112 protein-coding genes, 4 tRNA genes, 1 rRNA gene, 1 other RNA gene, 1 riboswitch and 1 other annotated feature are annotated in these 114133 nt (G+C 47.9%); of the genes, 54 read left to right on the plus strand and 64 right to left on the minus strand.

Going from position 1 to position 114133, the window contains the following annotated elements; all coding sequences use genetic code 11:
• The first annotated feature begins 308 nt into the window (after nt 1-308).
• On the plus strand, nt 309-1667 hold the full coding sequence (locus tag QMA39_RS17270) for an FAD-dependent oxidoreductase (protein ID WP_281659417.1): 1359 nt from the start codon (nt 309-311) through the stop codon (nt 1665-1667).
• A 286-nt stretch (nt 1668-1953) separates the two neighbouring features.
• On the opposite strand, the gene QMA39_RS17275 is transcribed toward QMA39_RS17270, so the two are convergent.
• A complete protein-coding gene (locus QMA39_RS17275; protein ID WP_281659418.1) occupies nt 1954-2970 on the minus strand; it encodes a GntG family PLP-dependent aldolase in 1017 nt (338 codons plus the stop codon).
• Between the two features lie 190 nt (nt 2971-3160).
• On the opposite strand from QMA39_RS17275, the gene QMA39_RS17280 reads away from it, so the two are divergent.
• Both QMA39_RS17280 and QMA39_RS17285 read left to right on the plus strand, forming a co-directional pair.
• Nucleotides 3161-4504, plus strand: a complete 1344-nt coding sequence (locus tag QMA39_RS17280; protein ID WP_027955917.1) for a sodium:alanine symporter family protein — start codon at nt 3161-3163, stop codon at nt 4502-4504.
• Nucleotides 4505-4844: 340 nt separating this feature from the next.
• A complete protein-coding gene (locus tag QMA39_RS17285; RefSeq protein ID WP_281659419.1) occupies nt 4845-5549 on the plus strand; it encodes a DUF2306 domain-containing protein in 705 nt (234 codons plus the stop codon).
• Nucleotides 5550-5937: 388 nt separating this feature from the next.
• Here the strand turns inward: QMA39_RS17285 and QMA39_RS17290 are convergent, their stop codons facing one another.
• From QMA39_RS17290 to QMA39_RS17330, 9 genes are all read right to left on the minus strand, one after another.
• Nucleotides 5938-7164: a trypsin-like peptidase domain-containing protein gene (locus QMA39_RS17290; protein ID WP_027955914.1), complete on the minus strand. Its 1227-nt coding sequence runs from the start codon at nt 7162-7164 to the stop codon at nt 5938-5940.
• A gap of 79 nt (nt 7165-7243) precedes the next feature.
• Entirely contained in the window at nt 7244-8038 is a 795-nt protein-coding gene (locus tag QMA39_RS17295; RefSeq protein ID WP_027955913.1) for an MBL fold metallo-hydrolase, read from the minus strand.
• 17 nt (nt 8039-8055) lie between these two features.
• Nucleotides 8056-8967 (minus strand): two-component system regulatory protein YycI, encoded by a 912-nt coding sequence (gene yycI, locus QMA39_RS17300; protein WP_027955912.1) that lies wholly within the window; start codon nt 8965-8967, stop codon nt 8056-8058.
• 19 nt (nt 8968-8986) lie between these two features.
• Nucleotides 8987-10366 carry a two-component system activity regulator YycH gene (gene yycH, locus QMA39_RS17305; protein WP_281659420.1) on the minus strand — a complete coding sequence of 460 codons (1380 nt, stop codon included), beginning with the start codon at nt 10364-10366 and terminating at the stop codon, nt 8987-8989.
• A complete protein-coding gene (gene walK / locus QMA39_RS17310; RefSeq protein ID WP_027955910.1) occupies nt 10363-12210 on the minus strand; it encodes a cell wall metabolism sensor histidine kinase WalK in 1848 nt (615 codons plus the stop codon). Before walK ends, yycH begins: the two co-directional genes overlap by 4 nt.
• 4 nt (nt 12211-12214) lie before the next feature.
• Nucleotides 12215-12919 carry a response regulator YycF gene (gene yycF / locus QMA39_RS17315; protein WP_027955909.1) on the minus strand — a complete coding sequence of 235 codons (705 nt, stop codon included), beginning with the start codon at nt 12917-12919 and terminating at the stop codon, nt 12215-12217.
• A 178-nt stretch (nt 12920-13097) separates the two neighbouring features.
• Nucleotides 13098-14336 carry a peptidoglycan DD-metalloendopeptidase family protein gene (locus tag QMA39_RS17320; protein ID WP_281659421.1) on the minus strand — a complete coding sequence of 413 codons (1239 nt, stop codon included), beginning with the start codon at nt 14334-14336 and terminating at the stop codon, nt 13098-13100.
• A 284-nt stretch (nt 14337-14620) separates the two neighbouring features.
• Nucleotides 14621-14693, minus strand: a tRNA-Phe gene (locus tag QMA39_RS17325).
• Nucleotides 14694-14815: 122 nt separating this feature from the next.
• A tRNA-Asp gene (locus QMA39_RS17330) sits at nt 14816-14892 on the minus strand.
• 138 nt (nt 14893-15030) lie between these two features.
• Between QMA39_RS17330 and QMA39_RS17335 the strand changes: the two genes are divergently transcribed.
• Complete coding sequence (locus tag QMA39_RS17335; RefSeq protein WP_281659422.1) at nt 15031-15516, plus strand: hypothetical protein; 486 nt, start codon at nt 15031-15033, stop codon at nt 15514-15516.
• Nucleotides 15517-15530: 14 nt separating this feature from the next.
• Here QMA39_RS17335 and QMA39_RS17340 read toward each other — a convergent pair whose 3' ends face one another.
• Nucleotides 15531-16088: a TIGR00730 family Rossman fold protein gene (locus QMA39_RS17340; RefSeq protein WP_281659423.1), complete on the minus strand. Its 558-nt coding sequence runs from the start codon at nt 16086-16088 to the stop codon at nt 15531-15533.
• Between the two features lie 72 nt (nt 16089-16160).
• Entirely contained in the window at nt 16161-17450 is a 1290-nt protein-coding gene (locus tag QMA39_RS17345) for an adenylosuccinate synthase (RefSeq protein WP_027955905.1), read from the minus strand.
• Between the two features lie 239 nt (nt 17451-17689).
• On the opposite strand from QMA39_RS17345, the gene QMA39_RS17350 reads away from it, so the two are divergent.
• Together QMA39_RS17350 and QMA39_RS17355 are read left to right on the plus strand one after the other, a co-directional pair.
• Nucleotides 17690-18472: a DeoR/GlpR family DNA-binding transcription regulator gene (locus QMA39_RS17350; RefSeq protein WP_027955904.1), complete on the plus strand. Its 783-nt coding sequence runs from the start codon at nt 17690-17692 to the stop codon at nt 18470-18472.
• On the plus strand, nt 18463-19317 hold the full coding sequence (locus QMA39_RS17355; RefSeq protein ID WP_281659424.1) for an HAD family hydrolase: 855 nt from the start codon (nt 18463-18465) through the stop codon (nt 19315-19317). Before QMA39_RS17350 ends, QMA39_RS17355 begins: the two co-directional genes overlap by 10 nt.
• A 140-nt stretch (nt 19318-19457) precedes the next feature.
• Here QMA39_RS17355 and dnaB read toward each other — a convergent pair whose 3' ends face one another.
• The 4 genes from dnaB to QMA39_RS17375 form a co-directional block, all read right to left on the minus strand.
• Nucleotides 19458-20819 carry a replicative DNA helicase gene (dnaB, locus tag QMA39_RS17360; protein ID WP_035532384.1) on the minus strand — a complete coding sequence of 454 codons (1362 nt, stop codon included), beginning with the start codon at nt 20817-20819 and terminating at the stop codon, nt 19458-19460.
• A gap of 138 nt (nt 20820-20957) precedes the next feature.
• Complete coding sequence (gene rplI / locus QMA39_RS17365; protein WP_027955901.1) at nt 20958-21404, minus strand: 50S ribosomal protein L9; 447 nt, start codon at nt 21402-21404, stop codon at nt 20958-20960.
• Entirely contained in the window at nt 21401-23374 is a 1974-nt protein-coding gene (locus tag QMA39_RS17370) for a DHH family phosphoesterase (RefSeq protein WP_206934940.1), read from the minus strand. Before QMA39_RS17370 ends, rplI begins: the two co-directional genes overlap by 4 nt.
• Nucleotides 23375-23403: 29 nt before the next feature.
• Entirely contained in the window at nt 23404-24357 is a 954-nt protein-coding gene (locus QMA39_RS17375) for a YybS family protein (protein ID WP_281659425.1), read from the minus strand.
• Between the two features lie 158 nt (nt 24358-24515).
• Between QMA39_RS17375 and QMA39_RS17380 the strand changes: the two genes are divergently transcribed.
• On the plus strand, nt 24516-25331 hold the full coding sequence (locus tag QMA39_RS17380; protein ID WP_281659426.1) for a histidinol-phosphatase HisJ family protein: 816 nt from the start codon (nt 24516-24518) through the stop codon (nt 25329-25331).
• A 398-nt stretch (nt 25332-25729) separates the two neighbouring features.
• Here the strand turns inward: QMA39_RS17380 and QMA39_RS17385 are convergent, their stop codons facing one another.
• The 3 genes from QMA39_RS17385 to QMA39_RS17395 all read right to left on the minus strand — a co-directional run bounded on the left by QMA39_RS17385 (nt 25730) and on the right by QMA39_RS17395 (nt 30493).
• Entirely contained in the window at nt 25730-27247 is a 1518-nt protein-coding gene (locus QMA39_RS17385) for an AbgT family transporter (RefSeq protein WP_281659427.1), read from the minus strand.
• 495 nt (nt 27248-27742) lie between these two features.
• A complete protein-coding gene (gene serA, locus QMA39_RS17390; RefSeq protein WP_281659428.1) occupies nt 27743-29329 on the minus strand; it encodes a phosphoglycerate dehydrogenase in 1587 nt (528 codons plus the stop codon).
• Nucleotides 29330-29332: 3 nt separating this feature from the next.
• Entirely contained in the window at nt 29333-30493 is a 1161-nt protein-coding gene (locus QMA39_RS17395; protein ID WP_206934949.1) for an alanine--glyoxylate aminotransferase family protein, read from the minus strand.
• A 269-nt stretch (nt 30494-30762) separates the two neighbouring features.
• Here QMA39_RS17395 and QMA39_RS17400 point away from each other — a divergent pair, with 269 nt between their 5' ends.
• Complete coding sequence (locus QMA39_RS17400) at nt 30763-32445, plus strand: peptide ABC transporter substrate-binding protein (protein ID WP_281659429.1); 1683 nt, start codon at nt 30763-30765, stop codon at nt 32443-32445.
• 527 nt (nt 32446-32972) lie between these two features.
• Entirely contained in the window at nt 32973-33605 is a 633-nt protein-coding gene (locus tag QMA39_RS17405) for a YitT family protein (RefSeq protein ID WP_206934954.1), read from the plus strand.
• A 2-nt stretch (nt 33606-33607) separates the two neighbouring features.
• Here the strand turns inward: QMA39_RS17405 and hmpA are convergent, their stop codons facing one another.
• A complete protein-coding gene (gene hmpA, locus QMA39_RS17410; RefSeq protein WP_281659430.1) occupies nt 33608-34834 on the minus strand; it encodes an NO-inducible flavohemoprotein in 1227 nt (408 codons plus the stop codon).
• 177 nt (nt 34835-35011) lie between these two features.
• Between hmpA and QMA39_RS17415 the strand changes: the two genes are divergently transcribed.
• Entirely contained in the window at nt 35012-35449 is a 438-nt protein-coding gene (locus tag QMA39_RS17415) for an Rrf2 family transcriptional regulator (protein ID WP_027955891.1), read from the plus strand.
• 56 nt (nt 35450-35505) lie between these two features.
• Here the strand turns inward: QMA39_RS17415 and rpsR are convergent, their stop codons facing one another.
• The 7 genes from rpsR to QMA39_RS17450 form a co-directional block, all read right to left on the minus strand.
• The gene (gene rpsR / locus QMA39_RS17420) at nt 35506-35733 is read right to left on the minus strand and encodes a 30S ribosomal protein S18 (RefSeq protein WP_027955890.1); all 228 of its coding nucleotides are present in this window, start codon (nt 35731-35733) and stop codon (nt 35506-35508) included.
• A 21-nt stretch (nt 35734-35754) separates the two neighbouring features.
• Complete coding sequence (gene ssb, locus QMA39_RS17425; RefSeq protein ID WP_027955889.1) at nt 35755-36243, minus strand: single-stranded DNA-binding protein; 489 nt, start codon at nt 36241-36243, stop codon at nt 35755-35757.
• A 12-nt stretch (nt 36244-36255) separates the two neighbouring features.
• Nucleotides 36256-36549, minus strand: a complete 294-nt coding sequence (gene rpsF, locus QMA39_RS17430; RefSeq protein WP_027955888.1) for a 30S ribosomal protein S6 — start codon at nt 36547-36549, stop codon at nt 36256-36258.
• Nucleotides 36550-36685: 136 nt separating this feature from the next.
• Nucleotides 36686-37783 carry a redox-regulated ATPase YchF gene (ychF, locus tag QMA39_RS17435; RefSeq protein WP_027955887.1) on the minus strand — a complete coding sequence of 366 codons (1098 nt, stop codon included), beginning with the start codon at nt 37781-37783 and terminating at the stop codon, nt 36686-36688.
• Between the two features lie 241 nt (nt 37784-38024).
• Entirely contained in the window at nt 38025-38219 is a 195-nt protein-coding gene (locus tag QMA39_RS17440) for a DUF951 domain-containing protein (protein WP_027955886.1), read from the minus strand.
• Between the two features lie 14 nt (nt 38220-38233).
• Nucleotides 38234-39142: a mechanosensitive ion channel family protein gene (locus tag QMA39_RS17445; protein ID WP_027955885.1), complete on the minus strand. Its 909-nt coding sequence runs from the start codon at nt 39140-39142 to the stop codon at nt 38234-38236.
• 50 nt (nt 39143-39192) lie between these two features.
• Nucleotides 39193-40212: a membrane protein gene (locus QMA39_RS17450; RefSeq protein ID WP_027955884.1), complete on the minus strand. Its 1020-nt coding sequence runs from the start codon at nt 40210-40212 to the stop codon at nt 39193-39195.
• An 89-nt stretch (nt 40213-40301) separates the two neighbouring features.
• Between QMA39_RS17450 and yyaC the strand changes: the two genes are divergently transcribed.
• On the plus strand, nt 40302-40928 hold the full coding sequence (gene yyaC, locus QMA39_RS17455; RefSeq protein ID WP_027955883.1) for a spore protease YyaC: 627 nt from the start codon (nt 40302-40304) through the stop codon (nt 40926-40928).
• Between the two features lie 2 nt (nt 40929-40930).
• Here the strand turns inward: yyaC and QMA39_RS17460 are convergent, their stop codons facing one another.
• From QMA39_RS17460 to QMA39_RS17480, 5 genes are all read right to left on the minus strand, one after another.
• Entirely contained in the window at nt 40931-41635 is a 705-nt protein-coding gene (locus QMA39_RS17460; RefSeq protein WP_027955882.1) for a DUF554 domain-containing protein, read from the minus strand.
• Between the two features lie 62 nt (nt 41636-41697).
• Entirely contained in the window at nt 41698-42531 is an 834-nt protein-coding gene (locus QMA39_RS17465; RefSeq protein WP_281659431.1) for a ParB/RepB/Spo0J family partition protein, read from the minus strand.
• A complete protein-coding gene (locus tag QMA39_RS17470; protein ID WP_027955880.1) occupies nt 42512-43285 on the minus strand; it encodes a ParA family protein in 774 nt (257 codons plus the stop codon). The genes QMA39_RS17465 and QMA39_RS17470 overlap by 20 nt, the downstream gene beginning before the upstream one ends.
• 110 nt (nt 43286-43395) lie before the next feature.
• Complete coding sequence (gene noc / locus QMA39_RS17475) at nt 43396-44259, minus strand: nucleoid occlusion protein (protein ID WP_206934960.1); 864 nt, start codon at nt 44257-44259, stop codon at nt 43396-43398.
• Between the two features lie 351 nt (nt 44260-44610).
• Nucleotides 44611-45138, minus strand: coding sequence for a GNAT family N-acetyltransferase (locus QMA39_RS17480; protein ID WP_281659432.1), 528 nt, complete (start codon nt 45136-45138; stop codon nt 44611-44613).
• Nucleotides 45139-45294: 156 nt separating this feature from the next.
• Here QMA39_RS17480 and QMA39_RS17485 point away from each other — a divergent pair, with 156 nt between their 5' ends.
• Nucleotides 45295-45555 carry a transcriptional regulator SplA domain-containing protein gene (locus QMA39_RS17485; protein ID WP_027955877.1) on the plus strand — a complete coding sequence of 87 codons (261 nt, stop codon included), beginning with the start codon at nt 45295-45297 and terminating at the stop codon, nt 45553-45555.
• Nucleotides 45549-46577: a spore photoproduct lyase gene (gene splB / locus QMA39_RS17490; protein ID WP_206934967.1), complete on the plus strand. Its 1029-nt coding sequence runs from the start codon at nt 45549-45551 to the stop codon at nt 46575-46577. Before QMA39_RS17485 ends, splB begins: the two co-directional genes overlap by 7 nt.
• A 565-nt stretch (nt 46578-47142) precedes the next feature.
• On the opposite strand, the gene QMA39_RS17495 is transcribed toward splB, so the two are convergent.
• From QMA39_RS17495 to QMA39_RS17505, 3 genes are read right to left on the minus strand one after another with little or no spacing between them, the layout of a single operon-like run.
• Entirely contained in the window at nt 47143-48231 is a 1089-nt protein-coding gene (locus tag QMA39_RS17495; protein ID WP_281659433.1) for a Ger(x)C family spore germination protein, read from the minus strand.
• Nucleotides 48221-49336 carry a GerAB/ArcD/ProY family transporter gene (locus tag QMA39_RS17500; protein WP_281659434.1) on the minus strand — a complete coding sequence of 372 codons (1116 nt, stop codon included), beginning with the start codon at nt 49334-49336 and terminating at the stop codon, nt 48221-48223. Before QMA39_RS17500 ends, QMA39_RS17495 begins: the two co-directional genes overlap by 11 nt.
• Entirely contained in the window at nt 49329-50840 is a 1512-nt protein-coding gene (locus QMA39_RS17505; protein WP_027955872.1) for a spore germination protein, read from the minus strand. Before QMA39_RS17505 ends, QMA39_RS17500 begins: the two co-directional genes overlap by 8 nt.
• A gap of 105 nt (nt 50841-50945) precedes the next feature.
• Here QMA39_RS17505 and QMA39_RS17510 point away from each other — a divergent pair, with 105 nt between their 5' ends.
• From QMA39_RS17510 to nei, 5 genes are all read left to right on the plus strand, one after another.
• Nucleotides 50946-51152 carry a hypothetical protein gene (locus QMA39_RS17510; protein WP_206934976.1) on the plus strand — a complete coding sequence of 69 codons (207 nt, stop codon included), beginning with the start codon at nt 50946-50948 and terminating at the stop codon, nt 51150-51152.
• A complete protein-coding gene (locus tag QMA39_RS17515) occupies nt 51124-52110 on the plus strand; it encodes a DUF3231 family protein (protein ID WP_281659435.1) in 987 nt (328 codons plus the stop codon). The genes QMA39_RS17510 and QMA39_RS17515 overlap by 29 nt, the downstream gene beginning before the upstream one ends.
• 22 nt (nt 52111-52132) lie before the next feature.
• Nucleotides 52133-52600 carry a hypothetical protein gene (locus QMA39_RS17520; protein WP_027955869.1) on the plus strand — a complete coding sequence of 156 codons (468 nt, stop codon included), beginning with the start codon at nt 52133-52135 and terminating at the stop codon, nt 52598-52600.
• Nucleotides 52601-52675: 75 nt separating this feature from the next.
• The gene (locus QMA39_RS17525; protein ID WP_281659436.1) at nt 52676-53545 is read left to right on the plus strand and encodes an SDR family oxidoreductase; all 870 of its coding nucleotides are present in this window, start codon (nt 52676-52678) and stop codon (nt 53543-53545) included.
• A gap of 16 nt (nt 53546-53561) precedes the next feature.
• Nucleotides 53562-54392: an endonuclease VIII gene (nei, locus tag QMA39_RS17530; protein WP_281659437.1), complete on the plus strand. Its 831-nt coding sequence runs from the start codon at nt 53562-53564 to the stop codon at nt 54390-54392.
• Here nei and QMA39_RS17535 read toward each other — a convergent pair.
• The 8 genes from QMA39_RS17535 to rpmH form a co-directional block, all read right to left on the minus strand.
• Nucleotides 54389-54880 (minus strand): metallophosphoesterase, encoded by a 492-nt coding sequence (locus tag QMA39_RS17535; RefSeq protein WP_281659438.1) that lies wholly within the window; start codon nt 54878-54880, stop codon nt 54389-54391. The two genes, nei and QMA39_RS17535, sit on opposite strands and share 4 nt — an antisense overlap.
• A gap of 55 nt (nt 54881-54935) precedes the next feature.
• Complete coding sequence (gene rsmG, locus QMA39_RS17540) at nt 54936-55652, minus strand: 16S rRNA (guanine(527)-N(7))-methyltransferase RsmG (protein WP_027955865.1); 717 nt, start codon at nt 55650-55652, stop codon at nt 54936-54938.
• Nucleotides 55653-55669: 17 nt separating this feature from the next.
• Nucleotides 55670-57559, minus strand: coding sequence for a tRNA uridine-5-carboxymethylaminomethyl(34) synthesis enzyme MnmG (gene mnmG / locus QMA39_RS17545; RefSeq protein WP_281659439.1), 1890 nt, complete (start codon nt 57557-57559; stop codon nt 55670-55672).
• 59 nt (nt 57560-57618) lie between these two features.
• The gene (gene mnmE / locus QMA39_RS17550) at nt 57619-58995 is read right to left on the minus strand and encodes a tRNA uridine-5-carboxymethylaminomethyl(34) synthesis GTPase MnmE (protein WP_027955863.1); all 1377 of its coding nucleotides are present in this window, start codon (nt 58993-58995) and stop codon (nt 57619-57621) included.
• A 261-nt stretch (nt 58996-59256) separates the two neighbouring features.
• Nucleotides 59257-59871 (minus strand): RNA-binding cell elongation regulator Jag/EloR, encoded by a 615-nt coding sequence (jag, locus tag QMA39_RS17555; protein WP_027955862.1) that lies wholly within the window; start codon nt 59869-59871, stop codon nt 59257-59259.
• Nucleotides 59868-60629 carry a YidC family membrane integrase SpoIIIJ gene (spoIIIJ, locus tag QMA39_RS17560; protein WP_027955861.1) on the minus strand — a complete coding sequence of 254 codons (762 nt, stop codon included), beginning with the start codon at nt 60627-60629 and terminating at the stop codon, nt 59868-59870. The genes jag and spoIIIJ overlap by 4 nt, the downstream gene beginning before the upstream one ends.
• Nucleotides 60630-60733: 104 nt before the next feature.
• Entirely contained in the window at nt 60734-61087 is a 354-nt protein-coding gene (gene rnpA, locus QMA39_RS17565) for a ribonuclease P protein component (RefSeq protein ID WP_027955860.1), read from the minus strand.
• Between the two features lie 169 nt (nt 61088-61256).
• On the minus strand, nt 61257-61394 hold the full coding sequence (gene rpmH / locus QMA39_RS17570) for a 50S ribosomal protein L34 (RefSeq protein ID WP_084163166.1): 138 nt from the start codon (nt 61392-61394) through the stop codon (nt 61257-61259).
• A 671-nt stretch (nt 61395-62065) separates the two neighbouring features.
• Between rpmH and dnaA the strand changes: the two genes are divergently transcribed.
• The 8 genes from dnaA to QMA39_RS17610 all read left to right on the plus strand — a co-directional run bounded on the left by dnaA (nt 62066) and on the right by QMA39_RS17610 (nt 72418).
• On the plus strand, nt 62066-63421 hold the full coding sequence (gene dnaA / locus QMA39_RS17575) for a chromosomal replication initiator protein DnaA (protein WP_027955859.1): 1356 nt from the start codon (nt 62066-62068) through the stop codon (nt 63419-63421).
• 174 nt (nt 63422-63595) lie between these two features.
• Nucleotides 63596-64735 (plus strand): DNA polymerase III subunit beta, encoded by a 1140-nt coding sequence (gene dnaN, locus QMA39_RS17580; protein ID WP_281659440.1) that lies wholly within the window; start codon nt 63596-63598, stop codon nt 64733-64735.
• Between the two features lie 260 nt (nt 64736-64995).
• Nucleotides 64996-65217: a S4 domain-containing protein YaaA gene (gene yaaA / locus QMA39_RS17585; protein ID WP_027955857.1), complete on the plus strand. Its 222-nt coding sequence runs from the start codon at nt 64996-64998 to the stop codon at nt 65215-65217.
• A 12-nt stretch (nt 65218-65229) separates the two neighbouring features.
• Entirely contained in the window at nt 65230-66348 is a 1119-nt protein-coding gene (gene recF, locus QMA39_RS17590; protein WP_027955856.1) for a DNA replication/repair protein RecF, read from the plus strand.
• Nucleotides 66349-66358: 10 nt separating this feature from the next.
• On the plus strand, nt 66359-66643 hold the full coding sequence (locus QMA39_RS17595) for an extracellular matrix/biofilm biosynthesis regulator RemA family protein (RefSeq protein WP_027955855.1): 285 nt from the start codon (nt 66359-66361) through the stop codon (nt 66641-66643).
• Nucleotides 66644-66718: 75 nt separating this feature from the next.
• Nucleotides 66719-68629 (plus strand): DNA topoisomerase (ATP-hydrolyzing) subunit B, encoded by a 1911-nt coding sequence (gyrB, locus tag QMA39_RS17600; RefSeq protein WP_206935068.1) that lies wholly within the window; start codon nt 66719-66721, stop codon nt 68627-68629.
• A 72-nt stretch (nt 68630-68701) separates the two neighbouring features.
• A complete protein-coding gene (gene gyrA, locus QMA39_RS17605) occupies nt 68702-71242 on the plus strand; it encodes a DNA gyrase subunit A (RefSeq protein ID WP_027955853.1) in 2541 nt (846 codons plus the stop codon).
• Nucleotides 71243-71317: 75 nt separating this feature from the next.
• A complete protein-coding gene (locus QMA39_RS17610; RefSeq protein ID WP_281659441.1) occupies nt 71318-72418 on the plus strand; it encodes an HD-GYP domain-containing protein in 1101 nt (366 codons plus the stop codon).
• An 18-nt stretch (nt 72419-72436) separates the two neighbouring features.
• On the opposite strand, the gene QMA39_RS17615 is transcribed toward QMA39_RS17610, so the two are convergent.
• On the minus strand, nt 72437-73153 hold the full coding sequence (locus QMA39_RS17615; protein ID WP_281659442.1) for a YaaC family protein: 717 nt from the start codon (nt 73151-73153) through the stop codon (nt 72437-72439).
• Between the two features lie 170 nt (nt 73154-73323).
• On the opposite strand from QMA39_RS17615, the gene guaB reads away from it, so the two are divergent.
• The 6 genes from guaB to QMA39_RS17645 all read left to right on the plus strand — a co-directional run bounded on the left by guaB (nt 73324) and on the right by QMA39_RS17645 (nt 79688).
• Nucleotides 73324-74793 carry an IMP dehydrogenase gene (gene guaB, locus QMA39_RS17620; protein ID WP_206934994.1) on the plus strand — a complete coding sequence of 490 codons (1470 nt, stop codon included), beginning with the start codon at nt 73324-73326 and terminating at the stop codon, nt 74791-74793.
• A 94-nt stretch (nt 74794-74887) separates the two neighbouring features.
• A complete protein-coding gene (locus tag QMA39_RS17625) occupies nt 74888-76219 on the plus strand; it encodes a serine hydrolase (RefSeq protein ID WP_281659443.1) in 1332 nt (443 codons plus the stop codon).
• Between the two features lie 119 nt (nt 76220-76338).
• Nucleotides 76339-77223 carry a pyridoxal 5'-phosphate synthase lyase subunit PdxS gene (gene pdxS / locus QMA39_RS17630; protein WP_027955848.1) on the plus strand — a complete coding sequence of 295 codons (885 nt, stop codon included), beginning with the start codon at nt 76339-76341 and terminating at the stop codon, nt 77221-77223.
• A 17-nt stretch (nt 77224-77240) separates the two neighbouring features.
• The gene (gene pdxT / locus QMA39_RS17635) at nt 77241-77831 is read left to right on the plus strand and encodes a pyridoxal 5'-phosphate synthase glutaminase subunit PdxT (RefSeq protein ID WP_348646633.1); all 591 of its coding nucleotides are present in this window, start codon (nt 77241-77243) and stop codon (nt 77829-77831) included.
• Nucleotides 77832-77866: 35 nt separating this feature from the next.
• Nucleotides 77867-78080: a binding site (T-box leader), on the plus strand.
• Between the two features lie 44 nt (nt 78081-78124).
• Nucleotides 78125-79399, plus strand: a complete 1275-nt coding sequence (serS, locus tag QMA39_RS17640; protein WP_281659444.1) for a serine--tRNA ligase — start codon at nt 78125-78127, stop codon at nt 79397-79399.
• Between the two features lie 196 nt (nt 79400-79595).
• A tRNA-Ser gene (locus QMA39_RS17645) sits at nt 79596-79688 on the plus strand.
• Nucleotides 79689-80086: 398 nt separating this feature from the next.
• Here QMA39_RS17645 and QMA39_RS17650 read toward each other — a convergent pair.
• The 10 genes from QMA39_RS17650 to QMA39_RS17695 all read right to left on the minus strand — a co-directional run bounded on the left by QMA39_RS17650 (nt 80087) and on the right by QMA39_RS17695 (nt 85910).
• A complete protein-coding gene (locus tag QMA39_RS17650; protein WP_281659445.1) occupies nt 80087-80995 on the minus strand; it encodes a hypothetical protein in 909 nt (302 codons plus the stop codon).
• The gene (locus tag QMA39_RS17655) at nt 80988-81704 is read right to left on the minus strand and encodes a hypothetical protein (protein ID WP_281659446.1); all 717 of its coding nucleotides are present in this window, start codon (nt 81702-81704) and stop codon (nt 80988-80990) included. Before QMA39_RS17655 ends, QMA39_RS17650 begins: the two co-directional genes overlap by 8 nt.
• A gap of 486 nt (nt 81705-82190) precedes the next feature.
• A complete protein-coding gene (locus QMA39_RS17660) occupies nt 82191-82571 on the minus strand; it encodes a hypothetical protein (protein WP_281659447.1) in 381 nt (126 codons plus the stop codon).
• The gene (locus QMA39_RS17665) at nt 82571-82720 is read right to left on the minus strand and encodes a hypothetical protein (protein WP_281659448.1); all 150 of its coding nucleotides are present in this window, start codon (nt 82718-82720) and stop codon (nt 82571-82573) included. Before QMA39_RS17665 ends, QMA39_RS17660 begins: the two co-directional genes overlap by 1 nt.
• Before the next feature lie 31 nt (nt 82721-82751).
• Nucleotides 82752-83393, minus strand: coding sequence for a hypothetical protein (locus tag QMA39_RS17670; RefSeq protein ID WP_281659449.1), 642 nt, complete (start codon nt 83391-83393; stop codon nt 82752-82754).
• Nucleotides 83390-83839: a hypothetical protein gene (locus QMA39_RS17675; protein WP_281659450.1), complete on the minus strand. Its 450-nt coding sequence runs from the start codon at nt 83837-83839 to the stop codon at nt 83390-83392. Before QMA39_RS17675 ends, QMA39_RS17670 begins: the two co-directional genes overlap by 4 nt.
• A gap of 38 nt (nt 83840-83877) precedes the next feature.
• Nucleotides 83878-84324 (minus strand): hypothetical protein, encoded by a 447-nt coding sequence (locus tag QMA39_RS17680; RefSeq protein ID WP_281659451.1) that lies wholly within the window; start codon nt 84322-84324, stop codon nt 83878-83880.
• Nucleotides 84325-84327: 3 nt separating this feature from the next.
• The gene (locus QMA39_RS17685; RefSeq protein WP_281659452.1) at nt 84328-84588 is read right to left on the minus strand and encodes a hypothetical protein; all 261 of its coding nucleotides are present in this window, start codon (nt 84586-84588) and stop codon (nt 84328-84330) included.
• Between the two features lie 258 nt (nt 84589-84846).
• The gene (locus QMA39_RS17690) at nt 84847-85125 is read right to left on the minus strand and encodes a hypothetical protein (protein WP_281659453.1); all 279 of its coding nucleotides are present in this window, start codon (nt 85123-85125) and stop codon (nt 84847-84849) included.
• 338 nt (nt 85126-85463) lie between these two features.
• On the minus strand, nt 85464-85910 hold the full coding sequence (locus tag QMA39_RS17695; protein WP_281659454.1) for a helix-turn-helix domain-containing protein: 447 nt from the start codon (nt 85908-85910) through the stop codon (nt 85464-85466).
• Between the two features lie 649 nt (nt 85911-86559).
• Between QMA39_RS17695 and QMA39_RS17700 the strand changes: the two genes are divergently transcribed.
• Complete coding sequence (locus tag QMA39_RS17700; RefSeq protein WP_281659455.1) at nt 86560-87138, plus strand: recombinase family protein; 579 nt, start codon at nt 86560-86562, stop codon at nt 87136-87138.
• A 222-nt stretch (nt 87139-87360) separates the two neighbouring features.
• Here the strand turns inward: QMA39_RS17700 and QMA39_RS17705 are convergent, their stop codons facing one another.
• Nucleotides 87361-89319, minus strand: a complete 1959-nt coding sequence (locus QMA39_RS17705; protein WP_281659456.1) for an ATP-binding protein — start codon at nt 89317-89319, stop codon at nt 87361-87363.
• 132 nt (nt 89320-89451) lie between these two features.
• On the opposite strand from QMA39_RS17705, the gene QMA39_RS17710 reads away from it, so the two are divergent.
• Nucleotides 89452-90042, plus strand: a complete 591-nt coding sequence (locus QMA39_RS17710) for a BglII/BstYI family type II restriction endonuclease (RefSeq protein WP_281659457.1) — start codon at nt 89452-89454, stop codon at nt 90040-90042.
• Nucleotides 90042-90692 carry a BglII/BstYI family type II restriction endonuclease gene (locus QMA39_RS17715; RefSeq protein ID WP_281659458.1) on the plus strand — a complete coding sequence of 217 codons (651 nt, stop codon included), beginning with the start codon at nt 90042-90044 and terminating at the stop codon, nt 90690-90692. The genes QMA39_RS17710 and QMA39_RS17715 overlap by 1 nt, the downstream gene beginning before the upstream one ends.
• Before the next feature lie 34 nt (nt 90693-90726).
• On the opposite strand, the gene QMA39_RS17720 is transcribed toward QMA39_RS17715, so the two are convergent.
• From QMA39_RS17720 to QMA39_RS17730, 3 genes are all read right to left on the minus strand, one after another.
• On the minus strand, nt 90727-91959 hold the full coding sequence (locus tag QMA39_RS17720) for a DNA adenine methylase (RefSeq protein ID WP_281659459.1): 1233 nt from the start codon (nt 91957-91959) through the stop codon (nt 90727-90729).
• Nucleotides 91960-92788: 829 nt separating this feature from the next.
• Nucleotides 92789-93814: a tyrosine-type recombinase/integrase gene (locus QMA39_RS17725; protein ID WP_281659460.1), complete on the minus strand. Its 1026-nt coding sequence runs from the start codon at nt 93812-93814 to the stop codon at nt 92789-92791.
• Nucleotides 93815-93957: 143 nt separating this feature from the next.
• Nucleotides 93958-94030: transfer RNA gene (locus tag QMA39_RS17730), tRNA-Arg, on the minus strand.
• Nucleotides 94031-94246: 216 nt separating this feature from the next.
• Here QMA39_RS17730 and QMA39_RS17735 point away from each other — a divergent pair.
• Together QMA39_RS17735 and QMA39_RS17740 are read left to right on the plus strand one after the other, a co-directional pair.
• A complete protein-coding gene (locus tag QMA39_RS17735; RefSeq protein ID WP_027955845.1) occupies nt 94247-94888 on the plus strand; it encodes a deoxynucleoside kinase in 642 nt (213 codons plus the stop codon).
• Nucleotides 94885-95568 (plus strand): deoxynucleoside kinase, encoded by a 684-nt coding sequence (locus tag QMA39_RS17740; protein ID WP_027955844.1) that lies wholly within the window; start codon nt 94885-94887, stop codon nt 95566-95568. Before QMA39_RS17735 ends, QMA39_RS17740 begins: the two co-directional genes overlap by 4 nt.
• A 59-nt stretch (nt 95569-95627) precedes the next feature.
• Here the strand turns inward: QMA39_RS17740 and QMA39_RS17745 are convergent, their stop codons facing one another.
• From QMA39_RS17745 to modA, 4 genes are read right to left on the minus strand one after another with little or no spacing between them, the layout of a single operon-like run.
• The gene (locus QMA39_RS17745) at nt 95628-96080 is read right to left on the minus strand and encodes an NUDIX hydrolase (RefSeq protein WP_027955843.1); all 453 of its coding nucleotides are present in this window, start codon (nt 96078-96080) and stop codon (nt 95628-95630) included.
• 23 nt (nt 96081-96103) lie between these two features.
• Complete coding sequence (locus QMA39_RS17750; protein ID WP_281659461.1) at nt 96104-96715, minus strand: SDR family oxidoreductase; 612 nt, start codon at nt 96713-96715, stop codon at nt 96104-96106.
• 36 nt (nt 96716-96751) lie between these two features.
• Nucleotides 96752-97432: a molybdate ABC transporter permease subunit gene (gene modB / locus QMA39_RS17755; RefSeq protein ID WP_281659468.1), complete on the minus strand. Its 681-nt coding sequence runs from the start codon at nt 97430-97432 to the stop codon at nt 96752-96754.
• Nucleotides 97432-98211 carry a molybdate ABC transporter substrate-binding protein gene (modA, locus tag QMA39_RS17760; RefSeq protein WP_281659462.1) on the minus strand — a complete coding sequence of 260 codons (780 nt, stop codon included), beginning with the start codon at nt 98209-98211 and terminating at the stop codon, nt 97432-97434. Before modA ends, modB begins: the two co-directional genes overlap by 1 nt.
• 76 nt (nt 98212-98287) lie before the next feature.
• Here modA and QMA39_RS17765 point away from each other — a divergent pair, with 76 nt between their 5' ends.
• From QMA39_RS17765 to aldA, 4 genes are all read left to right on the plus strand, one after another.
• The gene (locus tag QMA39_RS17765) at nt 98288-98944 is read left to right on the plus strand and encodes a M50 family metallopeptidase (protein WP_035532375.1); all 657 of its coding nucleotides are present in this window, start codon (nt 98288-98290) and stop codon (nt 98942-98944) included.
• A gap of 104 nt (nt 98945-99048) precedes the next feature.
• Nucleotides 99049-99153, plus strand: coding sequence for a YjcZ family sporulation protein (locus QMA39_RS17770; RefSeq protein WP_084163164.1), 105 nt, complete (start codon nt 99049-99051; stop codon nt 99151-99153).
• A gap of 100 nt (nt 99154-99253) precedes the next feature.
• On the plus strand, nt 99254-99505 hold the full coding sequence (locus QMA39_RS17775) for a hypothetical protein (RefSeq protein WP_027955838.1): 252 nt from the start codon (nt 99254-99256) through the stop codon (nt 99503-99505).
• A 115-nt stretch (nt 99506-99620) separates the two neighbouring features.
• Complete coding sequence (aldA, locus tag QMA39_RS17780; protein ID WP_281659463.1) at nt 99621-101072, plus strand: aldehyde dehydrogenase; 1452 nt, start codon at nt 99621-99623, stop codon at nt 101070-101072.
• 72 nt (nt 101073-101144) lie between these two features.
• On the opposite strand, the gene queF is transcribed toward aldA, so the two are convergent.
• On the minus strand, nt 101145-101639 hold the full coding sequence (gene queF / locus QMA39_RS17785) for a preQ(1) synthase (protein ID WP_281659464.1): 495 nt from the start codon (nt 101637-101639) through the stop codon (nt 101145-101147).
• 68 nt (nt 101640-101707) lie between these two features.
• Nucleotides 101708-101754: riboswitch (PreQ1 riboswitch) on the minus strand.
• Nucleotides 101755-101983: 229 nt separating this feature from the next.
• Here queF and acsA point away from each other — a divergent pair.
• The 5 genes from acsA to QMA39_RS17810 all read left to right on the plus strand — a co-directional run bounded on the left by acsA (nt 101984) and on the right by QMA39_RS17810 (nt 107990).
• The gene (acsA, locus tag QMA39_RS17790; RefSeq protein ID WP_027955835.1) at nt 101984-103693 is read left to right on the plus strand and encodes an acetate--CoA ligase; all 1710 of its coding nucleotides are present in this window, start codon (nt 101984-101986) and stop codon (nt 103691-103693) included.
• Between the two features lie 103 nt (nt 103694-103796).
• A complete protein-coding gene (locus QMA39_RS17795; RefSeq protein WP_281659465.1) occupies nt 103797-105095 on the plus strand; it encodes a purine/pyrimidine permease in 1299 nt (432 codons plus the stop codon).
• 39 nt (nt 105096-105134) lie between these two features.
• Entirely contained in the window at nt 105135-106454 is a 1320-nt protein-coding gene (locus tag QMA39_RS17800) for a SidA/IucD/PvdA family monooxygenase (RefSeq protein ID WP_206935012.1), read from the plus strand.
• A 93-nt stretch (nt 106455-106547) separates the two neighbouring features.
• Nucleotides 106548-107060, plus strand: coding sequence for a type 1 glutamine amidotransferase domain-containing protein (locus tag QMA39_RS17805; RefSeq protein WP_027955832.1), 513 nt, complete (start codon nt 106548-106550; stop codon nt 107058-107060).
• A gap of 147 nt (nt 107061-107207) precedes the next feature.
• Nucleotides 107208-107990, plus strand: coding sequence for a DUF3891 family protein (locus tag QMA39_RS17810; RefSeq protein ID WP_027955831.1), 783 nt, complete (start codon nt 107208-107210; stop codon nt 107988-107990).
• 16 nt (nt 107991-108006) lie between these two features.
• Here QMA39_RS17810 and QMA39_RS17815 read toward each other — a convergent pair whose 3' ends face one another.
• Complete coding sequence (locus tag QMA39_RS17815) at nt 108007-109296, minus strand: glycoside hydrolase family 18 protein (RefSeq protein ID WP_206935014.1); 1290 nt, start codon at nt 109294-109296, stop codon at nt 108007-108009.
• A gap of 133 nt (nt 109297-109429) precedes the next feature.
• Between QMA39_RS17815 and tadA the strand changes: the two genes are divergently transcribed.
• The 8 genes from tadA to QMA39_RS17855 all read left to right on the plus strand — a co-directional run.
• Nucleotides 109430-109909 carry a tRNA adenosine(34) deaminase TadA gene (gene tadA / locus QMA39_RS17820; protein ID WP_281659466.1) on the plus strand — a complete coding sequence of 160 codons (480 nt, stop codon included), beginning with the start codon at nt 109430-109432 and terminating at the stop codon, nt 109907-109909.
• A gap of 50 nt (nt 109910-109959) precedes the next feature.
• An RNA gene (ffs, locus tag QMA39_RS17825) (signal recognition particle sRNA large type) lies at nt 109960-110225 on the plus strand.
• 187 nt (nt 110226-110412) lie between these two features.
• Complete coding sequence (gene dnaX / locus QMA39_RS17830; protein ID WP_281659467.1) at nt 110413-112137, plus strand: DNA polymerase III subunit gamma/tau; 1725 nt, start codon at nt 110413-110415, stop codon at nt 112135-112137.
• Between the two features lie 24 nt (nt 112138-112161).
• Complete coding sequence (locus QMA39_RS17835; protein ID WP_027955827.1) at nt 112162-112479, plus strand: YbaB/EbfC family nucleoid-associated protein; 318 nt, start codon at nt 112162-112164, stop codon at nt 112477-112479.
• Between the two features lie 11 nt (nt 112480-112490).
• Nucleotides 112491-113087, plus strand: coding sequence for a recombination mediator RecR (recR, locus tag QMA39_RS17840; protein WP_027955826.1), 597 nt, complete (start codon nt 112491-112493; stop codon nt 113085-113087).
• A gap of 9 nt (nt 113088-113096) precedes the next feature.
• Complete coding sequence (locus QMA39_RS17845; protein ID WP_035532371.1) at nt 113097-113318, plus strand: YaaL family protein; 222 nt, start codon at nt 113097-113099, stop codon at nt 113316-113318.
• A 71-nt stretch (nt 113319-113389) separates the two neighbouring features.
• Nucleotides 113390-113653: a pro-sigmaK processing inhibitor BofA family protein gene (locus QMA39_RS17850; protein WP_027955824.1), complete on the plus strand. Its 264-nt coding sequence runs from the start codon at nt 113390-113392 to the stop codon at nt 113651-113653.
• A gap of 422 nt (nt 113654-114075) precedes the next feature.
• Nucleotides 114076-114133 (plus strand): 16S ribosomal RNA (locus QMA39_RS17855); the annotation flags it as partial.

A 114133-nucleotide genomic window follows, 5' to 3' on the forward strand; every position in this document is an offset into this window, starting at 1 on the left:
TTAAATTTCTAGAGATAGAAATAACCCGAATAACGGGGCACTTTTTTATAAGTGTCCATTATTCGGGTTATAGTTCAGCCATCGACAAAACGGTGGATACGTCCTCTGAAGCCTTCAAGAAAGTAAAAAATAAAACATTTCCCCGCAAGGATAAGGAATAACCCCTGTCCCGCCGGCTTTCCGGCGGGTTATTTTTATTTTGTGAAATAGTGAACAAAAGGGTTGTATTCTCCTGCGATCCGTCTTATAATACAATCATAGTTAACATGTGAAACATTTCACATGAACGTTTAAGGAGGATCTATTCCATGAAAATTGCAGTAATTGGAAGTACCCACGCAGGAACCGCTGCGGTGACGAATATGGCGAACATGTATCCTGAAGCTCAGATTACCGTCTATGAACGAAACGATAACGTCTCCTTTCTATCCTGCGGACTCGCTCTCTATGTCGGCGGAGTCGTCGAAGACCCACAGGGACTCTTTTATTCTTCTCCGGAGGAGCTGCAGAAGCTCGGCGTTACCATCCGGATGCAGCACGACGTAAAAGACATTGATGCTGAAACGAAAACGATCTATGCCGAGAATCTTGTGACCGGTGAACAGCTCACCGATTCGTATGATAAATTAGTGATCACGACCGGTTCATGGCCGGTGACACCGCCGATTGAAGGCATCGATCTTGAGAACATCCTGCTTGCGAAAAACTACAACCAAGCGAATACCATCATTGAACGGGCGGAACACGCCGAAAAAGTGACCGTCGTCGGAGCTGGTTATATCGGTGTCGAGCTTGTCGAAGCCTTTGAGAAAGCTGGCAAAGAGGTGACATTGATTGATGGTGCCGACCGGATTTTGAACAAATATCTGGATGAGGCATTCACGTCCATCGTCGAAGAGGACTTCGAAAACCGCGGGATTACGTTAGCGATGAATGAAACTGTCCAACGGTTTGAAGGGAGCGGCGGCCAGGTCGGACGTGTGATCACGAACAGCGGAAGCTATGAGACCGATCTTGTCATCATGTGTGTCGGGTTCCGTCCGAATACCGATCTTGTCAGAGGAATCGTCGACACGCTCGATAACGGTGCGATCATCGTCAATGAATATATGCAGACGAGCCATCCTGATATTTTTGCAGCGGGAGACTGCTGTGCCGTGACGTACAACCCGACTGGAAAACACGCCTATATCCCGCTCGCAACGAACGCGGTCCGTATGGGAACACTCGCCGCCCGTAACATCATGGAGCCGGTCATGCCCCACGGAGGCACCCAGGGTACATCCGGGCTGCACATTTACGACTACAACATGGCATCCACGGGGCTGACAGAAACATCTGCTCAACTTTTAAATGTTCATGTGAAAAGTTTCACAATAGAAGAGACGCACCGCCCGGCGTTCATGCCTACAGCGGAAAATGTGAAGCTGAAAGTGACGATCGATCCGGAAACAAGGAAGATTCTCGGCGCACAGGTTCTGTCCAAAGCCGATGTGACGCAGTCCATCAATACGATGAGTGTCTGCATCCAGGCCGGCATGACGATCGACCAGCTCGCCTACGTCGATTTCTTCTTCCAGCCGCACTTCAACCAGCCGTGGAACTTCTTAAACAAGGCGGGACTTGAAGCTCAGCAGGATTACAACCGAACACCAGCCCTTGTCTAATAAACGAAAACCCCCGTGCCCATTCACGGGGTTTTTTCATTTTTTCTTACAGCCTTTCTGCCGGTTCGTCAACGTCCGGCGCAGATGATGACCGAGTTCATCCAGAGGGATATTGTCATTCATGTACGGATCGCGCTCATATAACTCCACAAATTCACGTTCTGCAGCTGACGTACGCTCACCTGACCGGAATGAAATGACATCTGCGATCAGAGCCCACCTCCAAGTGTGTTGTAGTCTCTGTATACCCGCAAACCTTCCATTCCCAACCAGTAAATCGGCTGGGTCAGCCTATCCGTTCGATATCATCCAGCACGTCGTAAATCTCCTGCTCTGTCACATCATAATGGGTCACAAACCTTACCACATAAGGTCCGAACGGGACAGCAAGAATGCCGCGTTCCTTCAGCTTTTCAACGAATGCTGCAGCCGTCATTCCGGTCGCTGTGACATCAACCAGGACGATATTCGTTTCGACCGGAGCGGCCTCATACCCCGGTAAACAGGACATTCCATCCGCAAGCAGCCGTGCTTTTTCATGATCGTCCGACAGCCGCTCCGTCATTTCCGTCAATGCAATATAGGCAGGCGCAGCGATCATCCCGACCTGCCGCAGACCACCTCCGAGCCGCTTCCGCCATTTTCTCGCCTGACGGATAAACGAGGACGAACCGGCAATGATCGACCCCACAGGTGCGCCCAAGCCTTTCGATAAACAGATCTGCACGGTATCCGTCCAATCAGCGTACGCTTTCACAGACTTCCCTGAGGCAGCTGCGGCATTGAACAGTCGTGCCCCGTCCAAATGAACCGGAATGCCGTGCTCCCGGGCCGTTTCGTAAACCCGGCGCATGTTTTCAAGCGGGACAACGGCTCCCCCTGCTTTGTTGTGCGTGTTTTCCAGACAGATCAAACCAGTTTCCGGAAAATGAATATCATCCGCACGGACCGCCGCTTCAATATCATCCGGGTTCATCGCTCCCCGGTGGCCGACGATCGTGCGGGGCTGAACGCCGGCAAGGGCGGACATGGCGGCCCCTTCGTAGAAGAAAACGTGCGAGTCGGCTTCAAGAATCACTTCATTCCCTGGTCTTGTATGGGTCAAAACGGCAATCTGGTTGCCTTGGGTACCACTTGTGACAAACAAGGCGTCTTCCTTTCCGAGTGTCGCAGCCGCTTCGGCTTCCAATTTTTTGACGGAGGGATCCTCTTCATACACATCATCCCCCACCTCCGCTTCATATGCGGCCCGGCGCATCGCTTCCGTTGGTTTGGTTACTGTATCGCTTCGTAAATCGATCATCGTCTCTCCCCTTTTTCTTCTATTGTATAGAAGTTTCTGACAAAAGGAAAAGACAGCCGTGTCAAAAAACAGCGGAAAATCGCTTCAAATCGCCGATTTTTCAATAAATGTCACTTGCTGTGAAACGCTTCCACGTGCGATACTCTTTTTTATGGTTATTCATTAGCGAAAGAAAGAAAGGAAACTCTACGTGGAACAGTTGACGCAGCTTTTTAAAGATATAAACAGTGTTCTCTGGGGGCCGGTTATGCTCATCTTCCTTCTAGGAACGGGAGTATGGCTCACCTTCCAGCTCCGCTTCATCCAGGTGCGCTTTCTTGGTAAAGGATTTAAAATTACCTTCGCACCGCTTTTCAAAAAGGAAAAACAGGAAGGCATCCATTCGTTCAAGGCGCTCGCCACATCGATTTCCGCGCAGGTCGGAACCGGAAACCTGGCCGGTGTCGCCACAGCGATCGCTGCCGGTGGACCTGGTGCGATTTTCTGGATGTGGATCAGCTCGTTCTTCGGCATGGCGACGATTTTTGCCGAAGCGGTCCTCGCCCAGCTCTATAAGGTAAAGAAAAATGGATCCGTCCACGGTGGTCCGGCGTATTACATCCGTGACGGCCTTGGCAGCAAATGGCTGGCCGGCTTTTTCGCTGTAGCCATTATCATTGCCCTCGGCTTTGTCGGAAACATGGTGCAGTCCAACGCGATCGCTACAGCGATGAATCAGGCGCTTGACTCCACTTCATTCGGTCTCAATCTCGGTCTTGGTATTGTTATTGCTATTTTGATTGGTCTTATTTTATTCGGCGGGATTGACCGGATCTCCACCTTTGCCGGAAATGTCGTCCCCGTCATGGCGCTGTTGTACATCGGCGGAAGCCTCGTCATTATGGTGGAGTACTGGGATCAGGTGCTGCCGACGCTGCAGCTGATCGTGCAGGCCGCGATCAGTCCGGAAGCCGCCGGCGGTGGTGTGCTCGGTGCCACGGTGAAAGAAGCGATCCGTTACGGTATTGCCCGTGGGTTGTTCTCGAACGAAGCCGGAATGGGTTCCACTCCGCACGCCCACGCGGTCGCTCAAGTGAAGCGTCCGTCCCACCAGGGGCTTGTCGCCATGGTCGGTGTTTTCATTGATACCGTGATCATCTGTACGATGACCGCTCTCGTCGTACTTGTAACCGGCGCCCATAAAACAGGCCTTGAGGGAAGTGCGATTACGCAGGAAGGGTTCGCCCGCGGACTCGGTGAATTCGGTATTCCGTTCATCGCGATCTGCCTCTTGTTCTTCGCCTTCACGACGATTCTCGGCTGGGCGTTCTTCGGTGAGGTGAACGTGAAGTTCCTGTTCGGCGAAAAAGCCGTACCGGCGTACCGCGCGTTCGTGCTGCTGTTTATCGTAACAGGAGCCGTCGTCCAAGTGGAATTCGTCTGGCAGATGGCCGATACGTTCAACGCACTGATGGTCGTTCCTAACTTGATCGCTGTCCTCGCCTTAACGAAAATCATTAAAAAGACGTGGAACAGCGACCGCCTTCAATCCTAGATAAAACCATCCCAAAAGATAATTGGGAAGGTCACGTGGAGTGTTCGCTGGTGACGGCTGCGGGAAAAGAACGAGTCGAAGATTCACTTGGGCAGGTGGTTTCCCTGCTCAAGTTAGCTGAGGCCGTGCCCGCGGCAAGCATCCACCGATAAGCGGAACGTGACAATCACAGCTCCACAAGAGGAGAAATACTTTTTTCTACAATCTGAAACGGCTGTCCTTAAAGGGACAGCCGTTTTTTTCATCTCCATTTTGTCGTTCCTTTGTAAAAATCGTTAAGAATGCAGGAATTCCCTTCCTTCGTTCCGTATAACTGGTAGAGTAGAGAGGAGTGAAAACCATGTCTTTATTTTCAATCATACTCATGCTTCATATTGCCGCAGGGTTTACCGCGCTCACCGTATTCTGGATCCCACTCGTCACGAAAAAAGGCGGCCGTGCGCACCGCAAAATCGGCTGGGTATACGTCTGGGCCATGTATACAGTCGCGGGCAGTGCGCTGTTCATGGGGTTGTACCGCCTGTTTATCGATCAGGAAAGAACAACAGCCGAACAGGCTTTTTCCTTTTTTCTTTTGTTTATCGCCGTCTTGAGTGCAGCGACAGCCTGGATGGGCATCCGTGTCCTCCGTTTCAAACGCCGGACAGACGCTCACCGCAACCCTTATGATTTGGGGATATCCGGTCTGCTCGTCATCATGTCCCTCGTCACAATGGTGGTCGGCTGGATGGATGATTTTGCCCTGCTGAAATTTTTCCCGATCCTGGGTCTCGTGCTCGGAAGTGGTCAGCTTTCTTATTGGCTCACCCCACCAAAAACAAAAATGCACTGGTATTTTGAGCATTACGGAAACTTGATCGGCTGCTCGATCGCCACCATTACAGCTTTTGTCGTTTTTGGTGCTCCGAGATTATTGAATATCTCAAGTGTAAGCATCTGGCTCTGGTTTCTGCCGGCGGCGGTCCTGACTCCTCTGATTTACAGCTTCAATTTCTACTACAGGAGGAAGTTCAATCTTCCAAGAGTTAAAAAATCAGCCTCTTAAACAGGTACTCACGAATGACGTTAGCATTAGACATTTTTTTCACAGAAACGATAAAGGGAACGTTTGAATTTCATACACATGTGGAAAACAGGCACTAACGAAAGCAGTTACCCACAACTGTCCACAGACTTATGCACAAACCTTGTTAATTTTCTGATATTCACAGGGTTCACTTAGATATAAACAGGTTATACACAGATTTTATCCACATATTCACACCCTCTTTGGCTATATGGTATCGGAATATACGTTCCCTACCATATATGACAGTTATCCAGAACTCTATACACAGGCTGTGGATAATCATATGTTGAATAAAAGAGAAGAATGTCGATTGCTGACCATCAAAAAAGAGTACCTTCACAACGAAGGTACTCTTTTTCATGATTTATTCCTGCGAACCGAGGGTAATCGTTGTTGTCTGCTGCTGTCCATCGCGGTAGTAGGTGATTTCCATCTCTTCGCCAGGATTCTTCTCATTGTACAAATACTTTCTGAGATCGATGATATCCTCAACTGGTTCGTCATCAAGGGCGGTAATGACATCGAGTGGCTCCAGCCCGGCTTTCGCGGCTGGTGACATCTGCCGGATGCTGCGGATGTACAGGCCGCCTTCCACATCCTCAGGAAGGTTCAACGTATTGCCCCATTCGGAGGTCGGTACTTCGTTCAGTCCGTAAGCTTCAATGCCGATATAAGGACGGTCGACCTGGCCCTTCTGCTCGAGCTCATCGATGATCGGTTTGGCTGAATCGATCGGAATGGCAAAACCGATCCCTTCTACAGAGGACTGGGCGATCTTCATCGAGTTGATTCCGATCAGCTGTCCTTCGATATTAATTAAAGCCCCTCCACTGTTTCCGGGGTTGATGGCGGCGTCAGTCTGGATAACTTCCGCCTGCCAGTCTTCCAGGCCGTCTCCGTTGAAATCCTGCGGAATGGCCCGTTCTTTTCCACTGATGATGCCCTGTGTGACGGATCCGGCGAAACTCAAGCCGAGCGGGTTCCCGATAGCAATGGCCGGTTCACCGACTTTCAAATCTTCAGAACTGCCAAGCTCGGACACCTGTTCCACTTGTTCGCCCGGCATCTTCAGAACAGCGAGGTCTGTGAATACATCGCCGCCGATCAATTCGGCTGTAATCCTTGTTTCATCAGCGAGCACGACTTCGATTTCACTGGCGCCTTCAATAACATGGTTGTTCGTTACCACATAAGCGGTCCCGTCTTCCTTTTTATAAATGACACCGGAACCGACGCCTGCCTGCTGGGAGGAATCCTCAGCGCCTTCCTGCCAGAAATTCTCCCTCGTCTGCAGATTGACGACGCCGACAACCGTCGGGGTGACCTGTTCGACGACATCGGTAATCTGTGTCGTTACATCGACCGAGACACTCTTCGTATCGCCGGTCAGACCCTGGTTGTCATCCACAAGGCCGCTTTCATCCTCCGGAATCGTCATATCGTATGGGAGCAGCTCGGTCTGGACGAGTGCCGGGAGAGCAAGCAGGACGAGCACAGCACCTAAGACCCCTCCGACGATGGTCGGCATGACCCAGCGCCTGCGGGTTCTTTTCTGCTGTGTCTGGGGTGAATGGTCATCGTAATAACCCACTCCGCTTCACCTTACCTTTCCTTCGTTCCTATGAACTTCAATAGGTATTGTTCCCTTATGTTTAACTAAATCAAACCTTTTAAACCTCAAAAATCGGTGTGGCTTCAGCGGGATCTGTATCATACAGCGCTACTTTCGTGCCCAGCTCGAAACCACGCTCCTCGAGAATGTTGGAGACTGACATCCGTGCTAAATCCTTCATGTTGTTATCCAGACTCAGGTGGGCCAGGTAGATCCGCTTCGTCTGATCGGTGATGATATCCGTCAAGGCAAGCGCGGCATCTTCGTTGGAAACGTGCCCGGAATCACCGAGGATCCGCCGTTTCACATTCCAAGGATACCGTCCCATCCGAAGCATGCTGACATCATGATTGGATTCAAACACATAGGCGTCCGCACCTTCCACTGTCTTTTTGATGCGCTCCGACACGTAGCCGAGGTCGGTGACCAGCGCCACCTTTTTCCCGTCCTGATGGAACGTATAAAACATCGGATCCGCCGCATCGTGGGATACCGCGAAGCTTTCTACATCGATGCCCCCGAACGTCTGCACTTCCTCCATTCCGAAAAGGAACTTCTGGTCCAGAGACAGCTTGCCGATCTGCCCTTCCATCGCCTGCCATGTCTTCTCGTTGGCATAAACAGGCAGGTTGTAGCGGCGCGCCATGATTCCGAGCCCCTTAATATGATCGCTGTGCTCGTGCGTGACGAGAATCCGTGACAGCGATGCGGGGTCGATGTCCACCTGCTCCATCAACCCTTCCATCTTTTTGCCGCTCAAGCCGGCGTCCACCAAAATCCGTTCGTCCCCTGATTCAATAAAAAACGCGTTCCCCGTACTGCCTGAAGCCAGTACACTAAAGCGTAAGGTCATGATGTAAGACACTCCATTTAATTGTTTTCACTTTCTTCGTTCTCCTCTGTTGTACTCTCTAATGGATTTTCCTGAAGATTGTACGTTTGTAACTCTTCTTCGATAAATTCCCCTTCTTCGACATCAATGACGCCGCCCGACAAAGCATAGACAAAGTGGCTGCGTTCTCCATTGACGGTCACTTTCCAGGCAGGAGCAAAGACCTGCTCCCCTTTTTCCTCACTCGGTTCAACAAAAATTTCCGTGTAATACCCGATGCTCATCGAGGTCACTTCGTCCCCGCTCTTCAGCATCCCCTGGTTACGGAGATTTCTCATTGCACTGAGGGGCGCAATAACCGCCCCGTCCTGTTCGGAATCAATGATCATTTCCCCTTCATTGAACGCAAGCATCGTTGCTACATACCCGGTGATCTCCCCGTCTTCAATCGAGACGAGCAGGGATCCGCTGTTATTGAAGTAGATCGTCCGGTCGTTGGCTTTCTGGAAAAACAGCGCCGCTCCTTTTTCTTCATTCCATCCCCAGAACGAATACTGGGAATAGAACGGCACGAGCGCCCGGACTTTTTCAATCAAATTATCCTTCGTGACAGGAACAGGCTCGTCCAGTTCGACTTTCAGTACACGGTTCTCATTCAGCACTTCGACGGTCTGGTTTTCTTCGTCCATATCTTCGATCTGTCCAAGAATTTCATCAGAGAACGTGCTGCCTGAGGACTTGATCGTCGACACTTCCCCCGGCTCCTGCGGGTTGGCGTCATCGGCGATCGTTATGCCATCTTCTTCAAGCTCGGTTTCAATATTTTCTTCAGCTGTTGAAATCTGTCCCAGAACATCCTGCGACTGTTTGGTAATAAACTGCTGCAAGAGGAAAAGGTCGAGAATCAAAAAGCTGAGGATGAACAATAATTTTATCTGGCCCCACTGCATTCGTTATCCCGCCTTCCTCTTAAGGTGCCGCGTCGCCATTCGGCATCGGCTCTTCCTTGAATAATGGTGCCCAGCTTTCGGATTCGGTCTCGATATACCATTCCGGTATCAAGTTATACGCCAGATTGTTCGTCTGCTCTTCCAACGTGTAGCGAATCCCGATATTTTTGATGCTGTTGAAGTCATACGTGTTGGAATTCTGGATTTGAGTAATCACGTCATCGACGGACTGCAGTTCAGCCATGGAATCTGTTTCATACGGAGTCCGTACGAACTTGATCAGCGGCCGGTCGTAGCTTTGGATGTCACTATCCTCATACGTCATGGATATCTGCGCAAACCCCTCTGTGGCCTCGTCTTCCATGACCGGGAATTCATTGAAATACATCCGGTATTTCAGTTCATCCAGCCCGGTGGATAAGGATTCGATCCTGAATTCGTTTGTCCAGCCAAGATGACTGTTGATGTCCTGCACACTTTTTGTCAGCAGGTCGTATTCGGTCATCCCGGATTCATTGATACTTTTCGTTGTTAAAAATAGAAACTCCATCAGCCGGTCATCCTTTTTCTGATCCAGCCTCCGGTCATTCGTTTTCGTCCGTTTGATCCCTTCTCCCGCCTCATAGAAGATGGTGCTGGATGGCGACGGGAACAAATCATTCTGCAGCGGTGTGACCGGCACAGCCGTCGTCTGCAGGACGACCTGAGGCACAGAAATATCATCTTTAGGCAGATAGATATGGTTGGCGCCGATATTCGCCGCATCGACGGCCGGCATTTCATCGGCAAGACGGACAATTTCCGTCAGGTCATTCCGATCTTCGAATGCCTTCAGTGCTCTGTCTCCCGCACTCGCATTGACACTTGCCTTCAAGGTGACTTCATCCCCCTGGCTGCCGGCCTGGACGAACCAAAGCTCATAAGTAGAGGAAGAGCGCTCCTCATTTTGGACAAGGAATACCCGTTCAAAGTTCTTATTGAAATTATCAAGAATGACATTATTGTTGACGGTAAACAGGTCTTTGATCACTTTTAACGGCAGAGAGGTCGGAAAAATGACTTCCACGCCTTTTTCGATCGTATTCAGATCGATTTCACCAGGTGTGGTATCAAAATTGGATAACGACCATTTCTTGAATTGGTCATTAAAGCTCGTCTTTCCATTCGGTTCAGGAAATGTGAAATGTCCGTCATTTTCATGATAGACGACCAGTTCAGGAATCAATAAATCAGAAAGATCCTCTTCGGTACCGAGACCTTCCAGCTTGTTGTCGGCTGTGCTTCCACCCTCTTCCAACGTTTCCGAAGCCGGCTGGTAACTCCAGAGGGCGACGGTCAACACGAGACTGAAGGCAATCAGAATAACGAGAATGATTGATTTCAACGTTTCTCTATTCATGATTTATCCCTCCGCTTCTGACTCATGAGCGGGAGAGTAAAGTAAACGGTTGTTCCTTTCCCTTCACGGCTTTCCGCCCATATTTTCCCGTGGTGGGCATCAATTATTTCCCGGGCAATCGCAAGACCAAGACCAGTACCGCCCATTTCCCGGGCCCTTGATTTATCTACACGGTAAAAGCGGTCAAAGATTTTATCGACCGTATCCGGCGGCATTCCGATGCCTTCATCAGTAATGCTGACACGCAGCTGTTTCCGCGTTGAGGAGGCTTCAAAGGTAATCCGCCCGCCTTCCGGGGAATATTTGATGGCGTTGGAAATTACATTATCCAGCACCTGGGTGATTTTATCCTTATCAATCCATACATGCATCTTTTTCTTCGTCAGGCTGCGGACGAAGTTCACTTTATCATCCTTGTTCATTTCAAAGCGCTCAATAATGCTTTCATAAAAGCTGACGAATTCCACCCGTTCCTTCATAAGGGTCGTTTCTTTATGATCCATTTTCGTAAGCTGGAGCAGATCGTTGACGAGCCGGATCATCCGGTCCGTTTCATTCTGGGTGACATCAAGGAAGCGCGGGGCGATCTCCGGATCCTGCCATGCTCCGTCGTTCAGCGCTTCGATGTAGCTGCGCATCGTCGTCAATGGCGTGCGGAGTTCATGGGAAACATTGGAAACGAATTCGCGGCGCTCCTGCTCGACGCGCTGCTGCTCGGTTACATCACTGATTACCGTGATGAAGCCGTCCATTTCATTGTTTTCATCCTCCACCACTGAGAAGTTCGCTTTCAATAACAGGTGGTCGTCGTCGTTACTCAAATCGATAATCATCGAGTTGGTTTCTTCGACTTCCTCCATTTCTTCAATCTGGTCGCTCAAATCGAGCACATCGATGAGCGACTGCCCCTGGATATCCTCAAAGCGCTGGCCGATCAACTTGGAAGCCGGCGCGTTCATTAAAATAATGGCGCCCAGCCGGTCCGTGGCAATTACGCCGTCCGACATGTTGGAAAGCACAGAACTCAGCTTTCTCCGCTCTCCTTCGGTTGTCGCCTGAGCCAGCTTCAATTTATCATTCATATCGTTGAACGCATGCCCCAGTTCACCGATTTCATCATTTCCCCGGACATTGACCTTCTGGGAAAAGTCACCGGTCGCCATTATCTGGGCCTGACGCTTCATTTCCGTCAGCGGCTTCGTAATGGTCCGGGCCACCAAAATCCCGAGCAGAGCCGTTACGACGATGGCTAAGACCGTCCCTTTGGCAAAAATACTGCTGATCTCCTGCATCTGTGTCGAGATTTCATCCCCGTAGATTTCATAATGGAGAAGACCGAGGACTTCCTCGCCCGTTTCATCGGTAATCGGACGCGTGCCTACATACACGCGGTCATTGCTGCCCTCTTCGCGCTTGAACTTCGGTTCGGTCGCCTCACCGATAACCAGCACGTTGGTCAGCTGGTAATCCGTGACCTTTTTTCCGATATCCGATGAATCATCCCGGTTGCCGACCGAGGCAATGATATTGGAGTTGCTGTTCAAAATCTGCAGTTTACGGGGATTGATGCTCTGCGTTTCTTCTATAAAGTCACTGATCAGCCCCTGCACTTCATCCTCCAGTGTCGGGCTGTCTTCGTCCCGTTCGGCGTTAAACGCATTCTGCAGGCTGAAAGTCAGGGAATTCAGCTGGTTATCGATGGAACTGGTGAAATTGCTTGTCAGCTGATTATCAAGCTGACTAACAAAATAGGCCCCAATCACTTGGATGCCTAATAATAAAAGCAGTATATAAACAACAATCAGCTTCAGCCGGACCGACTGAAAGAAACCCACTTTCTTCATAAAGTCAGTCCTGCTCTGGATTTCTCAAATAGTAGCCGACCCCGCGTCGTGTCACGATCCACATCGGGTTACTCGGGTTCTCCTCAATTTTTTCACGGAGACGGCGGACGGTCACATCAACGGTACGGACATCACCGTAGTAATCATAGCCCCATACGGTTTCAAGCAGGTGTTCACGCGTCATCACCTGTCCGATATGGCGGGCTAAGTAGTGAAGCAGCTCGAATTCACGGTGGGTAAGCTCGATATATGTCCCATCACGCGTCACCGTATAAGCATCCGGATGGATCGCCAGGCGGCCGATTTCAATGTCCTTCGTCTGCTGGGAGGAATCCTCCGGCTCCTGCTGCTGGCGGCGCAGGTTCGCTTTGACACGGGCAATCAGTTCGCGGTTGCTGAACGGTTTCGTTACATAATCGTCCGCACCCATTTCCAGTCCGAGCACTTTATCAATTTCAGCGTCTTTAGCCGTCAGCATGATGATCGGCATATTGTGGCGCTTACGCACTTCCCGGCACACTTCATTGCCATCTTTATTCGGAAGCATGATATCAAGCAGAATCAGTTCCGGCTCTTCCTCATCCGCTTTAGCGATCGCTTCGTCCCCATCATAGGCACACACGACTTCATAGCCTTCCTTTTCAAGGTTGAACTTCAATATATCAGCAATTGGTTTTTCATCGTCTACAACTAAGATCTTTTGAGCCATCTTGTCTCATCCCTTTCATCGACTTCTGTTCTTTCCCTCATTTTAACTTATTTCCTGCCAAATGTCTTATTTCATCTGAAGACACGACAGGAAATCATCCGTTCATCCTATCTATAGGCCTCCATGATTAGTCATTCCCATGAAAAAAGCCGCTATGACTCTGCATAGCGGCTTTTCATTATTGAGATACGTGGGAAAGCGGGTTTTCCAGGCCGCCATCCTTATGCACTTCAAAGTGGAGATGGACACCAGTGGAATGACCGGTCGTTCCCATATCACCGATTTTTTCACCCTGCTGAACCGTGTCCCCCACCTGGACATCGATGGAAGACAGGTGGGCATACAATGTCTCATAGCCGTTGCCGTGATCAATGACGACTTTGTTACCAAAGCTCTCCTGGTAACCGGCTTCGGTCACTTTCCCGTGATCGGCGGCTTTTATGGTCAGGTCGGAAACGCCGGCGATATCGATCCCTTTGTGATAACGCCCCCAGCGTTCTCCCTGTTTACTCGTAATGACTCCTCCGACTGCCGGCCACACAAAGTTCCCGGATCCGGTGGATGGCGACGGCTTCGTGCCTTTCAACACGACTTGTGTGACAGGATCCTCGACGACTTCCTCTTCAAGGACTTCCTCCTCTGTGGTCTCGCCGTTTTCCGTCACCGTCTGAATCAAGGTTTCCTTCTTCCCATCCTGTCCTTCTTGATGGATTTCCGTTTCACCTTCATACAGCGCATCCGTATTACGGACTTCGACTTTGTGGGCAATCATTTCTGCTTCCCGTTCCTGTTCGGTTACGATCACATCGACCAGCGGTTCGCCGCTGCTCAGCGACACCTGCTCTGACATGTTACCGGTTTGAATGCGGTCCACCGTCTCCTCTACAGTATTGATGGACGAAGGGGCCGCTTGAACAGGGGCATAGTCGATCACACCATTGACGTAGACGTTTTCAAGTTCCGTTTCGCCGGCAGACACGTCCTCTTCCTCAGAGCCGCCCTCGTCATTGACGTATTCCGCTTTTAACGTCTCCATCACTTCCTCTACATCTCCGGCCTCCGGAAGGTAAGCGATGGACTGCCCATTCACTTGGACTTGAACCGCTTCCACCGCGTACGACACGTCCAGCTCCAAGCGTTCAAGCACCTGTCCCTCGTCTGCTTCAACAGAAAAGACGCGCTCCGGCTTGAATGTAATATCTTCAGCCACCGTCAAGTTCCAATCTTCATGCTGCTCTTCCTTCTGTTTCACTAATGCTTCCAGTTCATCCTGAACGACAGCTTTCTCTGTCACGGTACCGATCTCCCGGCCATCCATCTGGACGTGATAAACGGTCTGCATGGACTGCTCTGCATAAACCGTTCCGACTCCGAGTACACCAATTCCAAGCACCGTGATGACAACCTTCTTCCACATGTTTCCTTCCCCCTGGATTTTTATGTGTATCTATCTATAAAAAATTGTAAAATTCACCTTCATTAATCTATCATAGCCAAACTTTTAATAAAATAGATTTTAAAACTTGTAAAAAAGATATAATTTTCCTGGCAATTTTACGAAATAGATAATAATCTTATATATATTGATATAAATTAGCATCAAAATGAGGATGTGGAAACACGGATAATATTTTCCTGTAAATGAACACAAAAAAAGCCTGTAGAGGAACACTAAGTTCCTCTACAGGCTTTTTAAAGAAGTGGCTCGGGACGGAATCGAACCGCCGACACACGGATTTTCAGTCCGTTGCTCTACCGACTGAGCTACCGAGCCATAGTAAGATGAATTTTTCAAAATGGATGAAACTCCTGCAATTACCGAGCTTTCGACTTCTTCTTTCCATTACAGAATCACATTACGTGTGAATTCGACCACACAGAATGATATAATGAAAATGGCGGTCCGGACGGGACTCGAACCCGCGACCTCCTGCGTGACAGGCAGGCATTCTAACCAACTGAACTACCGGACCAATACGGCTCGTTCACCGCAACGATATCTATCGTACCACACGGTCAAAGGGGAAGCAATAGTAAATTTCATAGAATGTAAGAATTCCTTCAGTCCTTTGTCTGAACAGCTGCCATAATACATAGAAAGGAGGATCTCGTTGACGAGGATATGGTTCCGCTATCTGGTTTACGCCCTTATCTTTTTATTGGTATCGTCCATTGCCTTTCTGAAGCTGAATCCGCCGCTTGAGCACGGATCGATTGGATCGACGGAGGACAAACAGTCGGTCATTGTCGCTTTAGGAAACAAAAGCATGCTGGGAAGTATCCACATTACGGATGTTTCCATTAATGATGATGAAGCCCCTTCCCACGTGAATGTTCAGATCAGCGACACAGAACAAGGTTTCACCCTTACGGATACACATGCGCTCCTCGGTGAGAGCCAACGCACACAGGATTTCACCACATTCTCACTAGGACCCGACACATCTCCCCTTGCTGCTAAAACCGTTGCCGCTGCCACTGATCCAGCCCCTGCCACCATATATGGCCTGAGTATTGCCGAAAAAACAACCATCAGCAAAATTAAAGTGACATACCGGTACTTCGGGTTGATCTTTTCAAAAACGATTCACGTATAGGAAGGAACCGGACCTCAGCGAAGGCCCGGTTTTTCTTTTGCTTCCATTTCATCCAAAAGCTGCTGCGGATCGGAAGAGGCTACCATCAAGTCCTGGTGCTCCTCTTTCACAAATCCGGCCTGGACACTGTGTTCCACGAGCTTCATCACAGGGGTATAGTACCCTTCAATGTTGAATAGGGCGACAGGCTTCTGATGAATGCCGATTTGTGCCCAGCTGACGGTTTCAAACAATTCCTCAAGCGTGCCGAAGCCGCCGGGGAGAGCGATGAATCCATCGGCCAGTTCACTCATTTTCGCTTTTCGCTCATGGAGGGTGTCCACTTCAATCATTTTCGTAATATCCGGGTGGGGGACTTCTTTGTCAAAAAGATGTGTCGGCATGACGCCTGTAACGGACCCGCCATGTGCAAGGACTTCATCAGCCACAGTGCCCATCAGTCCGCTCCGGGCTCCTCCGTAGACGAGTTCAATCCCACGGGAAGCGAGGGCCTGTCCGAGAATTTTCGTCTGTTCAGCGAAAACCGGGCTGCTTCCGGCACTTGATCCGGCAAAAATACAAATGCGTTTCACATGAAACACTCCTTTCCTTTATCGTTATCCTATACAAAAACACCTGACTGATAACAGCCAGGTGCTCGTTGATTATTCGCTGTACACACTGCGGACGACGTTCGTTTGGGAACGGTCAGGACCGACAGAGAAGACAGAAAGCGGAATTCCTGTCAGCTGTGACACACGCTCGATGTAATGGCGTGCATTAGCCGGCAGTTCGCTCAGGTTTTTCACACCCGTGATGTCTTCCGTCCAGCCCGGCATTTCTTCATAGACCGGTTCACATTCAGCGAGAACTTTCAAGCTGGCCGGGAACTCCTCGATGATTTCACCTTTGTACTTATATGCCGTACAAATCTTCAGCGTTTCAATGCCTGTCAGCACATCAATCGAATTCAGGGAAAGATCCGTGATTCCGCTCACACGGCGGGCGTGGCGGACAACAACACTGTCGAACCAGCCGACACGGCGCGGACGTCCTGTTGTCGTTCCGTATTCACGGCCGACTTCGCGGATTTGGTCGCCGGTTTCGTTTTCAAGCTCCGTCGGGAATGGACCATCGCCGACACGTGTCGTATAGGCTTTGGATACACCAACAACGTGCTTGATTTTAGATGGACCGACACCGGAACCGATCGTAACTCCACCGGCAATCGGGTTGGAGGATGTGACGAACGGGTAAGTTCCCTGGTCGATATCGAGCATAACACCCTGGGCGCCTTCGAAAAGTACGCGGCGGCCGTCATCAAGGTTGTCATTCAGGACGACAGACGTATCGCATACATAAGAAGCGATCTTCTGACCATACTCGTAGTATTCATCAAGAATTTCATCCACGGTGAACGGTTCTGTTTCATACACTTTTTCGAACAGACGGTTCTTCTCGGCAAGGTTCTGTTCCAGTTTCTCACGGAAGCTCTCCTTGTCCATGAGATCTGCTATGCGGATTCCTGTACGGGCCGCTTTGTCCATATAAGCCGGTCCAATTCCTTTCTTGGTCGTTCCGATCTTATTGGCGCCCTTTTCTTCCTCCTGAAGCGCATCCAGCTTCAAGTGGTAAGGAAGAATGACGTGCGCACGGTTGCTGATCCGCAGGTTGTCTGTGGAAACACCTTTATCATGAAGGTATTTCAATTCCTCAAGAAGCGCTTTCGGATCAATGACCATGCCATTTCCGAGTACGCAGATTTTATCATCAAAGAAAATCCCTGATGGAATCAGGTGAAGTTTATAAGTTATTCCGTCAAATTTAATTGTGTGTCCCGCATTGTTACCACCTTGGTAACGCGCAACCACTTCGGCATTTTGTGAAAGAAAATCGGTAATTTTGCCTTTACCTTCGTCCCCCCACTGGGTTCCGACTACAACTACTGAAGACATAAGGCACCTCCGCAATGAATTTGATTATTGGTTTGAATTTCCTTCGTCAGTTTACCAATTCCCGACGTGAAAGTCAACGCTGAATCCGAACATTAATTTCAGTGAAATATTTCAATGTTCGATAATAGCCTATATATCAGGCTTTTCTAACAACTTATTAAAACTTATTATCCATTGATTTTAATTATAAAATTACTTATAATCACTTACAAGAGGATAGATATGGAAGGGGTTCTCCCATGTATCAGGAAGAAAGACTGATCGGCGTCATCGAATACTTAAAAAACAACCGCCGCATCACGATTGATCAAATGTGTGAGATGTTCGACATTTCACGAGATACCGCAAGACGTGACCTGGTGAAGCTGGAAGAGCGCAAAGCCATCGTACGGACGCGGGGCGGGGCCATCCTGCCGAAAACCCATGCGGCTATTCAGGATTATACCCATCGTTTGAAGGCTGTATCCTATGAAAAACAGGAAATCGGCAGAAAAGCAGCTTCGCTGATCCATTCAGGGGATCATATCATTTTAGACACATCCACGACCGTACAGGCCTGCGCCAGTCAGATCTCACCGATGGAGATCAAAGTGATTACTAATTCGATTCACCAGGCGGATATTCTCTCCAATGTCGGTCTCGTCTCCATCCAGCTCCTCGGAGGCTACCTGCAGAAGGAGCACCAGTTTCTTTACGGCGCCTCTGTCATTGAACGCCTGAAAAGCTACCATGTCGATAAAGCCTTCATCGGCGTAGTCGGCATCTCTGAACACGGACTGACCCTCGGGCATGAAGAGGACGGGATGGTGAAGAAAAATATGATCAAGCAGGCCGAGGAAGTGATCGTCCTTGCTGATCATACGAAATTCGGAATGACGGAATTCTTCACGTTTGCAGGACTGGAGGATATCGACATGATCATTACCGATCAGGCACCGGAGGAACCCTTCCAGCATCTATTGAAGGAATGCGGAGTAGAATTGATTGTTACAGAAGAGGAGGAGAAGGATTTATGGACTTGATTGCCATTGATCTCGACGGAACGCTTTTGAACAAGGAAAATTCAATCAGTGACGGAAATGCAGAAGCACTTAAGAACGCAAGGGAAAACGGCGTGGAAATCGTTATTGCCACAGGTCGGGCCTATTTCGACGTCCAGAATATTTTTTCCAGTCTCCCCCTCCAGCCATGGGTCATCAGTGCAAACGGCGCCGTCATCCATACACCGGACGGCACCCTGTTTGAAGAAAAAGCACTGGATCGGGAAGATGCCGGGGAAGCCTTGGAATGGCTGGAGCAGGAGGATTATTATTATGAGGTATTCAGCGGATCATCGATTTACACGCCGCAGAATGGACGGGAACTTCTTCATGTGGAGATGGACCGCCTCCTCAGCGCCAACCCGGAAACCGATCAGCAGAGCTTGAGGCATGCACTGGATAAGCAGTTCAGTCAAAACGGCTTCGCTTTTGTCGAATCCTATGAGGAGATCGTCGAGTCCAAGGACCCGATGTACAACATCCTCGCTTTCACGTTCGATCTGGATAAACTCGAAAAAGGCAGAGAGAAGTTCCGTGACCATCCATCGTTCACGATGGTGAGCTCTGCGGAGCATAACTTTGAGCTTGAGGACCACACCGCCTCCAAAGGCAGTGCCCTGAAGTCGGTAGCAGAGCACCTCAAGATTCCGATGCACCGGACAGCGGCCGTCGGAGACAGTCATAACGACCTTTCCATGCTGAAGGCCGCCGGAAGAAGCGCAGCCATGGAAAACGCGGTCCGTGATGTGAAAGAAGCAAGCGATTACATCACGAAATCCAACGATGAGGATGGCGCAGCCTACGCCATCACCCACTACTTTTCTTAAGATCACCCACGACCCAGCGTGACTCTCCGGGAGGCGTGATGGGTGGTGATCATCATACATGGCTTCACAGAAGCTGCAAAAAAAGACGCTCCTCCAGATCTCCCCTCTGGATGTGAGCGTCTTTTCGTTTCTTTCTTTTGTCAGGCCGGTGGTATATCGGCATCGGTATAACGGTGATCAAGGTCGACGAACTTGTTGTACTCCTTCACGAAGGCAAGTTCGACGTTTCCGACCGGACCGTTACGCTGTTTAGCGATAATGATTTCAATGATGTTCTGGCTTTCGGATTCTTTATCATAATAGTCATCACGATAAAGGAATCCGACGATATCAGCATCCTGCTCAATCGATCCGGATTCACGAAGGTCCGACATCATCGGGCGTTTATCCTGACGGGATTCCACACCACGGGAGAGCTGGGACAGGGCAATCAACGGCACGTTCAGCTCACGGGCAAGACCTTTCAGGGAACGGGAGATTTCAGAAACCTCCTGCTGACGGTTTTCTTTGGAATTCGCGCTTCCCTGGATCAACTGCAGATAGTCGATCAAAATCATGCCGAGTCCGTGTTCCTGCTTCAGGCGGCGGCATTTGGAGCGGATTTCACTCACGCGCACCCCGGGGGTGTCATCAATGTAGATGCCGGCGTTGGACAAGCTTCCCATCGCCATGGTCAACTTGTTCCAGTCTTCCGTTTCCAGGCTTCCGGTACGCAGACGCTGGGCATCGATGTTTCCTTCTGCGCAGAGCATACGGGAAACGAGCTGGTCAGCCCCCATCTCCAAACTGAAGATGGCGACGTTCTCATCTGTGTGTACGGCGACGTTCTGGGCGATGTTCAAGGCGAAGGCCGTCTTACCCATCGATGGACGCGCAGCGATAATGATCAAATCATTCCGCTGGAAGCCGGATGTGATGTGATCAAGGTCACGGTAGCCCGTCGGAATACCTGTCGTCGATCCATCGTTCATGTGAAGCTGTTCAATGTTGTCATACACATCGATCAGGACGTCTTTAATGCTTTTGAAAGCACTGGAATTTTTCCGCTGGGATACTTCTAATATGTCCTTCTCTGCGGAGTTCAGGACATCGTCAATCTCTTCTTCCTCCGAATATCCTGTCGTCACAATGTTCGTAGCGGTTCGGATCAAACTGCGGAGCGTCGATTTTTCACCGACGATGTTCGTATAATAACCGACGTTGGCGGCGGTCGGAACCGAGTTTGCGATATCCGTCAGATAGGAAACTCCGCCGACCTCCTCCAACACCTTATTGTTGGAAAGAGCCGTGGTGACCGTAACCAGATCGATCGGCTCGCCTCTGTCCGCAAGCGTCAGCATCACTTCGAATATCCGCTGGTGGCTTGCTCGATAAAAATCTTCCGGAAGTAAATTCTCTGCGGCTGTCGACATTGCTTCAGGTTCTAAAAAGATCGCACCGAGCACCGCCTGCTCTGCTTCTATATTATGAGGCGGGGTACGGTCGTTCCACATTTCACTCACTAGCTTTTCCTCCTCTGAATCGTTAACACCAATACATCATATTAACTCATATTCTGACCGCTGTCCATATGCCGGAAAGGGCAGAAGTAAAAGCGCCCTGTTCATCCGGACAATGGACAGGGCGCCTCTTTGATACATTTATTTTTCAGCGATGTGGACACGGATCGTGCCTGTCACTTCCGGGTGAAGCTTCACAGGAACGTTCGAGTATCCAAGCGTACGGATCGGATCATCCAGCTCAATTTTCCGTTTGTCGATCTTGATGTTGTGATCCTTCTTCAACTGCTCGGCGATCTGCTTGCTCGTAATCGATCCGAAAAGACGGCCGCTGTCGCCGGATTTCGCATCAAGCTTCACTTCCAGATCAGCGAGCTGATCCTTAAGGCGCTTCGCTTCTTCCACTTCTTCCTGAGCCTGCTGCTCAACCTTGGCATCCTTGGCTTTCTGCGCCTGCATATTGCCTTTGGTCGCCTCGACAGCCAGATTGTTCTTCAGAAGGTAGTTACGCGCATAACCGTCGTTCACTTCTTTGATTTCGCCTTTTTTCCCTTTACCTTTTACATCCGTTTTGAATATTACTTTCATTCTGTGTCTCCCCCTTCAAAATATTCGTCAATAATATCCTGCAGCAAATCTCTGGCATCTTCAATCGTTGTGTCTTCCAGCTGTGTAGCCGCATTGGTCAGGTGCCCCCCGCCATTCATCTTTTCCATGATGACCTGGACGTTGATATCGCCGAGGGAACGGGCACTGATGCCGATTCGGCCGTCACTGCGTTCAGATATGACAAACGATGCGACAATTCCACTCATCGTAAGCAGCGTATCCGCAGCTTGAGCGATGATGACAGGACCATAGGATTCACCGTGGTCGCCTGTTGATATGGCTATCCCATCTCTATATATGGATGCCTTCTCAATCAACTTGCTCCGCCTTACATAGACATCCAGATCCTCTTTCATGAATTTCTGGACCTGGACGGTATCCGCTCCTTTGGATCGCAGGTAGGAAGCGGCATCAAACGTTCGTGAGCCCGTACGAAGCGTGAAGCTCTTCGTATCGACGATGATCCCGGCAAGCAGGGCCGTCGATTCAAGCATGGACAGCTTCAGCTTCTTCGGCTGGTATTCCAATAGCTCGGTGACAAGCTCGGCCGTGGAAGAAGCATACGGCTCCATATAGACGAGCGTAGGGTCCTTGATGAACTCCTCCGCCCGGCGGTGGTGGTCGATGACGACGACATGCTCGGTCTTGGAAAGCAGTTTTTCCTCCATGACCATGGATGGTTTGTGCGTATCGACGACGACGAGCAGTGTATTATTCGTCACCATTTCGAGCGCATCTTCCGGCGGGATGAAGTACTGCCACAAGTCTTCGTCCTTTTCAATCTCTTCGACCATCCGCTGCACGCCTGTATCGATATCATCCGGATCCAGGACGATGGCTGCTTTTTTGTCGTTGGCCTGAGCGATTTTCAGTATGCCGATGGAAGCCCCGATCGAGTCCATATCCGGCGATTTGTGTCCCATAATCAAGACTTTTTCACTCGCCTGGACGAGCTCCTTCATGGCGTGGGAGATGACCCGTGCCCGTACACGCGTCCGTTTCTCCATCGGGTTGGTTTTACCGCCGTAGAAGCGGACCTTCCCGGAATCATCCTTGATGGCCACCTGGTCGCCGCCGCGGCCGAGAGCAAGATCCAGACTCGACTGAGACAGCTCCCCGAGTTCAGGCAGGCTGATCGGACCGACACCGATACCAAAACTCAGTGTCAGCGGGACGTTCTGATCGGTAATCAGTTCCCGGACATCATCCAGGATTTCGAACTTCGCTTTTTCAAGCGTATAAAGAATTTCCTGATTCATCACAGCCATAAACCGTTCCTGTGATGTACGTTTCAAATAGATGCCGTAGTCCCCGGCCCATTTGTTCAGTATGGAGGTTACCTGGGAGTTGATATGGCTTTTCGCTGTATCATCCATTCCCTGCGTAATTTCCTCATAGTTATCAAGAAAAATGATCGCAAGTACGGTCTGTTCATTTTCATAACGGTTATGAATCTCGGTCTGCTGTGTCCGATCAAACAGATAAAGCAGGCGCTCCTCCCGTTTGACAACCGTTTGGAGTTTATAGCCGTCGATCGTAATCCACACTTCATCCTCCTCTTCCTTCAAGGCAGGAATCAGCTGATCCGACAGCTTTTTCAGGGACTCTCCGACAACCGTATCTTCACTCGTGAACCGGTTCATGTACGGATTGGCCCATTCGACGGTGTAATTCTCGCTGTAAAGGATAATTCCGATCGGCATTTCCAACAGGGCTTCCTCGCCCACCTTTTTCACCCGGTAGGAAAGGGTCGATATATATTCTTCGGTTTCATTGATCATGTGCTGTTCGGTGCGGACACTGTAGAATATCGATGCAGCAAGGAACAGCGTCATCAATAATCCGAGCATCCACTGATAATACCAGATAAACCCGAGCAGAATTAAGGAAATCGCATAGATGATCCATAAGTGTCCGCTCATAGTTGGTTTCTTAAAAAAGTTCGGCATTGCATTCAGCTCCTACCATCTTCTCCGAGCTAGTTTTTTTTCTTCTCACTGACATAGCTGCGCAGTGGAAATCCTAAATCAATTATACCTAAAATTCGAACAAGATACATGATCAATCCCGGAGAAAGTAATGAAAAAACGATCACCAGGACAGGGACAGCCTTCGGCCACTTCTTCTGTGATGCGTAATAGAAGACGAATGAAAAGCCTTGGATGGCAAGCAGTGTGCCCGCCACAATGAAGACGTTGATGGCTCCGAAATACACCCAGCCTCCCCGATCTGTCACCACATAGTTCAAAATCATCGCAAAGAAGTAATACCACAGAATAGACGTCGGCAATCGGAAATTTTTAAATGAAGCAAAGGCATAGGATTTATTTTCGATCCTGTTCATGAGCTTGAACGTCAGCCACAAACTGATCAAGGCCGTGATGACGCTTGTCATGACGAAAATACTTGGGATGATGTCCGGGATGAAGGTAATCGCTTCACGGACTGTGTCCACAGCTTCCTCTGAGCTCTCCCCCTGTGGGAAGATGCCCATCGTAGATTCCACCGTGTCTAAACTATCGCTCATCCCTGCTGTCAGTTCATCAATAAGATTGATGCCTAGAAGCAGCTGGACAAGCCCCATACCGAGGACAAGTCCTCCCGTATACCCGACGGTTCCAAGAGCAAGAGATTCATAGGCTGAACGGCCGGCATGCAGGACGCCGCCGGATACCACGCCCCCGATTCCCGCTGTGAGTGTAAAGGGAATGGAAAGGACCGGAACGATCAGCAGACTGAAGATCATCGTTAAACAAAACAGGAGCAGGCCGGACTTCCAGCCATGACGGCTGCTGTAATAAATGTATGGCACCGGCAGAACGAACAGGAGTAACGATCCGATTCCTCCCGGCAGGAAAATAATTACCAATAACAATAGCAGATATATCCCTGCCATTAAAGCCCCTTCGGTTATTCTTTTTGAGTTGTTCATATTCAGGTTGCACCTCGACTTTTTTCGCGCTGTCTTAACCTCCCTATTTTAACATATGTACGGTTTGTACGGGTTGTTGTTTACTCACGTCTGTTCAGTCTTGGTGAACAAGTGTGAGTCTGGTATGATGAATGAAATTCCACCTGAGGAGGATGTTCATGCTGACCGATTATCACGTGCATATGGCTGAAACAGGAAATTTAGACGTCGACTATCTGAGAACCTACATACAAAAAGCAAAAAACGAAGGCATTCAGGAATTAGGCATTTCTGAACATGCGTATTTTTTCCAGGAGACAAAGGAGATTCTCTCCAATCCGTGGGTCAACAACCGACGGACCCTCGATTTCGACACCTACCAGCAGATGTTTGATGAAGCCGAAAAGCAGGGACTCCCCATTAAGATGGGCATCGAGATGGATTACATGCCCGGTAAGGAAAAAGAGATGGAAGCCTTTATCGATACCCATCCCTTCGATTATGTGATCGGTTCTGTGCACTGGATCGACGAATGGGGCATCGATCTGGCCATTTACCGCGGGGAATATGAAAAAAGAGATTTGAAAGACGTCTATGAGCAGTACTTCGACCGCGTCGTCACCCTCGCTGAATCCGGGCTGTTCGACTTTGTCGGCCATATCGATGTGATCAAAGTATTCGGCTATCGTCCGGATGACCGTGATTTTCTTATCGGGCAGTACAAGCGGGCGGCGGAAGCGCTGGCTTCTACAAATACACTTATTGAAATCAGTACCGCCGGCCTGAGAAAACCGGTCGGGGAGCTGTATCCTGACCCTGATCTATTGAGCATCTGCAGGGAAGCCGGAGTTGGAATCGTTCTCTGCTCTGATGCCCATAAGCCGGACCATATCGGCTACCGCTATGATGCCGCCATCGACCTTGCGAAATCGGCCGGCTATACGCATCTCCATACGTTTACGAACCGGAAGGCTGAACGTCATCCGATCGGGTAAACAAGAAAAAGCACGTGTCCTCCCGTAGACTTGTCCTATGTTGAGTTGATCGTCACGTTCCGCTTATCGGTGGATGCTTGCCGCGGGCACGGCCTCAGCTAACTCGGACAGGAAAACCACCTGCCCGAGTGGATCTTCGACTCGCGCTGTTCCCGCAGGCGTCACCACCGAACGCTTCTCGTGACAACCGCGTATTCCTTATGAAGGAAATCGGATGTACCGAATGATAAAGCGATAAGTTCAGCGGAGCAATTGCTGAATTGCTTGCATGAATGTGAGACTGCTTCAGAGTCTTTTTTGCCTGGAAGCACTAGAAAAACACCACGTTCCCCTAACAAGTTGAAAGGCCGGACTCCATTGAAGGAGTCCGGCCTTTTTTCATAATCTGTGCTGAGTCATTAATAGCTGATTGGAGCTCCCGGTCCGACTGGAATCCCAACGAGTACCCAGACAAGTAAGAGCAGCAGCCATGCAAGCAGGAAGGCGACCGAATACGGAATCATCATGGAGATGAGGGTACCGATGCCGAGCTTCTTGTCATAACGCTGAGCAAATGCAATGACCACCGGGAAGTACAAGAGCAGCGGGGTGATCATATTCGTCACAGAGTCCGCAATCCGGTACAGCAGTGTCGTGAATTCCGGGGAATACCCGAGATTCATCATGATCGGAACGAACACCGGTGCAAGAATCGTCCATTTCGCCGAAGAACTTCCGATAAAGAAGTTGACGACCATCGTCAGGCCGAGGAACGTCAGGATCAGCCCGATGCCGTCAAATCCTGTGGAATCAAGAAAATCAGCGCCTCTGAAAGCGATGACGGTTCCAAGATTGGTTTCACGGAAGTAAGCAATAAACTGACCGGCCGTAAAGGCGAGAGCGATGTAGCCGCTCATCGTGGCCATCGTTTTTCCTAACAGTTTGGTCAAGTCTTTGTCATTGGAAATCTCCTTGACGACAATCCCGTAAATCAGTCCCGGGATGAGGAACAGGATGAAAATAACAAAGACCAGGGCGTTGAAGAACGGCGATTCGATATAAGCCCCGTCCCCGCGCAGCGGCCCGAAGGAAAGATAGGCCATCAAGGCGAAGGTGAGGAGGAAACCGATACCAGCCCGGCGCATCCCTTTTTTCTCCAGGGCCGTCAGTTCATCAATATCCCCGGCTTCGTCCCCTTTATAAGTGCCAAGACGCGGTTCTACAATTTTATCAGTCACGAATGTACCGACAATCGTAATCAACGCGACCGAAACAGCGGCAAAGAAATAGTTCATCGTCACCGTAATCGTATCGGCGTAGGCAGGGTCAATGGTACTGGCCGCATCAGCCGTCAACTCAAGCAGAATGGCATCCGTGGACGTCAGCGCCAGGTTGGCACCGAAACCACCGGAGACACCGGCGAAGGCCGCAGCCAGACCGGCAAGCGGGTGACGTCCCAGTCCAAGGAACAGGACAGCGCCAAGCGGCGGAAGAACAACATATCCGGCGTTAACCGCCACACTGGACATAACACCGGCAAATACAAGCGCAGCTGTAAGCAGGCGGCGCGGGAAGGAAAAGACGATGCCCTTCAGCGAGGCGTTGATCAGTCCTGTCTGTTCCGCAAGCCCGATACCGAGCATCGTTACAAGAACGGCGCCAAGCGGCGGAAAGCCGATGAAGTTTTCTACGGCACTGTTGAATATATACTCCAGTCCACTGAGACTGAATAGGTTTTTGACTTCGACCACTTCTCCTGAGGTCGGGTTGGTGACAGATACACCGGAGAAGATGCCGGAAATCACCACGACAAGCGCTGCCAGAATGGCAAACAGCAGCAAAGGAGAGGGCAGCTTATTCCCCAGCCACTCGATCCCGTCTAATATACGGAAGAGAAGCTTTTTCGGGGCAGAAGCTTCTTTTTGTTGAGCATTCATAATGGTCCTCCTTGTTTTTTATCTAATACTTACAAATAAGGTCGGCATTAAATTTAACAAGGGATTGTCTCAAAGTCAAAGTTTATGTTTCACTTTTACAAAAACCACATACAAATCAACCCACAGGCAGATCATTAGACGGCGTTCCTCCTTATAAAGTTCCCCCTATACAGAGCGGCCACGTTCCGCTTATCGGTGGATGCTTGCCGCGGGCGTCACCACCGAACGCTCCTCGTAACCTCACCAAAAAAGAGAACGATTTTCCGTTAAACAGAAGACCGCCTCTTATTATTAGACTGAATATAATCGAAAATGAACTTTTTTCAATTACGTATGGGGCGCAGACCGTTCCGGAAGAACGAGTGGGCCGGGGAGGAAGATCGGGCGCGGAAAGGGAAGGGCTTACGCTCCCGGCGGTAAGACAGAAAAAAAGCTTGTAAAGAAACAGAGGTTTCTCTACAAGCTGAGACCGGCCTGCTCAGGCCGGTCTTTTGTTTATTTAAGAGTTAAATAATCCACCTGACGGATGTCGGCAATCTCAGAAAGCTGATCAGCCGCCTGCTTATCAATGGCTTTATCGACGGTTAAGACCATGACCGCTTCTCCACCTTCGTTGGCACGTCCCACCTGCATCGTTGCAATGTTGACGTCCTGCTCAGCCAGCAGACTTCCGACACGGCCGATGGCTCCAGGCTGGTCGGTATGGTGAATGACAATCAAATGACCTTCCGGAACGATATCGATGGAGTATTGGTCGAGCTGCACGATCCTCGCTCCAAGTCCATTCAACCGGGTACCGGCTGCACTTCGTGTTTCCTTGTCGGTTTCAATTTCAACCGTAATGAGGTTCGTGAACCCTTTCGTTTTCGTAGACTTCTGCTCATTGATGGTAATCCCTTTATCCGCAGCTGTCTTATAGGCGTTGACATCGTTAACGCGGCTGCCGATGTAACGACCGAGGATGCCTTTCACCGCAATTCTCGTCAACGGAGTCGTATCGATGTCGAGAAGTTCACCACTGTAGTAGACATTGATTTTTTCAAAGGTGCCTTCTGCAATCCGGGACACAAACGAACCGAGACGTTCGGATAGCGTAAAGTATGGAGACAGCTTCTCCATCATTTCCGTAGACACCGAAGGCAGGTTCACCGGATTTCTCACAGTTCCGCCGCGCAGCAGTTCAAGTACGTCCGCACTGACATCTGTCGCAACGTTTTCCTGCGCTTCCACGGTACTTGCACCGAGGTGAGGAGTGGCAATCACTTCAGGAAGGGACAGCAGCGGATGCTCGGTTGCCGGTTCTTCTTCAAATACATCAAGGGCCGCTCCTGCAATTTTCCCGGATTTAACTGCCTCATACAGGGCATTCTCCTCCACGATTCCGCCGCGGGCACAGTTCAAAATACGGGCACCGTCTTTCATGAGTGCGATCGCTTCTTCATTAATCAAATGCTTCGTTTTTTCAATCAGCGGCGTATGTACAGTCAGGAAATCCGCCTGCTGGAGCACTTCTTCCAATGTACCGTGGGTGACGCCTGCCTTCTGTGCTTTTTCTTCATTAAGAAAAGGGTCGAAGGCAACGACTTTCATGCGGTGCCCTTTGGCGCGCTGGGCCACCTCGCGGCCGATCCGTCCGAATCCGACAATTCCAAGCACTTTATCCTTCAGCTCCACACCGACGAACTTCTTACGTTCCCAGCGTTTCTGCTGAAGCTGGTGATACGCCTGCGGGATGTTGCGGGCCAGGGACATGAGCATCGCCATAGTGTGTTCGGCTGTGGAAATCGTATTGCCATCCGGGGCGTTCACGACAATCACACCATTGTCAGTGGCCGCATCCAAATCGATGTTATCAACACCGACACCGGCACGGCCGATGATTTTCAGGTGGGTTCCATGTTCGATGACTTCACGCGTCACCTGTGTCTGGCTGCGGACAATCAATGCTTTTGCGGAGCCGACCGCTTCCAACAGTTCCTCATGGGACATGGACGTTTCCTTAATGATTTCTATATCATCCGCTTCTCGGAGCGGTTTGATGCCTTCCTCGCTCAATGGATCACTAATTAACACTCGGTGCATGGATTAATCCTCCCTTGTAAAATCGAGGTACGCGGCCTGAGCTGCTGCTGTACCCGCACCCGGTTCAAACGTATGACCAAGGCGCTTCAGAATGATTTCGATAATGCCGATATACTGCAGAACATTGGCCGGACGGGAGTACCCCATATGGCCGACACGGAAGATTTCACCCTTCAGCTGTTTCTGTCCGCCGGCAAGCTGCAGGCCGAATTCTTCTCTTGCCAGTTTTCTCAACTGCTCGGCTTCGAACGTTTCCGGCCGGACGGAGGTGACCGTCGTGGATGCTTCTCCATCGGAAACGAGCAGAGGAATTTGAAGAGCCTGAAACGCTTCACGTGTCATCTGCTTCATTAATGCATGACGTTCATACACTTTTTCCAACGTTTCTTCCTCTAAAAGACGCAGCGCTTCCTGCAGTCCAAACAGCAGGGAAAGAGCCGGAGTGTACGGGGTCTGACCGGCCATCAGCTGCTTCCGGTAGACGCGCAGATCCAAATAAAAGCGCGGTCTCGGGTTCTGATCGATGACCGTCCAGGCAGAATCCGCCACTGCAACAAATGCAAGACCGGCCGGGAGCATCATCGCCTTTTGTGAACCGGAGACTAAGATATCGATTCCAGAGGCGTCCATATTCAAACCAGCGCCGCCGATCGAAGAGACACCATCAACAATGACAAGCGCCTCACTGACTTCCTTCACTTTTTCAGCGACGGCCTCCACCGGGTGCATGACTCCGGTCGACGTTTCACAGTGCGTCACGAATACAGCCTTGATTTCCGGGTTCTCCTGTAGAGCCTGTGTGACCTCTTCGACCTTCACAGCCTCTCCCCATGTGACATCGAGGCGATGGACATTCAATTCATAGGTTTGACAAATCTGGGCAAAACGATCACCGAAAGCACCGGCAACAACGACAAGCACTTCATCTCCCGGCTGGGTGGCATTGACGACAGCAGATTCCAGCGCGGACGTCCCACTTCCTGTTATAACGAGAACGTCACCAGATGTACCGAAGACCGGCTTCAACCTCGGGGCGATGTCCTGCATCAATTCCTTGCATTTTTCTCCTCTGTGTCCAATCATCGGCTGACTCATACTGCGGTCCACACTCGGCGGGATCGGCGTCGGCCCCGGAGTATGAAGCAAATCCCATTCACGCTTCATTCGACTTGTACCTCCTATTTATTCAATGCTCTCTTTTCATCTTTTAGACGCGTTAAAACGTTAGAAAAGAATTGGATATTCTATAATCCTATCAGAAGTAAACCCGATGTCAATGTAATGGGAATATTCTGTTTATAGCAGGATAAGCCTATATTTTCCCGCGTATGCCAAAGGATTAGACAAAAATAGACTTTGCTTTTTTTCTTATTTATTTGTATAATTCAAAAAGTAATTATTTTTAGAAAATTTAAACTATAGGGGGAGTCACTTTGAGAAAACATCTGTTGGTGCTTTTCGGATTGATGTTTGTGCTCGTACTTGCAGCGTGCAGCGGCGGGGACAATGAAACATCATCTGAATCAGGAGAAGGTAATGAGGAAACATCAGAAGGAACAGAAGAAAGCAGTGCTTCAGGAGAACAGGAAATCACGATTACATCTAAAAGTGAGATCCCAAGCATGGACCCGTCCTTGATTACGGATTCCGTCGGATTCCAATGGGCAGGGGAAACCTACGAGGGACTTTACCGACTCGATGAAAACAGCCAGCTTGTCAACGGAATGGCGGAAAGCTCTGAAGTAAGCGAAGACGGCCTGACGTGGACATTCAACCTGCGTGACGCCGAATGGTCAAACGGCGACCCGGTTACCGCTGATGATTTCGTTTACGCGTGGAGAAGAGCGGTTGATCCGGAAGTGGGCTCCGAGTACGGTCCATACTTCCTTGGTGGGATTATTAAAAATGCGACAGAAATCAGCAACGGGGAAGCTTCCCTGGAAGACCTCGGAGCTACAGCTGTAGATGATAAAACGCTTGAAGTCGAATTGGAAAAGCCGGTTCCTTACTTTGAGTCCATGACGGTCTTCATCACGTTCATGCCGCTGAACCAGGCATACGTTGAAGAACAGGGGGACAAGTTCGCAACAGAAGCGGAATATACCATTTCCAACGGACCGTTCGAAATGACAGAGTGGAGCCACGGCGAAGGCTGGTCCATCGAAAAGAGCGATTCGTACTGGGATAACGAAACGGTACAGCTTGAAAAAATCAATGCTAAAGTTGTAAAAGAGGTTTCCACCGGTGTGAACCTTTATGAGTCCGGTGAAATTGATCAGACAGAATTGAATGCGGAATTTGTCGACCAGTATCGTACGAACGAAGCGTTCAACGTCGTCGAAAAACCATACTTATATTTCTTCAAGTTCAACCAGGAAAATAACGAGGCCCTTGCCAATGTGAACGTACGTAAGGCGATTTCCTACGGGATCGATCGTCAAGGTCTTGTCGATGTCATCCTGAATGACGGATCCGTCCCGGCAGAAGGCTATGTACCATCCAACTTCGTGTCCATGCCGGACAGTGAGGAAGATTTCCGCGAGGCACAAGGGTCACTTGTAGAATCCAATGTTGAGAAAGCAAAAGAGCACTGGGACAAGGCCCTTGAGGAACTCGGTACAGATTCTGTTGAAATAGAGCTTCTTGGTGATGATACCGGGACATCCAAAGATGCCCTTGCGTATTACAAAGGACAGCTTGAGGAAAACCTGGAAGGACTGACGATCAAACTTCTGGAAGTTCCATTTAAAGAACGTGTCCGCCGTGATAACAATTCCGAATTCGAAATCGAAGCGGCTACGTGGGGACCAGACTACGTGGACCCGAACACGTACTTGAACATGTACCTGACAGATGGTCAGAACAACAACATGGCGTACTCCAGCGAAGAGTATGACAGCTTAATTGAAAAAGCCAACACAGAATACGCCCAGGACCCGGCGAAGCGTTTTGAAACCTTCCTGGAAGCTGAGAAGCTGCTTCTTGAAGAAGATCAGGCTGTGGCTCCTATCTATCAGGATGCCAAAGCACAGCTGTTCCGCCCGTCCATCAAAGGCGTGTATTCTACAGCAACAGGCCCTGAATTCGAATTCAAGTGGGCTTACGTTGAAGAGTGATTCTATCCTATAAAAAAGCAGGAGCTAAAAAGCTCCTGCTTTTTTATATGTAGATAACTCCCATTTACCCCAACGCCTCCAGTCTTCCTTATTCAAGGAAAATGCTTTCGATTACGGTAAGTGGACGTCTCCCTGCACGTATACGACACATCGTTCAGGGTTCCTGTCATGACCCGTACGGCATGTTCTTGTGAAACAAAGATCTTTTAGAGCCTTCATATCCTTCATCATTTGGTTAAGTCACGAGGAGCGTTCGGTGGTGACGCCTGCGGGAACAGCACAGGTCGAAGATCCACGTGGGCAGGTGTTCTTTCTGCCCAAGTTAGCTGAGGCCGTGACCGCGGCAGGCATCCACCGATAAGCGGAACGTGACCGTTCATCCAAATGGTGGTCAAGGTTCCTCACTCACCAGCTTGAAAGGCAGGAGCCATAAGCTCCTGCTTTTTTACTTTTATTTACACCTCTCCCTTGAAATCCGGGTGACTCCCGCTGTATAGTCTAAGGATAACGAGAAAAGGGGTGGTGTCATGAAACGCCATTACATCCGAGGCTTGTATTATATGGCAGGCCTTTTCATTATGACCGCTGGTATTGCCTTGACGATTCAATCCTCCCTCGGTACCTCTCCTTTTGACGCCCTTCTTGTAGGACTGCACCGGACATTCGGATTGACGATCGGCAGTTGGGAAATTGTTGTCGGCCTGACGATGATCCTGTTTAATGCGGCGGCATCGAGGAAAAAACCGGAACTTTTCGCTGTCATCACCTCTCTGATGACAGGGGCGGGGATTGATTTCTGGGTGTTTCTTCTAAGAGAATCCGTCCAGCCGGAAACGGGAGCCGTACAGTTTATCTGCCTGATCAGCGGCATGATCATTGCCGGTTTCGGGATTGCGATGAACCTTCAGGCAGATTTCGCACCGAATCCCTTCGACCGGATGATGCTTGTGATTAAAGATTTAACAGGATGGAACGTTTCGATATCGAGAGCCTTCATCAGCATCATTCTTGTCATTCTGGCGGCCTTGTTTGGAGGAGCCGTGGGAATCGGCACCGTGATCATTACCATTTTCAGCGGGTATATCATTAATATCTTTATGAAGATGATCGACCAGTTCGACCAGCGCACCTTCCAGGCTGCTCCACTGAGAGAGTCGTAACGTTACGATTCTCTCAGCACCAATGCCTCCTGAGGACCGAAAAATTCATAGTGCATCGCATCCTCCTTCACACCCCACTCGGTCAGACTGCTGTACACTGCTGTCATAAACCCCTTCGGTCCACAGAAGTAAAATTCAGCATCTTTCGGAACCGTCCGCTGAAGGATATCCAGATTGATGAAGCCCCGCTCATGGAACGATCCGGAGCGGATATCTTCCTCAGTCGGCTGTTCATAAACGAAACAGGCCTTCCTCTTCATCATTTCCTCCCTGAACGCATGAACGCTCCCGCTTCTTGCCGCATGGACAACGTAAATATCCCGTTCAGGCTGCCGGGCTGCCGCTTCTTTCTGCATGCTCATCAAAGGAGTCAATCCTGCTCCTCCGCTGATTAGAACGAGCGGACGCTTATGATCATCCAGATGAAAATCGCCGGCCGGAACGCTTACCGGAAGCGCATCTCCAACGTTCACATGGTCATGCAGCCACGTCGAAACGATCCCCGCCGGAACGTCTTCTGATCCTGCCTCACGTTTGACGGTGATTCTGAAATAACCACTGCCCGGTGCATCAGATAAGCTGTACTGACGAAGATGATCATAAGACTCTCCTTCGATCTCAGCCTTCACCGTAATGTATTGACCAGCTTTGTAACGGGGCAGTGGGCGCTCATCTTCCGGCTGCAGGTAAAAGGACGTCATTTCATCACTTTCCTTCAATTTATCAACGACCTGCATCAACCTCCAGTCTGCCCAGCCACCCTTCTGATCCTCGGCTGCTTCATACAAATCTTTTTCCACATCGATGAAAACACCTGCAATGACACCGTAAGCCTCTCCCCAGGCTCCAAGGACTTCATCCGTCGCCTGCTCGCCAAGCACTTCCTTCATCGCCTTCAGCAGATATTCACCAACAATCGGATAATGTTCCGGCTGAACATTCAAGCTTCGATGCTTTTCCGCAACGGTTCTCACCTGAGGAAGCACCGACCCAAGGTTTTCGATGTGAAGAGCTGCCATGTAAACCATGTTCGCCAAAGCTCTCGGCTGGTCTCCCGCACGTTGGTGGGTCTGGTTGAAAATGTTTTTAAGCTCCGGGTAATTTTCAAAAAGTCGTTTGTAAAACAAGGTCGTAATGGCCTCCCCATGCTCCTCCAGCACAGGAACGGTGGCCTTGATAATCCGTACAGTTTTTTCATCAAGCGGATGTTTAACGTGATTGGTCATCATTCAAACCCCTTTAAAAGATGTATTTTGTATACACCTTTATTGTATCGAAAGGGACGTCTTCTGCAACGTCTTTTTCACAAAAAGATTTGACAATTCGAAGGCAATCTTCCCACCGCTTTTCATAGAAATACATGTGGTATGATAAAGGAAACAGGAAAACAAAAAGGGGTGCCGGACATGCATCTGAAGAAATATACGGATTATGCCCTGAGGGTACTGATGTTTGCCGGGTCCAAGGAAGACGGTGCCCTGGCGAATAAAAAGGAAATTTCCGAGGTGTTTCATATATCTGAAAACCATCTGGGGAAAATCATTCATGAATTGAGCAGGCTCGGTCTGATTGAAACGATCCGGGGAAGAGCTGGAGGAATTCGTCTGGCTGAAGAACCGAAAGATATAAACATTGGAAGCGTCGTACGGGCGATGGAGGATAATTTCCACCTGTTGGAGTGCTTTGACTGCGGATCGGATTACTGTGTCCTTACACCGGCCTGCCGGCTGAAGCGTGCCCTGCACGAAGCCCTGGCCGCATTCTTTCAAGTGCTGGACAGCTATACACTGGCGGACTTACTGGATAATCGGGGAGAACTGCAGAAGCTGATGGGGCTGGCCTGAACATAAAAAAACCGTGAAGTCTTTAAAAGACTTCACGGTTTTTAGTAACGCTGCTATTACTCAGTAGAGTAAGGAAGCAGGGCCATTTGACGAGAGCGTTTGATCGCTTTTGTCAATTTACGCTGATATTTAGCAGAAGTTCCAGTTACTCGACGAGGAAGAATTTTTCCACGGTCAGAGACGAAACGTTTCAGCAAATCAACATCTTTATAGTCGATGTGTGTGATTCCGTTAGCTGTGAAGAAACACACCTTTTTACGTTTTCCGCGTCCACGACGTGCCATGTAGCATTCACTCCTTTCTGATTAAAATGGTAGATCGTCGTCTGATATATCGATGGGTTCCCCATTATCTGCGAATGGGTCATCGTTTCGTTGATTATTATTATTGGAACCGAAGTTGTTTCCTGATGGTTGATTCTGATTTGGCTGGTATCCTGAACCTCCACGGTTTCCTCCGCCCTGCGAAGAACCACCCTTGGATTCTAGGAATTGTACGCTGTCTGCAACGACTTCGGTTACAAACACACGCTTGCCTTCCTGATTGTCGAAACTGCGGGACTGTAGACGTCCGTCCACTCCGACAAGACTGCCTTTACTCATGAAATTCGCAAGGTTCTCCGCTGCTCTTCTCCAAACGACACAGTTAATGAAATCGGCATCGCGATCTCCCTGATTGTTTGAGAACGGGCGGTTGACAGCGATCGTAAAGTTGGCGACAGCTACTCCGTTTGGCGTATAGCGTAAATCAGGATCCTTCGTCAATCTGCCGGCTAGTACGACACGATTTAACACCAGAATCACTCCTTATTTGTCATCTTCGCGTACTGCGATGTGGCGGATAATATCATCCGTGAACTTCGCCTGACGGTCGAATTCATTGATCGCTTCACGTGTACCGTTGAAATCAACTGTTACGTAGATTCCATCACGGTGGTCGTTAATTTCATAAGCAAGACGGCGCTTGCCTAGTTCTTTAACTTCCTGGATCTCCGCTCCGTTATCTGTAAGGATTTTGCTGAAACGATCTTTGACAGACGTTTTCGCTTCCTCCTCGATATCTGGGCGGATGATATACATGATTTCGTATTTTCTATTCATCCGTTTTCACCTCCTTATGGACTTAACGGCTCCTTTTTCGTAAAGAGGAGCAAGGAGTAATTCGTTTAATTACTCACAATATAGTATTGTAACAAACTTGTCCTCACTTTACAACCTTTTGTGGAAGGTTCCCCGCTTATACGTTAAAACGGAAATGGATGACGTCACCGTCTTTGACCAAATATTCTTTTCCTTCAAGGCGGACACGGCCGCGGTCGCGGGCTGCCCCCATGGTTCCCGCGTCGACAAGATCCTCATAGGACACTGTCTCAGCACGGATGAAGCCGCGCTCGAAGTCCGTATGAATGATGCCGGCCGCCTGCGGAGCGGTCATGCCTTCCTTAAAGGTCCATGCGCGCACTTCCTGTTCGCCGGCAGTGAAATATGTCGCCAGGCCGAGCAGGTTGTAGGTCGCTTTGATCAATTGATCAAGGCCGGATTCCTCGATTCCCAGATCGTCCAGGAATTCGTCCTTTTCATCGCCATCAAGCTCAGCGATTTCAGACTCGATTTTTGCACAGACGACAATAACTTCTGCGTTCTCTTTAGCCGCAAATTCACGGATCTGCTTCACTTTGTCATTGTCGCCTTCGCCAATCTCATCTTCACTTACGTTAGCCACATAGAGGATGGGCTTGGAAGTTAAAAGATGGAGACCTTTCACGACTTTTTCCTGATCGGTGCTGAATTCGACAGCGCGGGCGGGTGTTTCAGCTTCCAATGCTTCCTTCAGCTTTTCAAGAACGGCATATTCAGCAACGGCGTCCTTGTCCTTCTGACGGGCAAGCTTGGCCACACGGTCCAGACGCTTCGAAACCGTCTCAAGGTCGGCAAGGATCAGTTCGAGGTTGATCGTTTCGATATCCGTGATCGGATCGACCTGACCGGATACGTGGGTGATGTTTTCATCTTCGAATGCGCGTACAACGTGGCAGATTGCATCCACCTGGCGGATATGGGAGAGGAACTGGTTGCCGAGACCTTCCCCTTTACTTGCGCCTTTGACGATGCCGGCGATATCAGTAAACTCAAATGCGGTCGGGACAGTTTTCTTAGGGTTCACAAGCTCGGTCAGCTTTTCCAGCCGAGAATCCGGTACTTCCACGATCCCGACGTTCGGATCTATTGTGGCGAACGGATAGTTGGCGGATAAAGCGCCTGCCTGTGTAATTGCGTTAAACAACGTAGATTTCCCTACGTTCGGTAAACCTACGATTCCAGCTGTTAGTGCCATATGAGACTTTCACTCCTTAAGGATTTACATACATGCATGTTAGTCCACTTTATTATAGATTCTGTACTTGAAAATAACAACCTGCGCCGTCCCGTCCTTACGGGGAAAAGCACAGCTCAAAAGTCCATTTTCCACTATAACAAATCCACCCTTTCCAAAGAAACAGACCGAATAATGGAAGTTTGTCCTTTTTTCCCTCTTTCCATAAAAAAACCTCCCCTGTCAAAGGGAGGGCTTTCGTTCATTCACTCGGTTCCAGCACTTTTTTCATCTTCGTTTCAAACTTCCGGCGCGGGACGAGGACACTGTGTCCGCAGCCTTCACATTTGATCCGGATATCCGCCCCCATGCGGATGATTTTCCAGCGGTTCTCGCCGCAGGGGTGCGGTTTTTTCATCTGCACCACATCATTGAGTTCATAGGATTTCTCTGCCATAGCTGTGCTCCTCCTTATTGATCGACCGCTTCATTCTCGTTCTCGTCATGACGGGAATACATGACCATACGTGGAAACGGAATTTCAATGCCTTCCTGATTCAGCCGGTTTTTCACTTCTTTACGGATCACCCGTGCCACCGCCCAGTGCTCCATCGGGTTAACCTCGGCGATCACACGCATCACGACTTCCGATGCCCCGAGGTTCTGGACACCAAGGAGTTCCGGCATAGTGATGATTTCCTCATAACGTTCCGGCAGTTCCTCAAGCAGTTTCGAAATGACCTGCTCTGCCCGCTCGATGTCCTCCTCATAGGCCACTTTCACATCGACGACAGCCACACTGTTGTGCATGGAATAGTTGGTCACCTGAGTTACATTGCCGTTCGGCAGAATATGGACTTCACCTGTCCATGCTTTCACCTTACACGTCCGGAGACCGACTTCTTCAACGAAGCCTTCGACACCGGAGGTCTGGATATAGTCGCCGACGGAAAATTGATCTTCAAAGATAATGAAGAAGCCGGAAATCACGTCGCGCACAAGGTTCTGGGCCCCGAAGCCGATCGCAAGGCCTGCTACACCGGCACCGGCAAGGAGTGCAGCGATGTTGATCGTCAGCGTCTCCAGAATCATAATAAAGGCGACAAAGTAGACGACATAGGACAACGCATTGACGACCAGCTTGTTCAGCGTCGCTTCCCGGCGCTGGGTAATTTGAAATGGTCCCCTGCGTTTATTCGCAAAAAACTGCGCAATCAAACCGCGCCCGATCCGGATAATCAGCAGAGACAGCACAATGATCATAATGATCTTTAACGCGCCGATTCCATAACTCCACCAAATCTCCGGATCTTTGACATAACTGACAAGTTCCTCCCACTGTGTTTTGGCATCCTCCACAGCTTTCGTTGGCTCACTCACCGCTTTCCCTCCTGTACGTCTATGAATATGACATTCATTTTAACAGGTTTTCAGCGAATTTTGAATCTGGAAAGAACGGGGTATAAAAGAAGGGCGAGGAGCACGTATAAATTCAGGATACCGTACAGCGGATACAAGTATTCAATTAACGTGGAGAAACCGAAAGAAGTGAAAGGAAGCATGATGGCAATCACCATCATCGCCAGGATCCAGAGCGGCTGCCGGACGTAATCCCGGAACCTCGTGACGAGCCCGAGTGTCCCGGAGGCCGCGGTGGTGAAAATGGCAATCCAGAGCATCACCGACATGAAGATCATCATTTCGTACGGATAATGTTTAAGAATCGCGAAAAGGGGGATTTCATACAAAATGATGTCTTCTGCAATTTGGATGAGACTGTTGTTATATAGGTAGGAAACGACTCCGAGGACCACCCCGCTTCCGATACTGGCCACCCAGATCTCTCCTTTCCGCCGGACCTGGTTGCCGATTGCCCCGAGGACAGCGATCAAAGGCAGGATGTTCAGTGCGGTAAACGGAAAAGCCGCCAGCCAGTTGCTCATCTCGTGCACATGGCCGAAAAGGGACAGGTCCTGATCTTTGATGAACAGGATGAGGACGAATAACAGACCGGCGATCAGCAGCGGCAGAACAAAGCTGTTCACGACGACGATCCCTTTGACGTCCCATACAAACAGGAGAATAAGCGGAATGATAATCAGAACGACCCCGAACTTATAAGAGAAGTTAAAGGCCTGCAGGGTCGCTCCACTGCCCGCCAGCATAATGACCGTCGTCGTAAACAGATAGACGATGATCATCCAGTCATATACGCCGGTCAGACGACGGCCGACGACCGCGCGGAGGACAGGGAGATAATGGCCGCTTTCCAGCTTGAAACTGATCGACAAAATCACCCAGCAGCAGAAGATGAACATAAGGGAAAACAAGAGGATGGCCAGACTGCTGTCATCACCAAAAAACTGCCACAGCTCTCTTCCGGAAGCATAGCCGGCCCCTATCATCGTTCCGACAATCAAAAACATCCACTTACAACCCGCTTTTATCATGACCGTTCCTCCACATCTATGTATTTGCGACGTATAGAACCAGGGACAACCTTATATACTGTTACTACTATGTGTCTGGAGGAGAAGCTATGAATTTCAAGGACAAGTTTTCCAAAGAAGAGAAACGCGTCAGCACTGAAGACCCGGCCATGAGTGATCAGCTTGCCGACTATTTGAATGACTGGCTTCCCCCGTCGAAGGACATCGTCGTCGCCTGTATCGGAACCGACCGTTCCACGGGAGATTCTTTCGGTCCACTCGTCGGATCGATGCTTCACGATCAATTACTGGATACCTTCCATATATACGGCACACTGGAAGAGCCGCTCCACGCCTTGAACCTGAAAGAACGGCTGTCTGCCATCCACCGGGAACATGTAAACCCGTACATTCTCGCTGTCGACGCCTGTCTCGGAAAATCTTCCTCCGTCGGTTCCGTTGTTCTCGGTAAAGGGTCCTTGAACCCAGGCTCCGCATTAAAAAAGGACCTGCCTCCGGTAGGGCAGATCCATATCAGCGGGATGGTCAATGTCAGTGGATTCATGGAGCATGTCGTCCTGCAGAACACACGGCTTCACGTCGTCATGCAGATGGCGGCTAAAGTGGCCGCAGCCATTCAGATGACCGAAGCGAAGCGGAAGAAAACAAGCATGGAGACACGTCCGTTCCAGGCGTTCACAGCGTCCCGTCCTGTCATTCACAAACGGATCCAGTAACATTAAAACCACTGGTAAACCCAGAGAATCACTCCGACCATCAGCAGCGAAGGCAGCAGGTTGGCTGTGCGGATTTTGGTTATATTCAGCATATTCAGCCCGATAGCTGTGATAAGCAGACCGCCGGCTGCCGTCATTTCCACGATGAATTGATCAAGGATCGCCTCCGGCACCCAGGCATTGATCTGTGTCGCCAGGAGGGCGATGCCTCCTTCATATAACACGACGGGTACGACGGAAAACAACACGCCGAATCCGAGCGTCGAGGTCAGGACGAGCGCAACGAATCCATCGATGATCCCTTTAGTGATCAACACTTCATGATCCTGGCGCAGGCCACTATCCAGGGCACCCAGAACAGCCAGCGCCCCGATGACGAAAATGAGGGAGGCGGTAATGAACCCTTGTGCAATGCCGGTTTCCTGACCCGGGCGGCTGAATTTCTCCTCCAGCCACCGACCTGTGGACTGCAGCTTTTCCTCAAGAGAAGCCGCCTCCCCGATTAAGCCGCCGAGCAGCAGACTGAGCAGAACGATGACGATGTTTTCTGTTTCAAACGCCATCTGGAGTCCAATCAAAAGAACGGCAAGACCAATCCCGTTCATCACCGTTTCCTTAAACCGCTCAGGGATTTTTGTAAAAAACAGACCAAGTCCTGTACCTACAGCGATACAGAGTCCATTGACGAGCGCTCCTGTTAAAACCATCGGCTTCCGACCTCCTCAGACAAAAATAAACCAGAGACCCTGAGGCCTCTGGTCTGTACCCGTTACTCCTGGAACATATCAAGAATTCTCTCCAAATCGGCTTCATTGGTGAATTCGATCTCAATTTTCCCTTTCCGACGGCCTTTTTGGATTTTCACAGCGGTACCGAGCCGGTTTCTCAGGTCGGTTTCGCGCTCCTTCAAAAACACATCGGCCGGTTTCGGCTGCTTTTTATCTTTCGAACGTGTCTGATTCTTTTCGTGGATCAGCCGCTCCACCTGCCGGACATTGAGGGATTCTTTGACGATCCGGCCGGCGAGTGCAATCTGCTCCGACCGGTCTTTCAACCCAAGCAGAGCCCGTCCATGGCCCATCGAGAGGCTGCCGGACTCAATCAGCTCGATTACTTCTTGTGGAAGCGATAAAAGACGGATGAGATTGGCAATGTGCGAGCGGCTTTTTCCGAGTCGTTTGGACAGAATTTCCTGCGTGACGTTCAGTTCCTTGATCAGCTTTTCATAGGAACGGGCTTCCTCCACCGGGGAGAGATCTTCACGCTGCAGGTTCTCCAGCAGAGCAAGCTCCATCATCTCTTCATCCGTCAGATTCTTGACGATGGCAGGAACCGTCTCAAGCGCCGCCTGCCTGGCTGCCCGCAGACGGCGCTCACCAGCAATAATCTCATAGCCTTTAATGCTTTTCCGGACAATTAAAGGCTGGAGGATGCCGTGGGTTTCAATCGACTGCTGAAGTCCGTCAAGGGCCTCTTTATCGAACTGTCTGCGGGGCTGGTACGGGTTCGGCCGGCATGCGCCCACAGCCACATCAATCAGTTCATCATCCTCCATGGAGCCGGTGATCAGAGAATCCAGCCCTCTACCTAACCCTCTCACCATTTGTAATCACTTCCTTTGCTAATTCTAAATAGACTTCTGCTCCTCTTGATTTCGGATCATACAGAATCGCCGGACGTCCGTGGCTGGGAGCTTCGCTCAACCGGACATTACGGGGAATGATCGATTGATAGACCTTATCCTGGAAATATTTTTTCACTTCTTCGATTACCTGGATACCAAGGTTGGTCCTGGCATCGAGCATCGTCAGCAGGACTCCTTCAATCATCAGCTGCTTATTTAAATGCTTCTGGACAAGCCGGATGGTGTTCAACAACTGGCTCAGTCCTTCAAGCGCATAATATTCACACTGGACTGGAATTAACACCGTATCAGAAGCGGTCAGGGCGTTCAACGTCAAAAGGCCTAAAGAGGGCGGACAGTCAATAATGATATAGTCGTAATCCGCTTTCAACTGATCCATGGACTTTTTCAACTGAGCTTCTCTTGAAATCGTCCGCACCAGTTCAATTTCTGCACCGGCAAGCTGGATGGTGGCGGGGATGGCATCCAGGTTCTGCACGAGCGTTTCCGTCCGGACTTTGTCCGCCTTCACATCATCAATGAGAACGTTGTAGATGCATTGATCCACTTCCCCCTTTTCCACACCTATCCCGCTCGTGGCGTTTCCCTGCGGGTCGATATCAACTAAAAGGACCTTATGATGGAGATAAGCCAAGCATGCACTTAAATTGACGGCTGTCGTCGTTTTACCGACCCCGCCTTTTTGATTTGCGATGGAAATCACTTTCCCCATGGTGTCACCTGCCTCTGTTTTAGTATAATTCTACCATTTCCCCCGGAAAATAGGCGGAACAGCTTAAAAAAAGCCCCATCTCCACAAAAAGTCAAGATGGGTGCCGGACGTTATGATTTTTTCTTCGGAATTTTAATGGTGATTTGATAATAATCATCATGATCCTGCTCGTCTGTTTCCAGATCGATTCCGGTATCTGTCACCATATTCAACGACTGGCGGATCGTATTCATCGCAATCCGCATATCCTTGTTCACCCCTTTAAGGGTAGGTTTCTTTTTCTTCGGTTTTGGATCGGAAAGCTTGGCAATCCGTTCCTCCGTCTGCTTCACGTTCAGCTGCTTTTCAATGATTTCCTTCAGTACCTGTTCCTGCACTTCCGGATCCTTCAAAGCGATCAGAGCACGGGCGTGACGCTCCGTGATCTGCTTGTCCATGATGGCCTGCTGGACGGATTCCGGCAGCTTCAGAAGCCGGATTTTGTTCGCAATGGTCGACTGGCTTTTACCGAGACGCTGAGCCAGGGCCTCCTGTGTCAATTGATGAAGCTCAATCAGCTTCGCATAGGCGAGCGCTTCTTCAATGACGGTTAATTCCTCCCGCTGCAGGTTCTCAATTAAGGCCACCGACGCCGTCTGGGAGTCATTCATATCACGGATGATCGCCGGAACGGCCTCCCATCCGAGCGACTGGACAGCGCGCCACCGGCGTTCACCGGCAATCAATTCATATTCTTCTTCATTTAACCGACGGAGAACGATCGGCTGAATCATCCCATGCGTATGTATCGTCTGGGCAAGTTCGCTGATCTTCTCGCTGTTAAAAATCGCTCGTGGCTGATAGCGGTTAGGCTGTACACGATCTACGGGAACCTGTACAACTTCATCGGGACTGTAGCCTTGTTCCTCATTGTTGTCATTATCCGATTCCGGTTTGTCCCCAAGCCCGAATAAACGACCAAAAGGATGTAACACGATCAGACACCACCTTTATACGATCAAGCATACGCCTTTATTTATAAGAATGAAAGGAATGGTTTGAAACATAAAAAGCGCCGCAGGCTGTAGACGCTGCTGCGCACACGTATGCCGTTTTCTTTTCTCTCATTATTTTATCACATTTATACAGGGAAAAGTATCTTGATGGACGAAGATTTTACATCCTTCCCCTGTCGAAACCGGCGGGATCCTTGAAAATCCGTGCCGGTTTGATGCGTTTTTCCCTCCCTCTCTCTCTGACAGATTTCGTCGATAAATTTTGTTCTATGCCTGTGCCCCGCAAAAAAACGCCTGAAAGCAGGCGCTTTTGTTTCACATGGAACGTCGCTATGATCCACGAACGAGGCCGTACACGTCAATATCCTTGAATTCCCCTCCATGAAGCATGTCCTCCTTCAAGGTTCCTTCGTAGGTGAGACCGGCTTTTTGCATGACGCGCGTAGAAGCCGGGTTGTCGGATATCGCTGCTGCCCAGATACGATGCAGTCCGATGTCCTCCAAACCGAACTGGACGACCCGCCGGGCTGCCTCGGAACCATAACCTTGTCCCCAAAAGGGCCGGCCGATCCAATAGGCGAGTTCGCCTTTTTGATGTGCCTCATCGATACGGAGCGTCATCGTCCCCAACAGCCCACCGTCTTTCTTCTGCTTTACGGCAAAAGGAAAAGCTTTCTTTTCCTCCATCCAGGAAGCATGGGAAGCAATCCATTCCTTTGCATGTTCAATCGTATAGGGATGGGGAAGGAATGTCGTCGCCGCCACTTCCGGATCTCCAGCAAGTTCTGCTGTTTTCTCTATTAAATCTTCTGTAAAGGGCTCTAAAATCAGACGTTCTGTACCCAACAGCCATGTCATATATCTCATCCTCCTGCTTTTCCTTTTCTGGACAGGAGACTTGAATTCCTTTTATTAACAGAGAATTTCATAATAAAAAAGCTGTCCTCGTGGAAACATGAGCACAAATGGACAAGGAATAGCAGTGTAACCAATTTTATGAGAGCAGGTGTCCGTATGGAATTTCAACCGTCCTATAAGGCGGGAGATGTCGTTTATGTCATCTACCGCAATCCACACACGTATGATGTGGCGAATGTACAGGAAGCAGCCGTCGTCAATAATCCGGAACAGCCGGGCGAACTGGCTCTGTTTTTGTACGAAACTTATTTTCCACTCGACGAGAACATCGCTGTGTATGCTTCCGAGGGGGAAGCGGAAAGGGCCTACTACGATGCCTTCGGCGGCGGGGCTGAATCGGAGGGACAGCTGTGGTAAAACCATTTGTACCGGAACTTGTCTATATTGAACCCCGGGCCCTGGAATATCCCTTAGGCCGGGAATTAAAGGAAAAGTTCGAAGGCATGGGGATTGAAATCCGGGAGACCACCTCCCATAACCAGGTCCGGAACCTGCCGGGGGAAAATGATTTCCAAAAGTACCGGATGGCCAAATCGACCCTTGTCGTCGGTGTAAGAAAAACATTGAAATTTGATACGTCCAAGCCGTCGGCAGAATACGCCATCCCTCTTGCGACAGGCTGTATGGGTCACTGCCACTACTGCTACCTGCAGACGACGATGGGCAGCAAGCCGTATATCCGTACGTATGTGAACGTCGATGAAGTGCTCGACTCTGCGGAACAGTACATGAAGGAGCGGGCACCGGAAATGACCCGCTTTGAAGCCTCCTGTACGTCTGACATTGTCGGCGTCGATCACTTGACCCATTCCTTGAAACGGGCAATCGAATATTTCGGGCAGTCCGAATATGGGCAGCTCCGGTTCGTGACAAAATTTGCGCACGTGGACCATCTCCTTGATGCGAAGCATAACGGACGCACACGGTTCCGCTTCAGTATGAATGCCGATTATGTCATTAAATATTTGGAGCCTGGCACATCCAGGCTCGATGACCGTATCGGTGCAGCCGTAAAAGTGGCCGAAGCCGGTTACCCGCTCGGTTTTATCATCGCCCCGATCTACCTTTATGAGGATTGGAAGGAAGGGTACAGGGAGCTGTTTGAAAAACTCCAGGACAGACTCCCGGACCGTGCTGTAAAGGATCTGACGTTTGAACTGATCCAGCACCGGTTTACAAAACCAGCCAAACGCGTCATTCAGAAAAACTATCCGATGACAAAGCTTGAGATGGATGAAGAAAAACGCAAATACAAATGGGGACGCTACGGCATCGGAAAGTACGTCTACCAAAAAGATGAACAGGAAGAGATGAAAAATGTCCTCGGCGGCTACATTGCCGAATATTTCCCTGAAGCAAGCCTTGAATATTTCACGTGAAACAAAAAAGGCCTCCTACCAGAGGCCTTTAGGCTGTAGAAAAAGCCTGTGTTAACCAGTTAGAGTTGTCCATTTGTCGTGTGAAGGGCCGATTTCCGCATATCGGTGGACGAATGCCGCGGGCACGCTCTCAGCTAACTTGGTCAGGAAGGTCGCCTGCCCAAGTGGATCTTCGCCCGTGCTGTTCCCGCAGGCATCACCACCGAACGCTCCTCGTGCCGACGTTAGAATATAGAGGAGAGAGGTTGTGCACTGAGCAGGTTCGCAGATTCAAAAGAACGGCATAGGCTGCGCTGCGACGGCTGCCTGCCGGAATATGACAAAGACTCTCCTCCATCCAGCAGGGATGAGCCGGGTGAAGGAGAGTCTTTGTCGATTTTAAAGAACTCCCAAGGAGCGGTGCCCCTTCCACTCCTGCGGAAGAACGAGTGATCCGAGATCGCCGAGCGTGGGTTTTGCGAGGAAGCTCGGGCGCTCGTCCGCGGAAAGGGAAGGGGCTTTCGCTCCTGGCGGTGAGAAACAAAAAAGGCCTCCATCCAGAGGCCTTTTTTGTTTCTCATTCAAATCAGGAGAAGATGCCGTATTCGGTAATTTCGACATCGACGGTGAACTGGATATCCATATCCGGATACAGGTCCTCCCACCGTTTTTCATCAAAATGTCTCGTCCTCGTTTTAGCAAAATGACCGAGACCAAGTGGATCGATGCCTTCTTTCTTAAACAATTCGATCATCTCTCCGGCATTCGTCTTGAAATACTCCACAAACGCATCTTCCATTTTTTTCGCGAGCTTTTGCGACGGTTTTTCCTCCACCCCGACCATTTCATTCACTTCCGATTTCAATTTCACGTGGATGTCCACACCGGGGTTTTCTGGCGTGCCTGTCAGTTTGTAATCCACTGTCGAACCGATATTATCCAGCATGATGGTCCCATCCTGAAAAGGGAGGTCCTGCATCCCCCTTGAAAAATTTTCTTTCATCATTTTAAATGTAAAGACTTTCGCATCCGACAGCGTGGTCACGACTTTTCCCTTGTCGAAAAAAGCAATGCCGGAGACTTCTACAAATGTCTCCTTTTTCGACAATATAGGAAGATAGGGGTCCATCCCAATCGCAAAATAGGCATATAAAAATTCGTGCAGGCTTGTCGATGGGAAGTTGTGGTGGACATTATTTTCAATCAGTCCCTGCAGATGCTTGGACGTTGTCTCATCCTGAGTGTATCCATTTTCAATCAAGTCCTGCGTCTGTCCATCCACGACCGCGAGATACATGTTCCGGCTTAGACGGGCGTCTCTGCTCAGCACGTCTATGACGTCGGAAATGCCTTCCTGAGCCAGCTCCATGCTGTACAACGTAACCGCCAATTTCCCGATGGAGATCGGCTTGGAGGATTGTTTCTGGATTTCCTTCTCCACATCCTTGATGGAGTTGGCATCAACGGTTAAATAAAGCTCAGAGGCGGCGGTTTTCTTTTCACTCTTGCCATATTGGGGAATCGATACAGTCCCTTTAATTCTTCCTTTTTCGCCGCCTCTATCATAGCCGGAGATTTGGACGATGGCACTTTCCTCAACACTCTTACTGGGCATGCAACCTGTGAGAAGAAGGAAGGTGCTGAACAAAACAAGTACGTTCCACTTAATTTTCATATCGCTTCCTCACTTTGGCCGAGATCATTTTTAATAGAAGAAGAACCGGGATGTAAAGCAGAACGTAATAACCGACCGTGCCCGCGAAATTGTTAATGGCATTGATCGGATCGCGGCCTGCAACTAAAGCGACGGGGAAGAACAGGGAGATGCAGACGACTCTTAAAAAGTGAATCTGCTTCACGGGGAAGATTCTTTTCATTACACGCGTCGCCCCCCAGATGCCGATGCAGATGTTGGGCAGAATGACATACAGCCACATCGCGATCCCTACATATTCAAAACGTTCAATAAAAGGAAATTCGACAATCTTCCATGTCGAAATCGTTCCCCATACGACCTGCTTCAGCTGTTCCTCACTAAAGTAGACAAACGTGACGAGGACACTGACGAAATAAATCATCGTTGTGTAAAACACGGCGAAGTGTGCCCATTTTTTTGATTTATCCGGATTTTTGATAAAGGGGTAGAAGATCAGTAGAAATTCAAGGCCCAGAAAGCTGAGCGCACTCTGCTTTGCTGCGGCAAGAATCTGACCGGGACTGTGGTTGATATTCGGATAAATGTTCATCGTGTGCCCCGCCTGAATCGGGAAGAATTTCAGCAGCAGGATCGGCAGTCCGATCACGACGCTGATGAGTGCAATCCCGGTAATCACCCGGAACCCACCGGAAACGATGTAGTAGACGAGACCGATCATGACAAAAGAAAAAATCCAGACCTGCAGCCCGGGGAACATCCACACCTTGATCACTTCAATAAACGTAATCATGACATCAAATGACAACAGCAGCGCGTAAGCAGCAAACAGGAGACTGAGAAAACCGCCGATATATTTCCCGAACACCTGCTTATGGATATGGACGATATCTCCGCCTCCATTTTGTAGGAGACGGTACATGATCCAAACGAGGATATGAAGGAATACGCCTGCAGTCAGTACAGATATCCAGGCATCAAACCCGGCTTTTTCCACTAAGTACCGCTCAAACCCGAGAATTCCGATTCCCACCTGCATCGTAAAGATGATGAAAAAGACATAAAAGGGGCTCACCAAATAGTTTTCCGATATGTTCAATCCTTGGTTTTCATTTAATTTATTCATCAATATCCCTCTTTGCTTTCGCCCTGTCTTCATTCATACGCTTTGGATCTTCGGACCTCATCAGCACCGGACGATCCACCTGTTTGGTAAAAGGCAGGCGGATAAAGGCATCTTTCAAATCTTTGAACCGGAGCGGATACAACGGTTCAAAAAATGGACGGCCGATAGACTGGAGCTTGATCAAATGGCCGATAAAGAAAACCATACACATCGACACCCCGACAAGCCCCCAAAGCTGAGCACCAATCAAAAACGGAAAGCGGATCAGCCGGATCGTGTTACCAATTTGATAGACCGGCGTCGTAAAGGAAGCAAGCGCGCTGAGTGCCACAATGATCAGGAGCACATTACTCGTCAATCCGGCATCAACAGCTGCGGTCCCGATCACGATACCGCCTACGATACCGATGGTCTGGCCGATTTTCGTCGGAAGCCGTGCTCCCGCTTCCCGGAGGAGCTCAATCGTCAATTCAAGGATGATCACTTCAAGGATCGGCGGAAAAGGGATGTCGGACCTTGACGAAACAATCGTAGCCATCAACTCAGGGGGGATCATCTCGAAATGATACGTCAGAACGGCGACATATAAAGGTGTGCTGAGAACGGAAAAGATAACGGCAAATAAGCGGATCAGCCGGAACACGGAAGCCAGATGCCACGGTAGAAAGTAATCATCCGAGGCCCCGAAAAACTCGACAACCGTTGTCGGACACGTGAGTGCGTGAGGCGATCCATCGACTAAAATGGCTACTTTCCCTTCAACGAGGCTTGAGACGACCCTGTCCGGCCTTTCTGTATCAAGCAGCTGCGGGAAGGGGGAGTGGGCGTTATCAGCAATCATCTGTGTAATAAACGAGCTGTCGATCAACTGGTCATACTCGATATCCTGGAGTCTTTGTGTGACGGTATCAACGTTATCCTGATCCGCTATCCCGTCCACGTAAACGACAGCGGTCCGGGTGCTCGTCATTTTTCCGACCTGCAGTTCTTTCACGGTCAGCTGCGGAAGCGGCAGACGTTTACGGATCAGATTGATGTTGGTATTGATCGTTTCCACAAACGCTTCCTTCGGCCCGACAACACTGAATTCGACTTCCGGTATGCTCACATCTCTCGATTCCAAGGAAACCGCCGGAACGAGGAGCACCTGCTCCATAGAGGATTTCACTTGGATCATAATGTAACCGAACATGACTTTCGTCTGGATCACTTTCAAATCATCCGTAATCAGGACGTTCTCAACAGGAATCGTCTCTTTGATTTCCTTCAATCCGTGCAGCGCATGACTGTTCAATGTGGTGAGCACAGAACGGTTCAAAATTTTCGAATCGCTCATCGTCTTCAAGTAGGAAACGGTACATCGGGTCATTCCGTCGAGTTCAAATTGAATGAAATCCTCGGAATGACCCAGCACTTCAATAAATTCAGGCAGCGTATCGCTCTGGTTATACGACGGCTTCTGCCCGCCCTGCTTTTTTTTGTTTTTCCGCATCCATTTCCACATGATGAGCTCCTTACATTAAGTCTGACTTCTTCTCTCTTATCATCCGCATCTCGTAATAATTTATACTCACGGGGACAGGATAAGAGGGATTAAGGAGGGCGCGACATGATTTATGCTTATCTTTCCCCGTTGTTTTTGATCGTCTGCATCTTCGTTTCGACACTGTTTGTAGTCGACTGGCTCTCTAAAATGTTGATCTATGGATTTCTAGTGAATCTTATATTCCTACCATGGCTCCTTCTTTACCGCTATGAAGATAAAGATACGCAGGAGGGAAAACGCAATGCCGGAGAAGAAACTAACAGCCAATGAAATCGGGCTGCTGTGGACGCAGTACATTCAGAACAGTATGGCCGTCCCAGTACTTCAATACTTAAAAAATACATGTGAGGATGAGGAGGTAAAACCGCTGATCCAGTTGTCGAGGGATTTGGCGGACAAGGGAATCGACACGTGCAGGGCATTTTTTCAGGAAGCCTGTCTCCCTGTCCCCAACGGCTTTTCTCTCGAAGATTTAAACCCGCGGGCGAAGAAATTGTTTACGGATGCCTTTATTTTGTCGTTCTTAGAGCATATGGGGAAGGTCGGTTTAACCTCGGACGGCTACTCCCTCGGGGCTTCTGCGAATAGTGATGTCCGCGCTTTTTTTACCGACCGGATCGATCAGCAGGATAAGCTCTACAATCTAAGTGTGCGTGCGGCACTTGAAAAAGGGATCTATACGAGAGCTCCTCAAATCGAAGTTCTGAATGAGACGGAATACATCGAAAGCAAAGCCTACTACCATCCGTTTCACAAGCGGTCCCTGAATACGATCGAGATCACTCATATTTATGAAAATGTTAAAAACAATGCGCTCGGGGAAGTGGTCTGTCAAGCCTTCGGTCAGACCAGCAAAAATAAAACCGTGAAAAAGTACATGAGGCGTGGAAAACGCATTTCCATCGATCACCGCATCTGCCTTTCCGATATCCTTGAGAATTCCGGAATCACCGTTCCCATGACATCTGCGAGTTTATTGACTACAAGTACTGATCCGGTATTTTCCGACCGGCTCATGATGTATATGATCAGCGTCCTCATATCCGCCGGGCAGGGGAACTACGTCAACGGCGCAGCGGTCAGTCTGCGCTACGACATCGTCTACCACTACCACAAGCTCATGCTGCAGGCGGCCGTCTACGGGAAAGACGGGCTTGATATTATGATTGAGAACGGCTGGTTTGAAGAGCCTCCGCAGGCACCAGACAGACAGAGACTCATCCAATAAACTCAGCGGAAGAGGAATAGACATGAAGGAAAAACGATTGGAAATTATACTATGGAGCATTGCGTTCCCGGGGTTTGGACAGATCTTGAACGGACATTTTATCAAAGGGCTTTCCTTTATCATCATTGAAGTGATTTTGAACTACAACAGCCGCTTCAATATGGCCATCATACACAGCTTTCACGGAGATATCGCCAAGGCGGTCGATGTGACCCATTACCAGTGGCTGATGTTTTACCCGTGTATTTATATGTTTGCCGTATGGGATGCCTACGCCCATGCCGATGGAAAGGTTCCGGCCTATTCGTTTCTTCCGTTTGCTTTTTCTGCCTATTTCGTCACGGTGGGATTGATTTTTTCATCCACTCTTCGTTTGTTTGGTGTATTGATTGGCCCCATCTGGCTTCCGATACTCTTTCTTATTCCCGGCATTGGAAGCGGTTTGATCCTGAGGACGCTCCTTCTCCGCTACGCCGATCATTCCTCCTGAATATGCCCCCGGCTTGTTTGAACATTCCATGATGGTGGAATGAGCACACTAAAACAAGTTGGAGGAGGAATTGAAATGAATCGACAAGAACGTCAGACACAAGGCCAGCCGGGTCAGGAGCAGGAGCGTCAGCCAGGTACAGAGGAAGCGATGAACCCATCTCCTCTGCAGGCGGATGACGATTACAAAAGTGGGAATAAGCTGCATGGGAAAGTGGCATTGATTACAGGCGGCGACAGCGGCATCGGCCGTTCCGTCGCGATCGGATACGCCAAGGAAGGCGCAGACGTAGCCATCTCCTACTTAGAAGAGCATGAAGATGCCGAATATACGAAAAAACAGGTCGAAGCCGAAGGACGCCGCGCCATCTTGATTGCCGGGGACGTCGGTGAGGAATCCGTCTGTCAGGAAGCGGTGGAACGAACGGTCAAAGAACTCGGAAAGCTTGATATTCTTGTGAACAACGCAGCCGAACAGCACCCGACTGACGACCTGCTGAACATTTCAACAGAGCAGCTGGAGTCTACATTCAAAACCAACATCTATTCGGTCTTCCATATGACGAAAGCTGCGCTGCCTCATTTGAAGCAGGGAAGCTCCATCATCAATACAGCTTCCGTCAACCCTTATGTCGGGAACCCCGATCTTGTGGACTATACCGCTACGAAAGGGGCCGTCGTTGCGTTCACCCGTTCTATGGCGAAACAGCTTGTAGACAAAGGGATTCGTGTCAACGGGATTGCGCCGGGGCCGATCTGGACACCGCTCATCCCATCCACCTTCTCTGAGGATAAAGTGGAACAATTCGGTACAAACACCCCGATGGGACGCCCGGGGCAGCCGGTGGAGCACGTGGGAAGCTATGTGCTGCTGGCCTCTGATGACTCCACGTATATCACCGGACAGTTCATCCATATCAACGGTGGCATGTTCACGTCAAGCTGAGGAGAGGAAGAGACCTATGCCGGAAGGACCGGAAATCCGCCGTGCTGCGGATCAAGTAGAAAAAGCACTCAAAGGTCGGGCCGTGCTCGACCTTTTTTTCGCCTTTGAGCGGTTACAGGAGTATGAGGAGATTTTACAGGGGGATGTCGTTGAGAAAGTGGATACGAAGGGAAAAGCGATGCTCATCCGCTTCCAAAGGGGCTACACGATTTACTCGCACAATCAGCTGTACGGCAAATGGATGATCCGGAACGCCTATAACTACCCGGACACCAACCGCCAGCTCCGCCTTGCGCTGCACAATGAAAAAAAGTCCGCCCTGCTATATAGTTCTTCGGATATTGAAGTGCTCCGCACAGAGGAAGCAGAGGAACACCCGTTTATCCAGAAGACAGGGCCTGACCTGCTCAGTGAACCGGTAACAGCAGAAGATCTGTTCGAACGCTTCATCAGCAGAAGGTTCCGGAACCGCAAATGGACATCCCTGCTGCTCGATCAGTCGTTTATTGCCGGCATCGGCAACTATCTGCGCAGTGAAATTCTATTCAAGGCCGGCATCTCCCCTTCCGCCCGCCCTTCTGATTGTTCAGAGGAACAGCTCCGGAAAGCCGCCGGCGCATCGATCGATCTGACGTGGCAGTCATACCGCCATCAGGGCATTACGAATGATTTGGAACTGGCCGGTCAGTTGAAGAAACAGGGCGTCAAGCGCCGGAACTACCGTCACTGGGTGTTCAGCCGGGCAGGTCAGCCCTGTCGGATCGACGGCACAGAAATCGAGAAGATCCAGGCAGCTTCCCGACGGCTCTATTATTGTCCGACGTGTCAGAAACATCCGGAACGCTAGTGGAAAAAGATATGCTCCGCATGGATGCCCTCCTCCCCAAGGGTAAGCATACCGAAAGAATAGAAAGGAAGCCGGCGTTTGTCCGTAACGGATCCCGGATTGAACAGCAGCGTCTTTTTAAAGTAACGGAGAACAGGAATGTGGGAGTGGCCGTAAATAATAAGGTCCGGGGGATGCTCCTGGAAAGCTTCCACCGCCCGCTTTTCCGTCGTTTTCTTTTCCCCGTGACCGTGGACGACGCCGATGGAATACCCGGCCCACGTTACGAGCTGTCGTTTGGGCACGATCTCTTTCATGTCCTCACCATCAACGTTGCCATACACGCCTGTGACAGGAGCAAAGCGGCTCAGTTCTTCAAAAACGTCCGGCGTCTGCCAGTCACCGGCATGAATGATCTGGTCCGCTTCTTGTAACGCAGACACCAGACGATCAGGTAGACGGTACGCTTTTTTCGGCATATGCGTATCTGACAGCACGACAATTTTCATCAAGAGTCCTCCTGAAAAAAGCCACCCTATCGGTCTATGATAGAGTGGCTTGATGTTATTGAATCGGTGTTTTATTCGGTGTGCCCGCTTTACGCGGGTATTTTTTCGGTGTTTTCCGCCGTTTTTCAACGATGGCAATGTTCCGTTCACTGCCCTCTTCCGGAAGCTCGAACGTGTAGATATCCTTCACTTCGCCTCCGACCGTTTGAATAGCGATCTCGGCCTCTTCCATTTCGTCCCTCAGGTTCGGTCCCTTCATAGCCATGAAGCGGCCGCCCTTCTGCGTCAACGGCAGACAAAGCTCACTCAGGACGGACATCCGGGCGACGGCACGGGCCATCACCAGGTCATAGCTTTCCCGAAAGCTCGTGTTTTTCCCGAAGTTTTCGGCACGATCATGGTAAAAAGCGACATCATCCAGCTCCAATTCGTGGGCTAAGTGGTTCAGGAACGTGATCCGTTTCTTCAACGAATCGACAATCGTCACCTTCAGATGCGGGAAGACGATTTTCAGCGGCAGACTAGGGAAACCAGCCCCCGCTCCGACATCACAGATACGGAGGGGTTCGGAAAAATCATAGTAAAAAGCCGCTGTCAAAGAATCATAAAAATGTTTTAAATACACGCCTTCCTGATCGGTAATGGCGGTCAGGTTCATTTTTTCGTTCCACTCGACGAGAATTTCGAAATAACGCTGAAACTGGTGCTGCTGCTGTTCATTTAGTTCAATGCCTTGTTCTTTTAAAGCGTTCAGAAAGGTATTCGTATCCATAAACCCATCCTTTCGAGTTATTCTCCAGACACTCGGGCGATTTTTCCCTGCTCAATATACACAAGCAGAATCGAAACATCCGCCGGGTTCACACCGGATACACGGGAAGCCTGTCCGACAGAAAGTGGACGGACCGCTTTCAGACGGTCACGCGCTTCGGAAGCCAAACCGTGGATGGCATCGTAATCGATGTTCTCTGGAATTTTTTTCGTTTCCATCTTCTTCATACGGTCAATCTGCTCGATCGCCTTCTTGATATAACCGTTATATTTCGTTTGGATTTCAACCTGCTCTTTGACATCATCCGGCAGTTGAATCTCACTGGCACTTAGGCGCTCAATGTGACTGTAATTCATTTCCGGACGTTTCAAAAGATCTACCGCGCGGATGGCGTCTTTCAATTTCGAGCCTCCCGCTTCTTCGATGACGGCCTGTACCTCATCGGTTTCCTTTAGAATCACTTTATCGAGACGTTTTTTCTCATCTTCGATCAAACGCTGCTTCTCAAGGAAACGGTTGTAGCGGTCCTCAGGAATCAACCCGAGCTGATACCCGATTTCGGTCAGGCGGAGGTCCGCATTATCATGACGCAGCATGAGACGGAATTCAGCACGGGACGTCAAAAGACGATACGGCTCGCCGGTTCCTTTTGTGACAAGGTCATCAATCATGACACCGATATAGCCCTGGGAACGGTCTAGAATCAGTGTCTCAAGATCAAGGGCTTTGGCAGCGGCGTTGATTCCCGCCATCAGACCCTGCCCCGCTGCTTCTTCATAGCCGGATGTTCCATTCAGCTGACCGGCTGTGAAAAGACCATCAATTTTCTTCGTTTCAAGTGTCGGCCACAGCTGTGTAGGTACGATGGAGTCATACTCGATCGCATAGCCGGCCCGCATGATTTCAGCGTTTTCCAGACCTGGCACTGTCCGCATCATTTCGTTCTGGACGTATTCAGGCAGGGATGTCGACAAGCCCTGGACGTACACTTCCTCCGTGTCACGACCTTCCGGCTCAAGGAAAATCTGGTGACGCGGCTTATCATTGAAGCGGACGATTTTATCCTCGATGGACGGGCAGTAGCGCGGTCCAGTCCCTTTGATCGCCCCGGAGTACATCGCTGAGAGACCGAGGTTATCATTGATGATTTTGTGGGTGTCTTCGTTCGTATACGTCAGCCAGCAAGGGATCTGATCCGTAATGAATTCGGTCGTTTCATAGGAAAAGGAGCGAGGCTCTTCTTCCCCTGGCTGGATTTCCGTTTTGGAATAATCAATGGTATGGCTGTTGACGCGCATCGGTGTTCCAGTCTTGAAGCGGACCATCTCAACCCCCATCTCTTCCAGCTGTTCGGAAAGAGAAACTGTGGAACGCTGGTTGTTCGGTCCACTTTCATAAGAAATATCTCCGATAATGACGCGGCCACGCATGAATGTTCCGGTCGTTACGATAACCGTCGGCGCATAATAGGCTGCCTTCGTTTCCGTGACGACGCCTTTCACCTGGTCGTCTTCGACGAGCAGCTGCTTCACCATCGCCTGGCGCAGGGTCAGATTTTCCTGATTTTCAAGCACACGCTTCATTTCTTTGATATAAAGCGGCTTATCCGCCTGGGCACGCAGTGCACGTACCGCCGGACCTTTTCTCGTATTCAATAGACGCATCTGGATGTGGGTCTTATCAATCACCTTACCCATCGCGCCTCCTAATGCATCAATTTCCCGGACAACGATCCCTTTAGCCGGACCCCCGATGGACGGGTTACACGGCATAAAGGCGACAAGGTCGAGGTTCAGGGTCAGCATCAATGTCTTCGCCCCGCGGCGCGCCGCTGCAAGTCCTGCCTCTACGCCCGCGTGACCGGCACCAATTACTATTACATCATAATGCCCTGCATCATATGTCATTTGGATGTCTCTCCTTTAAATAGTTGTTCCAAAATCACTCTATATTTACGAACCAACACTTATTTACCTAAACAGAACTGGGAGAACAATTGATCAATCAAGCTGTCATGCACCGATTCACCGACAATTTCTCCAAGAATTTCCCACGTACGGGTGACATCAATTTGAACGACATCCAGAGGGACGCCCATTTCCATCCCGTTCTGTGCGTCTTCAAGCGCCTGCTTGGCCTGCTTCAGCAGCTGCACGTGGCGGACGTTGGAAACATACGTCATATCGCCGGCATCAAGGTCTCCTTCAAAGAAGGTCTCGCCGATCGCCTGCTCAAGCTGATCGATCCCTTCTTCACGGATCAGTGCCGTCGTAATGACCGGCTGATCGTTTGCGAGCTCCTTCACACGCTCAAGATCGAGCTTTTTCTCAAGGTCAGTTTTGTTCACAATGACGATCACATTCATATCGCTGATCGCTTCAAACAGCTTCTCATCTTCCTCGGTCAGTTCATCGCCATAGTTTAACACAAGCAGGATCAAATCGGCTTCCTTCAGCACTTGACGGGAGCGCTCCACACCAATCCGCTCGACAATATCTTCCGTTTCACGGATCCCTGCCGTATCGATCAGCCGCAGAGGCACACCGCGGACATTGACATACTCTTCGATGACATCCCTCGTCGTCCCCGGGATTTCCGTTACGATGGCTTTGTTTTCATGAACAAGGGCATTCATCAATGAGGACTTCCCGACGTTCGGACGACCGATAATCGCCGTCCCGAGACCTTCGCGCAAAATCTTACCCTGCTTGGCCGTCTCTAAGATCCGCTCGACCTCCTCATGCACTTCCTTCGTTTTCTGCTCCATCATGTCATGCGACATTTCTTCGACATCATCATACTCCGGATAATCGATGTTCACTTCGACGTGAGCAAGAGTCTCCAAAAGCTTCTGACGCAGATTGTGAATCAGGTTCGACAGACGGCCATCCATCTGCTTCAGCGCAACATCCATCGCCCGGTCTGTCTTGGCACGGATCAGATCCATAACCGCTTCGGCCTGGGAAAGGTCGATCCGCCCGTTCATAAACGCACGCTTCGTGAATTCCCCCGGTTCAGCAAGACGGGACCCCGCAGCCAGTGCGATTTCAAGCACCCGGTTCACAGACACGAGTCCACCGTGGCAGTTAATCTCAACGATGTCTTCTCTCGTAAATGTTTTCGGGGCACGCATGACAGAAACCATCACTTCCTCTGCCATTTCACCGGTTTCCGGATCGATGATCTTTCCGTAATGCATCGTATGGGAATCGACGTTGTTTAAATCCTTCCCTTGAAAAAGACCGGCAGCTGTCGAAACAGCCTGGGGACCGCTCAAACGGACGATGGCAATGGCTCCTTCCCCCATCGGGGTGGAAATCGCCGCTATTGTATCTGTTTCCATACGTTTTCACCTCCTGAAATGATTGGCTATCTATAGTTATCCACATTATTTTTCACTAGTCACTAACATACTACCTTACCACACACCCGTGTGTTTTGAAAAGATATCCGTATCGAAATCTGCATCCAGGGTTATCCACATGTGCATAACCTTCTATCTATCATCTTTTCCCCGCAAGAGGTCTCCGATACCCTCTTGTGGACAAGCGTACAGCCAAAAAAATACTCCTGCCGGCTTTTATGGCAGAAGTATTTGTTGAAATCAGCGTGGGTGAATGACGACATGCCGGCGCGGATCGTTTCCGTCCGACGATGTTTTCACTTGTTCATGTTGCTGCAAAGCATTGTGAATGATTTTTCTTTCATAGGAAGGCATCGGCTCAAGCCGAACGTCCCGGTTCGTCCGGACCGCTTTATCTGCCAACCGTCCCGCCAGGTTCTCAAGTGTTTCTTTCCGACGGCTTCGATACCCTTCAGCATCAAGCATAACGGTATAAAAAACGTCAGATTCGCGGTTGACGACGAGCTGAGCCAGATATTGAAGTGAATTCAATGTCTGGCCGCGCTTGCCGATCAGGACAGCGATCTGCTCTCCCTCCAGGTTGAGGAAGATATCCCGCTGCCGCACTTCCGAATGGACCTGAACAGGAGCTCCCATTTGTTCTGCTACTTCATAGATGAATGTTTCAGCATCCTGCAGAGGATTTTTCTTGATGGATACTTTGACAATCGCTGGTTTGGAGCCAAACCCAAGAAATCCTTTTTTACCTTCATCAATGATATCAATGGTGACTTGATCTTTTGATGTCTGTAATTGCTCTAATGCAGATTGGACCGCTTCATCAATGGATGGACCCGTAGCAGTTAATTGTTTCACTCACTTGCTCCTCCCGTCGCATCTTTCATCATTGGTTTACGGATGAATACCGTCTGCAGAATCATAACGATGTTACCGACGATCCAGTACAGGGCAAGGGCAGATGGGAAGAAGAATGCGAATGTACCGATCATCAGCGGCATTACATAAAGCATCATCTGCATCTGCGGGTTCTGCGCTGCTGCGCCGCCCGCCATCATTAATTTTTGCTGCAGGAAGGTCGTTCCAGCTGTCAAAATGGCGAGGAATGGATCGGATGAACCGAGTTCCAGCCATAGGAAGTTATGCGTCTGAATCTCCGAAGTTCTCATGATGGCATGATAGAATCCGATCAAAATCGGCATCTGCACGATAATCGGCAGACAGCCCGCCAGCGGGTTCACGCCGTGCTTTTGGAACAGCTGCATCGTCTCCTGCTGGAGCTTCTGCTGTGTCTGGGCATCCTTGGATGAATATTGTTCACGAAGACTCTGTAATTCCGGTTGAATATCCTGCATCGCTTTGGAGCTTTTCAGCTGCTTAACGTTCAACGGAAGCAGAACCAATCGAATGATAATCGTTACAACGATAATCGACAATCCATAGCTGCCACTGAAAAGGTCCGCAAAATATAGTAGGGTTTGAGACAATGGCCATACGATATACTCGTTCCAAAAACCTGTGCTATCCGAGTTGATTTCCTGGTTTACCTGCGTACACCCGGATAGGAACGTAAGCACGCCCGCCATGGCAAGCAGTGCTATCATTTTATTGCGCAACGTTCCTTCCTCCTTAAATGACTCTTCACTTTTTCTTTTATCAAAACGATCGTACTACGACAATCATAAGTTTAGCATTAATGACTGTCCTTTTTCTATAACGATTACGTGCGAATTTTCTTATTTAGAAGCTTGGACCTCATAAGTACATGGGTCAGGCTTTTCTTTATTTCATGAAAATCCATCTGGCTGGCCGGCTTACGTGCAATGACCACCAGATCATAGTGAGGATGGATATCGTCTTCCAGCTCATGAAAGGCCTGGCGCAGATAGCGCTTAATCTGGTTGCGCTTGACCGCATGTCCCAGCTTCTTGCTGACGGAAAGACCGATGCGGAAATGCGTCTGCTCTTTTTTCTTCATGTAGTAGATCACCAGCTGCCGGTTGGCGAAAGACTGGCCGCCTTGAAAGACCTTCTGAAATTCCTCGTTTTTCTTAATTCGATTTACTTTCTTCATCGAACACCCTCCAGATGAGTGAACATAGAGGGAGATACTGCCCTCACATTCCGATCAATCCCGTTAAAACGTTCTCAAATTATCCTTAAAATAAAAGCGGGACGTTCGATCCGCCCCACTTTTGACTTTCCCTATTCTGAAAAAAAGACCACTGATAGTTTTCAGTGGCCTATGCGGATAGAACTTTTCTTCCTTTACGACGACGGCGTGCAAGGACTTTACGTCCATTTGCAGAGCTCATGCGTGAACGGAAGCCGTGTACTTTTTTACGCTTACGATTATTTGGTTGAAACGTGCGTTTACTCATTATATATACACCTCCTGGGCAATAATCCAATAAAACAATTAAAAGGCAGTCTTGAACAGTATAATAAAATGCCCCCTGAATTGTCAACTCGATTTTCATTCTTCCTTTTTCCAATTATGCACGACGTTATATAACAGGTTGTAGTATAACACAACAAAAAAGCCCCCGGAAGCGGTCTCCATTCCTTTTACATGACGAACATACACAGCCATTGTGTATAATTTTTCAGCTGATTTTGACTGTCCACAACAAATATCGACAAGAAAATCACAGAATCCAGTGTTGTGGATGAAAGTTTTCTACAAGCCCTTGATATTGTGGATAAGTTACGCCGACCCATTGCAAGCCGTGTTTTTATCTGGTATCATATTTGTGTTTAACAGCGATTGACTTCAAAACAGCTGAGATCTTTTCCACAGTCTGTGGATAACATGTGGACAGTTATTAACAGACCTGTTCATGCAGTTATACACAAGCGTGTGGACAATGGAAATAACTCTCTGGAAGTCTAGTAAAATCAACATTCAAACATCCACACCCGTGCAGCACTGCCGGGGAGGTACAACCTTATACAAACCTTATACGAGCGCCTTTCGATCCTTTTGCTACGTTCGAAAAAGAGAACGAAAGGTGTTTTTGTTTTCCAATGAAACAGAGAGGGGTGAAACAATTTGGAGAACATCCACGAACTATGGAACAATACGCTGGACCATATAAAAGAAAAAATCAGCAAGCCCAGCTTTGAAACGTGGCTTAAAGCGACAAAAGCCGACTCCCTTAGTGAAAATACACTGACAATCGTCGCTCCAAACGAATTCGCCAGAGACTGGCTTGAAAACCAATACGAAAGCTTGATTACAGAAACGTTATATGAAGTAACGGGTGCGGAACTGGAAACAAAGTTCATCATTCCAGAATCCAAGGACGATGCCCTGGAGGATGTGAAGTTGTCTTCCAAAAAGGTTCCGAATGTAAAAAATAACGGAAATGAAGAGTCGCCTCAGAGCATGCTCAATTCCAAATATACCTTTGATACATTCGTCATCGGATCCGGCAACCGCTTCGCCCATGCGGCCTCACTGGCTGTAGCCGAAGCACCGGCAAAGGCCTATAACCCGCTGTTCATCTATGGAGGGGTCGGGCTTGGGAAAACACACCTGATGCACGCCATCGGCCATTATGTGCTTGACCATAATCCAAATGCCAAAGTCGTTTATCTGTCCTCGGAAAAATTCACGAACGAATTCATCAACTCGATCCGGGACAACAAGGCCGTCAATTTCAGAAATAAATACCGCAGCGTTGATGTCCTTCTTATTGATGACATCCAGTTCCTCGCGGGCAAAGAGCAGACACAGGAGGAATTCTTCCATACGTTTAATACACTCCACGAGGAAAGCAAGCAGATCGTCATCTCCAGCGATCGTCCGCCGAAAGAGATCCCGACCCTTGAGGATCGTCTGCGTTCCCGCTTCGAATGGGGGTTGATCACAGACATTACACCGCCGGACCTGGAAACAAGAATCGCTATTTTGAGGAAAAAAGCGAAGGCAGAAGGGTTGGATATCCCGAACGAAGTCATGCTTTACATTGCCAACCAGATTGACACCAACATCCGTGAACTGGAGGGCGCCTTGATCCGTGTCGTCGCCTACTCTTCCTTGATCAACAGCGATATCAATGCCTCTCTGGCAGCGGAAGCGCTGAAGGATATTATTCCAAGCTCCAAGCCGAAGGTGATTACGATTGAAGCCATTCAGGAGATGGTCGGAGAGAAATATAATGTGAGACTGGAAGATTTCCCTGCTAAAAAACGGACGAAATCTGTAGCCTTCCCCCGCCAGATCGCTATGTATTTATCAAGAGAACTGACCGATTTCTCACTGCCGAAGATTGGGGAAGAGTTCGGCGGACGGGACCATACCACCGTCATTCATGCTCATGAAAAAATCTCAAAAATGGTCGCGGATGATCAGCAGCTCCAAAAAGAGCTCGATGAAATCAAAGAGCAGCTCAAATCCCACTAGTGGATAATGTGGACAGTGGTTGCAGGTTCATCAACAACCTATCCACATGTGTATAACAAGCCACATAAAGGCTTTAATAAGGTTATCCACAATTCCACAGCCCATACTAGTACTATTACGACCTTTTTTATAAAAAAATATATAATAAATGCTCATTAGGAGGAGTGTTCGGAAATGAAATTTGTCATCCAGCGGGATCAGTTGATGGATAGTGTGCAGAATGTCATGAAAGCCATATCTTCAAGAACAACGATTCCAATCTTAACGGGAATGAAATTAGAAGCCACTTCAGAAGGCATTAAATTAACAGGCAGTGATTCAGATATCTCAATCGAATCTTTTATCCCTGCAGAAGAAGATGGCATTGTCTATGCAGAAGATATTGAACCGGGCAGCATCGTCCTTCAGGCTAAATATTTTCCTGATATCGTCAGAAAGCTCCCACAGAACACCGTGGAAATCACCAGCGATGAGTCGAGAAATGTCACAATCCGCTCAGGGAATGCAGAATTCCACTTGAACGGCCAGGACCCTGAAGAATATCCACAGCTTCCTCAGCTTCATACGGAGGACAGCTTTGAACTGCCGATTGATCTTTTGAAAAACCTGATCAGACAGACGGTATTCGCCGTATCCACTTCAGAAACGCGCCCGATTCTTACAGGTGTCCATGTGAAAATGGATGAAGGCAGCCTGGAATTCATTGCAACGGACAGCCACCGCCTGGCATCAAGGAAAGTACCTCTTGACCAGCCGGAAGGAAAATCCCTGCCTGCGGTCGTCATTCCAGGAAAGAGTCTGACAGAATTGAATAAAATTCTTGCCGATTCGGATGATAAGATTGAAATCAGCGCGACAGACAACCAGGTCCTTTTCCGTACGAAGCACTTATACTTCCTGTCCCGTCTGCTGGATGGAAACTATCCAGAAACGTCCCGCTTGATTCCGGAGCAGAGTAAAACCGTCGTCAAAATCGATGCCAAGGATCTTCTTCAGTCCGTCGACCGTGCCTCTCTATTAGCAAAAGAGAACCGCAACAACGTCGTAAGACTCGTTACCAAAGAATCCAACCATCTTGAGATTACCGGGAACTCACCGGAAGTCGGAAATGTCGTGGAAGAAGTAACCGCGAATGATGTCGATGGGGAAGACTTGAAAATCTCTTTCAGTGCGAAATATATGATGGATGCCTTGAAAGCTGTCGACTATGATCAAGTCAAAGTCGAATTTACGGGTGCCATGCGTCCGTTCCTGATCCGCCCTGTCGATGATGATCAGATTCTTCAGCTGATCCTTCCCGTACGGACATACTAAAATATAAATCGTTGAATAAAAGAAGGTGCTCGATAACTTTCATAGGAGCACCTTCTTCTTTTTGTCCTCAAAAACAGCAGGAATCCGTAGAAAAAGCACCCTGTGGAAAACCGCAGGAAAGAAGAAATATAGTTATCCACATTGGGGATATCCGGTGAAAAAACCGGCAGCAGGAGAGTTCGAGGGATTGGACTTTCCTTACACCTTTATCTTTAGTAAAATATAGAGATAGGTGAATTCATGAAATAGGGTGAAAATATATGAGCGAAGAAATTGGAATCAGCACAGAATACATCCCACTCGGGCAGTTTCTGAAATTAGCGAACGTTGTCGAATCTGGTGGAATGGTGAAAATTTTTCTGGCTGAATTTGAAGTGAATGTAAATGGTGAACCGGAAAACCGCAGAGGCCGGAAACTGTACGTGGGCGATACAGTGGAGATTGAGGAATTCGGCAGCTATACAGTTGTAAGCGAAGGGTAACTCCCTCCATCTATGTATATCCATGAACTGTCCCTGCGTTCTTATCGTAATTACGAGCAGCTTTCATTGAGCTTCGACCATACAATCAATGTGATTATTGGTGAAAATGCCCAAGGAAAGACGAATTTGATGGAAGCCATCTATACGCTTGCCTTTACCCGGTCCCACCGGACGCCGCGGGACAAAGAATTGATACAGTGGGACCAGGAATATGGTAAAATAAAAGGGACGATCTATAAACGTAACCGCCGCTTTCCTCTGGAGATCATCATTTCCAACAAAGGGAAAAAAGCGAAGTTGAATCATATTGAGCAGAAGCGTCTGAGTGACTATATCGGCGCTTTGAATGTTGTCATGTTTGCACCTGAGGATTTGAATCTCGTCAAAGGGAGTCCTCAGGTGCGTCGTCGGTTTATTGACATGGAAATCGGCCAGATCCAGCCCGCGTATATCTATCATCTCGGGCAGTATCAAAAGATTTTGAAACAGCGGAACCACCTGTTGAAGGATCTTCAGCGCAAACCGCAGGCTGACAGGACGATGCTCGGCATCCTGACCGAGCAGCTGGTGGAGCATGCCGTGACCATCATTGAACGGCGTTTCAAGTTTCTCCAGCTGCTCAGATCCTGGGCAGGTCCGATCCATGAAGGGATCAGCCGCAGCCTTGAACAGCTGGAAATTTCCTATGATGCGAGTGTGAAAGTATCAGAGGATATGAATTTGGAAACAATAAAGAAGACGTATATAGAGAAGTTCCAGGAAATCGAAACGAAGGAAGTCGAACGGGGGACCACTTTGGCAGGCCCTCACAGGGATGATCTGGTTTTCTACGTAAACGGAAAAGACGTCCAGACATACGGGTCGCAAGGTCAACAGCGGACGACAGCCTTATCTTTGAAACTCGCTGAAATTGAACTGATTCATAGTGAAGTAGGAGAATATCCGATTCTGCTGCTGGATGACGTTCTAAGCGAACTGGATGATTTCCGTCAGTCCCACCTGCTTCATACAATCCAGGGGAAAGTCCAGACGTTTGTATCGACTACGAGCATAGACGGGATTGAGCATGAAGCTTTGGAAGAAGCCGCCATTTTCCGTGTGAAAGAAGGAACGATCGAGATAGAGAAATGAGGTGTACCGCATGTTTATTCACATTGGGGATGATCATGTGATTCAGTCGAAGGATGTCGTGGCTATTATCGATCATAGTTTGATTTCCTCCTCATCCATCATCGAGGAAATGATCGTCAGCCAGCGGAAAAACAGACGCGTCATAGAATCACAGGAACATCAGGCAAAAGCCATTGTCATTACAAGTGATGTTATTTATTTCAGCCCTCTTTCCGTGTACACGCTGAAAAAGCGGGCGAACATGATGACGACGCTGAACAAGCTCGAGGATTTTTCCGAAGAGCCGATGGAATAGATAGAGAGAACATTTGGTGTAAGAGATTACTGTCAAACCACTTGAGAAATGTAGGTGAGTACCATGAAGGAAGATATTATCGAAGAACAGCAGGCCTATGATGAAAGTCAGATACAGGTGCTTGAAGGTCTGGAAGCTGTTCGGAAGCGTCCCGGCATGTACATTGGATCCACCAATGAAAAAGGACTGCACCACCTCGTGTGGGAAATTGTCGATAACAGTATCGATGAAGCGATGGCCGGCCACTGTGACCACATCCAGGTCATGATTGAAAAAGATAACAGCATTACCGTTACGGATAACGGCCGCGGTATTCCTGTCGGTATTCAGGAAAAAACCGGACGTCCGGCTGTTGAGGTTATTTTGACGGTTCTTCACGCCGGAGGTAAATTCGGCGGAGGCGGCTATAAAGTCTCCGGAGGACTTCACGGTGTCGGTGCTTCTGTTGTAAACGCCCTGTCTACAAAACTGGAAGTCTTCGTCCACCGTGATGGTCAGATTCACTACCAGTCCTACAAGCGCGGCGTACCGGAAGAAGACTTGAAAGTAGTCGGGGAGACCGATCAAACCGGTACCCGCATTCATTTTATCCCCGATGATGAAATCTTCCAGGAAACGCAGGAATACAAGTTTGAAATCCTGGCCAACCGGCTGCGTGAGCTTGCCTTTTTGAATAAAGGCCTGACGATCACGATTGAAGATAAACGTACGGATGAAGATCCCGTCGATTACTACTACGAAGGAGGCATTCTTTCCTACGTTGAACATATGAACCGCACCCGTGAAGCGATTCATGATGCGTTCTTCATCGAAGGGGAGCAGGATGAAATCTCCATCGAAATCGCTATGCAGTACAATGACGGTTTCGCCAGCAATATTTATTCCTATGCCAACAACATTCATACGTATGAGGGCGGGACACACGAATCCGGTTTTAAAACCGGACTGACCCGTGTTATCAATGATTACGCGAGAAAGAACAGTATGTTCAAGGAGACCGATCCGAACCTGACCGGTGATGACGTTCGTGAAGGTTTGACAGCGATTATTTCCATCAAGCACCCGGATCCCCAGTTCGAGGGGCAGACGAAGACGAAGCTCGGAAACAGTGAAGCCCGTACCGTTACCGATGCGCTGTTCTCGGAATCCTTCTCAAAGTTCCTGTTTGAAAACCCGACGATGGCGAAGACGATTGTCGAAAAGGGTCTGATGGCTTCCCGTGCCCGTATGGCTGCGAAGAAAGCGCGTGAACTGACACGTCGTAAAAACGCGCTGGAAGTTTCCAACCTGCCTGGTAAACTGGCGGACTGCTCTTCCAAGGATGCCAACATATCAGAACTGTATATTGTTGAGGGTGATTCCGCGGGTGGATCAGCCAAACAGGGAAGGGACCGTCATTTCCAGGCGATTCTTCCGCTGCGTGGTAAAATCATCAACGTCGAAAAAGCCCGCCTTGATAAGATCCTGTCCAACAATGAGGTGCGTGCCATTATTACAGCCCTCGGTACAGGAATCGGGGAAGAGTTTGATATTTCCAAAGCCCGTTACCATAAAATCGTGATCATGACGGATGCTGATGTGGACGGCGCCCATATTCGGACGCTGCTTCTCACTTTCTTCTACCGTTACATGCGTCCACTGATTGAATCGGGTTACATTTACATTGCCCAGCCGCCTCTTTACAAAATCCAGCAGGGCAAAGCGGTGTACTACACGTACAGCGACAAACAGCTGGATGCGAAACTGGCGGAGCTGTCCAGTTCACCGAAACCAAGCGTCCAGCGTTATAAGGGTCTTGGAGAGATGAACCCGGAGCAGCTTTGGGAAACGACAATGGATCCGGAAACACGGACGATGCTGCAGGTCAGCCTGGAAGATGCGATTGGAGCGGATGAAACGTTTGATATCCTGATGGGAGACAAAGTGGAACCGCGTCGTAACTTCATTCAGGAAAATGCGCAGTATGTTCAAAACCTTGATGTGTAAGAGATAGATCGGAGATGGAGCTTTTTTCATAAGGCTCCTCTCTTCCTTTAAGGCAACTAGGAGGTAAATAGAATGGTCGATCAACCCGAGCGCCCGCGCGTGCAGGAAATCAATATCAGCCAGGAGATGCGTACATCCTTCCTGGACTATGCGATGAGTGTTATCGTCGCCCGGGCTCTGCCTGATGTCAGAGACGGTTTGAAACCTGTACACCGCAGAATACTATATGCCATGCACGACCTCGGTATGCATGCAGACAAAGCTTACAAGAAATCCGCCCGTATTGTCGGAGAGGTGATCGGTAAGTACCACCCTCACGGTGATTCCGCCGTTTACGATACGATGGTGCGGATGGCGCAGGACTTCAACTACCGCTATATGCTTGTCGACGGACACGGAAACTTCGGTTCTGTCGATGGCGATGCAGCGGCAGCGATGCGTTATACCGAAGCCCGGATGTCGAAGATCTCCATGGAGATTCTCCGGGATATCAACAAGGATACGATAGACTACAACGACAACTACGATGGCACGGAGCGGGAGCCGGAAGTGCTTCCAGCCAAATTCCCGAACCTGCTCGTTAACGGAGGGTCGGGAATTGCCGTCGGTATGGCGACCAACATTCCGCCTCATCAGCTTGGGGAAGTGATCGACGCGGTGCTGGCGTTAAGTAAGGATCCGGAGATTACCATCCAGGAATTGATGGAGAACCATATTTACGGACCGGACTTCCCGACAGCTGGTAAAATCCTCGGTTTAAGCGGGATTCGTAAAGCGTACGAAACCGGAAAAGGCTCATTGACCGTCCGCGCCCATGTGGAAATCGAAGAGCAGTCCAATGGTAAATCATTCCTGATTGTTACGGAGCTTCCTTATCAGGTGAACAAAGCCCGGCTCGTCGAAAAAATCGCCGACCTCGCCCGTGATAAGAAAGTGGACGGAATTACCGATCTTCGTGACGAATCGGATCGGAACGGCATGAGGATTGTCATTGAACTGCGCCGGGACGTCAACCCGAATGTACTGCTGAATAACCTGTACAAAATGACGGCCCTGCAGTCCACATTCGGCATTAACATGCTGGCCCTCGTCAACGGCCACCCGAGAGTGCTCAACCTGAAACAGTGCCTGGAATATTATTTGGATCACCAGAAGGTCGTCATCCGGCGCCGTACAGAATATGAGCTGAAAAAGGCCGAAGCCCGGGCTCACATCCTTGCTGGTTTAAGAATTGCTCTTGATCATCTGGATGAAGTCATCGCATTGATTCGTGAATCGCAGACGACGGAGATCGCCCGCACAGGCTTGATGGAACGCTTCAGCCTTTCAGAAAAGCAGGCCCAGGCGATCCTTGATATGCGTCTGCAGCGCCTGACTGGTCTTGAGCGCGAAAAGATCGAAGAAGAATACCAGGATATTATGAAGCTGATCGCTGAGCTGAAAGCGATTCTTGCGGATGATGAGAAAGTATTGGAAATCATTCGCGGGGAACTGATGGATATTAAAGAGCGCTACAATGATGAGCGCCGCACAGAAATCGTGCTCGGTGGTACAGACTTCATAGAAGACGAAGACTTGATTCCTGAGGAAACGGTCATCGTGACCCTGACTCATCAGGGATACATCAAGCGTCTTCCGGCCAACACCTACCGATCCCAGCGCCGCGGCGGACGCGGAGTGCAGGGAATGGGTACCCATGAAGAGGACTTTGTAGAGCATCTGCTTTCCACGTCCACCCACAATACGCTGTTGTTCTTCTCGAACAAAGGGAAGGTCTATAAGGCGAAGGGCTATGAAGTACCGGAGTTCAGTCGTACAGCGAAAGGGATTCCGATCATCAACATGCTGAACGTGGAGCGTGATGAGTGGATCAACGCCGTGATTTCCGTCAATGAATTCGCTGATGACTGGTACCTCGTTTTCACAACGAAGAACGGAATCACCAAACGGACAACCCTTTCCCAGTTTGCCAACATCCGCAAAGGTGGTCTGATTGCCCTTGGACTGCGCGAGGATGATGAATTGATTTCCGTCCGCCTGACAGATGGAAACAAGGACATTATGATTGGAACGAAGAATGGGTACCTGATCCGCTTCAACGAAGACCAAATCCGTGCCATGGGCCGTACAGCAGCAGGAGTGAAGGGAATATCACTCCGCGATGACGATGATGTCGTATCCATGGAAATCGTTGATGATTCCCTGCAGGTGCTGACCGTAACAAGTAAAGGTTACGGCAAGCGTACACCGGCAGATGAATACCGCATCACCAACCGCGGTGGTAAAGGAATCATCACATGTAACCTGACAGATAAAAATGGCCATGTCGTCGCAACGAAAGCCATTAACGGTGAAGAGGATATCATGATCATCACCGAAAGCGGCGTCTTGATCCGTATGCCGATGGAAAGCATTTCCGAAACCGGCCGGAACACACAAGGCGTCCGTCTCATCCGCCTCGGCGATGGGGAGGAAGTTGCAACGGTTGCACGAGTGGATTCCGAGAAGGAAGAAGAGGAAGCAGCAGAGCTGATGGACCAGGAGTCTCCAGAAGAGACGCCTGTGGTCGAAGGTCAGCCGGAAACAACAGAAGATCCTTCAGATGAATCATAAAAACACATGATCGTCGCCTGTCCCTTTGCGGCAGGCGGCTTTTTTTATACCTTATTGGAAGGGTGGAGGAAAATAATGAAAGTGGCTTCTGAAAAAGTGGAGACCGGCTGTCTGCTTATCAAGGACGTGATGGGGCGTACCCATCGACCGATCATACCTAAAAATACGACATTAACACCGGTTCATATCGATGTTTTGAAAAGCTTCCAGGTCGAGTACGTGGAGGTGGCCACCCGTAAAGCTGACGGCCGTCCATTTACAGCCGGGGAAGCGGGAGAGAAGGAAGGTTCTGCAGCATCCTCTCTGCCTGGAAGGAAAACGAAGACCGTTCTTTCCTTCCAGGATGAATACAGGGAAGCCGTCCAGGCATACAAGGAATGGTTCCGCGCATGGCAGGGCGGGGCACCTGTCGATATGGGAGCCGTCCGCAGCGTCATGGTCCCTCTATTGGAAAGAACGGCGTCTGCTTCCAAGGAAGTCTTTCACCTGCATCATCTAAGCACCAGCGAGGACTATATCTACCACCACAGCATAGCGACAGGCGTGATGGCCGGGTACCTGGCCTCCAAACTTGGGCTCAATTACGGAGAATGGATTCAGGTCGGCCTGGCCGGCGTGCTGTGCGACGCGGGGATGGCAAAAATCGATCAGCGGATCCTTCATAAGCAGGGCGCCTTGACGGAACGGGAATACGAACATGTAAGAAATCATCCGACCTATTCCTACCGCGCCATTGAACGCATTCCTTCTCTAAGCAGTCAGGCAAAACTCGCCGTCCTCCAGCACCATGAGCGTCTCGATGGCACCGGCTACCCGCTTGGGCTGACGCAGAAAAAGATTCATACGTTCAGCCAGATCATTGCTGTCTGCGATATGTTCCACGCGATGACGAGTGAGCGGATCTACCGCTCGAAGCAGTCCCCGTACAAAGTATTGGAGGAGCTGCTGCATGAACATTTCGGCAGGTATGACCATAAAGTCATAGAAACGCTGAAAAAAGAAATCGCCAATTTCTCAACAGGCGTAAAAGTCCGCCTTTCGGATAAGCAGGAAGCGGAGGTTCTTTTTGCGGAAACGTCCCATCCGACCCGGCCGATGATCAAGCTGTTGGAAACCGGGGATATCATCCAGCTGAAGGAATACCTCCAGCTTCATATTGAAGAAGTGTACGATTGAATCAAAGACCGGCCTCTGTCATTGAACGGACAGGTGCCGGTCTTTTAACCATGTGCTGATCAATGCCGGCACCTGATCCATTGCGGACTGCAGAAAATGAACGATAAAGACATAATCCTCCCTGTCCCGCATCTGCTCCATCTCTCCCCACCAATCCCCTTCGTAACGGACGAGCATACTGAGGTTGTACAGAACGGCAAAATAACTGAGCAGTTCCGGCCATGCCGTTCCTTCACATTCAAGCTTCTTTTTTTTCAACGAGTAAAGGTCCCGCATAGCTGGTAAAGGACGGAGCAGTTCATCCATGGCCGCTTTTTCTTTCTCTGCGGAAAAACCGAACAGATGAAAGGCGGCATGAGGGAACAGCCCGTGCGGCTGAATTCGGATTTCATCCTCAAGAAAACGGTATTGCTGCTTCTTTCTTTTCCGTGTCGAAAGTCCGTGGGCAAGCACTTTGGCAGTAGCCGGATAGCCGGGATCCACCGTCAATAGACAGGCCTTCAAATAATGGTTCAGACCGTAATATAAAAGGAGAGGCTGCACACTTAAAGGGGTGGAGGAGGCAGAGCTGACATATTCTCCCCCCAAGGTGAGTCCGTACATGAACCGCTCCGCATTGTTGTAGGCATGGTGCTCCACTCTGGAATGCTTCCCATCCGTATAGCAGGCATGCAGAAATGGACGGGTGTGAGAGGTTACCTGCATGTACTGCAAAAAAGGATCAAGCCGTCTCATTATCGTTCTTCCCTCCTTTTTCATCCGCTTCTCCGCCTTCATTTTTATGGTTGAAAAAGGGCGGTCATTGTCGTATTGTAAATAACAATAAGAAATGGTAGCTTCCTGCTGTTCCACTTATTTTACCCACTTATACCCAGAATATTTTTAAGAAAAAGGAGAGGTCAAGCATGCGTGAAGACAAGTTTGCAAAAGAAGGATTAACGTTTGATGATGTACTGCTTTTACCTGCGAAATCTGATGTACTGCCCCGCGATGTATCCCTGAGGACAGAACTTTCCCCGACTCTCAAGCTGAACATGCCGATTATCAGTGCCGGTATGGACACAGTGACAGAAGCGGCGATGGCCATTGGAATGGCACGCCAGGGTGGTCTTGGTGTCATTCATAAGAACATGTCCATTGAAGAGCAGGCGGAACACGTCGACCGTGTTAAACGCTCCGAAAGCGGCGTCATCACGAATCCGTTCTTTTTAACTCCCGAGCACCAGGTGTTTGATGCCGAGCATTTGATGGGCAAATTCAGGATTTCCGGTGTTCCGATTGTGAACAATGAAGAAGAGCAGAAGCTTGTCGGCATTTTGACAAACCGTGACCTCCGTTTTATTGAAGACTATTCCATTCAGATCCAGGAAGTGATGACGAGCGAAAACCTTGTCACAGCTCCTGTGGGGACAACGCTCGATGAAGCTGAAAAGATTCTTCAGAAATATAAGATCGAGAAGCTGCCGATGGTCGATAATCAGGGCATCCTGAAAGGCCTGATTACCATCAAGGATATTGAGAAAGTGATTGAATTCCCGCAGTCGGCCAAGGATGAACAGGGACGCCTGTTGTGTGCAGCCGCTGTCGGTGTCACAGCCGATGCAATGACACGGATTGATAAGCTTGTCGAAGCGGGTGTGGACGCCCTTGTTGTCGATACAGCCCACGGCCACTCCCAGGGCGTCATCGCACAGGTGAAACGGATCCGTGACCGCCATCCGCACGTCAACATTATCGCTGGAAACGTCGCGACTCCTGATGCCACCCGCGAACTGATTGAAGCAGGAGCGGATGTGGTTAAAGTCGGTATCGGACCTGGATCGATCTGTACAACCCGTGTTGTCGCCGGTGTCGGCGTGCCGCAGATTACAGCGGTATATGACTGTGCGAGAGAAGCGGCGGAACTAGGTAAGCCGGTCATTGCCGACGGCGGCATTAAATATTCCGGTGACATCGTCAAAGCGCTTGCTGCCGGAGGACATGCGGTTATGCTCGGCAGCCTGCTTGCCGGTGTATCCGAAAGCCCTGGAGAAACGGAAATCTTCCAGGGACGCCGTTTCAAAGTATACCGCGGTATGGGTTCCGTCGGTGCGATGGAGTCCGGATCCAAGGACCGTTATTTCCAGAACGAATCGGAATCGAAAAAGCTTGTACCAGAAGGCATTGAAGGCCGGATGCCTTATAAAGGACCTCTTGCGGACAGCATCCACCAGCTGCTCGGCGGTCTCCGTTCTGGTATGGGGTACTGTGGAACACCGGACCTTGATTCTCTGAGGTCGGACAGCCAGTTCACACGCATCACAGGAGCGGGACTCAGAGAGAGCCATCCTCACGATGTCCAGATCACAAAAGAATCGCCGAACTACTCCGTTTGACCTAGATAGACAGGGACTATTCCCTGTCTATTCTTTTATATACGCATGTGATAAAATAACAGGGATGCATAATTTAAGGGTGGAGGTAGAGAAAGTGACACAAAGATTTAAAACATCTATCGCCTTAATCATGTCCTTGTTGATCGGGATTTTCGCTGTAAGTGCCAATCCCGGACATACATACGCAAGCGTAGATGTTGGGGCAAAATCAGCGATACTTGTAGATGCAGAAAGCGGGAAAATTTTGTTTGAGAAAGAAGCGGATTTGACACTGCCGCCGGCCAGTATGACGAAGATGATGACCGAATATCTCGTCATGGAGGCTGTGGAAGAGGGGAAAATCAGCTGGGATCAGAAGACCCCTGTCAGTCAGTATGCTTTTGATATATCAGCCAATCCGGAATTTTCCGGTGTCGGCTTACGTTTAGATGAACAATACACGGTTCGTGAGCTTTATGAAGCGATGGCGATCAACTCGGATAACGCAACGACGATTGCGCTTGCTGAACTGGTAGCTGGAACCGAAGGCGAATTCGTCAAAATGATGAATGCCAAGGCAGAGGAAATGGGACTGCCGGATTATGAGTTTGTCAATGCCACTGGGTTGAACAACAACCATCTGGGGGACAACTATCCTGAAGGCACCGATCCGGATGCCACCAATATGATGTCGGCCAAGTCGGCGGCTCTGCTGGCTTATCATTTAACGAATGACTATCCGGAAGCGCTGGAGGTTTCCAGCAAGCCTACATTGGAATTCGCCGATCAGACGGTGACCAACTGGAACTGGATGCTTCCTGGTATGCCGGGGCAGAACTTGAAGCAGTTTGAATATGAAGGTATGGACGGCTTGAAGACCGGTTACACAGAACTTGCCGGCAACACATTTACAGGAACGGCTGAGCGTGACGGCCAGCGGTTCATCTCTGTTGTGATGAAATCGGAATCACGTTCCTCCCGTTTCAATCAGACACGGACACTTCTTGATTACGGATTCAACCAGTTTACAAGGCAGGAGCTTCTGGCTGCCGGTGAAACGGTTGAGGATCAGGATTCTCTTTCTGTGACGAAAGGAAAACAAGATGCTGTTGCGATTGAGACGAGTGAAGCTTTGAGCACCCTTTTAAAGAGCGGCGAACAAGAAGAATATGAGGTGGAGTTTGTCATCTCTGAAGATCAGCTCAACGAAGACGGCGAGCTTGTGGCGCCTGTTGAGAAAGGTCAGAAAATCGGAACAGCCAAGCTTGTCTACACAGGGGACGAAAGATACGGAAACCTTGTGAAGGAAGAAGGACAGACGGTTGATATCGTCACTTCGGAAGCGGTGGAGAAAGCCAACTGGTTCATGCTGATGCTTGGTGGCATCGGTGAATTCTTCAGTGATATCTTCACAGGAGCCGTCGATATGGTGAAAGGCTGGTTCTAACGGTAAAATCCCTATTTAATGAGTGGGAATTAAGGCTGAGATGCGATACAATAGAGAGTAAGAATCTATGATTCAAAAATAAATGCTTGAACGATATAGCTGTTAGGGAGGAAATTAACATGTCACAAACAGGTACTGATCGCGTAAAACGTGGAATGGCTGAAATGCAGAAAGGCGGCGTCATCATGGACGTTGTCAATGCAGAGCAGGCGAAGATTGCAGAAGAAGCAGGTGCGGTGGCGGTTATGGCCCTTGAGCGTGTTCCAGCCGACATTCGTGCGGCCGGCGGCGTAGCTCGTATGGCTGACCCGACAATTGTTGAAGAAGTGATGAATGCTGTATCCATCCCTGTCATGGCCAAAGCACGTATCGGCCATATTGCAGAAGCCCGTGTACTTGAAGCGATGGGTGTCGACTACATCGATGAAAGTGAAGTACTGACACCAGCTGATGAAATCTACCACATCAAAAAAGATGATTACACAGTTCCATTCGTTTGCGGATGCCGTAACATCGGTGAGGCGACACGCCGTATCCGTGAAGGCGCCTCTATGCTTCGTACAAAAGGTGAGCCGGGAACAGGAAACATCGTGGAAGCTGTCCGTCATATGCGTCAGATCCAATCAGAAATCCGTCACCTTCAAAGCCTTGCGGAAGACGAAGTGATGGTCTTTGCCAAGGAAAACGGTGCACCATTCGACCTTCTTATGGAGATCCGTGAAGAAGGCCGCCTTCCTGTCGTCAACTTCGCTGCAGGCGGAATTGCGACTCCAGCTGATGCTGCGCTTATGATGCAGCTTGGTGCGGACGGCGTATTCGTCGGTTCCGGTATCTTCAAGTCCAACAACCCTGCTCAGTTTGCCCGTGCGATTGTAGAAGCTACGACTCACTACGACGATTACAAACTGATCGGCGAGTTGTCCAAAGGACTTGGAACAGCGATGAAAGGCATGGAAATGTCCACGCTTACTCCTGATCAGCGTATGCAGGAGCGCAGTCAGTAAGAAAAGGAGAATGCAGCATGACTACTATCGGTGTATTAGGTCTGCAGGGAGCTTTTCGTGAGCACATCCGCTCTGTGGAAGCCTCTGGTGCCACCGGCGTTGTTGTTAAGAAAAAAGAACAGCTGGAGGACATTGACGGACTGATTATTCCCGGCGGTGAAAGCACAGCGATCCGCCGCTTGATTGATAAGTATGACTTCCTTGAACCGATTCGTGAATTCGGAAAGCAGGGGAAGCCGATCTTCGGTACGTGTGCAGGGTTGATCCTGCTTGCCTCTGAAATTGACGGCTCGTATGATGTCCATCTCGGACTGATGGATATCAAAGTCCGCCGTAATGCATTCGGCAGACAAAGGGAAAGCTTTGAAGCCGACCTGGATATCGACGGAGTCGCCGATCAGTTTACAGCTGTGTTCATTCGAGCTCCTTATATCGAGGGAGTAGGGGAAGAGACGAAGGTACTGGCCCGCTATGATGGTCATATTGTGGCTGCTCAGCAGGATCACTACCTCGCCTGTTCCTTCCACCCTGAACTGACAGATGACCACCGTTTAGTTTTACATTTTGTAAAAATGGTGGAGCATTACCGAAAAAGCCTTGCAATGTAAGGTGAATTCAGCTAATCTAAGATCACTAAATAAGAATGAACGCGATGACAGGACATAGTAGCATGTTCCTCTTCCCCCAGAGAGTCAGTGGCAGGTGAAAACTGACGGAAGAGCCATGTGAATCCATCCTTGAGTGTCCGGCTGATAACGCCGGACCGGCCCCTCACCGTTATGAGTCGAGCCGGAAGGTCATGAACCTTCAACCTGGGTGGTATCGCGGGAAGCATAAACAAAGCTCTCGTCCCTTATATGGGACGGGAGTTTTTTTATATGAAAAAAAGGAGGACATACACATGTTGGATATGAAATTTTTACGACAGAACTTTGATGAAGTGAAAGCAAAGCTGGAGAAGCGGGGCGAAGACCTGTCTGATTTAGACGCCTTTGGTGAGCTCGACAGCCGCCGCCGTGAGCTGATTCAGGAGACTGAGGAGCTGAAAGCGCGCCGTAATGACGTTTCCAAGGAAATCTCCCAGCTGAAGAAAAACAAAGAGGACGCCGATGACAAGATTACAGAAATGCGTGAAGTCGGTGATCGTATCAAAACGCTCGACACGGAGCTGAAGGTAGTGGAAGAGAAGCTGGAAACGCTCCTCTTATCCATTCCGAACATCCCTCATGAAAGCGTACCTGTCGGAGAGGATGAAGAGGATAACATCGAAGCCCGCCGCTCTGGAGAAACGCCTGTCTTCGATTTTGAAGCGAAACCCCACTGGGATATCGCCACAGACCTTGGCATTCTCGACTTTGAACGCGCAGGAAAAGTAACCGGCAGCCGGTTTGTCTTTTATAAAGGCATCGGTGCCCGCCTGGAGCGTGCACTTCTGAACTTCATGATGGACCTGCATGCCGATGATCACGGCTATCAGGAAATGCTGCCGCCACAGATGGTCAACCGTACATCTATGACAGGAACGGGCCAGCTGCCGAAATTCGAAGAAGACGCCTTTAAGATTGAAGACTGGGATTACTTCCTTGTCCCGACCGCAGAGGTACCTGTAACGAACTACTACAGAGAAGAGATTCTGTCCAGCGAGGACCTGCCGCAGAAATTTGTCGCCTTCAGCACCAACTTCCGTTCTGAAGCCGGCTCTGCCGGACGTGACACGCGCGGACTCATCCGTCAGCACCAGTTCAACAAAGTCGAACTTGTCCAGCTGGCAAAACCTGAGGAATCCTACCATGTGCTTGAAGAATTGACAGGGCATGCTGAAAAAGTCCTTCAGCTGTTGAAGCTTCCCTACCGCGTCATGAGCATGTGTACCGGTGATCTTGGGTTTACAGCCGCTAAGAAATACGACATCGAAGTATGGATCCCGAGCCAGGAAACCTACCGGGAAATCAGCTCCTGCTCCAACTTCGAGGATTTCCAGGCGCGTCGTGCCGGTATCCGTTTCCGCCGTGAAGAAAAAGGGCGCCCGGAATTTGTCCATACGCTGAACGGTTCCGGCCTTGCGATCGGCCGTACCGTCGCCGCTATTCTGGAGAACTATCAGCAGGCGGACGGTACCGTCGTTGTACCAGAAGTTCTCCGCCCATATATGGGTGGAAAAGAAGTCATCCGATAAAACAGCAGAAGAGCGGCGGGAGTGCCTCCACGCCGCTCTTTATTATAGGCAGACGCAGGTTTGACTGCAGCGCCGGAGCTTTGTATAATAACGAGGTGGAATCACCCGGATCCTTTCGACAAATTTTTATAAAAAATTTACGGAGAGTGTTGACGGTCACTACAGGCCGTGATAATATATTACTTGTCGGTCACACGGAGGAGTACCCAAGTTTGGCTGAAGGGAGCGGTCTTGAAAACCGCCAGGGGGTTTACGCCCCGCGGGGGTTCGAATCCCTCCTCCTCCGCCATTTTATTTATAACAATCGCGCATAAATATTGGAGATTTATAGAACAGAAATCGTTACTACGTGTAACGATTTTTTTTTGCCCAAATGATGCTGATATAAAAAAACACCCTGCCTGGATCCGGCAGAGTGCTGATGTTTATAGAGAATGCCCCCGGCAGGATTCGAACCTGCGGCACACGGTTTAGGAAACCTATTTCGTAAGTGTACATATTAAGTAAGACCGTAGTTTTTAGCGTCGTAGAAAGGGTTTCCCCTAGCGTTTGCTATAACGTTGACAACTAACGTTCATACTAATGTCGTCCGTTCAATTTGTCCGTATCACTTTATTACATGTGGTAATTATACCGTGGTTTTGTTCATTGTACAACCTTCAACGAAAATTGTAGTCCCCATCTTCCTTAGTTTTCACCTTTATATGCCTCCATAGCCCCTCTCAACTTTAAGTAATTATCATGTCTCGAAGGGTCATTTTGTTTAATTTTTCTTAGTTCTTCATCTAAAGCTTTAGATAAGTTTTCATTAACTTGATTTACTCTAATAATACGATTTCCATTTTCATTACGTCGTTCCGAACCAATAAACCCTACTTGATTGAAAGCCATGATGAATACATCCAAGTACGTCTGAATATTTCTATTTAGGTCTACATTATTGAGAAAATCTGAACTTGGTAAAAAGGTCTCTATATAGAATCTAGTCCATCGTGTTAAATAAACATCATTTACTTTGTAGTGATATGCAGAATCAATTAACTCTAAAGCAAAAAAGGGTAGATTCCCCCCGTTATCAATTACTTTTTTGAAGTATTCGAAACTTAAGTTTTGATTATCTGCAAACTCCACTTTGCTATTAGAACTCTGGGTTGTTAACATTGAGTCCCTCAAACTTTCCCAATCTTTACTAATTGTTCCCACATTACTGTGTACTGTACCAAGAATAGTTTCTAAGCCGTGTATGCTAGTTCTCATATCTTGAACCTCTACTTTAAATTCATCAACTACTTTTTCTACTTCACTAACGTTAGATAGCTTGTTAGTTGCTTCCTCAATTTTAACTGCGGAAGTATCTAGTTTATGAGTGGCGTTTTCGTATGTATTACTTTGATAAAAAGAGTAAATAATTGCAATTAATGCTAGCAAAATAGAAACAATTGTACCTCCAAACCCAATATGAGAAATTACATCCTTGTCACTTCCATAATAGACAGTAAAAGCACCTATGCTAAATAGCACTAATATTATTATCCAGTAAGTCATATCCTTCTTATCGGGAAAACTACATTTCCCATTATTACTTTGTTTACTCAAAACTTCTTCCTCCTTTGTACAAATAGTGATGTGGATATAACAACTCTAAGTATTGACTCTCAATCTTACTTAAGAACCCTTCTACAGTTTCTATAAGGGTAGGAATGAAACTTTTGTATAAGATGATATTCTTACCTAAGAAATCATCTCCCATGATATCTACCGCATCTAAAGTAGCAATTGCTAGTAGTAGATTTTTGTCATTAGAATCTAATATTCCTTCACTATGTGCAAAGTTATTTCTAATGTACTGATAACGTTTAATATCTTGCCACTCTTTAGAATTGGTGGGGAAATCAATTCCCACTACGTTCTTAAGGTATATCTTAGCTTTTTCTATGCCCTTATTATTAATGTTGTTAACTTTTATAGATAAGTCCCGACTTTCTTGTAACTCTTTACAAAGCCTAATAAGTTGATTCTCTAAAAAAGAATAGATACTAATTAATAGAGAAGACCTTAAAATACTTGGAAACTGTACTGAAAACATATGCTTTTCGCTTAGAAAGTGAGTCCAAGTTTCTTGAAAGGGATTGTCCAATTCATCCTCAAGGGTTGTATCCCTATCCTCTTCGATATCCAATGCTTTATACTGTTCCTCCAATATGTTCCGTTCCATGAATGTAGCGTATATCTTAAAATGATTAAGTGGTATTCGAAATCTTTGCATTGCATCATTAGTGGGAGTGACGTAATTATTTAACCTCATCGCTTTAATCCTCCATGTACAAAGTATGTATCTTATTCATATCTACCTTTCTATTATATTACAATTATTGTACTTAAAGATTATTTTTCAATTAATTGGAATATGAATATTTCGATGAATCTTGTAAAGGTGAAATAATTTCTTATGTTCATAAGAAAAATTGCCTTTTTAAACACAAGGTTTCTTCATTCCTCTACAATGTAAGAAGATAAGGGGGTGAATAAATGAAAATACAATTCAAGAAGGGGGACAAGCAACTTAAACTACACTTAACCAGCCGCTTTATTTTCACAGTTGTTTACGTCTTAGTGAAGATTATTTAATACATAATGAGAGACAAACGAAAATAATATCATAATTAGAAAACACGGGGTTATTACGTCCCGTGTTTTTCTTATCTTCGTTGTTTACTCTTATTATGTGCATCCGACATTTGTTTGCCTGTTGAAGGCTTGTAAGGCTTTCGTGTAGTCTTCTTCTTAGCCATTAGCCCCCCTCCCCCTCATGGTACCCCATAGACATTTTCTCCATTGGGGAAAGTGTGTGGTCTATCTTCTCACCGTCAAAGTTGACAACCTTTCCTGTGTTCTTACTCTCTTCCTTCTGGTTCAATGCTTCATAACCTGCGGTCATTAGCGTATGTGGTGTTCTGTTTACTTCGTGTAGCTTCTTAGGGTCAAGGGTTCCATAAAGAGACGGCTTTTCCCGTTTCTCTTCATCATTGTACATAGATGCTTTTTCCTCCTGCTTTTGTGGAACACGGATTGCAGGGGCTTGCCCTCGGTTTACATACTCCTGATACATTTCATGTGCTTGTGTATCTCCGGCGAACGCCTTTTCTTGTAGTTCTTGAATGTGTGTATCCATTACTTAACCCCTCCTTCGCTTGTTAGCTGCTTCTTAATTTCGTGTAGAGTTTCAATGTCACTAACCTCTTTAATATGCTGAACAAAAGCCTCAATGATTGTTACCTTGATGCCATCCAATAGTAGTTGTTTGTGTAGTTCGTTTTCCATGTTTACATTCTCCTTTAGGTGTCCTTTTTTATTACTGATTGAAAGAGTTTTTGTTCTTGGCTGTCTGTGGTGCTATCTTTCCGTTAATCAAGGCTTCTCGTACTTCCTCGTTATAAAGCATTGGCGAATAATGCCCGTCTACTTGGTGTCGTTGGTTCATGTTTAATCTGTGGTCGTCTGTTGGTTGGTGAAGTGCAAGCCCTACGCGTCTTTCTACATTGGAAAAAGTCCTGCGGTATTCCTTTTCGTACTCACTTTGCTTGTTATGGTATTCAATAATCTTGTTAAGATATTGACGCTTTAACTCGTCCATTTCGTGATACAAGGGCTTGAACTCTTTTACGCCCATCTCCTGTATAAATTGGCGACGTTCCTTATCAATCTCCTGCTTGGCTTTAGTCAATTCTGTTTGAATGACATTATCAACCTGTTCCAACTTAAATAAGGCTTCTTGTAAGTCCTTTTGTGCTTTCTTCCGGTCGCTTACAAGTTTCTGACTCGGTTCCTTGTCCTCCAGGATTGCCTGTTGGAAGTCGTTCTCTTCTTCATCCCGTAAAGCCTTAACCTCTGCTTGTAGGTCTGTTACCTTCTGTTGTAGCTTTACCTTGCGATTCTCACCATTCTGTATTAGCTTTTCTACACGCTTTACTGTATCGCCCTTAAATAGATTCATTGATTTTCTACTCCTTTCATTTCTTCTCCTAGTGCTTGGTAAACAATCTCCATCCGTTCTGTTGGATAGACTGCCCGTAATCGTCTTTCTGTGCTTCTGATATTGCGTTCTAATGGGTAAAGCTGATTCCTTATGTCTTCAATCTCAATAACGTAGTAAGACAGCTTGTGTAGTTCTTCGTCGTCCTTGCCTTCGCGTTCCATTAACTTATTGAATCGGGAATTAGGGTTGCCCTCAATCTCTTCTAAGTTGCTATACAAAGTCTTCTGCTTCTTTAAGTTCTTGTTATGAATGTTTAACAAAGATTCATATTGACGTTTGTGTTGCTTCAAGGCGGATTCGAAGTAGTTTCCGTCCTCGTCTTTCCTTAGTTCAATAGGATTCATATTGAAGTCCGTATAATACTTCTTATCAATTAGCTTCTGGCTCTTCCTCTTTCGTGGCATATTTATACTCCTGTCATTCTTGAACAATATTATTCAAGTTATTGAATGCGTTTTTCCTGCATATCTTCGTCTAATAGTGCTTCAAGTTCTTTTATTTGTTCAGTTGTATATCCGTTCTTCTGTACGTTATCTTCATCGTCGATTATCCTCGTCGTAATCTCTTGCTTAGATTTGGCAGCAGGGAACCAGTCTAATAGTTTAGCTAGTAACTCCATATGTTTGATACTGCCACTTAACGCACGTGCTTTAAGAACTGATAAGTAATCAGGGTAAATGTCTTGTGTCACTTCCTTGTATATTTCGTTCTTAATCTCCTGGCCATGAAAGCTGTTAATGTACAGATTCAATGTTTTACGGGAGACCCCCCACCCCTTGGCTACGGTTTCTTGACTTGCATTTTCACTTTCATCTAGGTTTCTTAGGAAGTAATCCTTTACCATCCTTTGTTGCCTTTCTGACAACCGTTTTTGTTTTTCTTTACTCAATAGTTAATCCTCCAGTTCTGTAATGTGTTCAACTAACAAAGATATCCCTGCTAGTTCTTCATCTGTATATTTAAGGTCACGCCGTAACGCCCTTAATAGTCGATAATGATTTCTCCTCGTAATGCCTTTAGTTTCTTGTTCCATCTCAGCTAAGTAATTCGGATTGTTAATCATACTCAATTCAGACAACCTTGTAGCCGTAACCCCTTTAAGTAGGCGGGCAACTCTGATTGTCTTGCCCCTCAACTTGAACTCTTCCTCCACTCTTCTCAACTCCTTTTGATTAAAACTACTAAAAATGTAACCCTATAAGCCCTAAATAAAGCAGGCAAGACAACGTATGTTATCCTGCCCGCCTTATCCTCTAATGAAAGGAGAATCAACATTACTACATGAACTCAAACAAGTAGAAAGAAAGAGATTATAGGATAGACAGCGTAGTTATCAAAAGGATAAGTACGCCGCCTATAACTTCTTACTCTATTAGCGTCTTTCTACAAAGAAATACAAGTGTAATTACAATTATTTCTGTAAATCTGAAATGTTGAAGGTCTTAACAGGGGAAGGGTTGCCGTCTGACAATCTCATTCCTTTGTACATAGGGATGATATGTCCTTCTTCCTTGTCTCTGATTTCTTGTAGCTTACGTTCCTTCATTCCAATGCTTTGTACGTCCCGATAATCTAAGCCATGTTCTTTGGCTATGTCCTTCCATCGCAACTTACCTTCGTGAACATCCACCAATACTGCTTCTCGTACTTCGTCACTGAACTCTCTAGCCTTTTTGAATTCTTTTTCCATAGTCTACATTCTCCTTTTTGTTTACAGCTGCTGCGTCCTCCCCACCGTCGGGGGTCTAATGCGGAAACTGGTATAAGGTCTTAATCTTTATTAAAGATTTACAAACTTCCTTACTCTTATTTTGTAGATATACAATAATGTAGTAGGTTCTTTTTGTAATAGGAGGAAGTGGTCTTCTTCCTCATGGTTTAGCAGATTATTCTTATTGTTATTATTCTTATTCAGTTATTCTTATTATTCGGTAAGGAAGGACTTTGCCACCGGTACTTCGTACCCTTACCTTTGGAATACTTTACACACACAAGATGGATTACATTCACAAAAATTGTGATTAACTGTTACCCTCTCATCATTTGTCGTGCCTTCGCTAATTCGTCTTCGTATGACACTGTTTCCTCTACAAAGGAGTTTTGTATTTTCTCTACTCTTCCTCCCTTGTACTTAGAAAGTTGAGAGAGGGGCATAACATTATAAGCATAATTCGTATGCCCATTCTTCGAAGGTAGTTTCACCCGTTTCAGAACAGGTTTCCCATCTACTTCTAACTCACATAATTCTTTAGAATGCTTACGTATTGACTTTGCTGTAAGACCTGTTCGTTGTGCCATCTGTTCTTGAGTTGGATGACAAAAGCCGTCTTCCTTCATGTAAGAAGCTAGTGCATTCAATACGAAGAACTTTGTAGCCCCTAACTCTTTGGCTAGTCCACTTGTAAACATGGATAAGTGGACTTTGTGATGAATATCCTCATGTGTTATAACCTTTTTCTCGGTTTGCTGTTCCATTAATCAAAACTCCCATTCTTGTATTTAGTCTAGACTCTGCTGAGGGAGGAGAACGCCTCTTGTTCCTGGTTGCTAACATCCTCATCAGCGTCTTCTAATTACAGTTGGGGCAAAGCAACAAGATGTGTGACACAATTCTTGTGATTAATCATTAAGGGTTACAATTGGAGATTTAAAAAATACTGGGGAAATTTTTTGTAGGAAATGGATGAATTGTAAGGGGCTGTTTTGGTATCGGGGGTATGTCTCATTTGGGGGTATTTTTTCATAGCTTGTATTTAAGACCCCTTGGACGAGACGGTAGGCATACCCGCCCACCCATACTGGGGGGGAGTAGCTTCTGTGTACCTTTGTATGCCTAAGTCTCTACATATATTCTCGCTTGTCTGTGGGCTTCTCTGTGCGTCTGTGTATGCTTCTGTTGTCTTAATACATTAAGGAAGTTCTTTAATACACACGCGGATTATGTTCATTGATTCTTGATAATAATGTTTCAACAATGGACTGTACAAAACTTACAACATTTAGACACCGTAGCTTTAGATAAGAAAGCACAGGGAATCCAACACTTTACACCATCTATAAGTTAGTCTATAATCAATTGTACAAAAGTTATTAGACTTATAGACTGAGAGGGAGTAATTACATAATGGCACTAATCGGATATGCAAGGGTGAGTACAATGGGGCAAAGTTTAGAAGCACAATTAGAAGCACTTCAAAGATATGGGGTAGATAAGATATTCCAGGAGAAGTATAGTGGGGCTGAACAGAATGGCATGAGTAAACGTCCAGAATTAAATAAAGCTTTAGAGTATCTTCGTGAAGGTGATACCTTAGTAGTCTACAGGATAGACCGCCTAGCACGTTCTACGTTTGACCTTCATAAGATTGTACGTGATTTTCAAGAAAGAGGAATAGGACTGGTCTTCATAAAAGAGAACATAGACTTTTCTAATTCCTCAGGGAAGTTCATGTTTACAATGCTGGGGGCAATCGCTGAATTTGAAAGAGACCTAATCAAAGAAAGAACGGCTGATGGAAGAGAAAGGGCAAAGGCCAAGGGTACACATATGGGGCGTAAAGGAAAGGATGAGAAGGACGTCCAGAAGGCTTTGAAGTTACTTCGTGAAAGACAGGAGAATGGATTAAGCGTTAATGAAATATCAAAAATGACGGGAGTACCCCGTTCCACTATTTATGCAAAGAACAAAGAAACGTTAGGATGAAGTCTCCTAACGTTTTTTCTTATAGTACACTATCTTTTGGATAAGGTTACATGTCCCTAATTCATTTTGTTTAATTAAGTAGAAACCGTTGATATGTCAAGGGTTCAAGAGGGTAGGTTACATTCAAATAAATCGAAGGTTGTTACATCCAAGGCAGCATACATGGGAAAGAGAACCTTATGTTAAAACTCCTGAAGGATCTTCAGGAGTTTATTTTGGGTATCACCTCTTGAAAGTGAGTCCCAATTTCTCTTCAATTATTCTTTTTAATGGTATAACTTGAATAGTTACTGGATTATTTTTCTGCATTAAATAATAGCTAATACCTTCATCTGTTTTCTCCATCCGGTAGGTTGCTTCCTCACCCTTATTGTTAGTAATTTTGGTATCGGGTAATACCTTTCCATCGATATCCCAACACACAATATAAGCCAGACTGTGGAAAGCGTGGTTAAAAGTCTTTCCAAGGAAGGTGTGCTTAAGTTCTAAGTAAAATATTCTTTCTGTTAAAGATGGGTTAGCTATGTCATCATCAAAGCTAACAAGCAAATCAATACCCTTGTGAGATGAATAGTCTAGAACTGTGAATGGGAACAGGTTGGGCATAAGTGCATACATTTCCATAAAAACGCCATATGTCTCAGCTTCATTAGATGGTTCATATATTTTCCGGTGATAAGCTGTTTTGTAGCCGTCACTCCCGTTTAGTTCTATTTGGCTTTGTCCTTTAACCTCGAAATAACGCTTTCCTCTTATTTTCTTAAGCCGTTGTTCATACATATCTTTATCAAAGTTAGGCACAAATGGCTTAGGGTTATTTACCGGTGGATTTGGTAAGTTTGTAGGTTTAGGCTTGATTACCTCCCCACCTCTGTTCGGTTTAGGTTCAACTGGCGGTTTAATGATTGGAGGTGTACCTGGCTTTTCCTCTCCTAAGTCTCTTAATAACTCCTCAATATGACTCTTCATATAAAAGACACCGTTCTTGTCTTCCTTTAACTCCTTACCAATACCTTTAACAAGATTAAAGATTGATTTTCTCAGTTCGTCAGCAAGTTTAGGTTGTGTGGAAGCCATAGAACTTCTATCAGATGTCAGAGGTATCTCCTGGCAATTTATAAAACCGTGTAAGGCAGTTGTATGTGTGAAGGAACCGTCTCCAATACGTGGCAACCAGTCATTTACCTTCTCAATTGGAATGAAATCTTTAGCCAAGTAGATTCCGTATCTATCTGCGACTCTATATAAGGTACGTTGATTAGATTTACCAGTAGGCCTTAAAGCGTGGTTGTAGTTTCTCTTAATTGCGTCTCCCTCATAGTAGATAACGTAGTGATATACCACTTCTCTAACGTTAGAATTTTCGTCGATAATCTGTACACTATTCTTGCCTGTCCATTTCTTTACATAATGCTTGTAGAAATTTCTACCTTTTTCTTTCAGCAAACCTTTATAGTCAGTAGTCACGGGAGGAAAAATATGACCGAAGTCACAAGTTTCATAGTTTCCTTCTAGAAATGATTGTTGCGGTGTACCTTCATTATCCAAGCCTCTTAAATAAACTGTGAATTCTTTAGCTGCGTGCCCATATTCCTTGAGTTCATTTTGGAAAGAACCAAGCTTAGTAAACCAATACAGGTAGTCTCTCATTACGTCATGCTTAAAGTTGTCTGCAACGTTTTGATTAAAACCTATTAAGGTTATTTCTGTACCTCTCTTGTTCGTCGCATTCGACAACTTCTCAACAGTAAAGTCGAAGAGTTCGCCATTTTCAAGGTTCTGTAAGGGGTTTTCGGCTTCAGACCGGTATACACCCGTCTCATGATAAGTATCAACTATGATTTTCTCTGACCTTAAGTATATGAGAGTACCATGACTCTTTTCACCTATCGTCTCCGGGGAACCTTTTTCTTTATCGGTATAACCTAATCCCCAAAAGTTTTTAATTAAAGATTCTTTAGTCATGCCTTCACCATTATCCCGAAATTTCACTATCAATTTGTTATCGTTGTTTAGGTAGCATGAAATATGCAGTTGAGTTGCTTTTCCATCATAAGCGTTAGATATGGCTTCTCGCAGGAGTTCCAACGGATTGCCAAAGTTACTTGTAATTTCGTACATCTCAGCTGCTTGATTGACTTCAGGCTGAAAAATCTCTTTAACATTTTCACTTGTAGCCATGATTAACCACCCCTATAACTATCTTCTTAATATTACTTTACCACGAATGGACGGAATTTTCTGCAAAATCAATGGTTTTACACCAATATATGGTATATTGTTAGGAGAATTTCATATAAAGAGGTGTGGTCAATGGGGATAGAGTTGTTGCCTCAAACAATATTAAGTACTTACGAAGTTAGGGAATGGAGACATGCGTGTGCAATTCTTAAAGAAGATTTTCCAAACGAGTGGAACGACATTGTCGAAGTTCTTGAAAGTTTCACGTTAAATAAAAGCTACATTGTAAGTCCAGGAGGAAGAAAGTCTCCTATATCTAACTACATAGATGATTTCTTGTACCAAAGGGATTGGGAAGAAAAATCGTTTGATACGAAAATACTAATCGATGACTTAGAACATGAAACCCCAACACATAAGATTGACTGCTTAAAGAATCGTGTAGCATTAGAAATCGAGTGGAACAATAAAGACCCTTTCTTTGATAGGGATTTAAATAACTTCAGACTTCTATTTGAATTAGGGGCTATAAGTGTTGGTGTTATCATAACTCGTTGTAGTGGATTACAGAAAATATTTAATGAATTGGGGAAAGGAAAATCATACGGCAACTCTACTACACATATGGATAAACTTGTACCGCGGATAGAAGGTGGAGGTGGGGGCGGTTGCCCTATTTTAGTACTGGGGATAAGCGAACAATTGTATAGGGAGGATATTTGATGGTTACTGATTACTGGGTACAATCAAACTACGAATTGTATGATATAGGCTTTGCAAAGACCATCCTTTCTAATCACTATTCTGAAGAGTGGAATTTCATTAAGTTAGCCCTCTGGCATTTCCGACTATATGAATCAGATATTAAAAGAGATGGAAAAAACAAAACAAACATTGTAAAACGATTAGAATTACCTTTTAAGCTAAATGGTTGGCATGAGAAAAGTATTTACATGGAACAACACTTAATTGATAAGAAATCATTTACAACATTACATGTAAATAAGTCTGAATCCCACAAAATCGATGCGGTTAAGTCAAATATAGCTTTAGAATTTGAGTGGAACAATAAGAATGCGTTCTTTTCTAGAGACTTAAGTGAACTAGGCAGACTACATTCTGCTAAAGTGATTGATGTAGGTGTAATTATCACAAGGTCTTATGAACTCAGTTCTTTATTTGTTGCATTAGGCACTTACACAGGAGAGAAAGGGGGCGTGAAAAAAGTATCATCAAAGTATGAAGGGTCTACCACACATGCTAATAGTGTTAAAAACCTCTTAGAAAATGGAACTGCCGGGGGCTGTCCAGTTCTGGTGATAGGGATTACTAAAAAGAGGTTTGAAGCGAATGGTGAGATAGACACATACTAAAAATAACCTATGGAATACCCCATAGGTTATTTCTTCATTTTCTTTTAACAAGTAATAAGCATTCTTGAACGTCACGGCTTTTGTCTTCTTTTCTTCCCATTGTGCTATGCAAGTAATCAAGGTAACGTACTTCTATATCGTATCTTTCTGCGAAGATGCTGCGGGCGAGTTCAATGAGTTCTTCCAGTTCAATCATACCTGTATTGCTGTAACTCAGTACAAGGTTGGACTCTTTTTCATTGACCTTTGAAAACATATCGGAAAAAGCATCTTTAACCTTTGTTTTAATGCAAAACGGTGATTGATGTCGGTCTGTTCTATACCTACCCTTAAACTTAACCTCAGGGTAGTCATACTTTACTAAGGTTTCTATTGCGTGATAGAAACGGGAATAGTGGACAAAACAGTAAGGCGGGTCTGCATATACTGTCGAATTGTTATCGATGTCCTCTAAGCAATCCATGTAATCCTTTGAAACCACTTTATTGTTTTGCTTGTTCTCACCTAGTACCTCTTGAAACTCTGTAAACTTACGTCTGAAGTAAGGTACAATTTCCTTTCTTCGATAAATAAGGATATCACTCATGTTCTTCTCATTAGTGGCATCTCTGTATTGTGCGTAATGCCCTGTACTTTGTGAATTGTAAGACATAGCAAACATCAAACTAGATATGATTGGATAGAACAAATCAGAATCCTTATATTCATCTGCCACCCCTCTTATGGAGTCAATCCATAAGCATTGTTCGGCATTCCAATAAGTACCCGAGTAATTCTTTAAGAACAGGTGATATTCGACTTCTGAAAAATCTCTATCGATTAATTCCTTCTGTTGCTTCTCTAACTCCTTGAACTCTTCTAGAGTGAAGTCTACATCATAATCAAATGAAATATCTGGGTAGCGTTCTTTTACATAATTTACTTTAGCTGTAGCTTTCTCAATAATCTCTTCTAGTACATTTGGGTATTCATCCCACTTGTAATCCCCTAAATATGATTTAGCTAAGATAGAGGAGTATGATTGAATGTCGTTAGATAAGAACGGCACTTGGTTCCTTAATGCCCCGGCCAAAACGCTTGAACCTGCAAATAGGTCTACGACAGTACCTCCTGTATAACAATAGTTAATGCCCTCGATTACATAATCAATAATCTTTCTCTTCGACCCCATGTACTTGATTATGTGAGGAATATTTTCATTTATTGTTAACGGCATAGGTTCTTGTTCTATATCTTTAGTTGTTATTTCATTAGCTATGTTAGTCATAGTTCTACTTCCTTTCATATAGGGTAGATTATATCATCTTGCGACATTGACAAAAAGGCTTTGGCTTTATGTTACGAACAAGAACGTTTGTTCTTATTATACTCTCCTGTATCATCCAACACAATAATTAAGTGCGTGTTTACAAGAGGGGTTAAACTTCCTTTCCCCACTCTTGATTGGTTGAAAGAAAGGAAAACGGCTTGGACGAAAAATCGACTACCTTATGATGACAATAACGTGTAAAGTCAATCATAAAAAGTAGACGATTTGAATAGCACTTGATTGTATATCAAGTTAAGGTTTCCGTGTTGTATCGCCCTATTAATCGTCAGGATTTCTCCTAAACATGCCTACTGCTTCAAGTAGCCCTAACAGGTTCACAAAGACCTCTAACCTTACGATTCGACTTTTCGGTTAGTTAATTCGACACCCATTTATTATGGGACTGGAAACGGATTTTATGTTACTTGTGGCATGTCCTACACCATCCATAGATGGTCTACCCTTCCTTCGTACAGCACTTTTAGGTAGCTTTCACCCTTCGGACACAAAACGCAATAGGAAACGTTTGTATTATGTCCTATCCCTTCTTATTGCATCGGCAAGGGCGTACCTATCAAGTTTATATTTCCGTCGTGTTATTAGGCATTCCACGACGAGAAACTCATCTCAGCAGCTAAAAAAGCCATTAGTTAATACACCTTGCACATGTTAATTTTTTTCGTTAACATGAGAAAGTAGCTAAGCGGTATTCCGTATTTAGTTATACTGGTTACTTGGTCACGCGTTGCACCGCGTGGCTTTTTCTTTTTCCTCGTATTATCCTCTGCTATTTCTTGCTTTTTCTAAGCCTGACAACGGGACTGTATTGTGCATGTTGTTTTCGTATGCTTTTATCATCCAACTGAATGTATTTACGAGTAGTTGTGATGTTGGCATGTCCCACTATTCTTTGAAGAGTGAAGATGTCGCCCCCACTTAGGATGAAATTTCTACAAAACATATGTCTAAATACGTGTGGTGAAACGCGTTTAACTATCCCTGCCTTTTCTTTATAATGGTTTAATCGTTTTCTAAATGAGTTAGGATTGTATTTTGTTCCAATGTTCGAAAGCATGACATGATTTGTATCGAAATTCATGTTGTTTTCAGTTACTAATTCTAATAGAAGCTTCACTACTGAATTAGACAGAGGCAATATCCTGGGCTTTCTATTCTTATTTTTGATTGCAGGAAGAATAATTGCACGTGTTTTAAAGTCCACTTCTGATACCTCTAAATCACACACCTCCGAAATTCTCATGCCTGTATCTAACATTAGATACATCATTACTAAGTCCCTGAATTGTGCATACTGATTAATATCAGGAATGGACAGTAGTAAATCCATTTCATCATCAGTTAGAGGGTCAAATGAATCTTCATCCACTCTCATTAACTTAATGTTTTTCACGGGATTCTTATTGATTATTTCTTCTTCGAACAAAGCATTGAAGAAGCTTTTTAAAAACCTAATCCTCACATTTATTGTGAATGGTGAGAGTCCTATCTCATTCGTTCTTTGGTTGACGTGTTCTTCTTTAAGGTAAACGATGTACTCACGAATTAACGTAGTTGTAACATCGGATACGTCCTCAATTTCAGAGTGATTGAACGCCACCCATTTACGGAAACCTTCCATTAGAATGAAATAATCCTTCATGGTTCTGTCTCGAACTCCTAATGCTTTCTTTAATGAAATGAAACTTTCAAAAGCTTGTTCAAGCGTGTAACTGACAGTAACATCTACATCATTATGAGGTAGGGTTGTTCTACGTCTTACGATTGATTTACCTTTACGACTATTGTTAGACAAACAAAAAACGCCTCCTTTCGTTTACACTTGTCGATACTGACAAATGAACGAAAAAAGACGTCGGTTAGTACTTATTTACGAAAGCAGACCGTTCGCCCTCATTATTGCTAACGAGTTGACAAACGCTGTTTTAAAGGGCTGTATGCCCCCGGCAGGATTCGAACCTGCGGCACACGGTTTAGGAAACCGATGCTCTATCCCCTGAGCTACGGGGGCCTGTGAAGCGTACGAGTCATATTATACTAAAGAATCCAGAGATTGCAAAGGAATCCTTTTGCTGAAAATGCATCTCCCCCTGTTACTTCCGACAGGTGGATGTGATAAAATGATACCTGTCTGTCAAAAAGGATCGTTTTTTGTAGTCGAAAAAGAACAAGGGTAGGCCGCTGAACGGCTGATCCCGCTTGAATAGAGTTTGAAGGAGGAACAGCGATGGGAGATCTACCTTTCATTTCCGTTGAAGGGCCCATTGGGGTTGGGAAAACGTCTCTGTCTAAAAAGCTCGCCTCCCAGTTTGATTTTCACTTGTTAAAGGAAATCGTTGAGGAGAACCCGTTTTTAGGCAAGTTTTATGACAATATTGAAGAATGGAGCTTCCAGACGGAAATGTTTTTCCTTTGCAATCGTTTCAAGCAGCTGGAAGACATTGAACGTAAATATCTGCAAGCTGGCAAGCCTGTTGTAGCGGATTATCATATTTCAAAAAATATGATTTTCGCCCGTCGAACCCTTAGAGAAGAACAATTTGATAAATACGCACAGATTTTTGATATATTAACACATGATATGCCTAAACCGAATATGGTCGTTTATCTTCATGCGAGCCTAGATACACTGATGGACCGCATCCGTATGCGGAACCGTGATGTGGAGGCCAATATTCAGCCCGCTTATCTTGAACAGCTTTCCCAGGATTATGAGGATTTCATGAGCCATTTTGAAGCCTCGCACCCGGACATCCCTGTGATCCGCCTCAATGGGGATCATTTGGATTTCGTAAAGCATCAGGACGATTTAAACTACATTGTTGCTCAAGTTGAACAGCATTTAAATAAAGGAGAAGTTATCAAATGAATGCACGTGAACGCTACGGTATTCCACATGATAGTGTCATCACGATTGCCGGAACCGTCGGCGTCGGAAAATCTACGATGACGAATGCGATTGCGGATGCTCTCAAATTCCGGACATCTTTTGAAAAAGTGGAGACCAATCCGTATCTTGATAAATTTTACCAGGATTTTGAACGCTGGAGTTTCCACCTGCAGATTTATTTCCTGGCTGAACGCTTCAAGGAGCAGAAGAAAATCTTCGAATACGGGGGCGGATTCATCCAGGACCGTTCCATTTATGAAGATACCGGCATCTTTGCCCGTATGCACTATGAAAAAGGAACGATGTCAGGAACGGATTATGAAACGTACCGTAATCTGTTCGATGCCATGGTCATGACACCCTATTTCCCTCATCCTGACCTTCTTATTTATCTGGAAGGTTCCTTCGATGATGTTCTCGGCCGTATTAAAGAGCGTGGACGTCCGATGGAACAGGAAACACCTGTCGAATACTGGGAGGAAATGTTCAACCGTTATGACAACTGGATCGACAACTTCAACTCCTGCCCTGTGCTGCGCCTGAACATTGCGGACTATGATGTCCTCAATGACGAAAACAGCATTGAGCCGGTCCTTGAAAAAATCGGTCACTTTATCCAGCAGTCCCGTAAATGGCGTTCCAGCCGTCTGCTGACGTAACATGGGTATAAATGAAAAAAACCGGTACGATGATCACCGCTGATCATCGTACCGTTTTTTTATGTTTTCTTTAAATAATCGTGGATCATTTTCCGGTGGCTGCCGACCATCGAGGCAGGAAGCTTATCGGGCGGCGTAAACTTAAACTGGAGTGACTCTCTCGGGTCCATGCGGTAATCCCCGGAGTATGTATCCGTATCATAGGCCGTTGTGACAACGTAAAATTCATCGCCGTTATCAGCCCGGATAAATTGGTCTGCCCCGGAGTACACATTGAATAGGTTCAGCTTGTCGACCGTCAGCCCCGTTTCCTCCCACACTTCCCGTTTGGCTGTCTCTTCTGTGCTTTCCCCGAGTTCCATCAATCCCCCGGGCAGCCCCCAGACGCCGTGCGGGGAGGTTCGCTGCTGCAGAAGGATGCGCCCCTGGTCATCCACGATCACGACGACAGCCCCGACGAAGATCAACGGCCGGTGACCGACAAGAGCCCTTAAATCTTCTACATATCCCATATGGCTGTTCTCCTTTCGAAGCGTTAATCAGCGAGTCCTGTTGTTTCCTTTACATAGGTGCCCTCTTCAAGTGCGTGAAGCAGAAAATGGGCCACATCTCCTCTCGAAATGCTTCTGCCATCCTGCGGCACTGTGTCGGACGTCCGGTAGTTCCCTGTGACAGGTCCATCCAGGAGGCGCATCGGACGGGCAATCGTATAATCCATATCCGCTGCTATGATCGCATTGACCGCCCGGCGGTGATCGTGCAGGACGTTTTTCAAAATCATCCGGCTCATCCATCCGGTCAGTCCGGGAATTTCATTGTACAGCCCGGCAGAGGCGACGTACAGCAGCCGCTTGATGTTATGCTGCGCGGAAGCGGTCAGGATGTTTTCCGTCATAATGGTCAGGGTGCTGCGGTCTTTTAACGATTCTGAACCGAGACAGGAGACAATGGCCTCCTGTCCGAGGACGGCCTGACACACATCCTCCTCATTCCTTGCGTCCCCTTGTACCCTATTCAAACGTTCATGATTTATACCGAGCTTATGGGGATTCCTCAGAAAAGCGGTAACGTCATGACCGGATTCCAGGGCCTGTTCGACAAAGGCCTTTCCTGTTCCACCGGTAGAACCAAAAACAACAATTTTCATGATCTCACCTCATTGATATATTTTAGAAACGCCCATTCAGGAAGAATGATGCCTGAAAAAATTGATTTTCCGTCTGCTCCATGTCTGCAGCCAGTATACGGCACTGAATCCGAGCGCGATAATTGTAAGCACCCAAAGGAGAGCTTCCTCCATCCGTCCGGATTCGACGGCAAAGTAGATGGCAAGAGGAATGGTGTCGGTTTCTCCCGGAATATAGCCGGCCACCATCAACGTTGCTCCGAATTCTCCGAGAGAACGGGCGAATGTCATGACAAGCCCGGCGAGCAGTCCCGGCCAGGCCAGCGGCAGCGCGATCGTGAAGAAGACCTTTCCTCTGGAAGCACCAAGATTATGAGCGGCATTTTCCAGCTGTGTATCATAGTTTTGAAAAGCAGCCGCCGCACTTTGATACATCAGCGGGAATGAGACGACGGCGGAAGCGATGACAGCTCCTGTCCAGCTGAACACCACCTGCAGGTCAAACCAGTGCATCAATATCCGCCCGGCCCAGCCATTCCTGCCGAACGCATATAGAAGACAAAAGCCAATGACGGTCGGCGGGAGGACAAGAGGCAGAAGAAATAGTGATTCCAGCAGACTTTTCCCGGGAAATATTTTCCGGGAAATCAATCGTGCTGCAAGCGTCCCGGATATGAAAACGATGATGGTGGCGATGGCTGCTACTTTTAAGGAGAGGAAGAGAGGACTGATGCTCATCATTCGTTCGTTTCATCTCCTATAGCGGTAAAACCGTAGTTTTCTAAAGTTTTACCGGCTGCTTCTGTAGACAGGAAGGTTATAAAGTCAGAGGCAGCCTCCTCAGTCCGGCTTTTTGTGATGACTGCGGCGGGATAAATGATCGATTCGTGTAAAGAAGGGTCGACTTCTGCGGTGACGTGTACCTTATCGGATGTGAAGGCATCACTGGCATAGACGACACCATAGTCCGCGTCGCCGGATTCTACATAAGTGAGCACCTGCCGGACATCTCCGGCAAAGACCATCTGATCCTCCATCTGATCCCAAAGGTGAATCGTTTCCAACGCCTGTTTCGTATATGTACCAGCAGGGACGCTGTCGGGATTACCGATGGCTGTTGTTTGATCTTCGGCCGCACTTTTCAATGCCTCCAGGGAGCCTGCCGCTGCGTGTTCATGATGACTGATAACGACGAGCCGGTTTTCCGCAAAGGTTTCCATCTGCGCCTCATCTGTGTATCCACGTTTTTTTAAGTAGGTCGTCCATCGGGTATCGGCGGATAGAAAAACGTCGACGGGAGCCCCTTGCTCAATCTGACGCGCCAATTTACCGGAACTTCCTAATAATAAGGTCACATCGACGTTGTAGGCCTCTTCATAGGAAGGAACGATTTCCTCCATGACATCTGTTAAACTGGCTGCAGCGGCAATGGTCACGGTCGGTTTTTCACTGGCATTCGCGCATCCGGCTGAAAAGAAGAGAAGGAATACGGAAGCGGCCCATATGCTTTTTTTCATAAACAGCCTCCTTTCGGCCTTTGTTGATTCGGTGACAGGGCAGAAAAACATCCATGAAAAAGAAAGGTTGAATACAATGAAACTCCAAATCATCACCGCGCTGGTTCTGGCGCTTTTGTTGACCCAGCTTCCCGTTGCAGGGAAATATTTTGCAGTCTTGAATACTATGATACATGAAACCGGTCATTCTCTCACAGCTTTATTGACAGGTGGGGAAGTGAGACATATCTCTTTATTCCCGAATACGTCCGGTGTTACGCTGACCGGTCATAGTTCGTGGCTGAGCCATGTGGTGACAAGCCTTTCGGGATATATAGCGGCTTCGTTCACAGCCTTTGTTTTTTTCTATTTCATCAGTAAGGGATACTGGTCCTGGGTGATATACATCCTCCTTGCCTTCCTTGCTGTGAACCTGCTTTTCTGGGTGCGGAATATCTATGGAGTGTTCTGGATTGTGACCTTTGGTGCCGGTTTTATCTGGCTGCTCCGGACAGGGCATGACACGATTGTGCAGTATGTCCTTCTTCTGCTCGCCTCCCTCGTTCTTGTGGAGTCTGTAACCAGTGCGTTTGAAATCATGTGGATCAGCTTCGTGTCGCCGGGGCAGGCCGGTGATGCCGCCAATCTGGCCCGTGCCTTCCGAATCATCCCATCTCCGGTATGGGGCGTGCTGTTCTTTCTTCAGGCTGTCTATTTTGCTTTTCTTTCCCTGAAGCGTGTCTTTACTTTTTGAAAATGTGCAGACACGTGGGGAATTCTTTCAAAATCCGCACCTGCCCTGTCTTTCCTTATCCGCCTGAATAAGGTAATAAGGTAGGAAAGAGAGGAGGGGAAGAAATGAGCGGAGGATACGGCGGTGGTTTCGCACTGTTGGTTGTTTTGTTCATCCTTTTGATCATTATCGGTGCTTCTTACATGGGCGGCCGTGGATACGGTTATTAAATAGACAGCGGGATTTTTTCCCGCTCTTACATATTTGTAGTTTGTGAAAGGTACGGGAAGGGTAAAACGAACTATAAAAAAAGGACGGGGGAGTCCAACTATGGATTTAAAGGAACAACTGCTGACGGAAGGATACAACCAGATTGATATTCTTCTTGTCCGTGAAGGAGAAGATCAGACGACCGTACCGGGAATCACGCTTCATAAGGTCACAGATCTGGAGTACAAGCTGTACCTGGACCCGGAAACGATTACGTATCACCTGGATGAAGAGCATCCTTATTTTCAAGGAGATCAAAAAGTGGAAACAGGAGAAATGAAGCAGGTGAAGGGATATATTCTAGAATGGTGAAGCCTTGATGTTCAAGGCTTTTTTATATGGTCCGCTGAAAACTTAACACATTCTGTCGTTTAATTGAGGAAACAAAGTGGAACGAAGGAGACAAAAGCATGGAGGAGGATCATCAATGAAGGAACATCAATTATACATTAATGGTGAATATACACAGTCACATGGATCAGAGTGGATTGACGTCGTTAATCCAGCCACAGAGGAAGTCATCTCCCGTATTCCCAAAGGGACGGAGGAAGATGTGAACAAAGCAGTGGAAGCAGCAGCTGCTGCGCAGAAGGGCTGGGAACTGACTCCGAATATCGAGCGCGGTAAAATCGTCCGTCGCCTTGGAGATAAAATTGAAGAAAACCGTGACCGGTTCATTGATCTCCTTCAGGAAGAGCAAGGGAAAGATTATGAGCTGGCCAGCGGAGAAATAGATCTCGCGATTGATTATTTCCGGTATATGTCGGAATGGGCCCGCCGCATTGAAGGGGAAATTGTCCCAAGTGATCGTGCAAACGAAAATATATTCATTTATAAAAAGCCGATTGGTGTCGTAGCCGGAATTGTTCCATGGAATTTCCCGATGTTTATTCTGGCAAGAAAAGTAGCGACAGCGCTTGTTACCGGCTGTACACTTGTCTTGAAACCAAGTCAACAGACACCGAATACAGCTGTCGAATTCACGAAAATTATCGACAGCATGGAGGAAATTCCTAAAGGGGTCTACAACCTTGTCACAGGAACAGGCTCTGAGATCGGCAATACCCTTGCCAAGCATAAAGATGTCCACATGATTACGATGACGGGAAGTGTGGGAGCCGGAACGAAAGTCATGGAAGCGGCTGCTCAGAATATTACGAAGGTCAACCTTGAACTCGGCGGTAAAGCGCCGGCTATCGTAACAGCCAGCGCAGATCTGGATGTAGCGGCGGAAAACATAACGACTTCCCGTTTAGCCAATAATGGACAGGCGTGTACGAACGCCGAGCGTGTTTATGTACACGAAAGTGTCGCAGAAGAACTGATCAGCAAGCTGCGTCATAACTTCGAAAATAAAACACTCGGTAACCCGCGTGAAAATAAACAAGCCGATGTTGGTCCGCTCGTCAGCATGGACCGCATCGAAGAAGTGGAATCCATGGTCAAAGAGGCTGTGGATGCTGGTGCCCACATTGAAATTGGCGGGGAACGCGCAGACATGGAAAAAGGGTTCTTCTATAAGCCAACCATTTTGACGAATGTCACCCATGATATGAACATTATGCATGAAGAGATTTTCGGTCCGGTCATCCCGATTTCCACATTCAAGACGCTGGATGAAGCGATTGAAAAAGGAAATGACACGGAATACGGTCTTTCCTCTTCTGTTTATACGGAAGATATGAATGAAGCGATGCGTGTCGTGAACGAGCTGAAGTTCGGGGAGACATTTGTGAACCGTGAAAACTTCGAAGCTGTTCAAGGCTATCATGCGGGTATGAAGAAATCCGGCCTCGGTGGTGCCGATGGTAAACACGGCATGGAAGACTTCCTCGTAACCCAGGTCGTCTATATGCAGTATAAAAACGATAAACAGTAAACCAAAAGGAGCTGTCCCACCGGGGCAGCTCCTTCGTATAGGATCGTCTTTGACGGAACGCTTGGTCTTTCTTCAGCGGTTGTCGATTTTTTCAGGGTAAAGATCGTGATTCATCAGACGATGATCGGCCATCTGCTCATATTTCGTTCCAGGCTTTCCATAGTTACAGAACGGATCAATAGAAATACCGCCTCGTGGTGTGAATTTCCCCCACACTTCGATGTAGCGCGGGTCCATGAGTTCAATCAGGTCGTTCATGATTGTGTTCACACTGTCCTCGTGGAAGTCGCCGTGGTTGCGGAAACTGAACAGATAAAGCTTGAGTGATTTACTTTCCACCATCTTCACATCGGGGATGTAGCTGATGTAAATCGTGGCAAAGTCCGGCTGTCTCGTTTTCGGACAGAGAGTGGTGAATTCCGGACAGTTGAATTTAACAAAGTAATCACGGTTCGGGTGCTGGTTGTCGAACGTTTCCAGTACCTCCGGATCATATTCAAACGAATAGCTTGTTCCCTGATTTCCGAGTAAGGAAAGGGGAAGCTCCTCTTCATTTCGTCCTGACATAATATCGTCTCCTCCATTTAAGTAAAATAAAAAGCCGCTGCCTCTAAGGGCAACGGCTTGTGTCGTCTACATCCTTAGTTTTTTATAGAGGGATGGGCTAAGAAACCTCTTTGTTCTGTTGGGTTTATTATATAGAAGGGAGGAGAAACCTGTCAATTTCCTACGGCATCCGCCCCGTTTCTGTAAATCTTTGGAGAATACTCTTTAAAAATCATTCATAATCCCCTACAATAGAAGTAATTCGTGAAATTTTCAGAAAAAATGCGCGGCTCTGATTTCCTTCAGAGCTTTGTTTTGCCACATGCAGAAAACGTTTACAAAAAACATTCTAATGAGGTGATTTAATGGACATGCAGCCAATTCCAGCTCGATCAGGCAATCACAACATGGAAAACTACAAGCAGACGTATGAAAATTTTCAATGGGACGATGCAAAGCAGCATTTTACTTGGAACGAGACCGGACGGGTCAATGCCGCTTATGAAGCAATTGACCGCCATGCGGAAAATCCGGACAAGAAAGATCAGCCGGCGTTGATCTATTCCGCACCGGACAGGAAGGAAACGCTGAGTTTCCTGGACCTGAGCAGAAAAAGTAACCAATTTGCCAACGTGTTGAAAAAACACCATATAGAAAAAGGGGACCGTGTCTTCCTTTTCATGCCGAGAAGCCCGGAATTTTATGCGGCCTTCTTTGGTATTTTGAAGGTGGGAGCGATCGCAGGCCCGTTGTTTGAAGCCTTTATGGAGCAGGCGGTCCGAGATCGTCTGGAGGACAGCGAAGCGACGATGCTGATCACAACTCCGGATTTGCTGGAGCGTGTACCGGCCGATGATCTGCCGCACTTGAAGCAGATTGTCCTTGTGGGCGGGGAAGCGCCTGGCAACTACATTTCCTATGAAGAGGAAATGAAGGCCGCCTCTGAATCTTTCGATGTGGAATGGGTCGATTTGGAGGATGGAATGCTCCTTCACTATACTTCCGGTTCAACAGGAAAGCCGAAGGGTGTCTACCACGTTCACAATGCGATGATCCAGCACTATCAAACAGGAAAATGGGTGCTCGATCTGAAGGAAGGCGACGTGTACTGGTGTACCGCCGATCCCGGGTGGGTGACCGGTACAAGCTACGGAATATTCGCTCCGTGGCTGAACGGAGTGACCAACGTGATCCGCGGTGGACGTTTCAGCCCGGATGACTGGTACGGAACGATTGCGGCTCATGATGTGTCGGTATGGTATTCGGCGCCCACAGCCTTCCGTAAATTGTTGAGCGCTGGTAAAGACGCGGCAGGAAAGCATGACTTATCATCACTCCGACACGTATTGAGTGTGGGAGAACCATTGAACCCTGAAGTTGTGACATGGGGATTATCCGCCTTTGATCTGCGGATCCATGATACGTGGTGGATGACGGAGACCGGCGGGATGCTGATTTGTAACTATCCGGCAATGGATATTCGTCCGGGATCGATGGGTAAACCGTTCCCGGGTATTGAGGCAGCCATCGTAGATAACGAAGGAAACGAACTCCCGGACAACCAGATGGGGAACCTCGCTATTAAAGAAGGATGGCCGTCCATGATGCGTGCCGTCTGGAACAATCCCGGAAAGTACGAAAGCTACTTCCTGAACGGCTGGTACGTCTCTGGGGACAGTGCTTATAAGGATGAAGATGGATACTTCTGGTTCCAGGGCCGTCTGGATGATGTCATCAACACGTCCGGCGAACGCGTAGGGCCTTTTGAGGTGGAAAGTAAACTGATTGAACATGAAGCGGTGGCAGAAGCTGGTGTCATCGGTAAACCAGATCCAGAGCGGGGCGAAATTATAAAAGCCTTTATTACACTGAGGGATGGATACGAGCAGTCCGATGAGCTGCTGGAGGAAATCCGCCAGTTTGTGAAAAAGGGACTCAGCGCCCATGCCGCCCCTCGTGAAATTGAAATCAAGGACACGATACCGAAAACGAGAAGTGGTAAAATCATGCGGCGGTTACTGAAGTCGTGGGAGCTCGGGCTTCCGACAGGCGATACGTCCACATTAGAAGAATAAGCAGGAAAAGCACAGCCTTCCGCTGTGCTTTTCTATTTGTCGTTTCACGTGGAACGATGACGTTTTTTGTAGAAAAAATCAGTGTAGACAGCAGGTGGATAGAATGGAAAATCAATCAACGCATTGGATGACAGAGACGCTGGAAACCGTTCAGTGGTTTGTGTTTCTTCTGGCAAGTGCTGTCGCCCTGCCGATCGTGATCGGCTCTTTGTTCGGCCTTTCCTTTCCGGAGGTTGCCGGGTTGATGCAGCGGACGTTATTTGTAGTAGGGGCGGCATCCTTTCTTCAAGGAGTGATCGGTCATAAGCTTCCGATCATGGAAGGTCCGGCCGGTATTTGGATCAGTATTTTCGCCGTTATGGCTTTCAGTGGAAAGCAGAACGGGGATACCTATATGGAGACGCTTCAAGTGCTGGAGGGGACGATGCTGTGGACCGGACTGTTTTTAGTTTTATTCGGCTTGTTCAAATTGTCCCACCGGGTTTTGTTCGTCTTTACCCCTTTTGTGACCGGCGCTTTTTTATTTATGCTGACGATTCAGTTGAGCGGAACCTTTCTTGAAGGGATGCTCGGCCTTCAGGAAGGAGCGGAAGGCATTGACGGGACAGATGCGTGGACGGCTTTTGTCACGCTTGCCCTTGTTCTTGGGCTTTCTATCACTGGACGGGGATGGATGAAAAGTTTTGCTGTACTGATTGGGATCAGCGCAGGATGGGTATTGTATGAAATAGCTGTTCCGGCGCAGGGTGCTGAATCTACAGCCGTCGAGTGGTTTGCCCTTCCTGAAGTTTTTGCCTGGGGGCCTCCGGCCATGACTCTCGGTACTCTTCCCTTAGGATTGATTACTGCAGTGATTCTACTGTCGAATTTAGTGGCTTCGGTTATCGCTGTCAGCCAGACCATATATGGAAAGCCCCGGTATACATACGATCAGATCAACCGGGGGAGCGGCTTTCTGGGCCTCAACCACGGCCTGACCGCCCTCTTTTCTGCGGTGGCCAACGTCTCACTGGCTTCCTCCTCCGGATTTATGCAGCTGACCGGACAGAAACGGAAGCAGCCGTTCCTTTATGCTTCCCTGCTCCTGACAGGTCTGTCTTTGTTTCCACCAGTGGTCAGGTTCATATCTTCCGTGCCCGCTCCGGTGGCGAATGCAGCGCTTTTAGCTACGTTTGTGCAGTTGATGGGCCTCGGCTTGTCGAACTTGACGATGGAACCACTCGATCAGCGGAAACTGACGATTCTAGGCCTGTCCTTTCTGCTCGGGATTGGGCTGATGTTTCTGCCGCCGGACGTATTCACAGGACTCCCTGGTGTGCTCCAGAATCTTCTAAGCAATGGACTTCTCATTGGAACAGTACTCGTCATTACATTGAACCAGTTATGGAAGGAACCAAATTAATTATCCCGGCGTACGGGATGGATAGAGGAAGTGTATTTTATGGCTAAAGAAATCAAAGACATCATCGGTATCGGCATCGGGCCTTTCAACCTTGGACTTGCCGCACTTGCCGACCAGACGGACGAAGTGGACGGTTTGTTTTTTGAACAGACGATCGAATTCAACTGGCATCCCGGCATGCTCATAGAAAAAATGGATCTTCAAGTTCCGTTTTTGGCCGACCTTGTCACATTTGCTGATCCGAAGAGTCCTTATACATTTATCAATTACCTGCACGAACACAATCGTATGTTTCCGTTTTTCTTCCACCGCCATTTTGAAATACCAAGACAGGAGTTCAATCATTATATGCAGTGGGTGGCCAAACAGGTGGATGGCCTGCATTTCGGTCATACGGTCATAGATGTGATCGATCATAACGAAGAAAAGACGCCGCACTATGAAGTGATTGTCGAAGAGACGACGACCGGCGAAAGAAAGCATTACCGGTCCAGGCACGTCGTGATGGGCACTGGGAACGAACCGATCGTCCTGGATGGAATGGACCGCCTGCCGAATGAAGATGTGCTTCATACGAGCCGTTACCTGTTCCAAAAGGATCAGCTGCTGAAATCGCGTCATGTAGCGGTCATCGGTTCCGGTCAAAGTGCGCTTGAAGTTTTCCTCGATCTATTGGAGGAGCAGGAACGCAGTGATATGAAAGTGACGCTTTTGACGAGATCGGGCGGATTGTTCCAGCTTGATACGGCGAAATTTGCCCAGGAGATGTTCACTCCTGATTATGTGGATTATTTTCATAGTCTGAGCTTTGACCAGCGGAAAGAAGCGTTGAGTACGCTTGACCCGCTCCGAAAAGGGATTGCTCCGGACACGCTCACACGACTCTATACAAAACTGTACCACCGGACGACAGCGATGGAAGACAGCCGTGTCCTTATCCAGCCGATGACAGAGATCAAAGGTATTGAAGCGTCAGAAAAGGGAGGATATGATCTTCAGTGCCGCCAATGGCAGGAGGAGTATGACTACACGTATCATGCCGACAAAGTGGTGTTTGCCACCGGCTACAAGCCTCATCTTCCGTCATGGTTTATGGACCGCTATAAGGATGAGGTCGAATGGGAAGCCGATCAGATGTATAAGGTGTCCCGTGACTACCAGCTGGAATTCAAGGACGGCCGGGACCATCACTTCTTCACCTTGACGAACCTGGTGCATTCGCACGGGGCAGGGGCAACGAACCTTGGCCTTTCCGTTCACCGCAATGTTCATATCATCAACACCATTGCCGGCAGGGAAGTGTATAAAAATCAAAAGGATACCACATTCCAGACCTTCTCCATGAAGCATCCGAAGTAACCTGAATCTGTCACCGGTGTTTAAAAGCCTGCCAAACGGGAAGACAATCTATGGAAAAAATAATTGACAAATCTTTCAAGGAGTTGAGTTTTCATGAGTAAGATTGCATGTCTCGTAACGTCCCATTTTGAAGATGTCGAATATACACAGCCGGCGGATGCCTTTTCCAAGGAAGGTCATGAAGTGACAACAATCGAATGGGAAGCCGGAAAAGAAGTGGAAGGCAAGCAGGGAGAAGCCTCGGTCAAAATCGATACGTCCATCGATGATGTAAAACCGGAAGACTTCGATGCCTTGTTCATCCCGGGCGGATTTTCCCCGGATATTCTCCGTGGAGATGAGAAGTTCGTTTCCTTCGCTAAACATTTTATGGATGAGAAGAAGCCTGTCTTCGCGATCTGCCACGGACCTCAGCTGTTGATTACAGCCAAAACACTGGAAGGCCGTACAGCTACAGGGTTCAAATCGATTGCTGTCGATATGGAGTATGCCGGCGTGGATTATAAGGACCAGGAAGTCGTCGTTTGTCAGGATCAGCTGGTGACCAGCCGACAGCCGGATGACATTCCTGCCTTCAACCGCGAAGCATTGAAACTTCTTAAATAATCTGCGTCACCATGGGGCCGCGGGGGGATTTCCCCCACGGCTCTTTTTCTATCCATTGGATCCAGCGGTGGTGAGTGGTCGTATGATCCTATATAATGGAAGGACAAGTCTGCCTACATAATGGATGAAGAACTAGGAGGATCGTTTATGATTGTTATTGAGAAGACGGACCACTTCATCATGATACCCCAGCACGAACATGCCGGCATTTCGGGAAACCTCGTTGATCATTGGAAAAATCATTTTCTGCTGCGCTCGAAGCTTCGGGAAGAAGCGGACTGGGCCATCCGCCAGCATGACCGGGCCTGGATTCCTTTGGATGAGAAGCCTTTATGGAACGAAGAAAAGAACCGTCCGTATACGTTTGTCGATTATCCACTCCAGGAAAAACTTCAGGCCTATGAGCGCGGAATTGGAGAAGTGGCTTCCCAGTCCTTTTATGCAGGGATGCTGTGCAGCATGCATTACGCCTCCTTCTTTCAGGAGGACAGCCATGAACCGTTGATTGTTGAATTCCTGAAGCAGGAGGAGAAGCGGCGGAAGGATTTGTATGAATGGATGGAAATGGACATTCCATACGACGTCTATCATCTTCACTTCAAACGCCTTCAGTTCTGTGATGATCTTTCTTTGTATGTGTGCATGCAGGAACCGGGAACACCGAAGGAAGAGGAAATCCCGTGGTTTAAGGACGGGTTCAGGCAGGCGTTCGATTTTGCGCCGGAGGGGATATATCCTCAGTGGGACAGCGCACGTCAGGTCGTCCTCGATCCGTTTCCATTTGAACAGTCCTTCCATGTGCAGATTCCTTACCGGAGAGTGTCTAAAGAGGACATCCAGCGCCGTGGATTGACCGAGGCTTTCCGTGAGGCTGATATTGATCCGGTCACGGTCACCTTTGTTGGAAAAGAAGAAAAGCCGCCTCTCTGATGAGAAGCGGCTTCTTTTATGGATTCTTTTTCACGCTGAATTGATTGCTGAGAAGGACCCAGTTCTGGGGGAAGGATAGTCCGAGCTTCCAGTAGCTGATTCCAAGCAGGTTCTTTTCCTTAATCAGATCGAATTTCTTTTGTATGGATCTGGCGTCTTCGAACCACACCTCATGCTTTTTCCCCTCTCCATCTGTATACGTGAAATAGGGGGCCTGCTCCTTCTGGTCGTAGGAAATCGCCACATTATTTTTCCGGGCTGTCTGAATAGCCTGCTGCGGACTGAGGGCTTTGGCGAATTCTCCCCCCGGTTCGTACGGCAGGGTCCAGTCATATCCATAGAGGTTCTGACCAAGCAGAATTTTCTGAGCCGGCATTTCTGACAATGCATAATTTACAACATCTGTGACAGGACCGATCGGAGACACGGCCCGTGGCGGACCGCCGCTGTATCCCCACTCGTAGGTCATCAGGACGACGAAGTCTACGATTTCGCCGTGGGCTTGATAATCGTGGGCTTCATACCAGGCCCCTTTCTGGTCGGCACTCGTTTTGGGCGCGAGCGCTGTCGAAATGAGCAGTCCTTCCTTGGAAAGCCGCTGTTTTGCTTTTCGAAGAAATTGATTATAGGATTCTTTCATATCCGGTGGAAGGAATTCCATATCAAAATGGACATCCTTGAATCCTACCTGTTTCGTAATTTGAATGATTTCATCGAGCAGTTTGTCTTGGAGAGCCTCGTCGCTGAGAATTTTCCTGCCCAGTTCTGCACTGAACCCGTCATCAGCAAGGTTGGTGACGACCATCATGAGGACCGCATCGTTTTTCCTGGCAATCTCCTTGAAATTGTCGAGCGGGGGTGCTTTTAATGTGCCGTCCTCCTGGATTTCATAGCTGAAGGGGGCCAGATAGGTCAGGTTCACGGCCCGGCTCTCTGCTGACTGCCGCAGTGTGTCGGAGACGGTCCCTCCATAGGGTTCAATGTACGCATTGCTCGTAATTGGTGTTGGGGGCTGGTCTGGAATATAAAGCCGCAGTCCGACAGCGAGAGTGCTGTCCGTATTCAGTCCATTGACGGCTGCCAGACGATCCGCCGTCATATTGAATTGTTCAGCAATGGTATTTAAACGGTCTCCCGGCTGAACAAAATAGTATTGTCCGACGATAGGAACCACAAGAGCCTGACCGATGACAAGTTTTCCCGGCGTCTCTAATTCGTTTGCTTCGATGATATCGTTTGGCGTACTATCATAAAGACGGGCGATCGAATACACAGAGTCTCCCTCTTGAACAATATGAATCTGCACATGTCTCACATCCTTTCTCATCCTTTACCAATGTATGAAACAAAAAAACGGATTTATTCTTAAAATCCCTTTCTGGGTTCGAGGAACAGGATTTTTTATATTAGTCTTTCTATAGGAAAAGGAGGTGGTACGGATGGAAGATGAGCACTTTATGAAGCTTGCCATGGTGGAAGCAGAAAAAGCAGAGGCGGAAGGAGAAGTGCCGATTGGTGCTGTCATCGTCAAAGACAATCAGGTGATTGCTTCCGGGTACAATCAGCGCGAACAATCCCAGCGCGCTTCATCCCATGCAGAATTCATTGCGATTGAGCGTGCCAATGAGCTAGAGGGCAGCTGGCGTCTGGAGGACTGCACGTTATATGTGACCTTGGAGCCCTGTCCCATGTGTGCAGGAGCCATTCTGCAGTCGAGAATTCCCCGGGTCGTATACGGAGCGGCCGATCCTAAAGCCGGCTGTGCCGGAAGCTTGTACCAGCTTTTGGAGGATAATCGTTTCAACCATCGATCAGAAGTTGTGCCCGGTGTGCTGGGAGAAGCATGCGGGGAGATGCTGTCTCATTTTTTCCGCAGCCTCCGGTCGAAAAAGAAAAAGAAACCGGCTGTAGATAATTAACAGCATGAAATCATTGCATTTTTTGCTGAAAATCGCTATACTTGTTTATGCCGTGCTAAGCGGGGAGGTAGCGGTGCCCTGTACTCGCAATCCGCTATAGCGAGGCCGAATTCCCACCCGAGGTGGCACAGCTTTAAGGTCTGCCTTATGTGAGTGGTGTTGACACTCAGGTCCTGCGCAACGGGAACCAGTGAACCCTGTCAGGTCCGGAAGGAAGCAGCAGTAAGCTGACCCTCCCGTGTGCCGCGGGAGTGCCTGGGTCGAGCCACAACCATAAGTAACGCTTAGGGCTCTGCCATCGAAGGTGGGTGCACGGCATTACATAAGTCGTACACACATGATTCACATATAAGGGGAGCCGTTATGATACGTTCATAACGGCTCCTTTTTTCTATCATTTATAGACGATCCCCCTGACTGTCTTCTTGTCTGCCGGTAATGGTTCACAGCAGGAATGTCTATCAGGTATAATGGGGGTGAAACTAAAAAGGGAGAACGGTTTTATGAGCTACCAGGCTTTATATCGTGTATGGCGTCCCCGGGATTTTGAAGGTGTCGTTGGGCAATCGCACATTACGCGGACACTGCAGAACGCAATCGTACAGGAAAAATTTTCACACGCGTATTTATTTTCCGGACCCAGGGGGACGGGAAAAACGAGTGCGGCCAAAATTTTCGCAAAGGCCGTCAACTGCGAACGCACCCCTGTGAAAGAGCCGTGTAATGAATGCGATGCCTGTCTTGGCATCCAGGATGGCTCCATCTCTGATGTCATAGAGATTGACGCCGCCTCCAACAACGGGGTGGAACAGATACGTGAAATCAGGGACAAAGTCAAATATGCCCCGAGTGCGGTCCCGTACAAGGTCTACATCATTGATGAGGTTCACATGCTTTCCATGGGTGCGTTCAACGCCCTTTTGAAAACACTGGAGGAACCTCCAAAGCACGTCATTTTCATTCTGGCGACGACTGAACCACACAAAATACCGTTGACGATCATATCCAGGTGTCAGCGGTTTGATTTCAAACGGATTTCCCAAAAGTCGATGGTCGACCGGATGGTGAAGATCACAGCAGCGGAAGAGATTGCCGTGGCACCTGAGGCTTTGGAAATCATTGCTCTTACGGCAGAAGGTGGCATGCGTGATGCCTTAAGTCTGTTGGACCAGGCCGTTTCCTACAGTGAAGAGGAAGTGACGATGGACGATGTCCTCGCTGTGACGGGGTCTGTATCGCAGGCGAAGCTTACCGCTGTCTTGAGAGCCTTGAACGATCAGGATGCCAGGTCAGCTCTGGAAGCGGTGGATGATCTTATCCTGCAGGGGAAAGATCCGGGCCGTTTTGTTTTCGATCTTATCTATTATTTAAGAGATCTTCTGCTGTATCAAAGTGCTCCGGACCTTGAACATAATCTGGAACGTGCCATTCCGGATGATTCGTTCCGGACCCTTTCCACAGAGCTCACACCCGGATGGATCCAGCAGGCGATCCGTGAATTGAATCACTGCCAGCAGGAAATGAAATGGACGACAAGTCCAAAAGTCTTCATAGAAATTGCCATGCTGAACATGGTCGAAGTACAGACCGGTCCTCCGTCAGCCCAGGCGGTTGATTCGAGTGCTGTCGAAAAGCTGTCCGGGAAAATCCAGGAGCTTGAAAAACAGCTGACAGCTTTAAAGGAAAGCGGAGCGGCGCCTCAGGCTTCTGCCCAGCCTGCTAAAAAACGTGCGCCTGCAAAATCAGGAAGAAAAGGGTATAATGTTCCATATGAGCGGATCAGGCAGGTCCTGAGTGAAGCTTCGAAGGAAGAGATTAAAAATATCCAGAGTCGCTGGGCTGACTTTATGGAGGCGCTCAAGCAGCAGAACGCGCCGGCTCATGCGACACTGTTAAACAGCAAACCACGGGCTGCATCACCGAAGGCGCTCGTCCTGGCTTTCCGATATGATATCCACTGCTCATTGGCTCTGGAGCATCAAAAGACCATTGAACCCCTTTTGACGGAGTATGCAGGAAAGCCGATGACAATCATTCCGATTCCTGAACAGAATTGGCAGGAACTACGAGAAGAATATGTCCGGAAGCAGAAACAGGCTCCGGATGAAGTGCCGGAAGTGGACGGGGAGGAAAACGGAGAAAGTACGCCGCAGCAGCCCCAGGAAGACCCGCATATTTCAGAAGCCCGAAAACACTTCGGGGATGACCTGATTGAAATCCAGGACTAACGATCCCACAAGGAGGAATGCCCCATGCGTGGTGGTGGAAACATGAACAATATGATGAAACAAATGCAGAAAATGCAGAAGAAAATGATGAAGGCTCAGGAAGAACTTTATGAGATGACTTTTGAAGCTTCTGCAGGAGGCGGCATGGTTAAAGTGACGGCAAACGGGAAAAAAGAAATTACGGATGTTGTCATTGATGAGGAAGTAGTCGATCCGGATGATGTGGAAATGCTGCAGGACCTTATCATTACAGCGACGAATGATGTCATCAAGCAAGTGGACGATAAGACTAATGATACTATGGGACAATTCACGAAAGGGATGCCTGGAGGAATGTTCTAGGAGGAATTCTCATGTATTACCCGGAACCAATATCAAAACTGATTGACAGTTTTACAAAGCTGCCAGGGATCGGTCCGAAAACGGCGGTCCGCCTGGCTTTTTTCGTGCTGGAGATGGAAGAAGACGACGTGCTGGACTTTGCCAAGTCCCTCGTCAACGCTAAGCGTGAACTGACTCACTGCTCGATCTGCGGACATATTACAGACCAGGACCCATGTTCCATCTGTCAGGATGAATCAAGGGATGAAAAACTGATATGTGTGGTGCAGGATCCTAAGGATGTAATCGCCATGGAAAAAATGAAGGAATTCAGTGGGAAGTACCATGTTCTTCACGGGGCGATTTCACCTATGGACGGGATTGGACCTGAGGATATCAACGTCGAGAGTCTGATTAACCGGCTGAAGGATGAAGGAGTCGAAGAGCTGATCCTGGCGACGAATCCGAATATTGAAGGGGAAGCCACAGCGATGTATATCTCCCGCCTTGTTAAACCTTCAGGGATTCGGATGACAAGGATCGCCCACGGACTTCCAGTCGGCGGCGATTTGGAGTATGCCGATGAAGTAACGTTGTCGAAAGCGCTGGAAGGTCGGAGAGAACTATAGAAGAAGGTGATGGATTTGTTCGGTAAACAGAAGAAGATAAAAAGAGAAATGGATCAGGAGCTTCTTGTTCGTATCAGGAAGATGAAACACGAATGGGAAAGCTTAAACACCATTATCGAACAAAGCATTGAACCGAGTGAAGAAGGTTTGAACGATCTGGCTTTAGTCAAAGCGAAGTATTTCTATCTATTAAGAGAAGCAAGATACAGAGGAATCAACGCATTATCCTGAACCTTTGTACTAGCCCCCTGTCTGATTTCATATACTGTTTCCAGAGCAGTTAATCAGACAGGGGGTTTTTTATGGATCCGATACTGGTCGTTCTATTGTTGAGTCTCGCTGTACCCCTTTTGTTAATCACAGGCATGCCTGTGAAGCCGTTGAAGTGGTTGGGGGCTGTGCTTACGCGGTTGATTGTAGCCGTTATTCTTTTGTTTTTTGTGAATCTGTTTGGAGCGCAGTTCGGGCTGCATATTCCAATCAATGGATTTACAGCCGGTGTGTCCCTTCTTTTAGGGCTTCCGGGTGTACTATCGTTAACAGCCATTCATATCTGGGTTTTATAAAAGCGGCGGGTTCCCTGCCGCTTTTATTTGTGGAACAAAAAGAATATGAGAAAATAACGAAAAACTATTGCGTTAGGTTCGTATCCGTGATAAATTATTACTTGTCGCTTTAAGAGAGCGGCGCAGTGTTGAAAAACGCCAAAACAAATCATGAAAAAAGTTGTTGACACAAACGGCTTCCCATGATAAATTAGTATTTGTCGCCAAAAACGAAAGCCAAACACTTTCTCAACTTAATGAAAAAAGTTGTTGACATGAAAAACAACACATGATAAGATGATTAAGTCGCTGTTTTCAAACGGCCGACAACATTTGATCTTTGAAAACTGAACGAACCAACCAGTACGTCAAAACATTTCTTCTTTATTGAAGGAATTTGAAACAAAGCACATTCGGTGTGCAAATGAGCAAGTCAAACTACTTTTATGGAGAGTTTGATCCTGGCTCAGGACGAACGCTGGCGGCGTGCCTAATACATGC

The organism is Halobacillus sp. Cin3 (genome assembly GCF_947311855.1).
GTDB classification, from domain to species: Bacteria; Bacillota; Bacilli; order Bacillales; family Halobacillaceae; genus Halobacillus; species Halobacillus kuroshimensis.

Bases quoted from the DNA above. Each gene is read 5' to 3' on its own strand.
- QMA39_RS17270 (WP_281659417.1), top strand. From the start codon at position 309: ATGAAAATTGCAGTAATTGGAAGTACCCACGCAGGAACCGCTGCGGTG.
- QMA39_RS17275 (WP_281659418.1), bottom strand. From the start codon at position 2,970: ATGATCGATTTACGAAGCGATACAGTAACCAAACCAACGGAAGCGATG.
- QMA39_RS17285 (WP_281659419.1), top strand. From the start codon at position 4,845: ATGTCTTTATTTTCAATCATACTCATGCTTCATATTGCCGCAGGGTTT.
- QMA39_RS17295 (WP_027955913.1), bottom strand. From the start codon at position 8,038: ATGACCTTACGCTTTAGTGTACTGGCTTCAGGCAGTACGGGGAACGCG.
- yycI (WP_027955912.1), bottom strand. From the start codon at position 8,967: ATGCAGTGGGGCCAGATAAAATTATTGTTCATCCTCAGCTTTTTGATT.
- yycH (WP_281659420.1), bottom strand. From the start codon at position 10,366: ATGAATAGAGAAACGTTGAAATCAATCATTCTCGTTATTCTGATTGCC.
- walK (WP_027955910.1), bottom strand. From the start codon at position 12,210: ATGAAGAAAGTGGGTTTCTTTCAGTCGGTCCGGCTGAAGCTGATTGTT.
- yycF (WP_027955909.1), bottom strand. From the start codon at position 12,919: ATGGCTCAAAAGATCTTAGTTGTAGACGATGAAAAACCAATTGCTGAT.
- QMA39_RS17320 (WP_281659421.1), bottom strand. From the start codon at position 14,336: ATGTGGAAGAAGGTTGTCATCACGGTGCTTGGAATTGGTGTACTCGGA.
- QMA39_RS17345 (WP_027955905.1), bottom strand. From the start codon at position 17,450: ATGTCTTCAGTAGTTGTAGTCGGAACCCAGTGGGGGGACGAAGGTAAA.
- QMA39_RS17350 (WP_027955904.1), top strand. From the start codon at position 17,690: ATGTATCAGGAAGAAAGACTGATCGGCGTCATCGAATACTTAAAAAAC.
- QMA39_RS17355 (WP_281659424.1), top strand. From the start codon at position 18,463: ATGGACTTGATTGCCATTGATCTCGACGGAACGCTTTTGAACAAGGAA.
- rplI (WP_027955901.1), bottom strand. From the start codon at position 21,404: ATGAAAGTAATATTCAAAACGGATGTAAAAGGTAAAGGGAAAAAAGGC.
- QMA39_RS17370 (WP_206934940.1), bottom strand. From the start codon at position 23,374: ATGCCGAACTTTTTTAAGAAACCAACTATGAGCGGACACTTATGGATC.
- QMA39_RS17375 (WP_281659425.1), bottom strand. From the start codon at position 24,357: ATGAACAACTCAAAAAGAATAACCGAAGGGGCTTTAATGGCAGGGATA.
- QMA39_RS17380 (WP_281659426.1), top strand. From the start codon at position 24,516: ATGCTGACCGATTATCACGTGCATATGGCTGAAACAGGAAATTTAGAC.
- QMA39_RS17385 (WP_281659427.1), bottom strand. From the start codon at position 27,247: ATGAATGCTCAACAAAAAGAAGCTTCTGCCCCGAAAAAGCTTCTCTTC.
- serA (WP_281659428.1), bottom strand. From the start codon at position 29,329: ATGCACCGAGTGTTAATTAGTGATCCATTGAGCGAGGAAGGCATCAAA.
- QMA39_RS17395 (WP_206934949.1), bottom strand. From the start codon at position 30,493: ATGAAGCGTGAATGGGATTTGCTTCATACTCCGGGGCCGACGCCGATC.
- QMA39_RS17405 (WP_206934954.1), top strand. From the start codon at position 32,973: ATGAAACGCCATTACATCCGAGGCTTGTATTATATGGCAGGCCTTTTC.
- hmpA (WP_281659430.1), bottom strand. From the start codon at position 34,834: ATGATGACCAATCACGTTAAACATCCGCTTGATGAAAAAACTGTACGG.
- QMA39_RS17415 (WP_027955891.1), top strand. From the start codon at position 35,012: ATGCATCTGAAGAAATATACGGATTATGCCCTGAGGGTACTGATGTTT.
- rpsR (WP_027955890.1), bottom strand. From the start codon at position 35,733: ATGGCACGTCGTGGACGCGGAAAACGTAAAAAGGTGTGTTTCTTCACA.
- rpsF (WP_027955888.1), bottom strand. From the start codon at position 36,549: ATGAATAGAAAATACGAAATCATGTATATCATCCGCCCAGATATCGAG.
- ychF (WP_027955887.1), bottom strand. From the start codon at position 37,783: ATGGCACTAACAGCTGGAATCGTAGGTTTACCGAACGTAGGGAAATCT.
- QMA39_RS17440 (WP_027955886.1), bottom strand. From the start codon at position 38,219: ATGGCAGAGAAATCCTATGAACTCAATGATGTGGTGCAGATGAAAAAA.
- QMA39_RS17450 (WP_027955884.1), bottom strand. From the start codon at position 40,212: ATGATAAAAGCGGGTTGTAAGTGGATGTTTTTGATTGTCGGAACGATG.
- yyaC (WP_027955883.1), top strand. From the start codon at position 40,302: ATGAATTTCAAGGACAAGTTTTCCAAAGAAGAGAAACGCGTCAGCACT.
- QMA39_RS17460 (WP_027955882.1), bottom strand. From the start codon at position 41,635: ATGGTTTTAACAGGAGCGCTCGTCAATGGACTCTGTATCGCTGTAGGT.
- QMA39_RS17465 (WP_281659431.1), bottom strand. From the start codon at position 42,531: ATGGTGAGAGGGTTAGGTAGAGGGCTGGATTCTCTGATCACCGGCTCC.
- QMA39_RS17470 (WP_027955880.1), bottom strand. From the start codon at position 43,285: ATGGGGAAAGTGATTTCCATCGCAAATCAAAAAGGCGGGGTCGGTAAA.
- QMA39_RS17480 (WP_281659432.1), bottom strand. From the start codon at position 45,138: ATGACATGGCTGTTGGGTACAGAACGTCTGATTTTAGAGCCCTTTACA.
- QMA39_RS17485 (WP_027955877.1), top strand. From the start codon at position 45,295: ATGGAATTTCAACCGTCCTATAAGGCGGGAGATGTCGTTTATGTCATC.
- QMA39_RS17495 (WP_281659433.1), bottom strand. From the start codon at position 48,231: ATGAAAATTAAGTGGAACGTACTTGTTTTGTTCAGCACCTTCCTTCTT.
- QMA39_RS17500 (WP_281659434.1), bottom strand. From the start codon at position 49,336: ATGAATAAATTAAATGAAAACCAAGGATTGAACATATCGGAAAACTAT.
- QMA39_RS17505 (WP_027955872.1), bottom strand. From the start codon at position 50,840: ATGTGGAAATGGATGCGGAAAAACAAAAAAAAGCAGGGCGGGCAGAAG.
- QMA39_RS17510 (WP_206934976.1), top strand. From the start codon at position 50,946: ATGATTTATGCTTATCTTTCCCCGTTGTTTTTGATCGTCTGCATCTTC.
- QMA39_RS17515 (WP_281659435.1), top strand. From the start codon at position 51,124: ATGCCGGAGAAGAAACTAACAGCCAATGAAATCGGGCTGCTGTGGACG.
- QMA39_RS17520 (WP_027955869.1), top strand. From the start codon at position 52,133: ATGAAGGAAAAACGATTGGAAATTATACTATGGAGCATTGCGTTCCCG.
- QMA39_RS17525 (WP_281659436.1), top strand. From the start codon at position 52,676: ATGAATCGACAAGAACGTCAGACACAAGGCCAGCCGGGTCAGGAGCAG.
- nei (WP_281659437.1), top strand. From the start codon at position 53,562: ATGCCGGAAGGACCGGAAATCCGCCGTGCTGCGGATCAAGTAGAAAAA.
- QMA39_RS17535 (WP_281659438.1), bottom strand. From the start codon at position 54,880: ATGAAAATTGTCGTGCTGTCAGATACGCATATGCCGAAAAAAGCGTAC.
- rsmG (WP_027955865.1), bottom strand. From the start codon at position 55,652: ATGGATACGAATACCTTTCTGAACGCTTTAAAAGAACAAGGCATTGAA.
- mnmG (WP_281659439.1), bottom strand. From the start codon at position 57,559: ATGACATATGATGCAGGGCATTATGATGTAATAGTAATTGGTGCCGGT.
- mnmE (WP_027955863.1), bottom strand. From the start codon at position 58,995: ATGGAAACAGATACAATAGCGGCGATTTCCACCCCGATGGGGGAAGGA.
- rnpA (WP_027955860.1), bottom strand. From the start codon at position 61,087: ATGAAGAAAGTAAATCGAATTAAGAAAAACGAGGAATTTCAGAAGGTC.
- rpmH (WP_084163166.1), bottom strand. From the start codon at position 61,394: ATGAGTAAACGCACGTTTCAACCAAATAATCGTAAGCGTAAAAAAGTA.
- dnaN (WP_281659440.1), top strand. From the start codon at position 63,596: ATGAAATTTGTCATCCAGCGGGATCAGTTGATGGATAGTGTGCAGAAT.
- yaaA (WP_027955857.1), top strand. From the start codon at position 64,996: ATGAGCGAAGAAATTGGAATCAGCACAGAATACATCCCACTCGGGCAG.
- recF (WP_027955856.1), top strand. From the start codon at position 65,230: ATGTATATCCATGAACTGTCCCTGCGTTCTTATCGTAATTACGAGCAG.
- QMA39_RS17595 (WP_027955855.1), top strand. From the start codon at position 66,359: ATGTTTATTCACATTGGGGATGATCATGTGATTCAGTCGAAGGATGTC.
- gyrA (WP_027955853.1), top strand. From the start codon at position 68,702: ATGGTCGATCAACCCGAGCGCCCGCGCGTGCAGGAAATCAATATCAGC.
- QMA39_RS17610 (WP_281659441.1), top strand. From the start codon at position 71,318: ATGAAAGTGGCTTCTGAAAAAGTGGAGACCGGCTGTCTGCTTATCAAG.
- QMA39_RS17615 (WP_281659442.1), bottom strand. From the start codon at position 73,153: ATGAGACGGCTTGATCCTTTTTTGCAGTACATGCAGGTAACCTCTCAC.
- guaB (WP_206934994.1), top strand. From the start codon at position 73,324: ATGCGTGAAGACAAGTTTGCAAAAGAAGGATTAACGTTTGATGATGTA.
- pdxS (WP_027955848.1), top strand. From the start codon at position 76,339: ATGTCACAAACAGGTACTGATCGCGTAAAACGTGGAATGGCTGAAATG.
- pdxT (WP_348646633.1), top strand. From the start codon at position 77,241: ATGACTACTATCGGTGTATTAGGTCTGCAGGGAGCTTTTCGTGAGCAC.
- serS (WP_281659444.1), top strand. From the start codon at position 78,125: ATGTTGGATATGAAATTTTTACGACAGAACTTTGATGAAGTGAAAGCA.
- QMA39_RS17655 (WP_281659446.1), bottom strand. From the start codon at position 81,704: ATGAGGTTAAATAATTACGTCACTCCCACTAATGATGCAATGCAAAGA.
- QMA39_RS17660 (WP_281659447.1), bottom strand. From the start codon at position 82,571: ATGGATACACACATTCAAGAACTACAAGAAAAGGCGTTCGCCGGAGAT.
- QMA39_RS17665 (WP_281659448.1), bottom strand. From the start codon at position 82,720: ATGGAAAACGAACTACACAAACAACTACTATTGGATGGCATCAAGGTA.
- QMA39_RS17670 (WP_281659449.1), bottom strand. From the start codon at position 83,393: ATGAATCTATTTAAGGGCGATACAGTAAAGCGTGTAGAAAAGCTAATA.
- QMA39_RS17675 (WP_281659450.1), bottom strand. From the start codon at position 83,839: ATGCCACGAAAGAGGAAGAGCCAGAAGCTAATTGATAAGAAGTATTAT.
- QMA39_RS17690 (WP_281659453.1), bottom strand. From the start codon at position 85,125: ATGGAAAAAGAATTCAAAAAGGCTAGAGAGTTCAGTGACGAAGTACGA.
- QMA39_RS17695 (WP_281659454.1), bottom strand. From the start codon at position 85,910: ATGGAACAGCAAACCGAGAAAAAGGTTATAACACATGAGGATATTCAT.
- QMA39_RS17700 (WP_281659455.1), top strand. From the start codon at position 86,560: ATGGCACTAATCGGATATGCAAGGGTGAGTACAATGGGGCAAAGTTTA.
- QMA39_RS17705 (WP_281659456.1), bottom strand. From the start codon at position 89,319: ATGGCTACAAGTGAAAATGTTAAAGAGATTTTTCAGCCTGAAGTCAAT.
- QMA39_RS17710 (WP_281659457.1), top strand. From the start codon at position 89,452: ATGGGGATAGAGTTGTTGCCTCAAACAATATTAAGTACTTACGAAGTT.
- QMA39_RS17715 (WP_281659458.1), top strand. From the start codon at position 90,042: ATGGTTACTGATTACTGGGTACAATCAAACTACGAATTGTATGATATA.
- QMA39_RS17720 (WP_281659459.1), bottom strand. From the start codon at position 91,959: ATGACTAACATAGCTAATGAAATAACAACTAAAGATATAGAACAAGAA.
- QMA39_RS17735 (WP_027955845.1), top strand. From the start codon at position 94,247: ATGGGAGATCTACCTTTCATTTCCGTTGAAGGGCCCATTGGGGTTGGG.
- QMA39_RS17740 (WP_027955844.1), top strand. From the start codon at position 94,885: ATGAATGCACGTGAACGCTACGGTATTCCACATGATAGTGTCATCACG.
- QMA39_RS17745 (WP_027955843.1), bottom strand. From the start codon at position 96,080: ATGGGATATGTAGAAGATTTAAGGGCTCTTGTCGGTCACCGGCCGTTG.
- QMA39_RS17750 (WP_281659461.1), bottom strand. From the start codon at position 96,715: ATGAAAATTGTTGTTTTTGGTTCTACCGGTGGAACAGGAAAGGCCTTT.
- modB (WP_281659468.1), bottom strand. From the start codon at position 97,432: ATGAGCATCAGTCCTCTCTTCCTCTCCTTAAAAGTAGCAGCCATCGCC.
- modA (WP_281659462.1), bottom strand. From the start codon at position 98,211: ATGAAAAAAAGCATATGGGCCGCTTCCGTATTCCTTCTCTTCTTTTCA.
- QMA39_RS17765 (WP_035532375.1), top strand. From the start codon at position 98,288: ATGAAACTCCAAATCATCACCGCGCTGGTTCTGGCGCTTTTGTTGACC.
- QMA39_RS17770 (WP_084163164.1), top strand. From the start codon at position 99,049: ATGAGCGGAGGATACGGCGGTGGTTTCGCACTGTTGGTTGTTTTGTTC.
- QMA39_RS17775 (WP_027955838.1), top strand. From the start codon at position 99,254: ATGGATTTAAAGGAACAACTGCTGACGGAAGGATACAACCAGATTGAT.
- aldA (WP_281659463.1), top strand. From the start codon at position 99,621: ATGAAGGAACATCAATTATACATTAATGGTGAATATACACAGTCACAT.
- queF (WP_281659464.1), bottom strand. From the start codon at position 101,639: ATGTCAGGACGAAATGAAGAGGAGCTTCCCCTTTCCTTACTCGGAAAT.
- acsA (WP_027955835.1), top strand. From the start codon at position 101,984: ATGGACATGCAGCCAATTCCAGCTCGATCAGGCAATCACAACATGGAA.
- QMA39_RS17795 (WP_281659465.1), top strand. From the start codon at position 103,797: ATGGAAAATCAATCAACGCATTGGATGACAGAGACGCTGGAAACCGTT.
- QMA39_RS17800 (WP_206935012.1), top strand. From the start codon at position 105,135: ATGGCTAAAGAAATCAAAGACATCATCGGTATCGGCATCGGGCCTTTC.
- QMA39_RS17805 (WP_027955832.1), top strand. From the start codon at position 106,548: ATGAGTAAGATTGCATGTCTCGTAACGTCCCATTTTGAAGATGTCGAA.
- QMA39_RS17810 (WP_027955831.1), top strand. From the start codon at position 107,208: ATGATTGTTATTGAGAAGACGGACCACTTCATCATGATACCCCAGCAC.
- tadA (WP_281659466.1), top strand. From the start codon at position 109,430: ATGGAAGATGAGCACTTTATGAAGCTTGCCATGGTGGAAGCAGAAAAA.
- dnaX (WP_281659467.1), top strand. From the start codon at position 110,413: ATGAGCTACCAGGCTTTATATCGTGTATGGCGTCCCCGGGATTTTGAA.
- QMA39_RS17835 (WP_027955827.1), top strand. From the start codon at position 112,162: ATGCGTGGTGGTGGAAACATGAACAATATGATGAAACAAATGCAGAAA.
- recR (WP_027955826.1), top strand. From the start codon at position 112,491: ATGTATTACCCGGAACCAATATCAAAACTGATTGACAGTTTTACAAAG.
- QMA39_RS17845 (WP_035532371.1), top strand. From the start codon at position 113,097: ATGGATTTGTTCGGTAAACAGAAGAAGATAAAAAGAGAAATGGATCAG.
- QMA39_RS17850 (WP_027955824.1), top strand. From the start codon at position 113,390: ATGGATCCGATACTGGTCGTTCTATTGTTGAGTCTCGCTGTACCCCTT.